This window comes from Marinospirillum minutulum DSM 6287 (genome assembly GCF_000422325.1).
Lineage (GTDB): Bacteria > Pseudomonadota > Gammaproteobacteria > Pseudomonadales > Halomonadaceae > Marinospirillum > Marinospirillum minutulum.
The window spans coordinates 173,015-288,357 of record NZ_AULO01000008.1; the positions used below are offsets into that span (position 1 = coordinate 173,015).

Genomic DNA, 115,343 nt, shown 5'->3' on the forward strand with positions numbered 1-115,343 from the left:
TTATAAAGACTCGTCGTTTCTGCCAGGGTATCTAATAATGCAGCCTCATGCACTGCTTCGCCTACAGGTACCTTTTGTTGTTTAGCATTAATACCCAACTTACGGAACAAAGCTAGGTCTTGCTGCGCTTCAGGATTGCCAGTGGTTAACAACTTATCACCATAAAAAATAGAGTTAGCGCCAGCAAAAAAAGCCATCGCCTGTTCACTGCTACTTAATTTTTCGCGACCTGCCGATAAACGTACACGTGAGGTAGGCATTAAAATACGTGCCACGGCTATCACGCGAATAAACTCCAAAGGCTCTAGCTCTTTTAAATCTTCCATAGGTGTACCAGGTACTTTAACCAACATATTTAATGGCACACTTTCAGGGTGGGGTTGTAAAGAAGCTAATTGCTGTAGCAAACCGATACGATCGCTCACCTGCTCGCCCATACCTAAAATACCGCCTGTACAAATTTTCATGCCCGCTTGGCGCACCTTATCTAAAGTTGCCAATCTATCGTCATAGGTGCGAGTAGTAATAATTTCACCGTAAAATTCAGCCGAAGTATCTAGGTTATGGTTGTAATAGTCTAAACCTGCGCCAGCTAAAGCTTCCGCCTGGTCTGCTTTTAACATGCCTAAAGTCATGCAGGTTTCTAAACCCAAAGCCTTTACTTCACGCACCATATTTAACACGGCGGGCATATCTCGCTCGGTTGGTGACCGCCAAGCAGCACCCATACAAAAGCGGCTAGCACCGGCCTTTTTTGCTTCTTTGGCTTGTTCTAACACCTTGTTGATCTCTAGCAGCTTTTCTTTCGACAAACCCGTGTTGTAATGAGCTGACTGAGGACAATACTTACAATCTTCTGGGCAGCTGCCCGTTTTAATGGAAAGTAAGGTTGAAACCTGCACATCGTTAGCATCAAAATTTTGCCTATGCACACTATGGGCACGAAACAGTAGGTCATTAAAGGGTAGTTCAAAAAGTGCAGCAATTTCATCGCTACTCCAGTCAAAGCGTTGCTCAGTCATAATACCAATCCTGTAAACCATCAATATAAAACAAGTTAACGCAATAATGCAGGAGCAGCCTAATGAGGTCAACCACAATAATTACCAAGGTTAACGACTGGCAAAAAAAACTTTTTTATTGGCATAGGTCTAGTCGCTGGTTATTACCAGGCACCTGTTTGATCTGTATGCATCCCTTAGTGGGTGAACGTGACCTGTGTAAGCTTTGCCTTAAACAATTGCCTCATAACACCAACGCTTGTAAGTTTTGTGCCGAACCCTTAACAACAAAACGGCAACCGCCCATTTGTAATTACTGTTACCAAGCACCCGTAGCTTTTGATCAAGCCTTTGCCCCTTGGCTTTATCTGCCACCCTACAGTCAGCTTATTTGGGAATTTAAATACACAAAAAACCTTGCCGCAGGCTACCTTCTCTTAGACCTGCTTTTTGATAGTCTAGCCAAGAAGAATAAAACCTACGATTACCTGCTAGTTATTCCAGGTCAAAAAGATCGTATTAAACAACGGGGTTATCATGCACCTACTTGGTTAGCCAAGCGTTTAGCCTTGCTTAGTGATCTAACATTTTTTAAGCAGGGTTTAAAAAGAGTTAAAGACATTCCTAGCCAGCAAGACTTAGGCCGCAAGGCGCGTTGGTTGAACCCTAGGGGTGCATTTAAGGCGGCTTCAGAAATAGCAGGGAAAAGGGTGTTATTACTGGATGACGTAATAACAACTGGAGCCACTAGTCACTGGGCAGCGGAAGAATTAAAAAAACAAGGTGCTCTTAGTGTTGATCTGCTAGCAACAGCCAAAACACCATCTAAATTTAAACACTAGGCCATAATCTTCAGTGCCAAATAAGGCGCAACAGTAAACACTAGCGTCATAATTTTGTAGTTACTCAAGAAGTCAAAATACTTAGTTGTGAGTTCTTTGTCGTCTAAATCAAACATCTTGCTATGAATGCTACTAATAGCGCTCTTCATAAATAACAGAATCAAGGCTGCTACAAGAAGGTAGCCAAGATTGATGACCGCTACCCAACCAAAAAACGTTGTTAACTGTGCAATACTCATTAGACTTTACCTTTTATTCTTTCAAGGACAGCAATACTTTCCTTAAATATTTTATCTATATACTCTTTTTCATCTACATCAGCAGAGACAGCCGCTTGGTCTGACTTAATGCCAGAAAGCATTTCTTCAATAAGCTCCGGCTTATCTTTAGCTACTCTCTGAATTAAACCGCTCAGCAAGTAAAGTGCAGCATCAGCTTTTGGGTTATTCATAACTATCCCCTTAAAAGTCATTCAATATTAAAACTAAAGTAAAAAGGTTAGGCGCTAACAATAACACCAGTAAGGGCTTTACTGATCAGGTTTTTTTTCATCTGTGTGCGGCTTACTGGTGTTGGAAACCAAAAATCAAGCGGGTGTTCAAAGCCAATGCCGTGCATATAGTTATAAAGAGCTTTACGCAGTCCCTCGCCTAACATTTCATGATCAACTTTAATGGGGTCGATAAAACCAACATCATTTTCAGCAAATTGAGTTTCTGGTCGTTCTATTAACGTGATGCCGTAGTCTTCAGGGTTTAAACCAATGGGGCTGTGAATGGTTGCTGCAAACCTGTGCCAGTAGGCTGACTGAAAGCAACCCTCTTGCATCATTTGGCGTACCATTTCTAAGGCATCTAGCGTTTCTTGTTCTGTCTGGGTCGGAAAGCCGTACATTAAATAGGCATGAACTAAAATGCCTGAATCACTGAATGCCTTAGTAACTCGCGCTACCTGCTCTACGCTTACGCCTTTTTTCATTAATTTTAACAAACGGTCGGAAGCAACCTCCAATCCACCACTAACAGCAATACAGCCAGAATCTGCTAACAGCTGGCAGCGTTCAACGGTGAAGGTTTTTTCAAAGCGGATATTGCCCCACCAACTAATCACCACACCCCGCTCAATTAAACGTCGCGCAAGTGCAAACAGGGCTTTAGGTGGGGCGGCTTCATCTACAAAGTGAAATCCAGTTTGGCCGGTTTCTTCAATTAGCTCTTCTATTCGATCAACCAGAATATCAGCACCAGCTTCATCGTAACGGTCAATGTAATCCAATGAAATGTCACAAAAGCTGCATTTTCGCCAATAACAACCGTGGGCGATGGTAAGCTTATTCCAGCGACCGTCACTCCAAATTCGGTGCATGGGATTAAGCATTTCACACAAAGAAAGGTAGTCATCCAGCGGTAAACCATCGTAAATCGGCGCACCCACCTCAGTTTGTGGAATATCGTGCAGGGTGGCATTTTCATTTAAATGCACGTAGGGCTTGCCCGTTTCATCTTCTGCCAGAAAATAAGTTCGCACCAAATCATCTAACTCACGCTCACCTTTCAGGTATTCCAACAGGGTTAGTAAGGGGCGCTCGCCGTCATCTAGGCAAATAAAATCAACAAATTCAAACACACGAATATCTTTTAAGGCTCTAAGTTCGGTATTAACAAAACCACCGCCCATCACAACAGGCAGGTTAGGGTTAATATTTTTACAGGCTTGGGCAATTCTCAACGCACCTAACATATTGCCGGGAAAAGGCACGGTTAAGCCAACAACACTGGGTTGGGTTTCTTCTAAATAGATCTCAACCAACTGTTCTAAAATGCCAGAGGTAAAGCTTGGCTCTGCCATTAGCGTAGCGTACAAATCATCAAAATAAGGATTAGCGGCGGCTAGGCGTTCACCGTAGCGACTCACTTCAAAATAAGGGTCAACGCCTTGTGTAATAACGGCAGATAGGTCGTTAATAAAGAGGGTTGCTAGGAATTTGGCTTTGTCTTGTACGCCAAGATCACCAAAGGCCGCTTTTAATACATCGCCAGAGACGGCTTCCATCTGAGCAATCACATCATAGGCCGGGCCTTCTGGTAAAAAACGCCGCGATACAATACGCAGTGCAAGGCTAGGGTCTTTACCCTGTAAAAACCGAATAACCGGCTCAACGCAAAGCCGATAACGATCAAATTCTGTTAGAAAGGTGTAGATAACGTCAGGCAACTCATCATCTTCAAACGACTCGAAGTTCTCTTCGACGTGTTGCCGCATAATATCTAAGCCTTGAGTGGTCATCATCTCAAGAAATAGTTCTATAGCAGGGTCACGCTGAACAGCAGAATACCCTCGAGCACGAAGAAACCCAGTTAAATAAGCCGTAGCAGGGTAAGGCGTATTTAACTGGGTCATGGGAGGGGTCATCAACAAAACGGTCATGGTATGCCTAGCGGTTAGAGTAAGCCAAAAGCTTAGTGAAACAAGGCGTACATTCTATCCTCTTTTTGCAGCACAAGGCATCACATGGGGAGTTCCCTCTTAGTTGCTAAATAAACTTCTAGCAATAATCACTTTCTGAATTTCGCTGGTGCCTTCATAAATGCTGGTTACACGAATATCCCTTGCATAACGCTCTAGTGGAAAATCTTGCATATAACCGTTAGCACCTAAAAGCTGTAAAGCATCATAACAGGCTTTATTGCCTTTTTCGGTCGCCATTAACTTAGCCATAGATGCTTGTACGGCAAAAGGTTTGCCCGCATCTTTAAGTGAGGCTGCTTGCATAATAAGTAAACGAGCCGCTTCCATTTCGGTGTAGTTGTCTACTAGCATCCACTGCAAACCTTGAAATTCGGCCAGTGGCTTACCAAACTGCTTGCGCTCTTGTACATAGTTACAAGCATAGTCTAAGGCTGCGCTAGCAACGCCTAGAGCAAGTGAAGCAATACCAATACGCCCACCGCACAATTCAGTCACCGCAATTTTAAAGCCTTGGTTTTCTTCGCCTATAATGGCATCTAGGGGAATACGGCAATCCTCGAAAATCACCTCATGTGTACCCGAGCCTTTTTGACCCATTTTATTTTCTGGTTTAGCAACCTTTACCCCTGGGTTGTCGCCATCTACCAAGAAGCAAGAAATACCCTTACCCTTGGGTGCGTCTGGGTTGGTTACAGCCCAAACCACATACACGCCAGCTAAAGCAGCGGTAGAAATCCATACTTTACTGCCATTTAATACCCAAGCATCGGCTTCTTTTACGGCACGGGTTTTCATGGCCGCTGGGTCAGAACCGGCTTCCGTTTCTGTTAAGCAAAAGCTACCGGCCGCAAACTCACCCGAACACAGCTTAGGTAAATAATGACTTTTTTGTGCTTCACTACCTATGGCTTGAATAAGTTCTGCCACCATATTGCTAACTGAAACAGCCACAGCGGTTGAAGCACAAGCACGCGCTAGTTCAGTAATGGCTAAAGAAAAAGCCACCGTACCCGCTTCTGTTCCACCGTACTCACCCGCAATATTAACGCCCATAAAGCCTTGCTCTGCTAGCTGCTTTAAGTGACTTTTTAATATTTCAGGGTTAGAGGTTGCATCCAACTCCGCAGCTTTAGGTGCAAGCACACCTTCTGCAAACTGCTTGGCTGCATCTTGAATCATTGCCTGTTCTTCAGTCAGCTCAAAATTCATATTATTTACCTTTAATCATTTATCTTTAAGCTTAGTCACGTTCAAATGGGTTAAACCATACGAATGGCGCCATCCATACGAATAACTTCCGCATTTAAATAGGTGTTTTCAATAATATGCGCCACCAAAGAAGCAAATTCTTCTGGCTTACCTAAACGCTTAGGAAAAGGTACACCCGCTTCTAACTGCTGACGTGCTTCATCAGGAATGCCGTCCATCATGGGCGTACCACAAACTCCGGGTGCAATGGTCATTACACGAATACCATGACGTGCTAACTCACGTGCCAAAGGCAAAGCCAAACTAACCACACCACCTTTAGAAGAGGCATAACTGGCCTGTCCCACTTGTCCATCAAAAGCAGCAATGGAAGCCGTATTAATAATTACCCCACGCTCACCGTCTTCTTGGGCGGGTAATTTAGCCATAGCTGAAGCTGCCAAACGTGCCACGTTAAAGCTACCCACTAGGTTAATATTGACACCCTTAGCAAAGGCATCTAAATCGGCAGGGTTTAAATCACGGTCTAGTAGTTTTTGTACAACAACAATACCGGCGCAGTTAACTACACCCGAAAGGCCGCCAAACTTACTAATAGCTAAATCTACCGCAGCTTGCACTTCTTGGGCAGAGGTTACATCGCAACGGCTAAAAGCGGCTTTGTCTGCGCCTAGTTTAGCAACCATAGCAGCGCCAGCATCGGCATTTAAGTCAGCCAAAACAACCTGAGCACCACGTTCAACTAAATATTCAGCCGTGGAAGCACCCAAACCTGATGCTCCGCCAGTAATTAAAAAAGTTTGCTGTTTAATTTTCATTCTAGGCTTTCTCTCTGTTTTTTTACTTAGCTAATAATTAAAAAATCACCCACCTAAGCTTCATTTAAGTGGGTGATTGACTTCTAAAACAGCTTAGGTGTTAGCTTCATCTTCTGCTTGCTTACGCAGCATAAAGCGCTGAATTTTGCCACTTGGTGTTTTAGGTAGCTCATCAACAAATTCAATTTCACGTGGGTAAACGTGGGCAGACATGCGTTCGCGTACCAAGCCTTGAATATCTTTCACTAGCTGATCGCTTGCTTCATAACCATCACGCAGAACCACGAAGGCTTTAATAATGTAACCACGCAGCTCGTCTGGCTTGCCTACCGCTGCCGATTCAGCAACTGCCGGGTGTTCTAACACAGTATTTTCAACATCCGTTGGACCAACCTTGTAACCGGCAGTAGTGATAATGTCGTCATCACGACCATCAAACCAGTAGGTGCCATCTTCATGTTGCACAACCATATCGCCTGTTAAGTAATACTTACCAGCAAACGGCTTTTTTTCTTGCCAAGTATAACCAGCGAAGAAGAAAGCAGGAGAGGCTTCCATATCTATAGCTAGCTGACCCGTTACACCTTGAGCCACTTCGTTATTTTCAGCATCTAGAATAACGATACGATAACCAGGCATAGGCATACCCATAGAACCGACTGGAGTTTTATGTTCTAAGGTGTGGTGGCAACAGCAGGTCATACCCGTTTCTGTTTGTCCATAATGATCCATTACACGGCAGCCAAGGTTTTCAGTTACCCAGTTTACAACTTCGGTATTCAGTGGCTCACCCGCTGAGCTTGCTCTACGCAAGAAAAGTTCGCTTGACTTACCTTCTAACTCACCACTCGATTTCATCATACGATAAGCAGTAGGTGCTGAAGCCAGGTTGGAAATTTTATGGCGCTTCAAAAATTCTAGGGTATTTTCAGCGGTAAAACCTGCTTCGTTAAAGTGGGTAGTACAACCTAAGAGGAGTGGGCCAGTAATTGCGTAATAAAGACCATAAGCCCAACCTGGATCAGCCATATTCCAGAAGTTATCATCATCTTCCAAACCAACGGCATAACGCATATAAATGTAGAAACCAATCAGCCCACGTAAGGGTACAGCAACGCCTTTTGGCTTGCCGACTGTACCTGAAGTAAACATTTGCAAAAATGGCTGATCTGCATCTAAAACTAGGGTTTCACTTTCGCTACTTTGGGTTTCTAACAGACTAGCAAAATGAAGGTCATTCCATTTTTCTGCTGCGGCTTCAGTTCCTATCATCACCATAGGTGGCAGGTCCTTCACTGGCTTAAACTTGGCGCGGTTTTCTTCATCAGTAAAAACCAAGACTGTTTTAGCTTGGCTTAAGCGGTATTCAATAGCCTCGTAACCAAAAGCAGTAAAAAGGGGCTGATAGACTGCACCAATACGCCAGGTAGCAAAAATAAGGGTAAGCAGGTCGGCATTACGTGGCAGCATGGCTGCAACTCGATCACCTTGCTTAACGCCTTGTTGTTTTAGCAGATTAGCTAATTTGCCACTTTTTTCGTGCATCTGGGCAAAAGTATAGCTAGAAACTTTTCCTGCTGAATCTTCATGAACTAAAGCATTTTTATCCGCTTTACTTCCCAAGGCATGACGACCACAGCATTCAGTGTAGGCATTAAAACCACCTGCCAAACTACCTTCTAGTACAGCTTCAATATCACTAATTTGGAAAGACTTCATAAAGTCTACGTAATCTTGTGTACTTGCCATTGTTGAATTGGCCATGGTGTTACCTCCGGACATTCGGTTTATTGTTCTTGCAGTTTGCTATTCCTGTATAACCTTGACGTAAACGTCAACATCACACTTTAAATAAAGGCGACCTGAGTCACCTTTGAAAATAAATAAACGAGCAAGTGCTCGGTTTTTTAATTAGCCTAATTCAGCCTTTACATTTGGGCAAGTACTTTTTAAAAGCCAACTAAAAGTTTTCACGCAGCACCATAGCCACTAACTCTTGAGCCAACTCATCGGGACTGAGTTTTCCGTCTGGCTGGTACCATTGCACTGTCCAATTTAATGCGCCTAAGGCTAGGTGGCGTTGTAGGCTTTGATCACCTTTTAGCAAACCTGCTTCATGGCACTCATTTATCACTTCGCGCCAGCTAGTTTCATAGGCATCACGTAGCTTCACTAACAAATCACGTGAATCTTGGGTTAAGCTGCGCCACTCATAAATAGCAACGACGTGGGCATCTCGGTCTTCTAAGAGGGTTGATAGATGTGCTCTGGCTAGTGCATAAAGGCGCTCTCTAGGAGTGAGTGCATTAGCTAAGGTTTGACGAGCAATTTCCATGGCATGCAACATGCCAGATTCAATGACCGCATAAAGAATTTCTTGTTTATCATTAAAGTGATGAAACAAGCTGCCCGACTTAATGCCCATAGCATCAGCCAGCATTCTTACCGTGGTAGACTCATAACCCTGATTACAAAATAGCCGAGCAGCAATTGCTACTAGCTCCTTGCGTCTTTTAGAATTCTTGTTTAACTTCATGAAGGTTAACTAGCGCTTGCTTGGTTTTATGACTTAAAAGTCACAAATTACCTCTAGCCAAGACAGAGGTCAAGCGGCAATCTATAAGTAACAAGGTAAATTTTACACTAGCCAACAACGAGGTTTTTTCATGCAAGATCCAATTGTTATTGTTTCCGGTGCTCGTACACCTATGGGTGGAATGATGGGTAGCCTCTCTAGTTTAACTGCGCCCGAGCTAGGTGGTGTTGCTATTGCTGAAGCCATTAAACGTGCTGGCATTCAACCAGCCGATGTACAAGAAGTGATTATGGGCTGTGTACTGCCTGCGGGCGTTAAGCAAGGCCCTGCTCGCCAAGCCATGATGAATGCAGGTATCCCAGTAGAGACAGGTGCAACTACTATCAATAAGCTTTGCGGTTCAGGTATGAAAGCTGTGATGCTAGCTCACGATCTAATTAAAGCAGGCTCTAACGATATTATGGTTGCTGGTGGCATGGAGAGCATGTCTAGCGCCCCACACGTTTTAACCAAAGCACGCAGTGGTTACCGTTTGGGCCATGGTGAAATTAAAGACCATATGTTTTTAGATGGTTTAGAAGATGCTCGCACCGGTAAGCTAATGGGCGTTTTTGCACAAGACGTTGCTGATGAATACAACTACACCCGTGAAGCGATGGATAACTTTGCTATTAGTTCGCTTAACCGTGCTAAAAAAGCCATAGAAGATGGCAAGCTTAAGGCAGAAACGGCTTCTGTTACCGTTAAAACACGTAAGGGTGAAGTGGTTGTTACCGATGATGAACAGCCTCACCAAGCCGATATTTCTAAAATCCCTGGCTTACGCCCTGCCTTTAAGAAAGACGGCACAGTCACCGCAGCTAACTCCAGCTCTATTTCTGATGGTGGTTCTGCACTGGTACTTATGCGTGAGTCTGAAGCTAAAAAGCGTGGTTTAACTCCCCTAGCTAAAATTGTTGCTCATGCCACTAATTCTCGTGAGCCAAGCGAATTTACCCTAGCACCCATAGGCTCTATCGAAAAAGTCTTAGCTAAAGCAGATTGGAAAATTGAAGACGTTGATTTATTTGAAATTAACGAAGCCTTTGCTGTGGTAACCATGCTAGCAATGGACGGTTTAAAAATTCCTCACGAAAAAATCAATATCTACGGCGGTGCATGCGCTCAGGGTCACCCTATTGGCTCAACCGGTTCTCGTATTCTTGTAACGCTCATGTATGCACTAGCACAAGAAGGTAAGAAGCGCGGTATTGCCAGCCTGTGCATTGGTGGGGGCGAAGCAACCGCAGTAGCTATAGAACTGGTTTAATAACCCAGCATTAAAACCAATAAAGCACTACCAAGAAGCTGAAATAAAAAATTTCAGCTTCTTTTTTGTTTACTTTCACTGACTAGACGCAAGCACTTAAGATGGATAAGCTTTAACCTAAACGTCAACAAGGGAAGGCACTGATGTCTAAATGGAAGAAAACCCTACCGCTTTTACTTTTGCTGCTATTAATTTTTCCGGCAACTTCGTCCACTTCTGCCTTTTTCAGCCGCCAGCTACCCATTAAACAACCTGATTTAAAAGCTAGGCAAATTTTTGCAGACAATTATTTAGTATTACGCCGTGGTGAACTAATCGATATTACAGCACCACTTGAGGCATTAAAGCATTACCCTCTAGCACCTTATTTACAGCAGCAGCTTTTTCGAAACCAGCTAGCCTATGGCGTAATTGATAAACAAGAACTAAGCAACTTTTTAGCTGCCCATCCCAATACCGCTTTTCAACAAAAGCTACAAGCTGAATGGTTAGAAGAGCTAGGTAAAACAAAAGACTGGTCTAGCTTTTTAATTGAAACAGCCAGCAACCCTAACCCACTTAATTCACGCTTAACCTGCTATCAAATAACTGCAGAAGCAAAAGTAACCGGCATAAGCCTGCAATGGATGGATAAAGCAGCCGATTACTGGCGTAACAACCAGCCTTTACCGACTAACTGCCAACAGCTAACCAAGCAATTAGATCAACTAGGCTTACTCTCTGCTCATGACTATCAGCAAACGGCATTAAAGCTTATGCGTGAAGGTCATACCAGTGCAGCTAGACTATTACAAAATAAGCTAGCTAGAACAGATCAACAATGGCTAGCTTTTTGGTTAGAAGCCAAGTCTAACCCTGCAAAAAAATTACGTGCATTAACCCAAAAGCGTTTAAGTTTAAGAGCCGACCTAGCCGTTAAAGATGAAGTGTTAACTCACCTGCTTAAACAAGATGCACGACGTAACCCAACCCAAGCTAACCAGCTAGCTAAACAACTGTTTACTCATCGCCAACTTAGCCAGCAAGCACTTTGGCAGCTAGATGAATACCTTGCTATTCGCTCGGCTTGGAGTAGCAATCATAAAAAAACTGCTCAACTGTTTGCCGCTATCCCTAGCAAACAGTTAACCCCTGAAGGGCATGAAAGCTATGCCCGTAGCCAATTACGCCAAGCTAACTGGTCGCAACTGCTTAAAATTATTGATGCTTTTCCAGAGGCACTTAAACAAAAAAACGAATGGGTTTACTGGCAGGCTCAAGCTTTAAATGAAACCAATCAAACTGCAGCAGCTAAAGCTCTTTTAAAGCCTTTAGCTAAAGAACGTCACTATTACGGTTTTCTAGCAGCACAACACCTAGGTTTAGAACCACAAATGAATGCACTAGAAACGCCCTTAGATACTAATTTAATAAACCAACTCAGGTACAATCCGGGCATAGAGCGTGCAGAAGAACTTTTCTTTACAGGCAACCTAGAAGAAGCAAGACAAGAATGGCGCTACACCCTAAGTAAAGCGCCGGTTGAAGATCAAATTCAAGCCGCTTGGCTAGCTAATCAATGGGGCTGGCATCACCTAAGCGTCGATGTCGCTCACCGAGCCGGATTAAACGATGCCGTTGAATTACGCTTTCCCTTAGCCCACCTAGAAACCCTACGACCTTTGGCAGAACAAGCTAACTTAGATTTACCGCTAGTTTTAGCCCTTATTCGTAAAGAAAGCCTTTTTAACCCCCAAGCCCGCTCCAGGGTGGGTGCACTGGGTTTGATGCAAGTAATGCCCGCCACAGGTAAGCAGGTTGCTAACCGCTTAAAGCTAGGCATAAAGCCAGAAGCAGACCTCCTAAAACCCGAGTACAACCTACCCATAGGGGTTAATTATTTAGGCGGTTTAATGCGACGCTATAATAATAATCCAGTTTTAGCTGCTGCTGCTTACAACGCAGGTCCAACCAAAGCCAATGCTTGGCAAAAAAGTTTAGGAAAAGAGATAAACCCACTTTGGGTAGAACGTATTACCTATGCAGAAACCCGTGATTATGTTAAAAGCCTGCTAGCTTTTCGAGAAGTTTATGCTTGGCGCTTAGCCCAGCAAGAAACCCTGCGCCAAGCGCAAATAAATTCATCTAGCCCACCTAAAGGCTAGTTTAATGAGTTGCACTTGAGAGTTGAATCCAGGATCTTTAGAGTTTTCTGATGTAATAGTTTTATTTGATGCAGCTGGGTTTACAAAAGCATGGAACAGTTATGGTGGCGATGCATTATAAAATACAATGTATCTAGCATTAAAGTGATCATTTTTTGGCTAAAATTTTCTACCGCCTCGTTATAACTAGGCATCAATACAAAGCTTTGATGTCTCTGTAAAAGTTTTCATGAGTACCAAGTACTATCAGCTCGAGTGTCATAATACTATCTTGGTAGCTATAGCCAAGTAGAGTAAGCTGCTTAACCATCTTGAACTTGTGAACACGTAAAAATAAGAGGTCACCTTTTTTTTGTTCTCCGATAAAAGGAGCTTCCATGATGACCTTGATAGCATTATCCAGATCACTTTTCTGATTTGCGTACAGCTTTTTAACCGCTTTTTTGAAGCTTGGTGTTTGTAAAACGCGGTTCACTCTAGCCAAAAGTATATTCCTCAAGCTTACCTGCTTCTTTTTCTGCTTGAGCAATAATGGCTTGTTTAACAAACTCGTAGGGAAGATCAGGATTATCTTCCATCATTTCTCCAATTTTTGCCCAATGCTCAATTTGCTTAGGTGTTGTTCTGCTAAAAGCCTTAGCCATTATGGAGGCTTTTTCTACGAGTGCTTGGTCGAGTCTGATACTTGCGGTAGACATGATTTTCTCCTTGTGTGTGGAGTTACAATTGTAGCGCTTCGCAACATTTGCAGCAAGTGGCTGCAAATATAGCCAAAGGTGCACTAAAAATGCTTAAAGCAAGCTGACATTAGAAATCCTATTTAACTATGCCACTACAGATAGTTTGATTAAATTTTAAACACAGGTAAATCAGTAAAATACTATGTTTCCCAACATTCGCATTATTCTGGTAGAAACCTACCACCCAGGTAACCTTGGTTCTACTGCCCGCGCCATGAAAACCATGGGCTTAACACAGCTTTATTTAGTTAACCCCGTTAGTTTCCCTCACCCAGAAGCAACCCAATTAGCCGCGGGTGCTGAAGATGTGCTTAATCAAGCCAGGGTTTGTGACAACCTACAGCAAGCCGTTAAAGATTGCTCATTAGTGATAGGTGCCAGTGCTCGCTTAAGGCATTTGGCTTTAACCAATTTTAACCCACGCCAAGCGGCAGAAGCTTTACAGGCAGAAAGCCAAGCCGGTGAAGTGGCTTTAGTATTTGGGCGTGAGCGCAGCGGTTTACACAATGACGAACTGGCTTTTTGTACCCACCAAGTCAGCATTGATGGCAATCCTGATTACAGCATTTTAAACATTGCTCAAGCCGTACAAATTCTGTGTTATGAAATTTTTAATGCTAAACCTACAACGCCTAGCAAGAAGGTTTTAGCGGCTGAACAATTGCCCAGCTTAGAAGCCATTCAAGGGTTTGAAGACCACCTAGCCAAAGCTTTAGCCGCCAGTGGTTTTCTTAATGGCGCTTCCGACCGTGCCTTAAAAGAGCTGCAAACTTTTTTTCGCCGAGCCAGACCCAACCAACATGAATTGGGTATACTGCGCAGCCTTGTCAGTCGCTTAGAAAAACAAGGCAACTTTTATTACCAACAACAAAAAGATAACCACAAATGACTTTCCATAACTGGCTAACCGTTGCTGCTTTTTGCTTGTTAGGTGCTGCCACGCCTGGCCCTAGCTTGGCGGTTATTTTGCGCCACACTATGACGGGTTCAAGGCGCAATGGTTTAACAGCAGCAGTGGCGCACGGTGCAGGTGTAGGCGTTTATGCTTTAGCGGTTGCTTTAGGGCTAGGGCATTTAATTGCCCAATACCCAGAAGCCTATCAGCTAATGACTTATCTAGGTGCGGCCTACCTAGCTTGGTTAGCCTTGCAAATGTTACGCAGCAGCACTAACAACAAAACCGAGGATGAAAACCAAATAATTCCTTCTGCCAGGGTTGCTTTGCGTGATGGTTTTCTGATTGTTTTTTCTAACCCGCAACTGATTATTATGCTGGCGGCGCTTTTTTCACAGTTTATTCAACCTGGGCAAAGTTATGCCCTAGGTTTATTGCTGGCTGCAACGGCATGGATAATAGACACCCTTTGGTACCTGCTTGTTGCCTTAGGTTTATCGCATTCTAGGGTTTTGCCTTGGCTAAAAACGCAGGTGGTATGGATTAATCGTATTAGTGCAGTCCTTCTATTTATATTGGTGATTCGCGTCCTCACGCTTTAACCCAACTTGCTAGCTAGGGTTTAGTTGCCCATAATTAAAGGAGTTTTTAAGTTACACAAAAAAAGGCAGGACACATGACAGATAAAAAAGACCCTATGCAGCCCGATGGGGAAGTTAATCCGATTGATACCGACTATCAAATTGGTCAAGACAACATAGCAATGCAAATTGGGCCTTTTGGGTTAGATATTCATAACCGAGTATTTTTAATATCAGGCCTAAGCATTATTGCTTTTGTGTTATTAACACTTATTTTTCAAACTCAGGTTGAGCCTCTTTTTAGCGGCTTACGCAACTGGTTAACCTCAAGTTTGGATTGGTTTTTTATTAGCGCTGCTAATATCTTTGTACTGCTTTGTATATTCTTAATCTTTTCTCCCTTAGGTAAGGTTCGTTTAGGTGGAACAGAAGCCACACCCGACTTTAGCTATTTAGGTTGGTTTTCCATGCTTTTTGCTGCAGGCATGGGTATCGGCCTTATGTACTATGGTGTATCCGAGCCTTTAACTCACTTTAGCACTTCGCTTGCAGGCACTAGCCTTGAAGATGGCTTGCGTACTGACTGGGCGCCACTTGGTGGTGCAATGGGCAATGCTGAAGAAGCCCGTCGCTTAGGTATGGCAGCAACCATTTTCCACTGGGGGCTTCACCCTTGGGCTATTTATGCCACCCTAGCTTTGGGTTTAGCTTTATTCTCGTTTAATAAAGGTTTGCCACTTACCATTCGCTCTATTTTCTACCCATTGTTAGGTGAGCGTGTATGGGGCTGGCCTGGCCACCTAATTGATATTCTTGCTATTTTAGCCACACTTTTTGGTCTAGCTACCTCTTTGGGCTTTGGTGCTTCACAGGCTGCTGCTGGTCTAAATTATTTGTTTGGTGTGCCAGAAGGCTCCACAACTGAAATTCTACTGGTGGTGGGTATTACTGCTATTGCTTTGGTTTCTGTCTTAGCTGGTTTAGAAGCAGGGGTTAAACGCCTTTCAGAAATCAACATGCTACTAGCCGTTACACTGCTTGTGTTTGTTATCTTGGTTGGCCCAACCCTTGCCTTGGTAACAGGTTTCTTTTCTAACCTGGTGGCTTACTTAGAATACCTACCTCAATTGGCTAACCCCATTGGGCGTGAAGACAGTAACTTTATGCAGGGTTGGACTACCTTCTACTGGGCTTGGTGGATTTCCTGGTCTCCTTTTGTAGGTATGTTTATCGCCCGTGTTTCACGTGGTCGTACCGTGCGTGAGTTTTTAATCTCTGTATTACTTATACCTTCCACTGCCTGTATTTTATGGATGAGTGTCTTTGGTGGTACAGGTATAAGCCAGTACCTAGCTGGCTTTACAGAAGTGGCTGACTTAGATTTACCACTACAGTTATTTGGTATGCTTGATACCCTGCCTTTAGCTCAAATCACCTCGTTTATTGGTATAGTGCTGGTGGTTATTTTCTTTGTGACCTCCTCTGACTCTGGCTCCCTAGTGGTTGATACCATTGCTGCCGGTGGTAAGGTTAATGCACCGACTCCACAAAGGGTGTTTTGGTGTACTTTTGAAGGCCTAATTGCCATTGCACTTATTTTAGGTGGTGGTTTGGTTGCCCTACAAGCCATGGCTGTATCAGCTGGTTTTCCGTTTACCCTGGTACTTTTAATGTCTTGTGTGGCACTTATTAAAGGACTCATGAGCGAACCAAGAGCTGTTTAATTAAGTTTGTATCTTTAGTTAAGAGGTAGGTGTTGTGGAAATAGAGCAGATAGAAGTTCTAACTTTTTTAAAGCAACACCCGCCTTTTAATGAATTACCCGAAGAAACGCTGAACTGGGTAGCCACACAAATTGAAATTAGTTATTTCAAAGCCGGTAGCCAAATTCTAGCCTTTGAACAAGAAATTGACGCACTCCACCTAGTACGCAGTGGTGCTGTTGAAGTTTTTCGGCGTAATGGCGACCTTTATAACCGCCTAAGTGAAGGTGGTTTATTTGGGCAGTTTGGCTTGTTGCGCCATGGCAAAGTTCGTTTTCCAGCCCAAGCCTTAGAAGATACGCTGGTTTATTTAATTCCAGTTGCTGTTTTTAATCAGCTATTTGAAGAACACGAAACCTTTGCAGATGCGGTAGAAATTGAAGACCGCACCCGTTTACGCCAAGCCATATCCCGCCACGAAGATGCCAACGAGCTACTATCGGAACGTGTTGGTCGGTTAATCAAACGTGAGCTAGTTACCCTAGATAAAAACGCCAGCATTCAAGATGCTGCTAAGCACATGACTGAGCAGCGGGTTTCCTGTTTATTAATTACTGAACCCGACACCCTTAAACCTGCAGGTATTCTTACTGATAAAGATTTACGCATTCGTGTACTAGCTACAGGTGCCGATCTAACCCAGCCAGTCAGCGAGTTTATGACTACTGAGCTATTAACCATTGAACATAACCAAATGGTTTTTGAAGCCATGCTGTTAATGCTGCGCTTTAATGTTCATCACCTACCCGTTATAAAACAAGGCAAGCCTTTTGGCGTAATAGCTGTATCTGATGTTATTCGTTATGAATCACAAAACAGCCTGTTTGTAGTTGGTAGTATTTTTCGACAAAACACCCCTGAAGATTTAGCTGCTTTAGCGCCCGATCTACGTGCCAGTTTTATTCGTATGGTTAATGAAGATGCCAACTCCCACATGATAGGCAGCGCTATGGCAGTGATAGGTCGCAGTTTTAAACAGCGCCTACTTGAGCTGGCAGAAATAGCGTTTGGTCCACCGCCTATTCCCTATTGTTTTTTAGCCCTAGGCTCTATGGCAAGGGATGAACAGTCCCTCGTTACCGACCAAGACAACGCCTTAATTTTACACGACACTTTTGACCCAGACCTACACGATGAGTATTTTAAAAAGCTAGCTACTTTTGTTAGTGATGGGCTAGCTGCTTGTGGCTACACCTACTGTACTGGCGATATTATGGCAACCAACCCACGTTGGCGGCAGCCTTATAGAGTGTGGCAAGAATATTTTTCTAATTGGATAGAAAAGCCCACGCCTGAATCCTTACTACACAGTTCTATTTTCTTCGATTTAGATGGTGTGTGGGGCAAGGTAGAATGGGCAGATCAGCTCAATGACCGTATTTTAAGGCTAACTAAACGCAACCCACGCTTTTTAGCCTGTATGGCACGTAATGCTTTAAACCGCACGCCACCTTTAGGTTTTTTTAAAGGCTTCGTAATGGAAACCGACGGCAAGCACAATAATTCTATTAATATGAAGCGCCGTGGTACAGCGCCTGTAGCTGACTTAATTCGTGTTCATGGCCTTGCTATAGGTTCTAAAGCACAAAACTCTTTTGATCGTTTGGAAGATATTATTGCGGCCAATATTCTACCCAAAGGGCGAGGGCAAGATTTACGGGATGCTTTAGAGCTTATTTCTATTGTTAGAATTCGTCATCAAGCAAAAGCAGCAGAGCTAGGTGAAGAACCAGACAACAATGTTGCACCCGATAACTTATCTGATTTTGAAAGAAAAAATCTTAAAGATGCTTTTCAAATTCTTAGTCATGCACAAAAGTTTTTAAGGTTTCGTTATCCCATGCACTAGGGTCAATCAGCCGCCTAAGGTGAACCTATGTTTTATTTAGACCCAAACAAGCAACAAGAACTTGCTACCCAAGATTGGCCACAAACTTTTGCTCGACTAAAAGAAGAAGCCAAAAATCCACTACTTAAAGCTTATTATGCAGCGGGTGTAGTCAGTGGCGACACCCCTTTAAGCCAAGTACCATTTTTGTCGATAGATATAGAAACCACCGGCCTTTGTCCTAAAAAGAACGGCATACTTAGCCTTGGCGCTGTGCCCATGAGCTTAGAACGTATTCGCTGTAAAGAAGCCAGGCATTGGTTTGTAAACCCACGCACTAAAGTGGGTGATGCTTCTATGGTAATTCATGGCATTACTCACTCACAAATTGCTGCCGCACCCGATTTACAAACCATTATGCAAGAAATGCTGGCACTTTTTGCTGGCAAAATACTGGTTGTGCATTGCCGTAGCATTGAACGAGGCTTTTTAGACGCAGCATTTAGAACTCGGATTGATGAAGGCTTAGAATTCCCTGTCGTTGATACCATGGAATTAGAAGGACGGCTGTACCGCAAAAAAACACTCAGCTGGTGGGATCGTTTATTAGGCCGCAAGCCAACCTCCATTCGCCTAGCCGCCTGCCGTGAACGCTACGGCTTACCTAACTACCACCCCCACGATGCACTCACCGATGCGCTGGCTTCTGCCGAATTGCTACAAGCACAAATAGCCCACCACTATTCACCTGACACCCCCTTAAAAGAAGTGTGGAAATAGATAAATATCAAGATGCGACAGCCTGCCACCTTGGTTGCATCTCTCCAACATGAGACTATCCTAATTGATGTGAGCCAATATATTTACAAATTCCTTCATCAGTTAGGAGCAGGCTATGGAGCTCGACCCACTTTTGCTGTCGCGCATTCAATTCGCTTTTGTTGTGTCTTTCCATGCTATTTTTCCGGTGTTCACCATCGGTTTAGCATCCTATATAGCCTTATTAGAAGGCCTATTCTTTAAAACCAAAAACCCCGCTTGGGAGCGTTTAGCTAAGTTCTGGACGCAAGTGTTTGCGGTGGTTTTTGGTATGGGCGTAGTGTCCGGTATTGTTATGTCTTTCCAGTTCGGCACTAACTGGAGTAACTTTTCCTATGCTACGGCAAACTTCTTAGGCCCAGTGCTTAGTTACGAAGTGATTACCGCCTTCTTCTTAGAAGCGGGCTTCCTTGGCGTTATGCTCTTTGGTCGTAACAAAGTTCCTAAGGGCGTGCATTTATTTGCGGCCTGTATGGTTGCCTTAGGTACCTTTATTTCTGCCTTCTGGATTCTCTCGGCCAACAGCCTCATGCAAACACCGGCTGGTCTAGAGTTGCGTGGTGAAATTTACCATGTTGCTAGCTGGGCTGAAGCGCTTTTTACTGCCTCTTTTTTCTATCGCTTTTGGCACATGATCGTCGCTTCTTTCTTAACCGGTGGTTTTGTAGTGGCGGGTGTTAGTGCATGGTTCTTGTTAAAAGGCCGTGAAGTTGAAGCCAATAAAAAAGCCCTTTCTATGACCTTATGGTTGTTGCTGATTATTGCACCCGCCCAGTTATTGATTGGTGACTTTCATGGTCTTTCTACTTTAGAGCACCAGCCTACTAAAGTGGCCGCTATGGAAGGTAACTGGGAGCGTGGCACGGGTGTACCGTTAATCTTGTTTGCTATTCCTGACCAAGAAAACGAGAAAAACCACTTTGAAATTAAAATCCCTAAGTTAGCCAGTTTAATTCTAACCCACGATTCTGAAGGTGAACTGCCTGGTTTGCTTGATGTTCCTGCTGAAGAGCGTCCACCTGTATTTATTGTTTTCTGGGCTTTCCGCATCATGGTGGGCTTAGGTGTGCTAATGATAGGTTTTGCTTTTGCAGGCTTATTCCTTAGAGCAGGTGGTCGTTTTGCTTCTTCCTCTTGGTACCTTAAAGGGCTAGTAGCTATGAGTTTATCGCCCTTTATTGCCGTGGTTGCCGGTTGGTTTGTAACCGAAGTAGGGCGTGCGCCTTGGTTGGTTTATGGGTTAATGACGCATGCCGAAGGCTTAACACCTTCCTTAACCGGTGGCATGGCACTTTTCACTTTAATTGGTTATATCCTTGTTTATGCAGTGATTTTCAGCGCCGGTGTTTATTACCTTATGCGTGTTTTCCAAGCGGGTATAGAAGCAACGGATGACGATATAGAAGTAGAGTCGGACCATGCTAAACGTCCATTATCTGCAGCGCATGTACCTTTTGAACAAGGAGATAAGGCATGAGTGAACCCGTCTTTGACCTAACCCTAATTTGGGTCGGTATCATAGGTTTTGGCATCATTATGTATGTGCTGCTAGATGGTTTTGACCTAGGCCAAGGAATACTTTTCCCCTTTGCGCCCGATGACCAAGCCCGTGATGTAATGATGAACTCTGTAGCGCCGGTTTGGGATGCTAACGAAACTTGGTTAGTGCTAGGTGGTGCTGGTTTATTAGCCGCCTTCCCGCTGGTTTATTCAGTCTTTTTGCCTGCCTTGTATATAGGGGTGTTCCTTATGTTGGCAGCGCTAATTTTCCGTGGCGTGGCGTTTGAATTCCGTTTTAAGGCCAACAAGTCTCGCTTCTTATGGAACTGGGCTTTTGCAGGTGGTTCTTTTATTGCTGCCTTTGCTCAGGGTGCTGTAGTGGGTACTTATATCCAAGGTTTTGAAACTGAAAACTTTCGTTATGTAGGCGGTGCGCTAGATTGGCTAACGCCCTTCACCGTTTTGACAGGTGTTGGCTTGGTGGCTGGTTATGCACTTTTGGGTAGCACTTGGTTAATTCTTAAATCAGAAGGTTATATTCAGGATTGGGCTTATAAAATTACCCCACGCTTGTTGTTAGCCGTGTTGGTTATCTTTGGCATTATTGGTGTTTGGTCACCGATGATTGATGATTTCCTAAAAGAGCGCTGGTTCTCTGGTGTAAGCCTGCTTTGGGTATTACCACTGATTACCTTGTTCTTTGCGGGCTGGGTTTACCGTGCGGTTAAAAAGCGCCAAGAAGGTTTCCCTTTTGTGGCAACCCTTGGTCTGTTTATTTCAACCTTTGTGGCGTTAATCTTTAGTAAGTGGCCCTATGTTGTGCCACCTAACTACACCTTCTGGGATGCGGCTTCAGCCCATGAATCTCAGTTGTTTTTATTACTAGGTTTACTCTTTGTGGTTCCTTTTATACTGATGTATAGCGCTTGGAGCTACTGGGTATTCCGTGGCAAGGTGAAAGCAGGAGTTGGCTATCACTAAGCCCAATAAGGCAAGGCGCAACCGTGAGTGGTTGCGCCACCTAGCCTCAGCAGAAAAAAAACCTTTATTAGCCACTCGCTTGCTGGGTATGGCACAAACCCTAGCAATTATGGCGCAGTTAGCTTTAATGGCTTGGCTTATTAATGAAGTCATCGTTAACCAACGCCCTTTAGCTGAAATTCTATCTGGCTTTGTTGGCTTGGTTTTCTTGCTGCTGCTTAGGTCCGGTTTGCAAATCTTGCAAGACTTAACCGGACAAGCCGCCGCTAACCGTATTCGTTTAACGGTTCGTCAAACGCTTTTGCAACAACTGGCTTTATTAGGCCCAGTTCATCTAACCAATGAGTCTGCCGCAGGTTTAAGCAGTCAATGGTTAGAACAGGTTGATGCACTACAAAACTATTTTGCACGCTACCTACCCCAAATGACCCTTGCGGTTATTTCGCCCCTATTTATTCTAATGCTTACCTTCTACCTCGATTGGGTAGCCGGTTTATTTTTACTGATTTCTGCACCCCTGATTCCCTTATTTATGGCTTTGGTCGGTATGGGTGCTGAACGCCTTAATCAGCAGCACTTTGTGTTATTAAAACGTGTTTCTGGCCAATTTTTAGATAGCGTGCGTGGTTTAACCAGCTTGCAGCTGTTTGGTTTAAGCAAGCAAGCGACTCAAGATGTTGCCTATGCTGCCGACGAATACCGCCGCATTAATATGCGTACTCTTAAGCTGGCATTTTTATCTTCCGCTGTTTTAGAGTTTTTCTCTTCTGTCGCTATTGCTGCCGTGGCTATGTATATCGGCTTTGGTTTATTGGGTTATATCAATTGGGGGCCAGCGGCAGATTTAACCCTATTTAGCGGTTTACTTATTTTATTAATGGCGCCTGAGTACTTTCAACCACTCAGAGTTTTAGCGCAGTTTTACCACGATAGAGCATCGGCTTTAGGCGCTGCGGATAGCTTGATCGATTTGTTAGAAGCTCAGCCTCACAGCCAGCCAAGCACTTCTGCTGAAAATAAAACAGTTAGCTCAGACAGTTCGCTTGTTTTGGAAGCCAAAGATATAACCCTAAGTTACCCAGGGCGTGGGCAGGTTTTAGCGCCGACTAGCTTTAAACTAGCCAAGGGTGAACTGCTCTTAATTACTGGGCGAACTGGAAGCGGTAAATCTTCATTACTGCATTTAATTGCTGGTTTTATGCAACCCAGCAGCGGTCAGTTATTAGTGAATGGAAAAGCAGCCGGTAGCGAAGCCTTAATTTGGATGCACCAACAAGCCTTTATTATTAATGCCAGCTGGGCAGATAACTTACGCTTAGCCGCCCCCCATGCCAGTGAAGAAGCCTTATTAAAAGCCGTTACAGCAGTGGGTTTAGCACCTTTATTAGCCCAACAAAAAGACGGATTAAATACTCTACTCTTAGAAAGAGGCAAAAGCCTTTCTGGCGGACAAGCGCAGCGCTTAGCCTTAGCTAGAGCCTTATTAACACCTTCGCAACTGGTGCTATTAGATGAACCCACTGCTAGCTTAGATGCACGCAGCCGTAAGCAAATTTATGCCACGCTTGAAGCGTTAAAAGCCCAAGGTTGTACTTTAATTATCGCCAGCCACGAACCAGAATTAGAAGCCTTTGCTGACCAGCGCTTAGAATTGACAGACCAACACCTAGCACAGCCCACAGGAGTTGCTCATGCACCCGCTTAAGCCTTGGCTAAACCTTATGTTACAGGATAAAAAGCGCCTATTGATTGGGGCTTTTTTACTGCTGATTACCTACCTTTCTGCTATAGGTTTACTGGCACTCTCGGGTTGGTTTATTACTGCTACCAGTGTAACCGCCCTAGCTTGGGCGGCAGGCATTGCCATTAATTTAGATATTTATAGCCCAGGTGGCGGCATACGTTTTTTTGCTTTATCACGCACGGTAGCTCGCTACACTGAAAGGGTTTACAACCACGATACAGTGTTACGTTTACTCGCAAAATTGCGTACCCGCCTGTTTAAAAACCTAACCCTTTTAGATGACCAAACTGCCGCTAAATTTCGTGCTTCGCAATGGGTAAACCGCTTAATTACTGATGTTGATACCCTAGATAATCTTTACCTAAGACTCTTAGCACCGCCTTTAGTGGCTTTATTAACGGTTATTCTGCTGGTGGGCTTTTTAGCTTTCTTTCATTTGCAATTGGCCGGTTTAGCCGCGCTGATGCTTTTACTTACTTTGGGCATTAGCACTTGGGGCATGGCGCAAGCGGGTAAAGCCGTTAGTTACCGCTTAGTTGCCCAGCAAGAAGCACAACGTAGCTTGTTGGTTGAACAAATTGAAGGTTTAGGCGAACTGCAAGCCAGCCATAGTTTGGCAAATCACCAAACACAATTAATCACTGCCCAACAAACAGAAATGCGTGACCAACAACGACTTCAGCAGGTGGCAGCTTGGGGCGCTGGTTTACAAACCCTGTTACTCCAATTAATGGCTGCAGCTTGTTTACTACTGGCTGCTGAAGCTTATCAACAAGGCTGGTTAACTGGCCCGATGATGGTGCTTATTCCCTTAGCCCTGATGGCTTTACAGGAAGTCTTCTTAAACTTACCTGCTGCTTTTGCAAGCTATGGTGCCACCCTTGCTGCGGCACAACGTTTGAATAAAACTGAAAGCTTACAAAGCCATTTAGTTAGCCCTAGTCAGCCACAAGCATTACCATCGAACTCTACCCTTCCCTACAGTCTGCACTGGCAAAATATTGGTGTAAAACTAGGTAATCAGCAGGTGTTTAATAACATTAACCTGAGTCTTAAAGCCGGTGAAAAATTAGCATTGCTGGGTGAATCCGGTTTAGGTAAAAGCACCCTAGCCCGTTTAGCCGCCAGATTAAGCGACCCACAAGCCGGTGAAATGCTAGTAGAAGCAGACGGTAAGCAGGTGAATTTAAAAGATTTAAGCCTCGCTGACTGGCAAGCGCAAATTGGCTACCTAACCCAGCAGTCAGATTTATTCGCCACCTCAATAGCAGAAAATCTTCGCCTAGCCAAAGCCGAAGCTACCGATGCCGAGCTTTGGGAAGTATTAGAACTGGTCGACCTTAAACAAGAAGTCAGCGATTTTCCACAAAAGCTAAATACTTGGGTAGGCGAAACTGGCCGCCAGCTTTCAGGTGGGCAAGCAAGGCGCTTAGCTTTGGCAAGAGTGATTCTAAAAGACCCCGCAGTGGTTATTTTAGATGAACCTTTTAGTAGCCTAGACCGAGCCACCCAAGCCGTTATTCGCCCAAAACTGGATGCCTGGCTAGCAGGGCGCACAGCCTTGCTCTTGGCCCATGACTTGAACGCCTTACCAGCCAGTGATCGGCACATTTACTTACAAGACCTACAAAACAATGTGTTGTTAGGCTAGCAACAAACTTTTGCTGAACAGGCTATACTGGTTCGTTTTATCGCCTAGTATTTGTTGGAGTAGGAAATGGCTTTTCGTTTTCGCAATAGCATCCGCATTGCACCGGGTATTCGCCTTAATCTTGGCAAACGTGGTGTGAGTGTTTCCGCTGGTGTAAGGGGAGCAACCGTTACTGCTGGCAGTAAAGGTGTTTATGGCAATCTAGGGCTTCCAGGGACAGGCTTGTCTTATCGCACCCGCCTAGATAAAAGCGTTAACCAGCGCAAACGTGCCGAGCAAGAAGAAAAACGTCAAAACCGTTTAGAGCGACAGCAAGTTGCTTTAGAAAACAACCCTGACCTAGCCGAACTTACCTTAGACCTAGACGAGAAAGGTAACCTACTTTTAAGCACTGCAAATGGAGCGCCTTTAGCAAATGAAGAAAGGCGCAAACTCCTACTTAACTTCAATGCCGAAATTCAAGAATGGCTAGAAGAGCAAATGGAAATAATTAATGGTGATATCGACCTACTGGTTAACCCTCATCTCGATATTTTAACGCCAGATACCACCTCGCTTCGCCACCAGATAGAGCCTTTTCCTGAACCTCACCCTGAACAACCAAAGTTTGCAGAAGCCCCTAAAGCGCCTGTAAAACCAAATGCACCAGAGCTTACTTGGAAAGATAAAATTATTCCTGGGCGTAAAGCTAAAATTCTTACTGAGTGGCAAGCCCAAGTGAAAGCTTGGCAAGAAGCCTACCAAGCCTGGGAAGCAGAAAAAGCCCGTTTAGAAACAGAACAAGCAGAACCCCGAGCAGCCTACCAAGCAGAGCTAACCGCTTGGCGCGAGCGCAAGCAGGTTCATGATATTGAACAAAGAGAATTAGCCGATACTTTTGCTGATCGCCTAAAGTCAGATACCCAAGTAATGACCGAAGTATTAAAAGCTGAACTCAATGCCTTAGATTGGGCTAGAGAAACGCTAATCGACTTTGAGTTAGATGAAAGCGGCAAATATTTAAAGTTAGACGTTGATTTACCAGAAATTGAAATGCTACCCACCCAAGAAGCACGTATGGGTGTACGCGATTTAAGACTGGTAATTACCGACAAGAGCGCCACCCAAATTCGCCGTGATTATGCGCGTCACGTGCATGGCGTGGTACTACGCATTATAGGCACGGCTTTTCACACCCTGCCTAGCCTAGAAGAGCTGGTTATTTCTGGCTACAGCCAACGACCTAACCCAGCCACTGGCAAGATTCAAGATGACTACCTTTTTGCCGCAAGGGTTAAACGCACTGTGTTTGCTGAAATTAACTTCCACAACCTAAAAGAAGTAGATCCAGTCATAGCACTAGAGCGGTTTGAGCTGGTTAGAAACATGAGTAAAACAGGTATTTTTCAACCCATAGAGCCTTTAGATAACTAAATGGGGCCTAAAGTACCTTTTATTTTACCTAGTTTAGCAAAGTCAGCAGGCGTATTAACTCGCCTGCCTTGAATGACCTCTGTGGGGTGTTTTGCTGATTTAAGCAGCATAACTTCAAGAATTTCACCCTGCTTACCCACCTCTGTAACACAAGCAACAAAGCCACCACTGTAAACCACACGACTGGCTAAAGGGCGTAAACCAAAATGTTGCACAAAGTAGCGCAGCATAGGTAAATCAAACCATTGCTGGTGTTTATGCACCCACTTGTAGGCATCGCGCCAACGCATAGCTGGGTCGTTATAACCATGAACCAAGCAATCTAACACCTTGCATACCGCCACTAGGCGTGACAAAGCATCAAGTTTTTCTTGCTTAAGCCCTCGAGGATAACCAGAACCATCAAGCCGTTCATTGGCATTCACTAATAAAGACTCACCAATAGAAGGCGGAATCCAACGTAAAGCAGTAGCTGCCCTAAGCAGTTGAATTTGGTTATGCTTCATTAGTCTTAGTTTTTCTGCAGGCAGCTTTAATGGGTTAAAACAAGGCTGCTCACTAACAAACAGTTTGCCTAAGTCATGTATTAATAAAGACATCATTACAGGTAATTCCATACCGCGACGAATACCCATTTTAAATGCCAAAGGAAAACAATGACTAATTACCCGCAGGGTATGCAAAATAACTGGATTAATAGCTGGGTAGGACTGTTGTAAAGCAAGCCGAGTGGTATTGCCATGAGTATCCAAGGCTTCTATAAACTCTATAGCCAAGGGTTTAAATCTATTTGCTTCTAGCTTTTGATTCATTGCCAGCAACAAGGCTTGAAGTGCTAGCTGGTCAGCCAAGGCTTTAATTTTTAGCTGAGCAGCCTTAGGGACTATTCTATCGGTAATGGAGGTAACTTTGCTTCTTTGATGTGCTTTTTTCGGCTGATTCGTTTCACCGACATCAAAAAGGCTAGATTTATGCTTAACAGTACGCTCTACATTACTTAACCTAGCTACTTCTCTTTCTATTTCAAAGGCATAGTGCATAAATGCCTTTTCTTCTTGCAAGCTTTCATGTTGAAAATGACAGCCAACCAAAGCATATAAAAAGCTATTTTGCGGCTGTAAATAGGTCATTTCAAAAGGCGTGGTTAGTGTTTTGCCATTAGGAAAAGTAATAGTAATACGCAAGGGTTGTTCTAGTGGACGAAGTAGGTGCAAAGCCAACTGAGGAGACAGAGCAACCCGACAACCACCAGCAGAATAATCTTCTAACCTACCTGAAATTGTTAGGTTATCTAGGTGTAGACTTACCGGCAGAACTAGGTGAGTACCTAGGTAAATACGGAAATATTCACGGTTAAATACTTTAGTAAGCTGCTTGGGCATTTCTAAGATTAAAGTAAGTTTATCTTCACCAAGTTCAGTATACAGCACCGCTAAGCTATTACTTTCATGTAGCAGGTTACGGTGCTTAGTTACTAGCCGAAATAAAGACCAACCTGCCCAAGTATTAATTTCTTTGTTATCCCCACGCAACTGAACTTTTAAGCAGTTTTTTTCTCGATCAACCACCAAGCGTGAAATATTAACTGGCTCAGCAACAGCCTCTTGGTTGTCGTTTACCAAAGGTTGCAGCCTCATACCCTGCTGCGAGCTTGCTGCATCTAATACTCGCTTAAGCACTAAGCCCGTTAAGCTATCAGAAATCATTTTTTTCTTTTGCATTGAACTACTTACCCAATTACCCAACTAAACTAAGACTAAGGGAAGCCAAACATTTTAGCTAGCCTTGTTAGGCTACACATCAATTAGAAAAAACTGATACAATGAATTTATTGAAAAAGCAAAAAAATATTACTAACACTATTAGGAATTAATTATGCCAAAACTTTTACAAGTAGACTTTCCCTTCACTGGCCCTTTTGGTGAAGAAATGACTAAAGCTCTCCAAGGCCTAGCTGAATCTATCACCCAAGAGCCTGGCTTTATTTGGAAGATTTGGACAGAGAATGAAAGCTTAAAAGAAGCAGGAGGTATCTACCTTTTTGAAAGTGAAGCAACCGCACAAGCTTACCTTGAAATGCATAGCGCACGCTTAAAAGAGCTGGGTGTTCCAGAAGTTAGAGGCCGTATTTATGATGTGAATGCAGACTTGTCTAAAATTACTCAAGCTGCAGCAATGCTAGGCAGTTAATCTTTTTATTTTAAGCCACTGGCAAACTTGCTAGTGGCTTATTTCATTTGTTAGTTAGATTCAGTGTCAATTTTAACAGCAGGTGTTGCTTGAAAATCGCCATCGGCAGCTACTAGCTGATTTTCTTCACACCGCATTATAAAACTAATGGGGCTGTTTTCTGCGTCTTTCTGCACGAGTAATTCCAATAAGTCGCCACTGAGTAGCGCATTATTAAGCTGGGCTTTTTTGCCATTAACCCAGGCCTTACCCTTAACCCTTTGGTATTTTTGCTGTAGCTCAACCTTGTAGGTATCACCATTAGCTGCTTGCCACTGCCAAATACCCGCTACTTTTGCTGGAACTAGCCACTTAAACAGGTTAATGCCACTAAAGCTTTTTCTTTCATCGGGTCGCCAGTCACCCATATCAAAAGCATGTGAGACAATTCGTGTGCCTGGGCGTAATTCATTTAATAGCCTTGGCCTAAGTTCAACATTCACTAAATCTAGTAAATAAAGCGTAACCACTGTGGCTTGGCTAAAGTCAGCTTCTAGTAAATCATCTTCTATGAAGTCAACCATAAACTCTACGCCTGTATTACCTGCGTACTCCATCGCTTCTGCAATGCGCATAGGGTCCATATCTATTCCTATACCTCGTGCATTTCTGTCTAGGGCGGCAGCAACAACTATGCGCCCATCACCACAACCTAAGTCATAAAGCAGGTCTTTATTGTTCACTTCAGCTAAATCTAGCATGGCCTGTACTACCTTTTCATCGGTAGGCACAAAGGGCACATCTAGAAAGGTTTCGGGCTCTTCAAGGGAGTAATCATCAAAGTCTAGGTCTCTAAAATCTGGATCAGACAAGGTATAATCATCTAAACCATAGTTAGAGTCGCCAAGCTCCTGCTCGTCGATTAAGTAGTTATCGGTATCAAACGCTAGGTCTCTGTACAAGGAATGCACCTGAATAGTAAAAGGAGTTAGATTTTTTGAGCAAAACGCTGCAATTGCATTTCTTGCAAACGACTTAACGCACGTCGAAATGGAAAAGCCAACGCACCTTCAGGATAAAGCTCATCAAGTGGTACTGCAGCTTCTATATAAAGTGGTACGCCTCGGTCATAACATTCATCAACTAGGGCAATAAAGCGCCTAACGCCATCATCTTGATGGGTAAGACTAGGTAACTTTCGATCACCTGCTTCTACAAGTTTAGCGGCATCTTCTGTACCACGCGCTATCTCTTTTTGTTTTTCTGCACCAGTTAACGCTGGCACCTGACCTAACAAAATATGGCTAAACCTATCGCAAAGTTCTATAAAATCAACCGCTGCAAAGACTTGCTCACAAAGGTCTTTATAGTTACACCATAACACTCGCTGACTACGTAAAGCCAATTTCAAATACCTATCACCCAGCAGCAGGGGTTGGCTAACTATCTGTTTTACTGGTTCTTTTTCAGTTAATTCAGCAAAAACTTCTGCCAAGGCTTGGGGTGCATTAATCCAGTAGCGCTGCTTGCTTGCGCCTGGGTGCAAACGGTGATCTGTACCGCCATCAACACTTAAAATTTGCATGTTTTGTTCTATTGCAGCTATGGCAGGCAAGAGTTGTTCACGATTAAAACCATGTTCATAGAGGTTTTGTGGTGGCTGGTTAGAGGTAACCACTAGCACTAGCCCTTCAGTAAATAACTGCTGAAATAAGCGACTCAGTAACATAACATCGCCTATATCACTTATAAACAACTCATCAAAACATAAAACCTTAACTTCCTTGGCTAGCTCTCTGGCAACCAAGCCCAAGGGGTCTTCTTGCCCCGTTAATTGAAATAGGCGCTTGTGTAGCCAACGCATAAAATGATGAAAATGTAAGCGCTTAGCTGGTACTTCTAGACCTTGATAAAAACTATCCATTAACCAAGTTTTACCCCGACCAACTGGCCCCCAAAGGTAAATACCCTGTGCTACTTGTGTAGCTGGCTCTGCTGAATGAAGTGCTTGGTAGCAACGCTCTAAATTTTGCACTACAAGGTACTGAGCGGCATCCTCTTTAAATCCTTTAGCGAGGGCTTGCTGGTAAACAACAAAAGGAGAAAGCACAGCATTAGTTCCTTATTTTTAGCCTTTTAGATGAAATCAACATAAACTAGTTTTTTAAAATTAAATTTATCATAAGTACCACTTTTGTACTTTTAGAGATAACTTGATGTCTATTATTCTAACTTTACACGCGCTCTTGGTACTTTCCTTTACCCTTCGCATTCTATTAAGAGATGACCTATCACCACCTGGGCGCCTAGCTTGGTTCATTGTTTTAAATGCCCTGCCCTACCTAGGTAGCCTGCTGTATTTCCTTTTTGGTGAAATCGACCTAGGCAACCATGCTACCAAAAGACACGATGAAATATTTGATGAAATCAATGCCAAAGCTTCTTATTTTATGGGTGAAAGCAGTAATAGTTACCAACTCATTGAACAAATTTACCAGCCAGCTTTTTTATATGCAGGGTCAATCAATGGTTTTCACCCGCTACCAGGCAATTCTGCCGAGTTAATGCCAGACAGTGATACAACCCTTGCCAGCATGATTGCAGACATTGATGCAGCAACCGATGAGGTGCATGTTCTTTATTATATTTGGTTAACTGACACCACGGGGACAGCCCTAGCGGAAGCCTTAATAGCAGCAGCACTCAGAGGGGTTACCTGCCGTGTGCTAGCCGATGGTTTGGGTTCTAGAGGGTTAATTAAATCCGCTCTATGGCAGCGCATGAAAGAAGCAGGCGTTCAACTAGCCATAGCCCTACCCTTCAGCAATATTATTTACACACTTATCACCAGCCGTGTAGACCTAAGAAATCATAGAAAAATAACCGTGATTGATTCACGCATTACCTATTGCGGTAGCAGAAACTCAGCCGACCCTGAGTTTTTAGTTAAGAAAAAGTACGCCCCTTGGATAGACATAATGCTGCGAATTAAAGGCCCGGTAGTTGCTCAAAACCAGCTTTTATTTGCTAGTGATTGGATGCAAGCAACAGGTGAGTCCTTAGATAACTTTCATCTGGCTGCAAAGGATATTGAAGGTGGGTTCCCTGCGCAGGTTATGGGAGTTGGTCCTACCGAGCGAACAGGTGCAACACCACAACTCTTCTCTAATTTATTTGCTTGTGCAGAAGAGTCTATTCTCTTAACAACCCCTTACTTTGTGCCAGACACAACCGTATTAGAAGCCTTGTGCACTGCCGCTCACCGTGGGGTAACAGTCATGCTTATTTTCCCAAAGAAAAATGATAGCTGGATAGTTGCAGCAGCTAGCCATAGCTATTACCGTAGGTTATTAGATGCTGGCTGTATTATTTACGAGCATAGAAAAGGACTTCTACATTCCAAAATACTCACTGTCGATGGCAAAGTAAGCTTAGTAGGTTCTTCAAATTTAGATTTACGCAGCTTCGACTTAAATTATGAAAACAACCTTTTACTACAAGACAAAAGCCTTACCCAAGCTATTAATGAGCGTCAATACTCTTATATTAAAGGCTCGGATGAAGTTAAACTGCCTGAAGTCCTAAACTGGCCTTTTTATCGAAGGGTGTGGAATAACGTTATCGCAACCCTAGGCCCAGTATTATAGCCTGTTAAACTATTTACTTTACTTGGTTAGCCCAAGGGGCAGTACTTAGGTGCTCCACTAAATATTCAATAAATGCTTTCACTCTAGCAGGGCGCAACCTTCCTGGTGGCGTAACAATATACAAAGCAACCGGCGCTACTTTCCAGTCAGGCATAACCTGAATCAGCTCACCGGTTTGTAAAGCCTCGCCTACCAAGAAGTCTGGCTGCAAGGCTAAACCTAACCCTCTTTTTAAGGCTGGTTGTAAAGCATCGCCATTGTTTACTTTTAAACTACTGGGTGGCAAAGCTTGGGTGTACTCGCCTTCTTTTGCATGGTTAAAGCGCCAATTAGCACCATAGTCATCATAAGCGTAGAGAAGTGCTTTATGTTTAACTAAATCACTTGGGTGCTGAGGAATACCCTGTTTTTCAAAATAGGCTGGTGAACCGACTAAAAGAATACGGATAGGACACACCTGCCTTGCCAGCAAACTGGAATCGACTAGGTTGGCTATGCGTAAAGAAAAATCAAAACGACCAGTAACTAAATCTACCTGCTCATCATTGAACTGAATATCCACTTCAATATCTGGGTACTGCTCCATAAAGTTAGGTAACAAGGGTGCTAAATGACTAATACCAAAAGACATGGGCGATGAAATGCGTATTAAACCCCGCAAGCTTTCAGATTGTTCTTTAATATTGGCTTCAACTTCTTCGCCAATATTTAGCAAGTCATTGGCACTCTCCAAAACACCATAACCACTTTCTGTTAAAGAAATGCCACGCGAGGTACGGTGGAAAAGCGTAATTTTAGTGCTGGTTTCTAAACGCGTAATGGCTTTAGAAACCGTAGCTTGAGAAACCCCCATAGCTTTTGCAGCCTGTGCAAAAGAACCCTCTCGGGCAACTGTGGCAAAGGTAGCCCAAGCATCAAAGTCTGGTAAACGTCGCATTTATAAACCTTAGCAAATTAAGCCATCAAAATTGGAAAGGCTAGTATTCCATTTTAGGCATTCTCTAGATGAAGTTAAAACACTAAACTAAATTCATGTTAAATAACATCACGTTAAAGAGGTGTCCAATGATTGAACTACGTTCATTTAAAAGCTTAGGTGGAGCAAACCATGGTTGGCTTAATGCCAAACACCATTTTTCCTTTGCTAACTACTATGATGCTAAACGTATGAGTTGGGGCGCCCTAAGGGTTTGGAATGACGATATTATTCAACCTAACACTGGTTTTCCACCCCACCCGCATAAAGATATGGAAATTATTACCTATGTTAGGGAAGGTGCCATTACTCATGAAGACAGCCTAGGTAATAAAGGCCGTACAGAAGCGGGTGATGTGCAGGTAATGAGTGCAGGCAGTGGAATAGTACACTCTGAATACAACCTAGAGTCAGTTGAAACACTTATTTTTCAAATTTGGATAGAATCAAACCAAAAGCCTAGCGAACCCTCTTGGGGAGCACGTCCTTTCCCTAAAGACGAACGCTCAGGGAAGTTTATTGTCTTAGCAAGCGGCTTTGCTGAAGACACAGACGCTCTACCCATACGCACCGATGCACGTGTTTTAGGTGCAACTTTAAAAGCGGGTGAAACATTAGAGTATAATTTTAGCAGCCCAGAGCGTTACGGCTATTTAGTTGCTGCCAAAGGCAAAATAGATATTAATGGCCAGCAATTTAATGCACGTGATGGTGCAGCCATTCATCAAGAAGAAAAAATTATTATTACAGCCCTAGAAGAAGCTGAACTGGTTTTAGTTGACGCAAGTTAACCTAGCACTACCCCACTATTTTTTGTAACAAACATTGGAGTTTATAAAATGAGTAAGCAGTTTTTAGAAGCGTTAAAAAAGCGTCGTAGTCAGTATGCCTTGGGTAAAGACCTACCCCTAGCAGAGCAAGAAGTAACTGAAATTATTAAAGAGGCAATTCGCCAATCGCCTTCAGCATTTAATTCACAAAGTTCACGTGCGGTTATTTTACATGGCGCACAGCATGAAAAGTTTTGGGATATCGTTAAAAACGAACTTCAAAAAATTGTTCCTGCAGAAAACTTTGCACCAACAGAAGCTAAAGTTAACAGCTTTGCAGCGGGTGCTGGTACGGTGCTTTTCTATGAAGATCAGGATGTTGTAAAAGGCTTGCAAGAAAACTTTGCTCTCTATGCTGACAACTTCCCTATTTGGTCTGAGCACTCAACAGGTATTGCACAGCTAGCGGTTTGGACTGCGCTATCTGAAGCCAACATAGGTGCCAGCCTACAGCATTATAATCCTTTACCTGATGCAGCCGTAGCAGCTGAGTGGAACATTCCTGCAAGCTGGAAACTACGTGCGCAAATGCCTTTTGGTTCACACCAGGGTGAGTTTTCAGAAAAAGAATTTATGGCTGATGCAGACCGCTTTATTGTTTTATAAGCTTTAAAGCTTCTGCTGTTCTTGGCAAGTAGACTCACTGGTTTGGTGAGCCTACTTGCCATTTTTATTTAACTAAACATCACCTATTTCAAACTCATTCACCAAGGCTTGTAGGTGTTCTGAAACTTCCAGCATTTCTTGGCTGATATCACTAATATCCCTTACCGATTGAGCATTAATTCTGGAGCTGCTCGTTATATCATGCAAAGCAATTACCACCTGTTTACTGGCTGCTTTTTGTTGTTGGGTTGAAAGGGAAATTTGCTTTGCCGCGTTACTCGTTTTACTGGCCGCACCCACTAAAACATTCAGTTCATCTTTGGTTTCTGAACTTAGTTCAATGCCTTTTTGAATTAAAGTTGCACCCTTTTCAGAAGTAATTACCAAGCGGTTAATAGAATCTTGTATTCCTTCAATGCGTTCTTCAATTTCATAGGTAGATTCAGTTACCCTATCGGCTAAATGGCGTATTTCACTGGCAACTACCGAAAAACGCTTACCCGATTCCCCTGCACTAGAAGCCTCTAAAGCAGCATTAAAAGCAATAAGTTTAGTTTGATCAGCTAGGTCATTTATCAAATCCATCATTTTACTTATCGCTTTAGATTGATTACCCAACTGCAACATTTCTTGCAAGCTAGTGGTGCTGTCTTGGTGTATATCCGTCATATTGATATGAAGGTTATGCATGGCATCAGCCCCTTTTTTACTGCTATCTAGGGTTTGATTAGCAACATCAACGACCACATGAGAATAATCGGCTATTTCTGTTGAAGAAGCAGACAGCTCTTCCATTGTGGAAGTAATTTCAGCAACCGATGAAGACATTTGTTCTACTGCCATAACCATCGACTGTTCAATTTTACCTTCTAGGCTTTCAGTGGAACTTACTAAGCCCGCTGATCTAGCCAAGCTTTGTGCTTTAGTACTTATTTGGTCTGAACTTTTGTGCACACCTTTAATAGTAATTTCTAACTGAGCAAATAAATTATTGGTTTGTGCTGCTAACTCACCTAGGCTGCCCCTGTCTTTAGTGTTTAAGCGTTGTGTAACATCCAAAGTTTTAGTTATTACGCCTAGCTGCTGCTGAAAACAAAGAATAGGTTTAACAATACCGCCCTGTACTTGCCAAGTAACCATACCGCCCATACCCAAAATTAGTAGCGCCATCATTAGCATAAACATCCAGGCAGAACTGGAAGCCGCTTTAACCTGTTCAGCAATAATAGTTGCTGGCATACCAACAACATGCACGCCTATTAGTTCACCAGCGGAATTAATAACGGGTAACTGGGTCGCAAACCAATCATTGGTTAATTGAACATTAAATGCGCCAGCAACTAGGTCAGCTTTAATTAAGTTTAAAGATTTAGCAAAATTCACCGCACGGTCGTTAAACCAACGATCATTAGGCAAAAGATAGCCAGCTACCGTCTTATTCTTAGCCAAAACAGGGGCTAGCTTAGTTATGTCTTTATTTAGCAGCATAATATAAGCTCTATCATCTGCTTCAAAATCTCGGCTAACACTGCCAACCCCCTGAAGCACTTCAAGACTGCCTACATACTTACCTTCAATAAAAATAGGTGCTAGCCCTCGTATACTAAAACCAACTAACCCCATTTCTGTTGAAGTAGCAAAGGGCTGCTGGGTTTGAGTCATTTTCTTAATACTAGGACGAAACAATAAGTTATCACCGTGTTTTTCTGGGTTCCAGTTTCTTAACCAAGAATGCCCATCGGCGGTATGAATTTGAATTTTTAAGCCACGGTAATTGGTGGTTTCAGCATAGTTTTTAATAATGCCATTAACATAGCTTAAAGCTGTAGCACGCTGGTCATTAACTAGGTAATGACCTATTAAAGGGTTGTTAGCCAGCATAACGGCTAAACCCAAACCAAAATTTTCTTTAGCTTGAATGCGCTCTCTTAAGACCACCTGCAGAACTTCGCTCTGCTCCTGCATAATTTTTTCTGTCAGCTTGCTGCGGTAATCAAGGGTATAAAGCAGAGCTAACAATAAAAAAACGCCACCAGACAAAACTACAGTAGCAAGTAAGCGTTTCTGAAAGGTTAGTGAAGAGAACACATTAAATTTCCTTATATAAATTTAGCACTAACGAGTTTCATCTAAAAAATAGGAGACTGCAACCAGCAACAGACAAAAAAGCCAGCACTAACCAAGATTAGTGCTGGCTTATACTTTTTTTGCTCTGTGCTTTTAATGAAGAATTAACAGGGGTAACTGGGTATTTTCGATCATTTTTAAGGTGTTGCTACCCAAGAATACGGTTGCTAATTTAGAGTGAGAAAAAGCACCCATCACTAGTAGGTCAACCGCTTCTTTTTGCTTGTATTCTTCTAAAGAATCAAAAATATTGCCTTCAAGAAAACTAGCTTTAACTTCAAAACCCTTTTCAACTAACAAGGCTTCTGTTTGCTTAAATTTTTCTTCCAACTTGGCTTGCTTGTTTTTTACTGTAACTAAATGGCAAGTTAAGCCCTGTAAAAGCCCGCCTTCAATAATTTTCTTCACTGCTTTATCAGCTGTTGCTCGTCCATCATAGGCAAGCATAAAGCTTTTAGGCTGCACAAAATTTTTGTTAACTATTAGCACAGGTGTATGCGCTTGACGTATTACCTGCTCTATATGCGAGCCTAGCATTTTAAATGTTTTGGCCTGGTCTTCACCTAAGCGACCAACCACTAGCAGCCGTGCATCCGATTCCAAATCCAAAATCGCTTCAACAATACCCCCGTGGCGTTGCATTGTTTCAATACGCTGACAGCCGTTAGTTGTAGCTAACTGCTGGGCTTCTTCTAAGATAGCTTTGCCAAGCGTTAAAGCAATTTTGCTACGCTGCTCGTCTAGCGACGCCATTTCTTTTAATAGCGATGAGCGAGCACCTAAGCCTATTGCACCACTTAAATTTTCAACGGCAGGCGCATGTGTTTTTTCAATGGCATGTAGCAACAGTAGGGTTTTATCTAACTTAGTGGCTGCCCAAACACCTGCCTTACATACATCATCTGAAAGCGCTGAACCATCAATACAAGTAATTATTTTGTTCATTGTTTTCTCCTTAATGGCCAGCCATCAGTTTTTCAACTTCGTTAGGGTCATTATGCACGCCAAACTTATCTACAATAGTTTCGGTTGCCTCACTCATGCCCACAACTTCTACTTCTGCACCGTCACGCTTAAACTTAATAACCACCTTATCTAGCGTGGCAACGGCGGTGATATCCCAAAAGTGCGCCTGACTAAGATCAATAACAACTTTTTCAACCACTTCTTTAAAATCAAATGACTTAATAAACTGTTCAGAAGAAGCAAAGAACACCTGACCCACCACTTGGTAAACGCGTGTACCTTCTTCAGAAAGCTTAGACTTAACATACATAATGCGGCCAATTTTGTTGGCGAAAAAGAGCGCAGATAAAAGCACACCCACCAGCACACCCAAGGCAAGGTTATGGGTTGCAACTACCACCAAGACAGTAGCAATCATCACAATATTGGTCGAAACAGGGTGTTTCTTTAGGTTAATAATTGAAGTCCAAGAAAAAGTACCAATAGAAACCATGATCATTACCGCAACCAAGGCTGCCATAGGAATTTGTTTTAACCAATCACCTAAGAAAACAATTAACACTAAAAGCAAAGCACCAGCAGTAAAAGTAGATAGTCGACCACGACCACCCGATTTTACGTTAATAACCGACTGACCTATCATGGCACAACCAGCCATACCACCCATTAAACCAGCACCTATATTAGCAATACCCTGTCCTTTACACTCACGGTTTTTATCACTGGGTGTATCCGTTAGCTCATCAACTATGGTTGCTGTCATCATAGACTCAAGCAAACCAACAATCGCCAAACCTACCGAGTAGGGCAGAATAATCATTAAAGTTTCTAGGTTTAAAGGTACATCAGGCCATAAAAAGATAGGCAGCGTATCGGGCAGCTCACCCATATCGCCTACAGTACGTATATCTAACCCAAGCAATATTGCTACAGCCGTTAAAGAAACAATACAAACCAAGGGTGATGGAATGCTTTTACCTATAACAGGAATATAAGGAAAGAGATAAATAATACCCAAACCCACTAGCGTCATAGCATAGACATGCCAGGTTACGTTGGTTAATTCAGGTAATTGCGCCATAAAAATAAGAATGGCAAGGGCGTTCACAAAGCCGGTTACTACCGACTGAGAAACAAAGCGCATTAGGCTACCTAGTTTTATATAACCGGCTAAAATCTGAATAACACCCGTTAAAAGCGTAGCTGCCAAAAGGTATTCAAGGCCGTGCTCTTTAACCAGCGTCACCATTAGCAAGGCCATAGCGCCTGTGGCGGCTGAAATCATGCCTGGGCGACCGCCCACAAAAGCAATAATAACGGCAATACAAAAGGAAGCGTACAAACCAACCTTAGGGTCTACACCTGCAATAATAGAAAAAGCAATTGCTTCAGGGATGAGTGCCAAGGCAACCACCGTACCTGCTAACAGGTCACCTCGTATATTAGAGAACCATTCAAGTTTTATATTTTCAAGCATAATGAACCTTAATTAACTAAGCTAGAGCGCCACTCTGGCAACAAATACCAAGTTATATGTAGATGATTTCACAGTAAGATAACTGGTGAATCTAAAGGGGGGGTAAGCAGATAAAAACCGAAGAATTCTGACACTGATCCTAGCTAGATGCAAGGAACGGCCTACTCCACTAATCTAGCAAGGCCATCACGGGTAAAGTTTTCACTACCCTCGGCAATAACACATAAATCATGTCTAATGGAAGAAGCGAAGGTCTAGCAATTAGAATAACAAAACTCTATAACCACTTTTTTTAAGCAGGCATAAAAGTAACCATGCAAATTCGATTTATCAATCAAATTAGCCAGATTAATGACCAGCAATGGCAGCAATTAGATAATGCCTCCAGCAACCCTTTTATAAGTAAGCATTTTTTACAAGCCTTAGAAGTCTCAGGCGCAGCAAGTCAGCAGGGTGGTTGGCAGCCACACCACCTAATAATAGAAAGTAACCAGCAGCTTATTGCCTTTATGCCGCTTTATTTAAAAACCCACTCCTATGGTGAGTATGTTTTTGATTGGTCCTGGGCTGATGCTTATCAACGCTATGGTTTAGCCTATTACCCCAAGCTGGTTAGTGCCATTCCTTACACTCCCAGCCAAGGAGAGCGCTTGCTGGTTCATCCTAATTACCAAAAAGCTGATCTAGTGCCTTTATTGGTGGAAGCCATTAAAACAGAAGCAAAACGTCTAGGGGCTTCTAGCTGGCACCTACTTTTTACCCAAGAAGATGAACAGCAACTTTTTGCTAATCAGCAGCTACACACACGTTTAGGCTGTCAATTCCACTGGTTTAATACTGAAAACTGGCAAACTTTTGATGCTTTTTTAAGTAGCTTTAGTGCTAAAAAGCGTAAAAATGTTAAGCAAGAAAGGCGTAAAGTGAGGGATCAGGGTTTACTCGTGGAGCGAGTGGAAGGCAAAGCAATAACACCCGCCTTGCTTGAGCATTTTTATCACTGCTATCAAATCACCTACTTAAGGCGTGGGCGGCAAGCCTATTTAAGCCAAAGTTTTTTTGAACAACTTTTATTGCTTATGCCAGAACAAATGCTGTTAGTTGTTGCTAAAGAAGAAGCAACTCAGCAACCCCTAGCAGCGGCACTTTTCTTTTATGATAAAACCAGCCTTTATGGTCGCTATTGGGGTAGCAAGGTAGATGCTGACAGCCTGCACTTTGAAGCCTGTTATTACCAAGGCATTGAATACTGCTTAGAAAAGGGTTTAACCCACTTTGACCCAGGCACTCAGGGCGAACATAAAATTAGCCGAGGCTTTCAGCCCCTTATCACTCAATCTCACCACTGGTTAGCAGAAGCCACCTTCAATAAAGCTATCCAGCAGTTCGTTCAAGAAGAAGCGCTTGGTGTTCAACACTATGTAGAACAAGCCTGCCAACAACTACCCTTCAAAGCTGAGCATTCTTGTGTGACATCTAAAAGAGTGATAACTTAAAAAAATTTCATTGATTACAAGAAGTTAAAAAACATGAGTGCCTATTACCAATTTATTGCTACCGAAACAGCAGCCGATGGTGCTGTAACTAGCACCTACACTTCCACCCACCATGCCCAAGGTGCGTGGAATACTCACGAACAACACATGGCGCCAGCCAGTGGCATTATTGCAAGGGAACTAGAAAGCTTTCAGCCCCGTGATGACATGCGTATAGGGCGCCTTAGCTTCGATATTTTTGGACTTATTCCTGCCGGTGACTTCTCCATTACTACCCGTGTGATACGCCCAGGTAGAACAATTGAACTGGTTGAATCAGAGATGCAAGCGCAAGGAAAAACCTGCATAGTTGCTCGGGCTTGGCGCATGGCTACGCAAACGAGTACTGAAGTAGCGGCTTTAGAAGATAAAACAGTGAACCATCCTGACACCCTCCCTGTATGGAAAGGCATTTCTCACTGGCCAGGCGGTTACATCAAAAGCCTTGAAGCCAAGGTAGATGAAAACCACCGTGCTGGTAAAGGCCTAGTCTGGCTAAACACATCAATACAAATGGTTGAAAACCAAGCTTCTAGTGACTTTGTTCATTTAATTGGCATGGTTGATACCGCTAACGGTACAGCACCCCGCCAAGGCAGTAATATTACTTGGGTTTTTCCAAACCTAGACTTACAAATTCACCTTCACCGCTACCCTACTGGTCGATGGCTAGGCCTTGAAGTAGTGCAGCAATACGGAAAGGACGGCATAGGCTTAACCAGCTCTGTTTTACACGATGAGCAAGGGCCTTTTGGACGCAGTGAGCAGATTTTAACGCTCAGAAAGCTAGGTTAATGCTTTGGTTCTGCTGAGGAGGGAGAACCCCCTCCTCATTTTTAGAATTGAATTGACTACTCGTTGGCGCAAACTTTAAATTGCTTACAAAGCTCATCAAGCACCTTGGTTGTACTTTGAATCTCATGGCTAGCAACCAGTGTTTGACTTGCTTGCGAAGCATTTTCATCTGCTAAGCGAGCGATGCCTTCTATGGTTTCTGCAACCTCTCGAGCAGCCAAGGCTTGCTCTTGCAAAATTACTTGTATATCTTGCGTAGCCTGTACCACCTTGCTGGTTTCACCTTCAATTTCAGCAACCGACTGACCCGCACGTTCAGCTTTACTCACCCCTTCACTTACCTGCTGAACACTGGTTTGCATTTCAATGACCGCTTCTTCAGTTCGCTTCTGAATTTGTGCAACCATATCGGATATTTCTACCGTAGAAGTTGCAGTGCGTTCTGCTAGGTTTCTTACTTCATCTGCAACCACAGCAAAACCACGCCCATGTTCTCCAGCCCTTGCAGCTTCAATTGCCGCATTTAAAGCTAATAGGTTGGTTTGGTCAGCTATCTCGCGAATGGTAGAAACAATTTTACCTATATTGCCCGACAGCGCTTCTAACTCTTTTACTTTGGTGGCTGAATTATTAACCGTACCAGCAATGGCACTAATTTCTTGTGAACTTGCATAAACCGCTTCAGCACCTAAACGCGCAACTTCACCCGCTTGGTTAGAAGCAGCATGTGCAGCTGTAGCACTTTCACCAATTTGATCAACCGATGCACTTAATTCTTCTAGTGCGGCTGCCATATTGGTAGAAGAGTTAGACTGAGAAGCAGCACCATCAGAAGTAGCCTTACTAGCTGCTAGCATTTCATCAGCAGCATGGTTAAGCGACTTGGTGGATTGCGTCATTTGAAACGCAATTTCTAAAAGGTGGTTACGCATAATTTGTACGGCATTAAATACACCACCTATTTCATCTGCTTTACCCATAGGTGCAGGGCCAACCAAATTACCCGAGCTTATCTCCATAGCAACACTTTTTAAGTAATTCAGCCGCCTTGTTTGTTCACGCATCACTAAATAAAGCCAAATAAGTGCAAGGCTACTCACCGCTACAATAATCGCAATCATCGGCAGCATAAGCTGATGCACTTCAGGGTCACTAATTTGTAAGTGAGTGTAACCAATAACCACTAGGGTTGTGATAAAAGACAAGAGCATTGGCAACAAGGCTGTAGGAGTTAAGTTTACGCCTTGGTAAAAATGCGAGAAACGTGAATACAAGCCCGTTAGGTGGTAACCACCCGATAACCTATCACGGCTTCCTTCTCGCATACGCGCATAAAGAGCTGTTGCGTCTTTTATCTCTTGCTCTGTGGCTTTTAAACGCACGCTCATATAGCCACCACTCTTTAAAGGCGTAGCGGTTGCTTTAACCCAATAGTGATCGCCATTTGCGCGACGGTTTTTAATGATGCCCTGCCAAGCACGACCTTTCTTCAGTGTTGCCCAAAAGTCACGAAAAGCCTCTTTAGGCATATCTGGGTGACGAATAATATTGTGTGGTTTGCCAATTAACTCAGAACGAGCGAAGCCTGCATACTCAACAAATTCATCGTTAACGTAAACAATGTTACCCAAAGCATCGGTATGGGAAATAATGGCGGTATCTGGGCGTACTGGATATTCTTTTTGTGTGACGGGTTGGTTATTTCTCAATTTATAACTCCTAGAGAGTTTTTATTGTTCGATTCAAATTTCAACACCACTAACTAAAAACTGAAAATCAATCCACTGGACAGAGATACTAGTTGAAGAAATACTAGCGTGCAAGTATATTGTATGCAACCTTATTGTTAACGGAAAATTTTTAATGATCGATCCAGAAAAAGAAGCTTATCTAACCTTAGATAACCAGCTTTGCTTTGTACTCTACAGCACCTCAAATGCTATGGGGAGAAGTTATCAGCCCTTACTAAAAGCTTTAGATTTAACCTACCTGCAATACCTAGTAATGATGGTGTTATGGGAAGAACAGGTAATAAACGTTAAAGCCTTAGGAAAAAAGCTACATCTCGACTCAGGAACCCTTACCCCCCTACTAAAACGCTTAGAAGCCAAGGGCTATGTTAATCGTACCCGTAGCCAAGAAGATGAACGTATTCGGCTTATTTCAGTAACCGAAGCTGGACAGCAGTTAAAAGAACAGGCACAGCACATACCAGAAAAAATGATGTGCCTTTCTAAAATGGAAGCCGATGAGCTTATTCAGCTGAAAACAATTTGTGAGCGTTTACTAGCAAACCTAACCGACTAATCTTTAAGCGTGGCGCTAGTTCACCTTTATAAAAATACCTTTAACCTTGTTAAGCATTTCTCTGGTTAAAGAGGCCATTTTAGGTTTATTGGCTGGGGTAAAGGCAATAGGTCGGGTAACTTTCATCGCAGCCAAACCAATTCTTGCAGTATAAAAACCTGCACCAATGCCTTGCCCTGCACGGGCGCTTAATGAAGTGGTTATGCCTTGAAAACCAAATTCGGCTAAAGCATTTTCAGCTAGCAGTTCGGTTGCACCCACAAAAAGCAGTTGGTTTATTACTCGCCTAAATAAACGTAAACGGTTAGGCAATGAAGGTCGCACACCATACACCTGCGCCACATCATCAATCATTTTCATTGACCGCCAAAGGCTTAACAGCATGTCTAAGGAAGCCCAAGGACTGATTGCTACGCCTACACCCGTTTGCATGGCATAGGTAGAAACTCGCCTTGTTGCTTCTTCATCCAGCGGTTTTAAAAAGATTTCATCTAGGTGGTTAATGGCTTCTTTATCGTTGCTGTAATCTGGCATGGCTTGAATGCAGCGTTCCAAGTGTGCTTCTTGCGGCTTGTTTTTATAAAAGCCACGCAATTCATTTATAAAGCTTTTTGCCTGACCAAAATCGTTGCCTTCCAGCAGGCGTTCCGCTTTATCTTGCATCGCCACTAGCTTAGAAAGGTTTTCAGTATCTTTTAAATAGCGGTACACCAGCCTTAAACCTAATAGCGCAACCCAAGCTAATAAAACACCAAAAACACTGGCAAGAACCCAATGAATGGATAAGGCGTAGTTAAAAGCACGAGCTAGTTCAAAACCACTTAAAACAACCACCAAGGCTAGGGCGGAATAGAAAAACACCTTTAAACCTTTTAGTGGTAAGGCTTCTAACTTAAATAGTGAAAACTGGGTAACTTCGGGCAAGCGCTCATTGGCAACTATCGACTCAGGCACACTTTCTGGCACATCCTCGTCAATAACAAAGGTTTTACTTTGGCGGGCTGATTCGCTAGCTGACTGGTCGCCCTCTATTCTATCTAAGTCGTCTGCTTCATCTAAATCGAAGGTGAAACCGCCCTTTCGCTTATTCTGGGTCATGGGCATTTGTCTCCAATTAATTCATTTAGCAGGGTATCTAACCTAATATGCGGCAGTGCAGTATTACTGTTATTCGACAAACCTCTAGGTGGTGATAGCTCGGGCAAAACCCAGCCCTGTAAAGCTTGCCAGTCTTTTTCATCTGGCAGTTTAGACGGCATAACCGGCGGCACATAACCTAAGCGCTTGCCTTCAGGGGTTAAAATTTCTAGCGCATTATCAATTCGGCTGCTTTCATTACTGGCACGCACCGCAGCAACCGCTTCACAAATCGGGCTAATGCCATCGCTTCTGGCATGTTTGTAAGCACTTCTTACCACTGCACTTAACAATTGCCTAACGGCTTCGTGTTCTTTAGATAACACCAAATCTATTTTGGTTGCGGCAAAAATTAAACGATCAACCTTAGGGCTAAAAAGCTGACGTAAGCGGCTTTGGTTACCATAAGAAAAGCTTTGGGTAATGTTGGTTAAGGCTTGGCGCATATCATCTAGGTAAGCAGGGCCGGAATGCAGGGCGCTTATCACATCAACTAAAACTAGCTGTCTATCTATGCCACTAAAAAAGTCGCTGTAAAAAGGCTCAACCAATTCTTTAATGTAACGCTGATAACGCCGCTTACACACCTTGTAATAACTATGTTCGCTGGCTTGTTCTAATTCGCTTTCTTCCCTACCTATGCAAGCCAGCAGGGGAATAAAGTTCACTATATCCGCATCAGGAAGCTTGCCAGGAATTAAAAACCTGCCGGGTTGAATAAGGCTAAGGCTTTTTTCATCGTTTTTGCAGCGGCTAAGAAACTGCTTATATTGCTCATTTAACGCCTGAAGTTTTTCTTTATCAACCGGCGCAAAAGGGTCGAGCTGTTTAAATTCATCCAATAATGAACCTAGTAGCTCTAACCTTGGCGAGTGTAAATACTGGGCACTGCATAAACCGCACCACCTAACAAAACTCATGCCTCTAAGTGGCAGGTCTAAAAGCCATTCACCTGGGTAGTCACGTAGCTCTATAAAAAGGCTGTAATTGTCTTTACCTACTAGGCTTTTATGCGACTTTTTTAGCCGCAGCTCAATAAGGCAACCACTGATTTCTGAGGTTGAATCTGGCCATTCGGGTTGGGCTGCGGTAATTTTTTGATAACCAGCGGCATAAGGAAACATGGGTAAGTTATCAAGTGGATGCAGCTTAACCCCAAGCAAGCGATCCGCTTGAATGGGAGGAAAGCCTGCTAGTTTGGCCGTGTCATACTGGCAAAGCTGATTAATAAGACTGGTTATTAAGGTTGTTTTACCACTACGGCTTAGGCCAGTAATGCCAATGCAAATGTGGCGATCTAAGGCTTTATTAATCGTTTTATTGATATACCTATCAAAGAAAGCGCTTTTATTTTTCATTTTTAATTTGTTGCACTAGGTCAAAGCTACGCAACCTATCTTCAAAATTATACAGGTCACAAGTAAACATTAGCTCATCGGCTTGCGTGTGGTGAAGCAGGGTTTCAAGCTTGTCTTTAACCGTTGCTGGGCTTCCAACCATTGCCATGCTTAAAAAGTCACTAACCCCCTGTTGTTCCTGCAAGCTCCAAGTTTTATGAATATCCTTAACAGGTGGGCAGAGGTGCAAGCTTTGACCACGAAATAGTGAAAGAATACGCTGATAGGTTGTGGTGACTAAAAACTCTGCTTGTTCGTCTGTTTCAGCAACAACCAGTGGAATCCCCAACATAACTTTAGGCTTAGCTAGGGTTGCAGAAGGTTTGAACTCAGCACGGTAAAGCTCTATGGCTTGCATCATAAAACGGGGTGCAAAGTGGGATGCAAAAGAATAAGGCAAGCCCTTAGCAGCCGCTAACTTAGCACTAAACAAGCTAGAACCCAGTAACCAAATAGGTGCTTGAGTATTCATGCCTGGCATAGCAATAATTTGCTGACCTGCTTGCTTTGGGCCTAACAAACGCTGTAACTCGGCAACATCTTCTGGAAAGCTACTGGCATCCGTATCTAAGTGACGACGTAAAGCCCTAGCTGTTAGCTGGTCTGTGCCTGGCGCTCTACCCAAACCTAAATCAATGCGCTCAGGGTAAAGTGTTGCCAAAGTACCAATTTGTTCAGCCACTACAAGCGGTGCATGGTTAGGCAGCATAATGCCGCCAGAACCGATGCGAATACGTTCAGTATTGGCAGCTAAATAGCCCATTAAAACCGTAGTAGCAGAACTGGCAATGGCTTCCATATTGTGATGCTCAGCCACCCAAAAGCGCTTAAAGCCAAGTTGCTCAACATGCTTAGCTGTTAGTAGCGCACGCTTTAAAGCACCGCTAGGGCTGGTTTCTTGATCAGAAATAGTTGCCAGCTCAAGAACAGAAAAATCAACCGCTTGTAGAAGACTCATTAAATTAACCTAAGTAATTAAAGTTCAATACCGTTTACCAATAATTGAACATCGATATTACCGCGAACCGCATTAGAGTAAGGACACACCTGATGTGCCGCTTTAACCAATGCATTGGCTTGCGCTTGATCTAGTTCTAACTCTACAGCTAAGCTTGCTGTTAACGCAAAGCCGCCTTGTTCATTTTGAAAAATACCTACGGTGGCTTTTGTTGGTGCTGATTTAACTGCCAGCTTTTGCTCACGCGCTAGGTGTAAAATTGCATTAGAAAAACAAGCAGAATAACCCGCAGCAAATAACTGCTCAGGATTGGTTGCCTCACCGCTACCACCCATTTCTTTAGGGTAGCTTAAAGCTAAAGAAAGTTTACCGTCATCCGTAGCTACCTGACCATTACGCCCAGCCAAAGCAGTTGCTGAAGTTGTATAAAGTGCTTTCATTTTCTGTACCTCGTTAGTTTTTTGATAATCTGAATTTTTATTGCAACCAATTAGATTGCACACAATTAAACACGGGTAGAGATTAGTCTAAATTCTGCTTAGCCGCAAGAAGATTGTGCACAATTTTTTTCGGTAGAATAAAAAGCCTGGTCAGAGTAAGCAGAGCGAACTTTAAGGGTAGCGTTTTAATAAAGGTAGCAATGCAAACTCATTACTATAAAAAGTTATGAATGAAAGCAACCAACAAAGAGCGTGTTTTTTTAAAGGCATAAAACACTTAGATTGTTGCAGAGAAAAATAGCTCTGCTATTATTCAGTGTTTTTATTATTGCAGCCTGCAGTTTTAGAATTTAAAAACCTTTGTAACCACCTAGGTAAATACCTTACCGCCGTTTTATTAAACTCCCGAAATAATTTATTAAAGAAGTGAGAGCTGCACTAAATGAATATCGACGCCTTTCGTACAGAACACGACCTCTTGGGTGATTTGCCCGTACCTAGAAATGCTTATTACGGCATTCAAACGCTAAGAGCTTTAGACAACTTCAAACTGTCGGGTGTTTCCCTTTCTGAATACCCTAACTTTGTTAGTGCGCTAGCCATGGTTAAATTGGCTGCGGCCGATGCCAACCATGAGTTAAATTGCCTATCCACAGAAAAGCATACCGCTATTACCAAGGCTTGCCGCCAGCTAATTGAAGGTAAGCATCATGATCAATTTGTGGTCGATATGATTCAAGGTGGTGCGGGCACATCCACCAACATGAATGCCAATGAAGTGATTGCCAACCTTGGCTTAGAAAGCATGGGCAAAGACAAGGGCGAGTATCAGTTTTTGCACCCTAATAATGATGTCAATATGGCGCAATCCACTAACGATGCCTACCCAACAGCCATTCGCGTGGGATTATTGTTAGGTCAAAATGACTTACACCTTAGTTTAGAAAACCTAATTCAAGCCTTAGCTGCCAAGGGTGATGAATTCTCTAGTCTGTTAAAAATGGGACGTACTCAGCTGCAAGATGCTGTTCCCATGACTTTAGGGCAAGAATTCCATGCCTTTGCAAACAACCTACGTGAAGACCTAGCCTTGTTTAAAAAACTAGATAGCGATTTATTCACACCCGTTAACCTAGGTGGTACAGCCATAGGAACGGGCATTAACGCAGACCCACGTTACCAAGGCATAGCCGTTAAACGCCTAGCTGCAATTAGCGGTCATCCAATTACCGCTGCCACCGACCTAGTAGAAGCAACCTCAGACATGGGTTCTTTTGTGCTCTTTTCTGGTTTGCTTAAGCGCTTAATGACCAAGCTTTCAAAAATCAGCAATGATTTACGCCTGCTATCCAGCGGCCCACGTACTGGCATTAATGAAATTAACCTACCGGCGCGTCAGCCAGGTAGTTCTATCATGCCAGGCAAGGTTAACCCAGTCATTCCAGAAGCGGTTAACCAAATTGCTTTTGAAATTATTGGCCACGACCTTTCTGTTACTATGGCTGCAGAAGCGGGTCAGTTACAGCTCAATGTAATGGAACCCCTAATTGCATGGAAAATGTTTGACTCAGTACGTTTAGCAACCCGTGGTATGGATATGCTACGTGAGCTATGCATAGAAGGCATAACCGCTAATGAAGCACGTTGCCGTGAACTTATGGAAAATTCCATTGGTATAGTAACCGCCTTAAACCCCTACATAGGCTACGAAAACTCAAGCCGCATAGCTAAAAAAGCCCTAACAACTGGCTGTGGTGTGCTGGAATTAATTAGAGAAGAAAACCTGATTGATGAAGAACTACTAGCAGATATTTTAAAGCCAGAACACATGATTGCACCTAGAAGTGTAACCAAAAAAACTGCCAAGCTTTAATAAACCTTTAGTTGTTAACCTTTAACACGACGGTCACGCAAATCTTTAAAAGCCATAGCTAAGGCTAATAAAACGGTAAAAGTGATCGTCAATAAACCAAAGCTTACGGCAATAGACCAAGAGCTATAAGGTTGTAAGGTAAAGACCAAAGCCGTAATAACGGCAATACCTACCGAAGTACCAATACGCTGCCCCGTTTGCATAATAGCGCCAGAGCTACCTGCATAAGCCAAGGGTACTTCAGCAAGTGTTAAAGTCTGGTTAGGGCTAATAACCGAGCCCTGACCTAGACCAAAAAAACCTAAAGACACTAACAACCACCAAATGCTGGTGCCGACATATTCGTGCAGCATAACCACAGCAATGCTGGCAAGCAGCCCAAAAACAGCCAAACTCAAACCACCTATCACCACTTTACGGCCATAATAGTTAACCTTTTTACCTGCCCAGTTGGCTGAATAGGCTGAAAGCAGTGCTGAAGGAATGCCCACCATACCCGCCTCAAAAGCTGAAAAACCAAGACCTAGCTGTACATACAAAGGAATTAACACCCAAACACTGGTCATGCCTAAAAAGTAGAGGGTCATAATAATGCTGCCGTTACGGTAGCTAGAAGTGGCAAATATTTTTAAATCAACCATAGGGCTATAGCCACGCAAGGTGTACCAACGCTCCCAGCGCACCCAAATGTAAAATAACAACAACCCCACAGGAACTAACAACCAAAGCAAACCCGATGGATGCGATTCAACAAAGGGAAACAAAAATGCCAACACACCTAAACCCAATAACACAGCCCCTATAGGATCTAAGGAACTTAACCCCTTGTGCTCTTTAAGTTTAGGCTTATGTATTAAAGGGCGTGGAAACCACAAGAAAGCAAGCACCAGTGTTATTAAACCCACAGGTAGATTAATAAGAAAAGTCAGGCGCCAGCCAAGTTCCGCACCACCCAGTTGAATGAGCAGCCCACCAATAACAGGACCAATGGCAACAGAAACGCCCACCGTAGTACCAAAAAGTCCAAAAGCACGCCCCCGCTCTGGTCCTTGAAAATACTGCTGAATCATTCCTACCGCCTGAGGGTTCATAAAACCAGAACCCACACCCTGCACAAAACGCGCCCCATTAAGCCAGTGAGCATCAGGAGCTAAACCTGCGGCTATCGAAGCAGTAATAAAGATAATCAAGCCAAGAATAAAAAAACCACCCCGCCCCATTAAATCGCCAGCTCGCCCTGCACTTACCAGCACCACACCAAAGGTAAGCGCATAGCCTGATAACACCCACTGAATATCAGAGCGGCTGGCGTTCAACCCTTCTTGAATAGAAGCTAAGGCAACATTCACCACGCTTACACTTAATAGCGACATAAAAATTGCCATAAGCAAAACAGCAAGAATTCGCCAACGTATAGGGTCGTTATTAGTCATTTAAAACCTTAAATTATGCATTTAGCTCACGTAACACTTGCACAAAAGTCGCTGTTTCTTGAGCGCCAGAAATTAGATGCTTGTTGTTAATAATAAATGCTGGCACAGAAGTTATACCCGCCTGCTGGTAAGTGGCTTCTTCTTCTCTAACCTTGGCGGCATATTGGTCTGACTCTAGTAGTTGTTTAGCTTTTGTGGTATCTAGCCCTATTGCTTCAACACAAGCTAATAAAACGTCTTGGTCAGAAACCACCCTAGCCTCACCAAAATACACTTCAAACAATGCTTGCTTCATTTCAGTTTGCTTGCCTTCTTCTCTAGCCCATTTAACTAAACGGTGAGCATCAAAAGTATTGCAAGTTAAGCGCTGCTGTATTTTTTCAAAGTTCAGACCTAGCGTTCTAGCAATAGTCATCATTTGTGCTTGGGTAGCATGTAATTCTTCTTCACTACGGCCATACTTTTTAGCTAAGGCTGGTAAAATAGGTTCGCCCTCACCGCTGTGATCTGGATTCAGCTCAAAGGCACGCCATTCCACAGTGAATTTAAACTCAGACGCCAACTGCTGCATTGCTTTTTCCAGCCGTGCATAACCTATGGCACACCAAGGGCAGGCAATATCAGAAACAATATCAATTTGTATGTTTTTCATAGTAAATCCTGTCAATAGATTAGACTTGGGTATTTATTAACGACTCTTAAGCAATAACCTTAGCCAAAAAAGCATCCATATCCCTTACTTCTTCTAGACAAAGGCTATGATCCATACCATAGCTTTGGTATTCGGGCTGATACCCCATTGTTTGTAAATGTTTTACGGCTGTTTGCCCTAAAGCTTCCGCTACCACAGGATCAAAACTTCCATGAGCAACAAAAATAGGAAGGCTACGATTAGCTTCACTTAAATTAATGGTGTCAGCCGTGGCAAAGTAGGTAGATAAAGCAAAAAGCCCGCCCAAAGGCTTGGGATAACTAAGCGCCAGCTCATAGGCCACTGCACCACCTTGAGAAAAACCACCAATAATAATGTTTTTACTGGGTACACCTCGGTCGATTTCAGCTTCGACTAAAGCTGCCACTAGGTTTGCAGATTTTTTTAATTGCTCAACATCGACTTTGCGGTCAATGTCCATGGCTAGAATATCGTACCAAGCAGGCATCACCATTCCACCGTTAACAGTGACAGGCAACTCTGGCGCATGAGGAAAAATAAAACGAACAGGCGTATTTTTGGAAAAAGCAAATTCTGGTACTAGGGGTTCAAAATCGTGCCCACTTGCCCCTAAACCATGTAACCAAATAACGGTGTATTCTGGGTTAGCACCCGTGTCAATTTGCAAGGTGTTTAATTCAGCCATGAGTTCTCCATTAGTTCAGCGAATAATTACCCCTATCATACAGCTTCGGTAACTTTCTACACCCGCGAAGAAACAAGCAGCAGTAACTTTAACCGTTATAAAAAATAGCTTAGTTGCTGCTCAACTCACTAATGATAACCACTATTAAATTAAGTTGAGCAGCAAGCAAAGGTTGCGTTAGCTAGAAGATGGAATTGTCTCAGCTAGTTCTATTGCGCGTTTAGACCTAGCCATTGGGCGGTGATCTCTAGCGAGTAGGCTATAAACCGTAGGCAACACAAACAAAGTAAAGAGCGTACCTATTAACAACCCACAAACCACCACTATACCAATTGAAAAACGGCTTTCAGCGCCAGCGCCTGTAGCAAACAACAAAGGAACTAAACCAGCAACCATGGCTGCAGTTGTCATCAGTATAGGTCGCATACGTATAATGGCTGCTTTGTGCATGGCCTCTAAACGCGCTAAACCTTCATTTTCTTGAATAGCATTTGCAAAAGACACCATTAAGATACCGTGCTTAGAAATTAGGCCAACTAAAGTAACCAAACCGATTTGGGTATAAATATTCAAGGTGGCATAACCTAACCATAAGGGTAGTAAAGCACCACAAATGGCCAAGGGTACGGTTACCAAAATAACCAATGGGTCACGAAAGCTTTCATACTGAGCAGCTAACACAAAGAAAATAACCACCAAAGCAAAGCCAAAGGAAATAACTAAACGGTTGCCCTCTTTAACAAACTGGCGACTATCAGAAAGCCAATCTAGTTGTGCTCCAGGTGGCAAGGGTAAACCCTGTAAAAAGCTCACTGCTTGCCCAACAGTCACACCAGGCAAAAGTACCCCCGATAGAGTTACTGCATTCATCTGATTAAACTGAGGCAGACTATTTGCTCCTGCCTGAATCTTTACATCGACTACACTGGCTAAGGGCACTAAACCACCGCTTGCAGTACGCACATAATAGCCTAGCAAGTCATCAGGAGCACGGCGTTGGTCTTGCGCCACCTGGGCAATAACATCATAAGAACGATCAAACCAGTTAAAGCGATTGATATAACCCTCGCCCACCAAGACGGCTAGGGTATCAGCTATAGCCTGCATACTTACACCGAGTTCACCCGCCTTATCTGCATTAACACTAATTTTGGCTTGAGGACTATCAAAAGCTAGGTTGCTATCCACAAAAGCAAATAAGCCGCTACCCCAAGCTGCCCCTTTAATGCCTTCTAACACGCCATAAAGTTCTTCAAAACTTGCGGGAGAACGCAACACCATTTGTAGCGGCAAACCATCACTGCCTGAAGGTAAGGCCGCTGGCTGGAAAGCCGTCATAAAGGCACCGGTAATATTCGCGCTACGAGCATTCAGCGCACCTTCTACTGCATCGCTGCTCATCTGCCGCTCTTTCCAGTCTTTTAAAACAATACCGCCAAAACCCATGTTTTGACTACCCGTACCATTCACTAAAAATGAACCGGTATAGTCTGGCATTTGTTGAAAGACTTCTTCAACGGCATAGGCCACCTGCTCGGTATATTCTAGGTTGGCATATTGTGGGCCTTTGGTTTGAATAAACACAAAACCTTGGTCCTCGCCAGGTGCTAGCTCTCTTTCTACCCCCATAAACAAAACCGCTATGCCACCCAACACCACCAAACACACAATAAGTACCGCAGCACGAGCTGCCAGTACATGACCCAGCAAACGACCATAAGCCGCTGAAACTTTGTTCATACTGCGCTCTACTGCTTGTGAAAAACGCCCTTCATTTAATTCGGCATTTAATAGGTAACTACTCATCATAGGCGACAAAGTTAGTGCTATAACGCCTGAAATAATCACCGAGCCAGCTAAAGTAAAAGCAAACTCTTTAAACAACGCACCGGTAATTCCACCCATCATACCTATGGGTGCATAAACAGCAGCTAGGGTTAAAGTCATACCTATGACTGGCCAAATAATCTCACGCGTACCAATAATAGCCGCCTTGGCAGGTGATAAGCCTTCTATAATATGCCGATGAATATTCTCTACTACCACTATGGCATCATCGACCACCAAACCTATGGCTAGCACCATTGCCAGTAAGGTCAGTAGATTAATAGAAAAACCAAAAGCTAACATTAAGGCAGCTACGCCAGTTAACGATAAAGGAATGGTCACCAGTGGAATAATCACCGCACGGAAAGTACCTAAAAACAGGAAGATAACCGCAATAACAATAAACACCGCTATAAGCAAGGTTTCCATTACTTCATCAATAGAAGCGTTAACAAAGCGTGCCGTATCAAAATTATTAATCACCTCTAGGCCTGGCGGTGCAACTCTTTGAATATCGGGAAGGAGTGCATTAACTCCAGCAACAATTTCTAAAGGGTTACCATCGGGCGTGGGTGAAATAATCACTGCCACACCCCGCTGCCCATCATTAAAAAAACTATTATTAAAACTATCACCATCCAGTTCTACCGTGGCTACATCTGCAAGCCTTACCAGCCTGTTTGCTGCACGTTTAATCACTAGGTTTTTAAACTCTTCAACACTGCGCTTATCAGTGGTGGCTGTAATGGCAATCAAATCATCTTCGCCACGCAATACACCTGCAGCAGTTTGCACATTGTTCACTCGTAAAGCTTGAGCAAGGTCGCTGGCAGTTAAACCCCTTGCTGCTAGCTTGATAGGGTCTACCCACAAACGCATGGCTAGGGTTTGGCCACCGCCTATTTCAGCCGAGGCCACCCCAGGCACTGAGGTTAACAAGGGTTGTGCAACCCTAGCTACAAAGTCTGAGATTTCAGGTATAGACTGTTGCTCACTCATAAAAGCTAGGTACTGAACAGCCGAAACCCCATCGGTGATGGTGTTAATTTCTGGGTCATAAACCCCTTCAGGAAGCTGGTATTTAACCTGTTGCACTTTAGCTAGTACTTCGGTCATGGAGCGGTCAGTATCGGCATTGAGTACTAACTTGGCTTTAATTTCACTGCGTCCCCTAGTGGAATTAGAAACTAAATACTCAATACCACTAGCGCCTGCAATCGCTTGAGCTAGGGGCGTAGTCACAAAACCAAGCATTACCTCTTGTGAAGCACCGGGGAAGTTAGTGGTAACTACAATCGTGGCACTTTCCATGGCCGGGTACTGGCGTGTAGGCAAAGAGAAAAAAGCCGCCAAGCCAACCAGTAAAATAAGTGTACTTAAAGTAATAGAAAGAATGGGTCGCTTAATAAATAAATCAGTAAATTTCATTACTTTTTCACCACACGTAAATCAGCACCAGGGCGAACTCTTAGCTGACCTTCAGTTACTACCAGGTCGCCCGCTTGCAAACCTTGAGCAATCACAACTTGATCACCCACTCTGCGACCAACAACAACTGGCACAATTTCGGCCTGCCCCACCTGCTCAGCATTCAGGTTACGCACAACTAGGACAGTATCTCCCGAAGCAGAAGTCGTCACAGCCGAAGCAGGTAAAATAAGTGCATCAGGTTCTGGTGGTAAAAGAATCGTCATAGTTGCATACATGCCCGGTTGCAAAATCCCTTGCGGGTTAGCTAACTTGGCCTGAATTGTGGCACTGCGCGTGTCTCGGTTAACTTGTGGCTCTAGCGCGGTCAGGGTTGCTTTAATGGGTCCAACTTCACTTAAATCAGCATCCACCAAAACACTTTGCCCAAGCTTTACTCTGGCCAGCTCCTCTTGAGGCAAATCAAAGTTTGCATACAGCTGGTTTAAATTCGTTAGACTAACAATGGTTTCACTAGGGTTTAGGTACTGGCCTTGATCTATCAGGCGTAAACCTAGCTTGCCATCAAAAGGAGCATAAATACGTTTATGACGAATACGGGCTTGAAGCTGTTTAACCTGTGCTGCGGCTTGGTCACGCTCAAACAAATGCAGTTGCAACCTTTCTTGGGAGGTAGCACCTGTGCTGGCTAGTTCTTTAGTTCTTGCATACTGATGACGAGTAAAAGTTGCTCTGGCTTGTGCTGCAGCTAGCTCAGCCTGCTCTAGCGTATCATCCAGTTGCACTAACAAGCTCCCAGCTTTTACCTTTTGTCCTGACTCAAATAAAATAGCCGTTACCCGTCCTTCCATTTCTGCTGACAAGCTAACCTGCTGCACTGCACGAAGTTCACCTAGGGCTTTTAAGTTCACCGGAGCTGCTTCAGATTTTAAGCGGGTAGCGATTACATCAATGGGTCCACCACCAGCCCAGCCACCTTGCGCTTGCCTACTTTGTTGCCAGTACCACAAGCCGGTTATTAATATAGTTAAAACAAAGCACACAAGAATAATTGATTTAAAACCTGATGACGCCTTCATCCAACCTTCTCCACTCAGCTTTTGTAAAGTCTACCTTGGTGCTTTACCAAGAAGTGAGTACACTTATACAGCCTCAACTTAACTTGAGGTCAAGTATTAGTTTTTAAGAAGACTTATTAGGAATACAGATGAGTAACTTAAATGGTTAACGGTAATCGAATACTGAGTATTGGTGAAGTGGCTAAACGTAGTGGCGTGGCTATTTCTACTATTCATTTTTATGAATCAAAAGGCTTAATTACTTCTACTCGTAATGCCAGTAATCACCGCCAATACCCTTCTGTTGTTTTACGCTATATTGCCATTATTAGGGTTGCGCAGCGCACAGGCATGACTTTAGAAGAAATACAAAAAACTCTCAGTGCTTATCAGGCAGGCGCAAAATTAAATGAAAATGAATGGAAAACCTTAGCTGCCGAATGGCAAGCAGGCATTAACCAACGCATTAAACGCTTAGAGCGCTTACGTGATGAGCTAGATAACTGTATAGGCTGTGGTTGCCTTTCTTTAAAGGAGTGCCCTCTACGCAATCCCAAGGATAAATTGGCAGAAAAAGGACCTGGTCCACAAATATTAGAACGTCCTTAACAAAACACCTAGCTTTGTTTTGAAATGGCGTTAATATGTAATCTTTTGTATTATGCACCGCTAACTAATACCAACATTAGGTTCTTTTCGCTTTAAACGATGAATACAAGGAGAATTACAGTGTTTACATCGCTAACCCTTCGCCAAAGGTTGCTGGCTTCAATTATAGTTTCTGGTGGTATTTTTTTACTTATCGGCCTGTTTTACACTTTAAATCATAGGAATGACCTTGCCACAGAAGCGATGCAAGAACGCAGCAAAAACCTACAAATTATTTTGCAAGAACGCTTAAAAGCTAAAGAAGAGTTCGGCTTAGGCTTGGCAGTTATGCTGGCTAAAAACCAGCTTATTCAAGAATACCTTTACGCAGATGTGCGAAGCGAAGTTGAAGTTATTCTTAATGACCTAGTAAAACACTATGCTAAAACAACTAATTACCGTGGTTTAAAAGTTCAAATTCATACCGCTGAAGGTAAGTCTTGGTTGCGTAACTGGAACCCTAACCTTCATGGCGATGATTTATTATTTCGTCCTAGCATCCAAAAAATGCTTGCTGAAAAACGCCCCTTTGCCAGCTCTGATGAAACAGGACGCAGTGGCTTTGCAGTACGTGGCCTTGCCCCTATTTTTTATGATGGTCAATACCTAGGTAGCCTAGAAGTATTGCAGGGTGTTGGCAGTGTTAGCCGCGATTTTGAAGGCGATGGTCAAGCCTACATTATGCTGCTTAACCAAAGCGTTGCCCAAGAGTCACCAGGTATTGCTAAAAATATGGCTATTGGTGACTACCTTTTAGCTAATGATCGTTGGTTTAACGAAAGAGCAAGAGGTTTTGCTAGCAGCTTGAATTTAAACCACCTACAAAAAGCAAAAACCGAGCTAACAGCCAACTGGTTTGCTACCAGCCTACCTATTCTAAATAACCAAGGTCAGCCGGTAGGTGTACACCTACTAGGTGAACCAGCAGCCATTATTGAAGCGCAGGTTGCCAAAGCAACTTTTACCGCTTGGATATTTATGGGTTTATTAATTTTATTAATCCTAGGCATGGGTACTAGCGTTGCTTTGCAGGTACAACGCTCTGTTGTTCGCCCTATTGCTAGAAGTGTAAGCCGCCTTAAAAGCATGGAAAACGACTTAACCCTACGCTTAAGCACTAAATACAAAGATGAACTAGGTAGTCTTTTTGGAGCATTTAACTCCCATACGGAAACCCTAGCGCATGTAATAGGTGAAGTCACAGAAACGGCTAACAACCTAGCAACTGCAGCCGATCAAATGCTAGCTAACAGCCAACAAAGCCGACAGTTAGCTAATTCACAGCTAGCAGAAACAGACCAAGTCGCTTCAGCAAGTAATGAAATGGCAGCTTCTTCTGCTGAAATGGCCGAACACGCCGATGCAACCTTAAGTGCAACTGAGCAAGCGCAAGCAGAAACACAAAAAGGCCAAGAAGAGGTAACTAGTACCATAAAAGCCATTAACAACTTATCTTTACAAATGAATAATATGTTAGGTGTTATTGAGCGTTTAGATACTGGCAGCCAAAATATAGGTAAGGTAATTGAAACAATTTCAGCCGTTGCTGAACAAACCAACCTCTTAGCATTAAACGCAGCCATTGAAGCTGCCAGAGCAGGTGAACAAGGCCGTGGTTTTGCTGTAGTTGCAGATGAAGTACGCCAGCTAGCGAGCAGAACACAGCAAGCAACGGGTGAAATAGACCAAATTATTGCCGAAGTACAAGCAGCAGCAACCGATGTATCTAAGGCAATTTACCAAGGCACTAAGCAGGCAGAAGCTTGTGTTAATCAAGCCGAGGCCGCAGGTAAAGCCTTAGACAATATTAGCTTTAGCGTAACCTCTGTTAATGAACATGGCTTGCAAATAGCTCAGGCTGCACGTGAACAAAACAGTGTTGCTGTAGAAATTAGCCAGAGCATGGTTAGAATTAACGACCTAGCTACAGAAAGCAGCAGTTCAACTGAACAAACCCAAACGGTGAACTTGGCTTTAGTTAAGCGCGCAGAAGCCTTAGAAGCGTTAGTAAAAAAGTTTAAGCTTTAAAATAACCTCAACCAGAACCAAGTTAATTTAAACTAACTTGGTTCTGGTTAATTAACGTTGCTTAAGCCTAACAAACTAGTCAGCAACAAAGTGTTTACCTAGCAGTGCATAGTAAAAATTGTTGTCGTTTAATACACCGACAAACTGCTCGTCTTGGGTAAGCAATACAGGTAAACGACTGGTGTAGCGCAGGTTAATGGCATCACGCATACCTATCGCTGAACTAGCAACAGCAAACTTACCCTGCTCACCATCACCTGCTTGCCAAGCAACATAAGGCAGCTCTTGCTCACCCTTGCCAGCCTTTAAAATCTTGCCTTCTTGCAAACTAACCCAGTAACCCTGATTACGATCTATAATTAGCCTATCTTTATCGACGGCTAAGTCTTCTTTATTGGTCATTAAAGTATCCCCACCTAAAACATTCAGTGGGTTGGTATGGGCAACAAAAGCTTCTACATAAGGGGTTTTAGGGTTAAGCACTATATCTTCTGGCGTGCCGTGCTGAATAATTTTGGCTGACTCCATAATGGCGATGTTAGTACCAATTTTTAGTGCTTCGTCTAAATCATGGCTAACAAACAAAATGGTTTTTTTCATCTTCTGTTGCAGCTCAAGCAATTCATCTTGCAGCTGGCTACGAATGAGTGGATCCAATGCTGAAAAAGGCTCATCCATTAAAAGAATGTCGGTATCCATGGCAAAGGCTCTGGCTAAGCCTACACGTTGCTGCATACCACCCGATAATTCATGGGGTTTAGAGTTGGCCCACTGATCTAAACCCACCATTTCTAACTTTTCTTTGGCTTTTTCTAAGCGTTCACGCTTATTAATGCCTTTCATTTCTAAACCAAAAGCTACGTTTTCAGCCACGGTTAACCAAGGCATCAGGGCAAACTTTTGAAAAACCATAGAAATACGGTTAGTTCTTAAATGGCGTAGCGTATTTTCATCGCAGGTAGCTATGTCTATAGTACCTTCTTCTTTATCTTTTACTCTTAAACTACCGCGAGTAATGGGATTCAAACCATTTAAGGTACGCAAAAGGCTAGATTTACCTGAACCAGAAAGCCCCATTAGTACACAAATCTCGCCTTGTTTAATGGTGAGATTAGCGTTTTGAACACCAACAACCGATCCGGTTTTATCAATTATTTCTTCACGCGAAAGGTTTTCATCTAAAAGCTTTAAGGCTTGTTCAGGGTTATTGCCAAATACCACATCTAGATTTTCTATTTCAATCATGTTCATGGTTAAGGCTCCTTAATTGTTACGGTTAGGTTGCTTGCATAAACGGTCGAGCATAATTGCAACTAATACAATAGCTAAACCTGCTTCAAAGCCTTGGGCAATATTAACGGTGTTCAAAGCACGTACTACAGGCTTACCTAATCCATCTGCACCAACCAGTGCAGCAATCACCACCATGGATAAAGACAACATAATGCACTGGGTTACACCAGCCATAATGTTGGGCATGGCTGCTGGTAGCTCGACTTTAAATAAAAGTTTTCTGCGTGTAGCTCCAAAGGCTTTACCGGCTTCAAGCAGCTCTTCGGGCACGCTGCTAATGCCTAAAGCGGTTAAACGTACAGGGGCAGCTATTGCAAAAATAATGGTAGAAATTAAGCCAGGTACGACCCCTAAACCAAATAAAATTAAAGTAGGTATTAGATAAACAAAAGTAGGAATGGTTTGCATTAAATCTAATACTGGACGAATGATAGTATGAAATTTTGGATAATGCGCTGCCAGTATCCCAAGCGGAATACCAAACAAAACACAAATAAAAGCAGCCATTAATACTAAAACCAGGGTTTCAATCATTTCTGACCAATAACCGAGATTGGCAATTAATAGAAGTGATAAGACTATAAAAACAACTAAACCCAAAGAGCGTTGCAGCCACCAAGCTAAAGCTGCTGTTAAGGTTATAAGCAAGCTAGGCGGACTTAATAAAAGAATGTCTGTTACACCAAGAATAAGCCACTCTAAAGAAAATGAAATAGCATCGAAGAAACCAGCAGCGTTGCCTACTAACCAGTCGACAAAAGACTCTATCCATTGTCCCATGGGAACTTTGTGTTCAATAATCCAGTTCATATTGGATATCCGAGTAGATTTTTCGATAAACCTACTACTGCATAAAAGCAAATAGCAGTAGTAAATAAGTAAATTGAATGAATAACGCTAGGAATGTAACTCCTAGCGTTAAGGGCTAGATTAAACTTATTGAATAGCTAGATAGCTTTTTACTGCTGCAAGACCAGGCTTACCATCTAAGGTGTTTACACCTTTTAACCAACCATTTAAAGCAGCTGGGTTATTTTTCAACCACTCTTTGGCGGCTTGCTGAGGTTTTTTGTTGTCATTTAAAATAGCGCCCATTACTTCGTTTTCCATAGCTAATGAAAACTCTAAGTTATTTAACAGCTTGCCCATATTTGGGCACTCTTGGCTGTAATTTTTACGGGTGTTAGTTAACACAGTTGCGCCGCCAAAATCTGGACCAAACCAATCATCGCCACCATCTAAATACTCAATAGCAAAGTTACTATTCATGGGGTGGGGTTCCCAACCTAGAAAAACGACCCAGTTATTTCTGCGTTCCGCACGTTGAACTTCAGACAACATACCAGCTTCGGATGATTCAATTAATTTAAAGCCTTTTAGACCAAAAGCATTTTGATCAAGCATATCTTGAATTAAACGGTTGCCATCATTGCCTGGTTCAATACCGTAGATTCTGCTACGAAACTTTTTCTTATATTTAACGATATCGGCAAAGCTACGTACGCCACCGTCATAAGCTGCTTTGTTAACAGCTAGGGTATATTTAGCACCTTCTAGGTTAGTGCGAACCGTTTCAACGGTGCCTTCTGCACGGTATTTGGCAATATCAGCTTCCATAGTTGGCATCCAGTTGCCTAAAAACACATCTAATTCGCCAGAAGCTAAAGAGTTATAGGTTACAGGTACAGATAACAACTGGGTTTTGGGTGAGTAGCCTAAGCCCTTCACTATTTCAGTAGTTATTGCTGTGGTGGCAGTAATATCTGTCCAGCCCACATCGGAGAAGCGAACCTCAGAGCAGCTATTAGCATGAGCTACAGAAAAGGCGCTGATAGAAAGGGTGGCAATTGTTGCAACCAGTACTTTTGTTAATGCCTTTTTAATGGGTAATGCTTTTTTAAAACTCATTGTTTTTCCTTCTAAAGTGATTATTAACGTTGGGTATTTTTATAGTCAGGGTGAATCCAAACAGCTACATCAGCTTTGGGTAGGGGTACTTTCTGTAAAATATTATCGGCAATTTTTTCAGCAACCATAATGGTCGGTGCGTTGACATTGCCATTGGTAATGGTCGGAAATACTGAGGAGTCTACGACACGTAGTTTGCCTACACCGCGTACCTTGCAATCACTATCCAGCACTGCCATGGGGTCATCTTCTGCACCCATTTTGCAGGTACAAGAAGGGTGGTAAGCACTTTCCACATTGGCACGCACCCAAGCATCGATTTGTTCATCGCTGGTTATATCTATTCCTGGCTGAATCTCATCATCTCGATAAACGTCCATTGATTTTTGGCCGATTATTTCACGGGTTAAACGAATGCAGGCTCGCCAATCTTCAATGTCTTGTTGTTCGGTTAGGTAGTTGAATAAAATGCTGGGGGCTTGGTAGGGGTCGGCACTTTTTATTTTTACACGGCCACGACTAGACGGCTTATTAGGCCCAACATGAACTTGAAAGCCATGGCCTTTAAATGACGCATTGCCATCGTAGCGCATGGCAGCGGGTAGAAAGTGGTATTGAATATTTGGCCATTTTAAACCTTTGCGGGAGCGAATAAAGGCACAAGATTCAAAGTGGTTAGTAGCGCCTAAACCATTTTTGAATAAAATCCAGCGCGTACCTATTAAGCCTTTGCTAACAAAGTTAAGCTTACTATTTAAAGTAATGGGCTGTTTACAGCGATACTGAAAATAAACTTCTAAATGGTCTTGTAGGTTTTCGCCCACACCGGGTAGGTCTTTAACTAATTCAACCCCTGCCTTTTCTAATACTGCTTTGGGACCAATACCTGATAACTGTAGAAGTTGCGGTGAACCTATCGAACCTGCTGCAGAGATAACTTCAATTTTGGCTTGAGCAGTTTTGGTTTTACCCTTGTGATCAAATTCAACACCTGTTGCAACGGGTGTATTACTGGTGGAGTCCGTCAGTATTTTTCGAGTATGAACACCCGTTAACAGGGTTAGGTTAGAACGTTTTAATGCGCGTCTTAGGTAAGCGTTAGAAGTTGAACTACGTATTCCGTTTTTTACCGTCATGTGCATAGCACCAAAGCCTTCTTGGCGGTAACCGTTATAGTCTTCAGTTGCACCATAACCAGCATCTACACCGGAATCTATAAAGGCTTGGTAAAGCGGGTTAAGTGACATTTTATTACCATTACAAACACCTAAAGGCCCATCACCACCACGGTAATCATCAGCGCCACCTTCCCAAGTTTCGGCACGTTTAAAGTAGGGAAGGCAGCTTTGGTAATCCCAACCCTTAACACCTTCTGCTACCCACTCTTCATAATCACAAGCATGACCGCGTACATAAACCATGCCATTAATCGATGAAGAACCGCCTAAGGTTTTGCCACGCGGCGTGTGTAACGAGCGGTTATCTATGCCTGGCTCTGCCTCAGTATGAAACTGCCAGCACAGACGTTCAGTATTCATTGGGTAGGATAAAGCTGTTGGCATTTGCACAAAAATACTTTTATCACTGCCGCCTTTTTCAAGCAGGAGTACTTGGTGCTGGCCATCTTCGGTTAATCTGTCTGCTAATACGCAACCAGCAGAACCGGCTCCGACGATAATATAATCAAATGTTTGGTTCATCTTGCCTTTACTCAGCTAATTATTTAATTAAAACCATTAATTAATAGGGGCGCTCTATTTCGCCCATTTCTACGAATACACTTTTAAGTTGGGTGTAATGATTTAACGTTTCCAAGCCATTTTCACGACCTACACCTGAGTGTTTATAACCCCCAACAGGCATTTCTGCTGGTGAAGCACCCCAAGTATTAATCCAGCAAATGCCTGCTTGTAGGCGATTAATGACTCGATGCGCACGTCCAAAATCTTTAGTAAATACCCCAGCCGCTAAGCCATATTTTGTTGCATTAGCGCGTGTAATTACTTCATCTTCACTCGTAAATTTAAGAACAGACATGACAGGCCCAAAAATTTCATCAATCACTTGCGGCATAGCATCTGTGCAATCAGCAAATACGGTAGGTTTAACAAAAGCACCCTTCTCTAAACCTTTGACAGTCGCTCTTTCGCCACCGCAAACGAGCCTTGCACCGGCTTGTTTGGCTGCTACTAGGTAACCAAGAACCTTTTGCAGATGGTCTTCAGAAATAAGGGCACCAACCTGAGTGTCTGGATGGGTTGGGTCACCAATAATCATCTGCTCGGTGCGCGTTTTTAATTCTTCTAAAAAGGCGTCATAAATTTCTTCGTGCACAAAAACACGAGTACCATTAGTGCATACCTCGCCTTGAGTATAGAAGTTTGCCAGCATGGCGCCTGATACCGCTTGGTCGATCGAAGTATCTGGGAAAATAATCATGGGTGACTTGCCACCTAATTCCATAGTGACCTGCTTGAGTGTTTTAGCAGCATCACTCATGACTTTTTTGCCCGTTCCACATTCGCCAGTAAAAGAGACTTTTGCTATAGCTGGGTGGCTGGTGAGCATTTGACCGACCCGCGCATCACCTTGAACCACATTAAATACGCCTGCTGGTACACCCGCTTGGGTATAAATTTCTGCTAGTTTTAAAACACTTAGTGGCGTTTCTTCAGACGGCTTAAAAATCATGGCATTACCAGCCGCTAAAGCGGGTGCTGATTTCCAGCAGGCAATTTGAATTGGGTAGTTCCAAGCACCTATACCGCCACAAATACCTAAGGGTTCGCGACGTGTATAAAAAAAGTTTTGTTCATTAAGCTGTTGATGACTGCCTTGAATTTTATCTGCTAGGCCTGCGTAGTATTCAATAACATCAGCACCCGTAACTATATCGACCGCTTCAGCTTCTTGAATGGGTTTACCCGTATCCATAACTTCTAGCTTGGCTAATTCATCGTTACGCTCACGTAGCAAAGCAACCGCTTTATTGAGAATTCGACCTCGCTCAATACCCGTCATGGCAGCCCAAATTGCTTGCCCCTCTGCTGCTGAGGCAACTGCTGCATCCATTACGGTTTGGTCGGCTTGCGCCACTGAGGCAATTACTTCGCCGGTTGCTGGATTAATAGAATTAAAAGTTTCTTTAGGTGGCTCGGTATAATAAGCACCATGAATATAATGTTGTGTAACAGACATGAAATGACCTTGGGATTTTATTTAAGGATTAGAGTGAGTGGCCGGTAGTTTGGTTTGCCCTATGGTTTTCAAATACCTGGCTAGGAAGGCGGTGCTGTAAATAGTCTAAAATTAGCTGCTCGGCTAGGTTTTTGTTAATGCCTTCGGGTGAAAGCGCACCCCTTAGCCAAATACCATCAATTAGAGCCGCCACACCTTGAGCTATAAAATTAGCTTCTTGGTGCTCAACTACTTGTTTGAGTTCATAACGTAAATAAGAAAGGAGGCGCTGCTCGTTAATTCTTTGTAGCCGATGTAGCGGGGGCATGTGCATGGCGTGAGACCAAAAAGTTAGCCAGGTTTTAACAACCTTGCTATCTAATTGTTTGGGATCAAAATTACCTTCCACTATGGCAATAATTCTGGCAGGTACATCCTTTTTGCTAACTTTGGCTAATCGGTAGGTAATGGCAGCAGAGAGGTCTTTTAAGATGGAGCGCATGGTTTCTTCAAGCAGGCTATCTTTGCCACCAAAATAATGATTGATGATAGAGGGCGAAACACCCGCATAGCGACCTATCATGGCAACACTTGCTTTGTGTAAACCAACATCATTAATTGCTTCGATGGTAGCTTGTATTAGCTGAGACTTACGAATTTCTGGCATGCCGACCTTTGGCATCTAGCCCACCTTCTATCTATTGAATGAACGTTCAATTAAAATGACAGATTAGTGACTTCCCTGCAAGTTTTGGGGCAAAAAATACAGTTATTGTTGTTATTTTCTTTTATAATGTTGCCCACACTTGGGTTCGAGGGCTAAATGAAAAACTGGTTGTTTCTTGGTGCTGCAATTGTTGCTGAAGTAGTAGCAACCTCTAGCTTGAAAACAAGCATGGGGTTTACAAAGCTTTGGCCTAGCCTGCTAGTCATTTTTGGGTATGCTATTGCCTTCTACTTTCTTTCCCTTACTTTAAAAACCATTCCTGTTGGCATTGCCTATGCCATTTGGGCTGGCTTAGGCATTGTTTTAATTTCTTTAGTTGGCTGGTTAGTTTTTGGTCAAAAGTTAGAGTTTGCAAGCATTTTGGGTATGGGGCTTATTATTTCCTGGCGTAGTTGTTATTAACTTATTTTCTAAAGTTGGTATGCACTAAATATGGCTAAAAGCTACCAGCGCTTGCGTTTAATTTTGGGTGATCAGCTTAACGCTAGTCATTCTTGGTTTAAGGATAAAGACCCTAATACACTTTATTTAATTGCCGAGCTGCGCCAAGAAACCGATTATGTTGTGTACCATGTTCAAAAAATTTGTGCATTTTTTGCAGGAATGCAGGAGTTTGCTGAAGCACTAGATAAAGCAGGCTTTAAAGTACTGCATTTAACTTTGGATGACACCCAAGCTTTTAGTGATTTACCGCAACTGCTCACGCATTTAATTCAGCAACATCAAGTGCAATGTTTTGAATACCAACGGCCTGATGAATACCGTTTACGTCAGCAGTTAGCAGTGTTTAGTGCACAACTCAGCATCAGCAGCCAAAGCGTTAGTAGCGAACACTTTTATTTAACCGATGAAGAGTTACCCAGTTATTTTAGCCAAGGTAAGAAGCACCGCATGGAAGCCTTTTACCGTAAAATGCGCCAGCGTTTTGCAATTTTAATGGATGATGAAGGCCAGCCTGAAGGTGGGCAATGGAACTTTGATGCCAATAACCGCAACAAGCTAAAAGCCACTGATTTGCCCAGTGTGCCACAGCCCTTGTTATTCACTAATGATGTTAGTGAAATTCTTAAACGGCTAGAAAAACATCAAATTAAAACCTTGGGGCAGGCTCAAAGCAGCTTGTTATGGCCGGTGAATCGTCAGCAGGCAAAAGAATTACTCGATTACTTTTGCCACTTTTGCTTACCCTTTTTTGGTACCTTTCAAGATGCCATGACGGGGCAACTTAAACAGCAGGGCAACAATCGCCAATGGAGCCTGTATCATTCACGCCTATCCTTTGCCCTGAACAGCAAAATGATTAGCCCACAGTTAGTGGTAAATACTGTACTGGCACATTACCGCAAGCAGCAAGAACAGCTTCTTTGTGCCGAACCACGGATAGACCTTGCCCAAGTGGAAGGCTTTATTCGCCAAATTCTTGGTTGGCGCGAATTTGTGCGTGGCGTGTATTGGCTGAATATGCCCGAATACGCCAGCCTTAACGCCTTGGCTGCTAACCGTGATTTGCCCTCTTGGTTTTGGACAGGCCAAACCAAGATGAAATGTATGCAGCAGGCAATAGAGCAGTCGTTAGAATTTGCCTATGCCCACCACATTCAACGCTTAATGATTACTGGAAATTTTTGCTTATTGACAGGCATTAACCCAGACCAAGTCGATGCTTGGTATTTGGGCATTTATATTGATGCGCTGGAATGGGTAGAAATGCCAAATACACGCGGCATGAGCCAATTTGCTGATGGTGGAATTGTTGGCTCTAAAGCCTATGCCGCCAGCGGTAACTATGTAAATAAAATGAGTGATTATTGCGCTACTTGCCATTATAAAGTAGCAAAAATTACTGAAAAAGAAGCTTGCCCGCTTAATGCTCTGTATTGGCACTTTATGCAGCAACACCAAACAACCTTGGGCAACAATCCACGCACTGCTCTGGTGTTTGCCAACTGGCTTAAAAAAACACCTGAACAGCAACAAGCTATTTTGGATTACGCCAAAGGTTGCCTTAATAACCTTGAGCAACTGTAACTAAGGTGCTAGCTCCAATGTAGTCTCAACAAATATGCAAGTGTTACTCCAAGCAAAACAAAGTTTTTACAGTTTAAGGACACCCCTTGATTAAAGTATTCATTCATTGTTTAGTTAGTTTAATAAGACCCCTTTTAATTGTGCTTAGTTGCACGTTACTTCTACCGCTTCATGCATTTGCCCACGACTTAGTAGTAGGCACTTGGAATATTCAACGTCTTGGCCAAGGTCAGCATAAAAGCTACCCAGCACTTGCTAGTATTGCTAGTAAAATTGACCTGCTAGCCGTACAAGAAGTTATGACTGAAGAAGGTATTCAGTTATTAGAAACACAACTAGAAAAACAAACAGGAGAACCTTGGGGGCGCTTAACTTCCCATGCTGTTGGCTCTACAACTTATAAAGAGATGTATGCTTTTTTGTGGCGTGAATCTGCTGTTGAATACCTGGAAGGCGCAGCTCTTTACCTAGATAGAGAAAACCACTTTATTCGTGAACCTTTTTCCGCCAAGTTTAAATCACGCCGTACTAATAAAGAACTAGCCTTAGGCACAGTGCATATTTTGTATGGCAAAGGCATAAAAGACCGCACCCCAGAAATTAAAGCACTAGCCGACTACTGGTTATGGCTAGGTGAGGTTTACCCAGACACCCCTCTTGCCTTAATGGGTGACTTTAATTTAGCGCCTTCAAATGCTGCTTGGGATTTACTAAAGCAATACGCCTACCCCTTAATCACTCAAGGGGCTTCTACCCTTTCCACTAAAGACGCAACCTTTGCTAACCTTTACGACAATATATGGGTAAAGCAGGGTACTTCGTTTGTTATAACGGATGCTGGAATTATAGATTTCCCTAGGCTACTAAACCTTAACCATAAAAAAAGCCGTAAGCAGGTTTCAGACCATGCGCCCCTTTATATGGTTTTGGGTGATGCAAAACTTAATGTTGATACCAGTCAATTTTCACACCAGCTAACAATACCTAGCCAAGAAGTAGATAACGCTACTTATAAAGGAAGTGTGCGTGGTAATAAAAATTCTAAAATTTATCACCGCCCTGATTGCCCTAGTTACGAAAAAGTCAGTAAAAGAAACAGGGTTATTTTTAAGAATGCACAAGAAGCAAGAAATGCAGGCTATAGAGAAGCAAAAAACTGCTAGCGGTACTGAATAAAAAACCAGCCAATCTTTCGAAGGGCTGGTTTAATTAGGGTTTTAAATACTTTTAGAAGCGCATATTGGCAGAAATCCAGAAGTTACGTGACTTATCAATCACCTTGTAATCATTCAACTTAGTTGGTTCCCACTTTCCATTACTGTCTTTTTCCCAATCCACTTCGTAGTCTGAGAAATCAGTATCAAGCAGGTTGTTCACCCGAGCTGAAAGAGTAAGTGTTTCAGACACAGCATAGCTGCCACCTAGGTGAAAAACTTGGTAAGCCTTATAGTCGGGCAGGTGTTTACCGTCTGCATCCCAACCACGCACACGATCAGATTCAGCGTAAACGCCTACATACATATTTAGATCTTGGCTGGCCTGCCAATCTAAGGTTAGGTTTGCCATGTGCTTAGCTGGTGTATCGGCAGAGCTAGCCGAAGCACTGGTTGGGTTGCCTGTTAAAGGACGACCTTTAGCTGGCCCTTTGGTTACTTCTGTATCGGTATGAGTGTAGTTAGCTTTTAAAGAAAGGTTAAACGGCAGAAGGTAACGACCAGCCAGTTCTAAACCTTTAATTTCAGCTTCTGAAACATTGCCTTTATAGTTAATACTTCTGTTAAAGCCACCCTTAGCAGTACTGGCCATCCACCTTGGATCAATATTGGCACAGGCTTTGCTACCAGAAGGGTTATCTTGGCAGTTATCTATATTTTGAATTTTATCTTTAAACTGGGTCATAAATAGCGTTGCGTTAAAAGTATGCCCTTCATCTGCTGTAAAATACGCCGCTAGTTCACCACTCACACTGGTTTCAGGTTTTAAGTCTGGGTTACCTGCCCAAGGGCTAGTCCCTTGACCACCAAAGCCCGTAATGCCTGCATACAAGTCAGAAGTTTTGGGTGTTTTATAACCTGTACTTACACCACCTTTAACTGTCCAAGCATTAGTCACGTTATACACACCATAAACTCTGGGAGAAAAATGCCCTCCAAATTCATTGTGATCGTCGTAACGTAAGCCACCTGTTAAAGTGAAATCATTGGTTAATGCCCAGTTATCTTCAGCAAATAACGAGAACTGCTTGTGCTCTTGTTTTGCTCCACCTTTATAGCCAGTACCAATCATGCCAAAAACATTATCGGTCATCTCTTGGTCAACAACCTGACCACCCACCACGACAAAGTGATCACCTAATGGCATTTCTAATTTAGCATCTAGGGTTAAGCCTTTACTGGCTAGATCACGATTAGGGCGCGGCAGTAAATTCTTTTCTATCCAGGCTAACTTTTGTGCCTCTGTACCTGTCAGATCTCTAACTGCAATACGCTGTTGTATATTCAGTGGTAAAGAACGACCATCATTTTTAGTTTCCAAGTGCGTTAAGGTCACTTCACTACGCCCCAAATCCCACTTACCAATATGCGTTAAAGACATTTGATCACGTGAAGTACGCTGGGTTTCTGAATAGCCTACCCCTGACCTAGCTAAAATAGTTTCTGCTGAATCTGTAGTACCAAACTGAGCTTCTCTATTGTCGTATTTTTGGCGTGAAATATCATAATCTAACAAAACTTCATGCTGAGCATTAGGCGTTAAGACCAAACGAAAACCAGAAGTGTAGTTAGTGTTATCTGAGGTTTTTCCTCCGCCACCAAAACCAGTACTAGGCTGATAAACTTTACCATCTGGGTCTGCTGTTGCTGCGTATTCAGGTGTCGATTCTTCTTTATCATAAACAGAACCACGCACTGTAAGGCCTAACAAACCTTTAACAAGCGGGCCAGATACCGCAAAATCTGTGGTAGTTTCATTGCCTAAATCTGAATTTTCTTGGAAAGTGCGGCCATGAGTAATTGAGCCAACCCACTTATCAGAAACTCGTTTAGTAATAATATTAATAACGCCACCCATAGCATCAGCACCATAAAGCGTAGACATAGGGCCACGTACTACTTCAATACGTTCAATCATATCCAGCGGTGGAAGGTGAGCTGACTGAAAACCACCAAAGTTGTTTGGATAAATATCACCATTGTTGTTTTGGCGCTTGCCATCAATTAAAACCAAGGTGTAGTCACTGCCCAAACCCCGCATAGCAATACTACCTTGGCCACTTTTATCTTGGCCTGTGCCTAGGTCGATACCTTCCACATCACGCATCGCATCTAGCAAATTGGTGTAAGGACGTGAACGCAATTCATCAGCAGTAATAACCGTAACACTAGCAGGCGCATCGGTTAGTTTTTGCTCATAACCTGCAGCAGTAACCACCAGCGTATCCATTTTCTGAGAAGCATCTGCAAAAACTGAACTGGATCCAGCCAGTAAACAAGCAGCAATCGCCGCATTAAGTGGCGTGGTTAAAAAAGAAGGTTTTTTTTGAGGGTGGACCATTATGTAGAATCTCCAGACGAAAAAATTTAATTATTTTTAGGCTGGCTGGCTAGAAACAGAATTCACAATTTTTTTAAAAAAAATGGAACTTTTTTTTGGCTGGCTGACCACAACCGTAATGGTAATCTTTCTCATTAGTGTTTGTCTAGGTTATTAAGAAGTATTGTCATTTGATTCACTTTCTATATCCCCACATCAAACCAAGCAACAATTGATAGCAAATCTCATTTGATTTTGCTTCTTGATGGCGTTAAGCTTCGCCATTAAATTTAAGTGCTAATCGTTCTCATTGCGTAGTTGGTGGTCATGAAAGGTTTTTCTCTTCCTAAATACAAGCTCTCTCGTAGCCAGCGCTGGGTTCGCCCTTTGCATGCTTATAGCTCGATGCTGATGCTGTTTATTCTGCTGTTTTTCACCCTAACCGGTATCACGCTAAATAACCGCCAATGGTTGCCTACACCGCAAGCCTCGCAAGAGGTGGAATTAGCCTTGGCTGAAAAGTTTGCAGCAATACCCATTGAAGCCACTAGTGCCGAAATGCAGGGGCAGGCTATTTGGCAGTGGTTAAAAAAAGAGCAGGGTTTGGCGGGTGGTGAACTCAGTGTGCAATGGCTAGCCGATGAGTCTTTGCTTCTACTCGATGTCAAGCGCCCTGGTGGCTACACCTTGGTGGAAGTATTTCCTGAAGAGCAGCGGGTTTGGTATGAAAACCAAAAACTAGGCTGGATGGCTGTGTTGAACGATTTACACATGGGGCGTTACAGCGATAAGGCTTGGAGCTGGTTTATCGACCTGTCGGCCGTGGTTATTTTGTTCTTCACCTTAACCGGTTTTTGGTTGGTTTTATTTCACCCTAAGCGCCGCAGCCGCACCTTAATGCTCAGTGGCTTGGGGACTTTATTAATGCTGGTTCTGTATTTTTGGATGGTGTCATGATTCAAACAAAAAAAGTAACAACCCTAGCTGCTTTGGTATTGATTAGTGCCTTAACCAGCGTCTCTTCTGCTTTGGCAGCTGAAGTGAGTATTGAAGTTAATTTGCCCGTTAGTGAAGGCTCAATGAATTACCGCCCTTACGTGGCAGTTTGGGTGGAAGATGCCCAAGACCAAACAGTTAAAACAATTGCTGTATGGCGCAAAGAAGCAGATTGGCTAAAAGACATGCGCCGCTGGTGGCGTAAAGCTGGCCGTTATGACCAAGGTGAATTAGACAGCGTGACTGGTGCCACCCGTCGCCCCGGCAAGCATGAGGTGAAATGGGATGCCACCAACCAACAGGGTGAAGCGGTTCCTGCTGGTCAATACACCCTAAATATTGAAGCATCACGCGAACACGGCAGCCGTAGTTGGGTTCGCCAAACCATCACGCTAGGTAAGGGTGAAGGCAATCAAGTTTATACCACTAAGGCTGCTGAAGAATTGGGCAGCATGACGATTAAAGTAAGTCATTAAAATTAGCCAATAACTGGCATTAAGGAGTTTTATTATGAAAAAAAGAACTTGGTTAGGTGCTACTGCCCTGTCGTTAGCTTTACTAGCGCCCAGTGTGCAAGCCCACCCGCTATGGATGTTGCCCAGTGAATTTAACCTTTCTACTGAAGAATCCTTTTGGATAACCGTAGATGCCACGGCAGCGCATGGTGTGTTTACTTTTGATAAACCGCTGGGGCTAGATAGCGTCAGCATTTATAAACCTAACGGCGATCGTCAGCGCATGGGGTCTTATTTTAAAGGCAAGCGTCGTAGCGTATTTGATTTAGAAATAGACACTGCTGGTACTTATAAAGTTGAACTCAGTGGCCAGCAGCGTTATGTAACCACCTATGAAATTGGTGCACGTAATACCAGTCGCCGTATTTTTGCTAATAAGCAAGAAGCAGAAATTCCTGAAGGCGCTAAAAACGTTAAAACCACCGCAGTGCAAACCTTGTCTGCTTTTTATGTAACCCAAGGCGCACCCAGCAACAAGGTACTTGAAGCAACCGGCAAAGGTTTTGAGCTGCACCCTTTAACCCACCCCAGCGATGTGGTTGCTAAAGAAAATGCCCGTTTTAAATTCACCTTTGATGGCGAGCCACTGGCTAATTTAGATATAGAAATCACTCCTCACGGTACCGCTTGGCGTAATTCCCGTGAGCAGATGAATTTAAAAACGGACAAAAATGGCGTGGTTACTTTTAAGCCGACAGTCGTTGGCCCGCATTTATTAATGACCAGTATGCGTAAAAACGTAAAAAGCCCTTTGGCTGACGCTGCAGGGGTGAACTACCACTTAACTTTTGAAGTGTTATCCCAGTAATTGTTAAAACTTAACCTAGGAACCCACCATGATTAAACAGTTAATTCGCACTGGCCTAATGTTATTGGCCGCCACTTCTGTTACAGCTTGGGCGCACTACCCAGTTATGGACTGTAGTCGGGAGGGCGAAGCAATTGCTTGTCAGGTGGGTTTTAGTGACGGCACTTTGGCGCAAGGGCAGGCAGTGGTTATCTATTCTTACGATGATGAAGAACTAGCCCGCAGTGTGACAGATGGTAGTTCTGTGGCTCGATTCGACTGGCCAGAAGGCGAGTTTTATATCCAGTTTGATGCCGGCCACGAAGACCCAGCCGAGTTTGACTATGTTGAGTTCTAGGTCGAATTCTAGCGCTGATGCAGTAGAGGTTGAAGTGGTTCGCCCTGACGATGGCCGCCTAGAAAGTGTTTGGGTGGCTTTGTTTATTGCAGCTGTTGTACTTTTAGGTGCATTAGGCATTTGGGCAAGGCAAACACCGGCTACGCTTGCCGACCCTTCAGCCAGCTTAACCACCGCAGAGCGCCAGTTGCTGTTAGAGCTTTCTATCGCCGCCGATGAAATCGAGTTTATGCAAGGCTTGCTGGGCGAAGAAGCACTGACCCTAGGCAATTTAACCCAACAGGCATTGTTGCCCCTATTTGTAGGGCAAGATTTTCAGGCTTGGCAAACCATTGAGCAAGGCTGTTTTTTATTAGCCCAACCCAACACCAGTACAGCCTTTGCACTCAGCTTACAGGCGGGTGCCGCAACAGCTATTTTTTATACGCCTGAATTGGTTCACCCACCCCACACCTGCAACGAACTTAGCGGCTGGCTAAGAATGGATAACAATCTATGAATCAGTGTTCGATTAATCAAGGTTTAACTAAATACCTCATTTGGCTGGCGCTTATTGTTTTACCTAGCTGGGCAGTTGCTAAACCGCTAGTGGTGGGCATTACTTTACACCCTTATTACAGCTACACCGCACAGGTGGTCGGTGATAGAGCCACTTTATTGCCTTTAATTGCCAGTGGTTTTAATCCGCATAACTATGAACTACAACCCTCTGATATTCAGCGTTTAAGCAGCATGGATGCGCTGGTTTTAAATGCGATAGGCCATGACGAGTTTGCTGTTCATGCTTTGGAAGGTTTAGATTTACCTAACCTAACCGTGATTAATGCCAATAAAGATGTGCCGCTCTTATCTTCTGGCAGCGGCAATGCTAACTACAATCCGCACAGTTTTGTCTCGATAGATGCCGCGATTCGTCAGGTTTATACCCTTGCTAAAGAGTTGGGCAGGTTAGACCCAAACAACGCCAGCTACTTTCAACAAAATGCCTTGCGTTATGCCCGTGAGCTGCGCCAGTTAAAAAACACCTACCGCAGCAAACTGCTCGATGTCAACCTAAGCGGTGTGCGTATTGCCAGCACCCACAATGCTTATGGTTATTTGTTGCAAGAATTTGGTATCGGGGTAGATACCGTAATTGAACCTGCCCACGGTGTTGAACCCAGTGCTAGCCAATTACAAGCCACCATTCAGCGCATTAATGATGCCAATATCCAAGTTTTATTTACCGAGCTAGATATGGATAACCGTTATGTGGATGTAATAGAAGCCGCCACAGGCATTCAAATTTACCATTTTTCGCACATGACCCACGGTGATTACGATGCCGACCAAGTTACAAGGGAAATGGAACACAACCTTTCTACCTTGGTAGAAGCCTTAACCTTAGCTGCTAAGGCGAATAGCTAATGGGCCCAGCAATTGATTTAAAAGAAGTTAGCCTAACCCTGAAGGGTGTGGAAATCTTGCCTAAAGTAAACGCCTATTTTAGCCCGGGTAAACTACACGCCATTACCGGTGCGAATGGTTCGGGCAAATCCTCGTTACTTAAAGCGATTTTAGGCTTGGCTGCCCATCAAGGCCGGATTGAACGCCACTGGCCAACGGCTAACGAAACAATAAGCAAAGCAAGGCAGACTGCTTACGTTCCCCAACAAACTGCTTTTGAACCTTCTTTACCCATTACAGCGCAAGAATTTTTATTAGCTAGCCTAACTAGACAGGCATTTTTTGGCTGGCGCAAAGCCGCTGATTTAAAGCAGGTGCAAGCATTATTACAGCGAGTGGGTATGCAAGCTAAAGGGCATTTACGCCTAGGTGAATTATCGGGTGGTGAACGCCAACGTTTGTTATTTGCCCAAGCTTTAGAGCGTAATTCTCAGTTTTGGTGCCTAGATGAACCCATGACCGGCCTAGACCTACAAGCGCAAGCCTTGATTAATAAAGAAATAACCCAGCTTCGCCAAGCAGGTGCCACCCTGTTAGTGATTCACCACGACCCAGCTTGGGTTGCCGACTATGCCGACCAAGTTTGGTGTGTGGATAACGGCCTGTACATTCAAGGAGACCCGCTATGATGGATGCCTTGCGAGAGCTAGTTTTTGGATTGCAGCAAGCCGGTTATTTACCAGAAATGTTTCGTTATGGCTTTCTAACCAATGCACTGGTCGCTGCTTTAATTGTGGGGCCGCTTTTGGGTGCTTTAGGGCCTTTGGTAGTAGTTAAGCGTTTGGCCTTCTTTTCAGAAGCCGTTGGGCATGGCGCTTTAACCGGTGTGGCTTTGGGGATTTTGTTAGGCGAACCTGCCACCCAGCCTTTAGCCGCCTTATTTGCTTTTTGTGTGGTTTTTGCCATTTTGCTGCACTGGATTAAAAGCCGCACTCAAATTCCTTACGATGCTTTAGTGGGCGTATTTTTAGCTTTTGCTATCGCACTGGGTGCTTCTTTACTTTTATACGTGGCAAAAAAGGTCAATGTGCATATTTTAGAAAACGTGCTGTTTGGCTCAATTCTAACCGTAAAAGACCAAGATTTATTGGTTATGCTGCTTTTAGCCATTGTTTGTATCGGCTTAATGTTATTCAGCGGCAACCGCGCCTTAATTAGCAGCCTAGCCCCCGATTTAGCCAAGGTAAGAGGCATACAGGTGCGCTTTTTCGATTATGTGTTTGTCTTACTCATTGCGCTGATTACCGTGGCTTCAGTCAAAATTATTGGCTCTATTTTAGTAGGCGCTTTGTTACTAGTGCCCGCCGTTTCTGCCCGAATGATTAGCCGTACAGGTCGAGAGTTTTTCTGGCTATCGGTTGTTTTTGCCACGCTGAGCTGTTTGCTAGGTATTTTATTGCCCATGGCTGGCGCTCTACCCATACCTTCAGGTGCGGCCATAGTGCTAGTGGCTTCTTTTGGGTTTGTTGTTTCCTTAGTTATTCGCCGTTGGAGGTCATTAGCATGAAACGCCACGTTAAATTTCTAGTGCTTTTTTTAGCTGTATTCTTAACCCTGCCAGCCTGTGCGATTAATCAGCAGCAGCCAGCAATCACTCAACCCAGTGTGACTACCGCGGTGCCTATAACCCATTTAATTGCTTCGGCGTTATTAGAATCTACAAGTATTGAAGTTGTTTATTTACCACCCAAGCGTTTACCCATTAACCGCATTCCAGCTTGGTTAAACCGTGTAGGCGCAAATGAATTAGCCTTTACTGATGCGGTGTTAACTATTGAATCCGTTTTACCTGAACTGGCTATTTTTCCCTTAATGCGCCAAAAAAATATGCGTTTAGCCACCCTAGATTTAGCCCAAGAAATAACCCCCGGTGGTGCAGGCATTAGCCAACGGCAGGGCATTATCGAGCCTGATTATTTTTGGTTAGAAAGCAATAATTTACTATTAATGATTAATATTGCGGCAAGGGATTTAACCCGCCTTTACCCAGAAGCAGCAGTGCAAATAAACAGCAACCGCCAACAAGCCCTACGCCAAGTGCAGCAAATGGCTTTAAAAGTTGATGAGCTTTTATTAATAGCGAACATTAACTCGCTGGCGCTAACCGATGACAAGTTAATGCCTTTAGCCCAAGCCACGGTTTTACCCTTAGTTGCACTAGAAGAAGCCGATTTAGTAATAACTAACCGTGCAGAAAAAGGCCAAAAAGCTTGGGTAATCGACCCACTGGTGCGCCCAAGTGCAGTTAGCTTAGAAGCTTGGTTAGAGTCCTTGGTGGTAAGCTTGCAGAGTGTTTTAGAAAACTAAGATAGTTAAGCCAGAACTTATTCCACTCCTATAAATGCTATTGACTTAACTCAGCACAACAGACAACCCTAGGGCTAATACCCTTTGCACGTAAATACACGTAAAGCTTAAGTCTGTCGCTCGTAACAACGTACTTCTATGGACACCTATTGTTTTTTTATTTATAAGCCATAAACAAAAAAACCAGCCCGAGGGCTGGTTCTTAAAATTTGGAGCGGGAAACGAGATTCGAACTCGCGACCCCAACCTTGGCAAGGTTGTGCTCTACCACTGAGCTATTCCCGCTTGGCGTCCCATAGGGGGTTCGAACCCCTGTTACCGCCGTGAAAGGGCGGTGTCCTGGACCACTAGACGAATGGGACAAATCACTAAAACTTAACAACTTAATTGGAGCGGGAAACGAGATTCGAACTCGCGACCCCAACCTTGGCAAGGTTGTGCTCTACCACTGAGCTATTCCCGCTTGGCGTCCCATAGGGGGTTCGAACCCCTGTTACCGCCGTGAAAGGGCGGTGTCCTGGACCACTAGACGAATGGGACGTAAGTTGCTCTGTTCAGGATGGCGCGTATACTAATCAGCAGTAAGGCTTATGTCAACTATTATTCAATGACTTAGCTAAGGTTATTTTTTTATGTGAAGCTTTTACACTAGGCATTGTCATACCACCCTAGTTTGTAAGATACTTACCGACTTTAAGGTTTTTTGCCTTGATCAAAGAATTTGCCTGCAGGAGCAAGGAATGGTTATTGTTGCAGTTCTAGGCGGTATTTTTATTATTGCCCTAATTATGGTGGTAGTGGTTTATTCACGCCAACAAAATGAAAAGAAGAAGATAGAGCAACAGCGTAGAATTCGCATGTTGGCTGACCGTGGTCGCCAAATGCAGCTTCTCTTGGAAGAAATACCACCGCATTACATTTCAACCGACTTCAGGGTTTTTATTGCTGACCAGTGGCTAGAGCTACTCCAAGAACAGCAAGAGCTAGGTTGTAAAGAAGCACGTATTAAAGCAGAAATGGAAGCGGCTCAGAATAAGCTACAAGAAATACGCAGTAGCAATCAGCCCACACCCGAACCAATTACAGACCTACAAACAGCCAATGGTGTACGCCGCAACCTTAAACAGCTGAATAAAATTATTATCGGGCTTTACCAAGAAAGAAAAATTGCCCACCGCATTGCTCAAACTTATATCAATGAAGTGAAGCTAGGTTTTACACAAACGCTAGTCGAAGTTTTTAGAGCTTCTGCACGTAAAGCTGAGGCAGAAAATAACCACCGTATTGCCGTAGTTCACTACAAGCGTATTATGAGTGAGTTAAATCGTAACAATCCCAACGGTATTCATAACCAAACCCTGTTAGAATGCCGTGAGATCATCGCTAAACTAGAAGAAAAGATAGCGGTTGAGTCAGAACATAATGACAATCAGCTAGCTTCCAGTGTTGATGAAATGATGGAAGGTGAAGAAAGCTGGAAGAAAAAACAAGTTTACGATGATTAAATCAAAAACCTACACGGCTTAAAGTCTATTTATGACACCCAAATTTCATGACAATTAACTGGTACCCCGGCCACATGCATAAAGCACGCCGGGAAATTAAGAATGCTTTACCTGAAGTCGATGTCGTTATTGAAATGCTCGATGCACGCCTACCCTTCTCTAGTGCTAATCCAGTACTGGCTAAGCTAGCTCGACATAAACCCACCTTAAAGCTTCTATCCAAAAGTGATTTAGCAGACCCAGAAATTACCGCTGAATGGATCGCTTATTTTAATGAGCAGGCCAATACTCGCGCCCTGCCCATCGTTACCAGCGATATTAAAACACTCCAGCCTATTGCACGCACTTGTCAGCAACTTGCTAGCCAGGTTAGAGAAAGCCGTTCTGTTAGGGCTTTGGTTATAGGCATTCCCAATGTAGGCAAATCAACGCTTATTAATAGTTTGGCAGGTAAAAAAATTGCCAAGGTTGGAAATGAGCCAGCCGTTACGCGCCGCCAACAAAAAATTCAAGTGGGCGACCGTTTACAAATCACCGATACCCCCGGCGTTCTCTGGCCACGTATTGAGCAGGTTAGCAGCTCTTATCGCCTAGCAGCTTCAGGTGCTATTCGTGACACCGCTATGGATTACGAATACGTTGGGCTTTGGACAGCAGAAAGTCTTTTAGAGCGTTACCCAGAAGCAACTCAAGCGCGATATAAATTAAAAGAACTGCCCACAACGGGAGAGCAGCTACTCATTGAAATCGCCTCAAGGCGTGGTGGCTTACGCGCAGGGGGTATTGCAGACTTACACCGTGCCAGTGAAGTTTTATTACACGAACTACGTGCAGGACTCATTGGTCGAATTTCTTTAGAAAGACCCCTAGACATACCTCTAGCGACAGAAGAAGAAAACCTTTCCAATACGGATGAAGCCGAATAAAATGCTGTTAACACCATCGGTAAAACGACTAGTAAGCAAACCCACTCGGCTGGAGCTAACCTATGGGTAAGCCATCTGATCGCCGCCGCTTCAATTTAAAGTTAAAACTCCAAAACCCCTGGACTCCACGTTGGATGCCTGCTGGTTTACGTGATTCTTTAAACAACAAGCACCACTCACGCGACTTTAATTTTGCGCGTAGCGAATACCTGCGCACCCGTGTTTTATTTGTTGCTATCACCTTCTTCTTGCTTGCACCCTTGTGGATAGTTATTGACTACCTACTTTTACCGCCTGAAATGCTCACTAACCTTGTTGCTAGCCGTTTAATTCTTATGGGTTTGTTAGCCTTGGTGATTTTTTCAGCTCTACACAACAAGCACCGCCTTAATAGAATTCGTAATACACTTGCAATATTACTCCTCCTACCTGCCATTTTTTACTTAGCCCTAGTGCTGTTTTATAGCGAAAAAATGGGGTCATTAATTGGCTATAATTTTATACCACTGCTTATTATTGCATTCCTTAGTGTTTTTCCGCTCACTATTCTTGAAAGCTTAGGTATTGGTTTAACCGTTATCGGTATGCAGTTTTTTGCTTTAGCAGAGCTAAACGAACTAACCACCGCCTACGGTGGGCAAAGCCTTGGTTTGCTTATAATAGTGCTTGCTATCTCACTTTGGGCTAACCATTCACAAGTAAGCACCCTCTTAAGGCTTTATCGCCAAGCAAGTATGGATAGCCTAACTCAACTATTAAACCGTGGTGTTTTATTAGAACAACTAAAACAGCTTTGTGAAGACAGAGACGAGAAACTGGAAGACAATCAAATTCCTGCGCCCATTTCTTTGCTTATGTTTGACTTAGATAAATTCAAACGTATTAATGATACCTATGGTCACTCGGTTGGTGATCAAGTGCTGCAAATCTTTGCACAAGTCCTTCGTGATGAATTAAGAAATAATGACTTAATCGCACGCTATGGCGGTGAAGAGTTTATTGCTGTTTTACCTGGCACACCCAAAGTGGATTCCATGCAAGTAGCCGAGCGCATTCGCTTACAGTCTGAAAAAGCGACTGTTATAGCGCATGATGGTGAAGCCGTTAATTTCACTACCAGCATAGGCATAACAGAAATACGTTTTGATGAAGACCTAGATGCAGCCTTACATAGAGTAGATAAGCGCCTCTATAAAGCCAAAAGTTTGGGTCGTAACCGTTACGTTGCTTATGATTCACCGACTGTACAAGAAGAGACTTACAATTACTTTTGATTAAAGAACACTCTGGAATTTCACTCATGCAAACAATTCGCAAATCCAACAAGCTTCACCATGTCTGTTACGACATACGCGGCCCTGTATTACAGGAAGCTAAGCGTATGGAAGATGAAGGTCACCGCATTCTTAAACTGAATATCGGCAACCCTGCGCCTTTTGGTTTTGAAGCACCAGACGAAATACTACAAGATGTAATGCGCAACCTACCCAAAGCGCAAGGTTATAGTGATTCCAAAGGGCTTTATTCAGCCCGTAAAGCAGTTATGCAAGAGTGCCAGAGAAAAAACATTGCCAATGTAGGCATTGAAGATATTTACCTAGGCAATGGCGTAAGCGAACTTATCGTTATGGCTTTACAAGGCCTGCTAAACGATAACGATGAAGTGCTTATTCCAGCACCCGACTACCCTTTGTGGACAGCTGCTGCCCGCCTAGCTGGTGGTAATGCCGTACATTATATCTGCGATGAACAGAGTGATTGGTTCCCAGATATTGAAGACATTAAAAAGAAGGTTACTGATCGTACCCGTGCCATCGTTATTATTAACCCTAATAACCCTACAGGTGCACTCTACTCAGAAGAACTACTGCAACAAATTATTGAAGTGGCACGTGAACATCAGTTAGTGGTTTTTGCTGATGAAATTTACGACAAAATACTTTACGACGGCGAACAGCACACCTCGATTGCCAGCTTAGCGGATGACCTTTTATTCTGTACTTTTAATGGTTTATCAAAAAGCTACCGTGTTGCAGGCTTTCGCTCGGGCTGGATGATTCTTTCTGGGGCCAAGCACCTAGCTCAAGATTATCAAGAAGGCTTAACCATGCTGGCATCCATGCGTTTGTGTGCCAACGTGCCAGCTCAACATGCCATTCAAACAGCTTTAGGTGGTTATCAAAGCATTAATGATTACATTCTGCCGGGTGGCCGCCTGTTAGCCCAGCGTGACAAAGCCTATGAACTAATCACCCAAATTCCCGGTGTTACCTGTACTAAGCCCAAAGGTGCTTTGTATATGTTTCCACGCCTAGATCCAAAGAAATTCAATATTCAAGATGATGAAAAGTTCACCCTAGACTTATTGCAGCAAGAAAAACTCCTTGTCGTACAGGGTACAGCGTTTAACTGGATGCAGCCAGATCACTTCCGCCTAGTTACTCTGCCTAGAGTAGATGAGCTAGAAGATGCCATAGGTAGAATTGAACGTTTTTTATCACGCTATCGTCAATAATACTTGAAACTAATCCCTTTAAACCTCATCTAACAGGTTGTAGTTAACCTTTAGGAGAAACACCCGAATGATGCGCATTGGTTTATTTTTACTAACCAACCTAGCTGTAATTTTTATAGCCAGTATTACGCTTAGCCTGCTTGGCGTTGGTAGTTATTTAGATGCTAGTGGCGGCTTAGACCTAACTAGCCTTCTTATCTTTTGTTTTGTCTTTGGTATGGCGGGTTCTGTTGTTTCTTTATTCCTTTCTAAATGGATGGCAAAAAGAAGCACGCGCACACAAGTTATTACCCAACCACGCAACCAGCAAGAACAATGGCTAGTACAAACCGTTGCAGAACTAGCAAAAAAAGCAGGCATCGGTATGCCTGAAGTGGGTATCTTCCCATCGAATCAGTCGAATGCCTTTGCTACTGGCTGGAATCGAAATGCAGCCTTAGTTGCCGTTTCCACAGGCCTATTAGAGCGTATGCGTCCTGAAGAAGTACGTGCAGTACTGGCACACGAAATAGGCCACGTTGCCAATGGTGACATGGTTACTCTTGCTCTAGTGCAGGGTGTGGTAAATGCCTTTGTTATGTTCTTTGCACGTATTATTGGGCATACCGTAGATAAAGTAATTTTCAAAAATGAAAATGAAGGCCATGGCATTGCCTTTTTTGTTACCACCATCATTGCTGAAATTGTGTTAGGTATTCTAGCCTCAGCCATAGTGATGTGGTTTAGTCGCTTTCGTGAATACCGTGCCGATGAAGCCGGTGCACGTTTAGCTGGCTCTGGCGCTATGATTAACGCCCTACAGCGTTTAAAAGATGAACAAAACCTACCCAATGAAATGCCAGACACGCTAACCGCCTTTGGAATCAACAAAGGGCAAGCACAAAGCATGATACAAAAGCTATTTTCTAGCCACCCACCACTAGACGATCGCATCGCCGCTCTACGCAATAAGGCGTATACCTAAACCTTATACGCTAGGGTAAGATCATCAAACTGCATAACTAAAAAAGCTAGAAATTCTTTTCTAGCTTTTTTTTAACCCTTTGAATGACTCAAAGGTCATTTGTATGGAGCGAAACTGATGATCAAGCTGAACACTATAGGTGGACGTCTTTTATTACAGCCTATTGCTGCTTTATTAGGCTTAGTCTTATTAGCTTTAGTTGCACTTAATGCCTTAGACGACACCCTAGAAAAAGAACGCGAAAGCCGTGTTGTAGCTGTGGTTGATCTTGCTAGTGGTATTATTAAGCATTATCAAACCCTAGAAAAAGACGGCCACCTTAGTCGTAACGAAGCTCAACAAAGGGCAAAGGATGCTATCAAATCTCTGCGCTACGACAAGGTTGAATATTATTGGATTAATGATTTAACCAGCCCTATCCCTAAAATGATCATGCACTCCACCGTTCCTGCCTTAGACGGTACTATTTTAGACAAACCCAGTTATAACTACGCCATTCTTTCGCGTAACCGCGATGGCAGCCAGTCCGAAGTACTGAATAATAAAAACTTATTTGTTGCCTTTGCAGACACAGTAAGAAAACACGGTGCAGGCTTTGTAGAGTACCAATGGCCTAAAGCGCTAGCAGGTGGTGGCGTTACTGAACAACGCTTTAAAAAACTATCCTACGTTGCTGGTGAATCTACCTGGGGCTGGGTGGTTGGCTCAGGTATTTATATTGATGATGTTAGCGCTCAATTTTGGGCTTTAGCAAAACAAATTGGTTTAATGGGCTTAGCGGTTATTGCGGGTATTATGTTGTTATCTGCCTATATTCGCCGTTGGGTGCTTAAACAACTCGGTGGTGAGGTTGCCGAGGCAAGGCAGCTAGTACAAAAAGTTGCCCAAGGTGATTTTACTGCTTGTATTGCTAGTAGCAAAGCTGCCCCAGAAAGCGTTATAGGTGCGGTAGGTTCTATGGCCAAGCAACTAGCCGAAATGATTCGTGGTATTAGTCAAATTTCTAACAGCCTTTCCAGTGCCTCTAGCCAGCTGGCAGCTGTAGCTCAGGAAAGCCACAGCACCCAAGACCAACAAACACAAGAAACAGACCAAGTTGCTATTGCAATTAATGAGATGAGCCACACCATCATGGAAGTCTCTGAAAATGCGCGTCGTGCCTCTGATGCCGCCAATAAAACTGATGATGCCGTAGTTGCTGGGCGCAGTTCCGTAGGTGAAGCAGGCAAAGCCATTGCACTACTAGCAGATAAGGTTGGTGTTTCAACTAAGGTTATTCATAAGCTGAATGATGATTCCACTAACATAGGCGATGTTTTAAAGGTTATTCAAGACGTTGCAGAGCAAACCAACCTACTCGCCCTTAACGCAGCAATAGAAGCAGCCAGAGCCGGTGAAGCAGGGCGTGGGTTTGCCGTAGTAGCCGATGAGGTTCGGGGTTTAGCTAGCCGTACCCAGCAAAGTGCTGAAGAAATTCACCGTATGATTACCCTACTACAAGCCGGTGCAGAAGAAGCGGTTACGGTTATGGATGCCAGTATTAAAGAAACAGAATCTACCGTTGCCGCTGCTAACGAAGCAGAAAAATCTTTAGATTTAATTGCCTCCGCAGCCGAGCACATAAGGGATATGAACCACCTTATTGCTTCCGCTGCTGAACAACAATCTGCTGTAGCAGAAGAAATTAACCGTAATATTGTAAAACTAGTAGAGCTATGCGTTAGCAGTTCTGCTTCAACTAGCCAAACTCACGAAGCTAGCTTTGAATTAGAAAAGCTAGCCAAAGAGTTGAATGATCGAATTAAACGCTTCCGTGTTTAATTCACCAAACTAAAACCCAGCGCTTTTAAAGCGCTGGCTTGTTCTTCTGTTGCAGCCTTAACTTTTAGTGATGAAAACTCCCTTCGAATAGGGTAGCTTTTGCGTAAGGCTTGATAAACCTTTTCTGTCGCGCTGGTGGTTTTTAAAGCTTGAAGTAAGCGCCAACTATCGGCTAGTGGGTGGTAACAAAGGTGGGCAGCACGTCGGCAAGCTTCTTCTACTCCACAACTGGCATCTAACTCTAACCTGGCCAGTGGTACTTTTGGTAAGAGTGCTTCAAGCTTAACACTGGGTTCTTTACCCAAGTGTTGGCACCAAGCCTGATAAAGCATTTCTGTACCTCGGCTTTTACCTTCTAAACTATAGCCAGCAATATGAGGCGTAGCTAACAGGCAGTGCTTAATTAATTCATAATCTAAACTTGGCTCGCCTTCAAACACATCAAGCAATAATAAAGGGGCTGTTTTTTTCTTTATTTGGTTTTTTAAAGCCTGCTGGTCAATAATACCACCACGCCCTGCATTTAATAGGTATTTGCCTTCTAATAGTGCTAACTCATCTACCCCAATTAAATGCCAAGAAGGAAATTCACCCTTACGAGTTAAGGGTGTATGAAAACAAACAATGTCTGCTTTAGTTAAAACTTGGGTTAAACTTAAAAAACCCTCTTCGCCCCTAGCAGCTCTAGGCGGATCATTTAATAAAACCTTACAGCCATAATTAGTTAACCTAGTGGCTAAACGCCCACCCACCTGCCCGACACCCACAATAGCAATGGTTTGATCTTTTAAATTAAAACCTTGTTCACTAGCAAGCCATAACAAAGAGGCAAGAACATAATCAACAACAGAAGTAGCATTACAACCTGGCGCACTGGCAAAACTGATACCAGCGGTGTTTAACCAGGCTTCATCTATATGATCAACACCTATAGTGGCAGTAGCTACAAACTTAACTTTGCTCCCCTGCAAAAGCTGTTGATTTACCTGGGTGACAGAGCGAACTAAAAGCCCATCGGCATCTTTTACATCGGCTGGTTTAATGGCACTACCTGGCAAATAAATTAATTCAGCCGTCTTGCCAAAAAATGCTTCAGTAAAGGGAAGGTTTTCATCAACGATTAGACGCATAGGTTTTTTTCTCCACAGGGTTTACAATCGCAACTTCGAATTATTATTTTATTAAGGATCTATCTTGATTCTACGTTGGGAAAAAGATCAGGACTATTACTTAGTTCATGTTCACCAAGATATGTTTGGTGACTGGCTAGTAACTAGAGCTTGGGGGCAAACAGGCACACTTTATGGTGGTATTAAACACACCCTAGTCGCTTCACCAGAAGAAGCTGCCACCCTAGTTGATGATATACGCCACATACAAGAAAGCCGAGGCTATCACAAGGTATTAGAAGCAAACAACCCTGACGATATTCCCGGCTCTATAAAAAGCACCATGAAAGGTGAGCTGCCTTTTCAGGAAGGCTAGCTCTGCTTATTTAGGCAAATCGTTTATCCAGTTAGCTAGGCCTTCAGCATTAAAAGGCCAACCTAGCTCTACACCATTTGGGCTAGCCACTACTGGAATACGCACACCATAACGCGCCATCAACAGGTCATCTTCGGCTATATCAACTAAAGCCAGCTTTAACCCTTTTGCTAACCAAGGCTCTAGCAAAGCCAAAGCCTGGTTGCATAAATGGCACCCACTCGTTGTATAAAGTGTTAGGTGTAAATTTGCGGTCATTGCCCTTTCCTTTTATTAATAAATAGGTGCTACAGCGCCTTTATACTTAGTTTTAATAAAGTCGCTAACTTCCTTAGTTTTTAAAGCAGCGACCAGTTTTACAATTTCTGGGTTTTGTTCTTTGCCTTCTTTCACCACTAGAATATTTACATAGGGTGAATCACTGCCTTCAATAACCAGAGCATCTTTAGCTGGGTTTAAACCAGCCTCTAAAGCATAGTTAGTGTTAATCAGTGCTAAATCTACCTGACCTAAAATACGTGGTAGGGTTGCAGCCTCTAACTCACGAAAACGTAAATTTTTAGGGTTTTCTATAATATCGCGTGGCGTTGCCGTAATACCTGCCTCTGGGTTTAGCTTAATTAAACCAGCGGTTTGTAATAACAATAACGCACGACCACCGTTAGTTGCATCGTTAGGTAAGGCAATTTGTGCGCGTTTAGGCAATTTAGCTAGGTCTTTATGCTTGCTAGAATAAGCACCAAAAGGCTCTACGTGAACACCTGCAACACTCACTAACTGAGTGCCACGGCTTTTATTAAACTCTGTTAGGTAGGGCTGATGCTGAAAGAAGTTAGCATCTAAACGGCCTTCATTCACCTGCACGTTAGGCTGCACATAGTCGGTAAAAACTTTTACATCGAGTGTTACACCCTGCTTAGCTAGGCTAGGCTTTAAAAACTCTAAAATTTCCGCATGGGGCACAGCCGTTGCAGCAACTTTTAACGTTGCTGCCTGAGCTATAGAAGCTTGAGCAGAAAAAGCTAAAGCTACTACAAAACCAGTTAATAATTTTTTCATCTTACCTTTCCTTAAATAATCAATTATTTACGTGAATAATGAACCACTAGGCGGTCGCCCACCATTTGTAATACCTGCACCAATACCAATAACAGCACCACCGTTACCACCATGACATCGGTTTGAAAACGCTGATAACCAAAGCGAATGGCTAAATCACCCAAACCACCAGCACCTACAACACCTGCCATAGCGGTATAAGAAACCAGCGTAATAGCAGTTACGGTTATAGCAGCTAGAATACCCGGTCTAGCTTCTGGTAACAAAGCACTAATAATTATTTGCTTAGTCGTTGCACCCATTGCTTGGGTGGCTTCAATAATACCCCGGTCTACTTCCCTTAGGGCAGTTTCTACAAGGCGTGCAAAAAAAGGCGTTGCACCTACAACCAAGGGTGGAATAGCACCTGCCACACCCAAAGACGTGCCGGTAATCATGACTGTGATAGGAATCATCACTATCAATAAAATAATAAAGGGTAAGGAACGCAGAATATTGGTAACTAAAGATAAAATTGAATAAAGCCCTTTTTGATCGAACAATTGCTTAGGGCCAGTAAGAAATAGCAATACACCTAAAGGCAAGCCAAGCAGGATTGTAAAAATAAGTGAACCACCCAGCATTAAAAAAGTTTCTAGGGTCGCCAGCCAAATTTCATACCAGTCTACATTTGCTAATAACTCATTCATGGCGTAACTCCTCTAAATGAACCTCAGCCGCCTGCAGCATTTGCATGGCTTCTTCCAGCCTTTCACCTTTAAATGCCACGGTTAGCTGACCGTAAGGTTCATTACGAATGCGATCAATTCTTCCCGATAAAATGGAAAACTCTATGCCCGTTTGATAAGCAACCCTAGCCAACAAGGGTTCATAGGTTGCTTGGCCCTGAAAGGTTAAATGTAAAATACGTCCTTCCACTTCAGCTAGGTTTTGCACCCTTTCGTTTTCATCCACCTGCTCTGCTTCATAAACAAAACGCTTAGTTGTGGGGTGTTGTGGGTGTAAAAACACATCGGCTACCTTGCCCTGCTCAACAATAACGCCGCCATCCATTACTGCTACTTGATCACAAATTCGGCGTACCACGTCCATTTCGTGAGTAATCAAAACAAGCGTTAAGCCTAATTCACGGTTAATTTCAGCCAATAGCTCTAACACCTGCCCAGTGGTTTGTGGGTCTAACGCACTGGTAGCTTCATCACATAACAAAATGGTTGGATCAGTCGCTAAAGCACGCGCTATGCCTACTCGCTGTTTTTCACCACCCGAAAGCTGGGCTGGGTATTTTTTGGCATGGTTCTCTAAACCTACCCTTGCCAATAGGTCACTTACTTTTTTATTAATGGCTTGTTTAGACAGTTCGCCCGCCAAACGCAAAGGTAAGGCAACATTGTCTGCCACACTGCGTGATGTTAGTAGGTTAAAGTGTTGGAAAATCATCCCCACGCGGCGACGAAAATTGCGCAAACCTTCAGCATCTAACTGGGTAATATCTAAACCATCCACTTCTATTCGCCCAGCGCTGGGTTCTTCTAGGCGGTTAATTAAGCGCATAAGCGTAGATTTACCCGCACCAGAATGCCCAATTAAGCCATAAATTTGCCCTGTAGGAATTTGCAAAGAGGTGGTTTGTAAGGCTGTTACCGATTTTTTACCTAACTGATAAGCCTTATGGACTTCGAAAAACTCTATCACCGGACTAATACCTGAAATGAGAATCCCGGCACTCGGCCGGGATTAGGGTTTTATTTTCTAACGAAGTTTAATCTTCGGCAGGTGAGTCTTCATCGGCTTCTGGTTGATCTACTGATTGTTCTGTCGTTTCATCAGTAGTTTCATCCGTTGCCAAAGCTTCTTCATCGGGTTCAGCATCTGGGTCTTCGCCAATATCCTGAACACGCACTGTGCCACTGAGTTTTTCTTCGTCTGTTAAACGAATCAGTGTTACACCTTGCGTATTACGCGAGGTTGTTGAAATTTCATCAACTCGGGTGCGTACTAGGGTGCCACGGTTGGTGATAAGCATCATTTCTTCGCCATCTTCAACCTGAATAGCAGAGACTAGAGCACCATTACGTGCGCTACACTGCATGGCAATAACACCCTGACCACCACGACCACGTAAAGGAAATTCAGGTAAACGGGTACGCTTACCATAGCCATTTTCAGAAGCAGTCAGTATGTAAATAGGACGCTCAACTTCCACCATTTCAGTTGAAGCTTCTGTAGTAGTTGCTTCTAGCTGAGTTGTTTCGTTATCCATCACCTCTGCATCATCAACTTCATCTTCAGCATCGGTATCAGCATCTATTACGGTATTACGTGGAATGATAAGGCTAATCACTTCGCCGCCTTCTGGTAGACGAATACCCCGCACACCACGGGCGGTGCGACCCATGCTACGCACTCTATCTTCTTCAAAACGAATAGCTTTACCTGCACTGGTAAACAGCATAACGTGATCTGTACCGTGGGTAATGGCTGCACCTACTAGATGGTCGCCTTCGTCTAGGTCTAGGGCAATTAAGCCGCTAGAACGTGGACGAGCGAATTGATCTAGGCTGGTTTTCTTAACCGTACCACGGGCTGTTGCCATAAAGATGTAATGGTCTTCACGGTACTCAGTCACAGGTAGAATGGTGGTGATCTGCTCACCTTCTTCTAACGGAAGCAGGTTAACCAAGGGACGACCCCGCGAACCACGGCTGCCAGTAGGTATATCATAAACTTTTAGCCAGTAAACCTTACCACGGGTAGAGAAAAGCATAATGGTGGCGTGTGTAGAAGCCACTAATAAATGCTCTATTACGTCTTCGTCTTTCATGGCGGTTGCTGACTTGCCACGACCACCACGGCGCTGAGCACGGTAATCACTTAACGGCTGAGTTTTGGCATAGCCGGTACGTGAAATAGTCACTACCATGTCTTCTTCAGCAATTAAGTCTTCCATAGAGAAGTCTTGACGGCTGGCAATAATCACACTACGGCGAGGATCAGCATACTCATGACGAATGGCTGTTAGTTCTTCACGAATTACCTGCATAAGCAATTCTGGGTCGGCCAAAATAGCTAGGTATTCAGCAATTTTTTCTAGCAGCTCACGGTATTCTGTTAGCAGCTTTTCGTGCTCCATACCCGTTAAGCGGTGCAGGCGTAAGTCTAAAATGGCCTGGGCTTGCACCGTTGATAAACGGTAGCTGTCTTGTGCTTCAGACATACCCAAACCTTCTTCAAGGCTATCGGGCTTACAAGCATCCGCGCCAGCACGCTCCAACATTTCTACTACGTTGCCAGGTGCCCAATCACGCGCCAACAAACCTTCTCTAGCTTCCGCTGGTGAGGGTGAGGCTTTGATTAGTTCAATAATAGGATCGATATTAGCCAAGGCAATGGCTAAACCTTCAAGAATATGACCACGGTCTTTAGCTTTGCGTAGTTCAAATACAGTACGGCGAGTAACCACTTCTTGACGGTGGCGAATAAAGGCTTCCAGCATTTGCTTAAGGTTAAGCAACATGGGCTGGCCATCACGCAGCGCCACCATGTTAATACCAAACACATTCTGTAAAGAGGTTTGGGTAAACAGGTTGTTGACTAGCACTTCAGGCGATTCGCCACGCTTTACTTCAACCACAATACGCATACCGTCTTTATCAGACTCGTCACGTAGTTCAGCGATGCCTTCAATTTTCTTTTCTTTAACCAGCTCAGCAATACGTTCTATTTGCTTGGCTTTATTTAGTTGGTAAGGAATTTCAGTGAAAACGATGGCTTCGCGGTTACCTATGGTTTCAAAGTGGTGCTTGGCACGCATGTAAATACGGCCACGCCCAGTACGGTAGGCTTCAATAATACCGGCTTTACCATTAATAATAGCGCCAGTTGGGAAGTCTGGGCCGGGGATGTATTCCATTAGCTGCTCAATGGTCAGCTCGGGTTCATCAATTAAGGCCAGGCAACCATCAACCACTTCACCCAAGTTATGGGGCGGAATGTTAGTTGCCATACCCACCGCAATACCAGCCGAACCATTAACGAGTAGGTTGGGAACACGCGTCGGTAAAACTTCAGGAATTCTTTCAGTGCCATCGTAGTTGTCTACATAATCTACGGTGTCTTTGTCTAGATCAGCCAATAAAGAATGACTCATCTTAGTCATACGGATTTCGGTATAACGCATGGCAGCAGCGGAATCACCGTCTACCGAACCAAAGTTACCTTGACCGTCGACCAGCATATAGCGGAGAGAGAAGGGCTGCGCCATACGAACAATGGTGTCATAAACTGCAGAGTCGCCATGCGGGTGATATTTACCAATAACATCACCCACCACACGGGCAGACTTTTTATAGGGTTTATTCCAGTCGTTGTTCAGTTCATGCATGGCAAACAGCACACGGCGGTGAACCGGTTTAAGACCATCGCGCACATCAGGTAGTGCGCGTCCGACAATAACGCTCATCGCGTAATCAAGGTAGGACTGCTTTAGCTCGTCCTCAATATTTATCGGATGAATCTCTGTGGCGATATCAGCCATACATCTTCGTCCTTCTTAGTTTTATGATATTCAGTCGATTATACCCTTTTTGTCTAGCGCAAGTCACATTGACTTCTAGCCAACTAACAGCTTTGTAGCTATTTAGGAAAGATACGTTCAGAAAGCTTCATATAACCTGCTGCCGACTGCACCTGAATAATGTAAGCCAAGGCTACTAATATGGCTGCTTCTGCTCCTGCTTCACCAAAAGCAGTCATAGATAAAGCCAAAGCAATGGAAAGGTTACGCATCACCGTGCCATAAACTAAGGCTATTCCATTACCAGGATCTAGCATTTTACGAGCAATTAACGTGCTAATTAGGTAATTTATGGCATAAAGAAGGACGAGTGGTACTAGTAGTTTGAGTACTAACGCAGGGGATTCAACTAAATCGGCACCTTTTAACGCCATAGCCACAAAAACAATACCTAACACACCCAAGCTAGAAAAAGGTGGGAACTTAGGCGCTAACTTTTTCTGAAAGGTTTCTTGCCCGTATTTACCCACCAAAAACTTGCGTGTTAACTGGGCAGCAGCAAACGGCAGGGCAATAAAAAAGACTATTTGCTTGAACACTTCGCCTAAATTAATGGGTATTTCTGCACCCATTAAAAACTTCACATAAAAGGGCGTTAATAACGAACCTAACAGCAAGCCGATAATGGTCAGTTTAATGGCCGCTGGCACATTACCCTTAGCAAAACCTGTCCAAGAAATAGTCATACCACTAGTAGGCAACAAAGCCGTTAGCAACAAACCTAACGCCAAGGCTGGCTGGTCTTTAAAAAACACCCAACCCAAACCATAAGCAATAAAAGGAATACACAAAAAATTAATGCCCACCGCCCATAGCTGCACAGCATTATTACCTGGCTGTAATAGCTGCTGTGGTTTAACCCCCACCATCATGGGAAAAATCATTAGCAGGGTGAAAGGCACAATTAGCACCACCAAACTTTGTGTTGAAATGCTTAGGCTGGCAACCAAGCCTAAGATTAAAAACAAGGGAATGCTTAAACTTAAGTTTTTACTTAACCCAGTGATAAATTTCATAAAGCACCTTTTACTAACATAAGAACTAGCTAATAGAATACATGAATTAACCCTGCAATGTGGTACATTAGCTGCTTTAAATCTAACGAGAACTTGTTATGCTTCCCTTAACTGTTTGGGGGTTGGCGCTAGGTCAGGCTTTACTGATTAGCGGCAATATCCTACTGGTTTCTGTTACCGCTTTAATTGGGCAACAAATTGCCCCTTCGCCCGCCTTAATTACTTTACCCGTTGCCCTGCAATTTTTGGGTTTAATGGGGGTTACCTTACCCGCTGCGCTTTTAATGCGTTGGTTAGGCCGAAAAATTGGTTTTTTACTTGGCAATATCATTGGCGTTAGCGGTGCATTTCTTGCTTATAACGCCCTAGCCATGGAAAGCTTTGCTCTGTTTTGCTTAAGTACCTTTTTGTTAGGTATGGCAATTGGTGTAGGCCAACAATACCGTTTTGCAGCAGTAGAAGCCTGCCAACCCTCACAAAGCGCTCGCGCCATTGCCTTGGTTATGGGTGGTGGTGTATTGGCTGCTATTCTTGGCCCTAACCTAGCAGTTTGGTCGCGGGGTTTCTTTCCTAGCAGTGAGTTTATTGGTGCTTTTGCTGTGTTAATCGGCCTTTATATCTTCACTATGCTACTGATTGTTTCCCTACCCTTAAAAAAACCTTCTGCAGCTGAACAAAAAAAAGGTGGCCGTAGCTATTTAGAGCTACTTCGCCAGCCTATTCTTATTGCCGCTGTTACTTCGGGCAGTATAGGTTATGGCATTATGGTTTTAGTCATGACTGCAACGCCGCTAGCAATGAAAAGTATCGGTTATGAGTTCAGTGACATTGCCAGCATTATTCAGTGGCACGTTTTAGGTATGTTTTTACCTTCCTTTATTACTGGCCGTTTAATTACCCGCTTTGGTACAGTGCCTATTATTCAACTCGGCTGTGCTTTGCTACTTTTCTGCGTGCTTGTTGCTCAACTCGGCACTAGCTACTGGTTTTTCTGGGTGGCTTTGGTGGCTTTAGGTGTGGGTTGGAACTTCACTTTTATCGGTGCAACTTCATTATTAACCCTTACCTACCTGCCCAATGAAAAAGCTAAAGTTCAAGGCATGAATGACTTCTTAGTTTTTGGTTTTTCAGCCGCTGGGGCTTTATTAGCAGGTCATTTACAACACTGGTTAGGTTGGGAAATGTTAAACCTAGTTATGCTGCCAGCCATAGGTTTGGCCATGTGGGCTGTTTGGTACAGCAGGCGTAGCCATAAACGCAGCTTAGCTACAACGGCTTAGTTTTCTAGCGGTTTTTCAGGGAATAGATAAAACCGCTGCTCTACCCCTGCTTCAATATAAGGCTGGTTGAGTCTTTCTTTTAAATAAGCCTGCCTAGCAGTAAACAAGGGCTGTGTTTTTTGCTGCAACTCTTCTGCTAGTTCTACTTTCCAAGCATCTAAGCCTTCTTCCAGTGCCAGTGCTTTTTCATCTCGGTACAAAACTTCTTCTGCTTTTAATAAAGCCCAATCGGTTAGTATAAAAACAGCAAGCGTAGTAATACCAGCAACCAAAGCGCCAGGGCCAGTGGGAGTAGCTGCCGCCGTTGCTGTACCACTTGCTGCCATAGCAGCAGCTAAACGGGGCGTTAGTCTTGCAACATACTGCAAAGTAATTCTTGTAGCCGAGCGAACCGCTGTGGTTTGCATAATTCGGCTAGTCATAGCTCTAACCGCAGGCAGGGCTAGCATACCTGCACCTACTGCCACTGAAAGACCTGCACTGTGTTGCCAGCGCACTGAATCTGTAGCGGGTAAAGCAATTTCTGGCACTAAGGCTTGGTCTAAATTAAGGGTGAATATAGCAGCTGATTCATCAACTTCTAGCTGTTGATTAGCAAAATCTTGGTAGAGTTTTTCTTGTAACTGCTTTAGCTGTTCTGCTTGTTCTGCCACTAATCGGGTCTGAAAGGTATGAGTGTAATTTTTTCCTAAATCTTCTAACCCTTGAGCAAAACCTGTCTCAACAAAAACCCTTTGCTGAAACTCTGCTTCTAGCTTTTCAGGCAAGTTCCCTTTAAGGGCATAAAATAAACGCAGGTAAGAACCCATCATAGAGTAGTACCAATCTAGGTAGTTTTCTTTGCCTTGTTCAGCCAAAACAAACAACGAATCTAGCTGCTGATCTGTCCAAACTTGCATAGTCTTTGCTAAATGCTGCTGATCGGTTGTGGATAATTCACGCAAATGGTTATTTAAAACATCCAGTGTTGAACCATCAATTAGCAGAGTTTCACCCTTAATAATTAACTTATAAATCGCTGAAGATCCTAACTCTTGTTCAACTAAACGCAAAGCATGGCTAAAGGCAGCAAAAAGCACCAAAGCCACCACAAAAGCAGCAAGCAAAGACCAAAAGCTAGGCGTTATTGGTGTTTGTTTTTTTGTAGAGCTTGCTTTAATTGTATTTGCTGCGTTTAGACTCATAATGAATTACCTCACTTAAACTCTGCTTTAGAGCTTTTAATAACCACTTAGCTGGCTTTACGTTTAGGCAGTTTTAAAAAATGCACTGAGTTTAGTAGCTGCACCCAAGCCAAACAAAAAGCAGCTTGCAAGGCAAAAATACCCGCCCAAGCAAAAATTGCTAACCAGCCAGAAGCTTCACGATTCCCTAAAGTGTTTTGTAATAGCCACTGCCAAGTAATATCTAGAGTTTGGCTTAAGCGTAACAGTAAAGGCAACACGCCTTCTTCACCTGCTAGAGTTAACTGTAAAACCAAGGCTTCATGCCAAGTTAAACCAATTAACCAGGGTTGGGAAACTTGCAAGCGTACCAGTAAAGTTAAACCAACTAGCAAACCTGCCACCAAAAACACGCTTGTCCGCCGAACCAAAACCATTAACAAATTTGCTTGTATTGCCTTGGTTAGCAAGCGCACTAAGATTTTTTCTACCAGCGCTAATATAAAAACACTGAGTAGCAATAACCACCAAAACCAAGCCTCGGCCACCAGTAATTGCAGCAATAAAAACAAACCTAAAAAAAGTGCTAAAAACAACTGCCAAACCTGACCCAGCACACCTAGCTGCAACCTTTGCTGCCAAAAAGAGCCGCCTTTTAAATACTGCGCCAGCCACACTTTTCGTTTCGTTTTAGCCACCTCAATACGGGTTAAGTAAACCAGCCAACTCACCCCAGCCCACACCACAAGCAAACTAACCTGTACTAACTCAGTTGGCAGCTTCACCCAAGCAAACAAAGCCACTAACCAACCTAGGCGTAATAACCCAAGCATCAGCATTTTTAGTGGCTCCTTGTTTATTTATTAAAAACCATTTAGCTGAGTTAATTTTAAGTTCTTGTGTTAAATCAGTGACCTGCTAACAGGGTTAAAGGCTAGAAGCTTTAGTGCTGTTTAGGGAAGGTTTATCAAGGCAAAGCATTCTTGCTGCACCTGATAACCTAAGCAGTTAAGTTTTTGACTAGTTGCAAGAGCATTTAAAATTAGCTTTTTATTTCAAGGCGTAACTGAGCAACTTCTTCAATAGCTAAATCAAACACTTCAGCAATTTGTTCGTCTGTAAGAAGTTTCTGAGTAATTAACTGACGAATTGCTTTAAGCTGCTTCTCTTTAGCTTCACGTTTACCCTGTTCAATTCCTTGCTCAAGTCCTTGCTTTATACCATATTGTTCAATCAAGTTTACGTAAGGCATTTTTAGTTCCTCTTCAACAACTTTAACGGCTGCAAATAGCCTATCTTCAAGTGATTCTGGTAGCTGGATCATCCAGCCAATAAAGTTAAACAACTCAACCACCTGTTCACGGCTGTAACCACGGTGGTAAAGTGAGCGAGTTAAACCTAACCTAAAGTTAAAAAGGTCTTCGCTATTTCCTTTGAGTCGTTTAGCTTTAATTTGCGCCATCACCAGTAGAGCAAACACATTATTACTGGCTTCAAGCCTAGCCCAGCTAACTTCATTTTCAAAGTCTATAAGCTTAACCATTGGATAGGTAAAAATATTTTCAGTTCCTGAACGGTTAAAGTGAAAGGAGTTGGGTCGATAGCTTTGGTTGGTGTCAGCCAAGACTGCCAGGCTGACAACATCGACTTGATAGCGATCAATTAAGCGTGACCAATAGGTAAACATGCGCTGCGCAAAAACGCCTTTTAACTCAGGAGAGCCTTGTATTTCAACATGAATAAGCAACCATTCTTCCGTGCCATCTTGGTAATAAACCTTAACTAATTTATCTGTATAACGGCGACCTGTTTTAGCATTAACAGTAATTTTTTCTAGCTCACCATCTAGAAATTCATGCCCCTTACTCCAGTCCACTTCATCATAAATAGCTGGAAACAACAGCTCCAGAAATTCTTTAAAATAGCGCTCTAAAGCAATCTTCCAAGCACCATCGTAATCAGAGTGAGTCTTTTCTTGTAAGCGTTTCATACCAACTCCCTTTTGAGGCAATAAATTCTGCTTCACCTTGGCTGCATAGAACCTAGATTAAAACAGTCTTAACCTCGGCAAGCTATTGATACAAAGCACCTTAACCTTATTAGTTTTTGCTGCTGTTAAATTAGCAAGCTACGACTCACCCCTCAAGTCACTCCCCATGTTAAATTTTTTCTTACTCAGCATCTCTACTAGAAGCCATACATCTTAACGCTATTTTAGTGTATTCTAAGGCGTTATCTTTTCTAATTTATGTAACTAACAAACCGAGACAAAATGGACACCCAGATCCCCGACTATCAACCCAGTGTACTGGAGCAACAGGCTCAGAGCTTCTGGGATAAAAATCAGTGTTTTAAAGCCATTGAAGACGCTAGCCGCGAAAAATTCTATTGCCTTTCTATGTTTCCCTACCCTAGCGGTAAGCTGCACATAGGGCATGTGCGTAACTACACCATTGGCGATGTCATCAGCCGTTTTCAGCGCCTGCAAGGTAAGAATGTTATGCAGCCTATGGGCTGGGATGCTTTTGGCCTGCCTGCTGAAAATGCTGCTATTCAAAATAAAGTAGCACCCGGCAAGTGGACTAAGCAAAACATTGCCTATATGCGCGACCAGCTAAAATCTTTAGGTTTTGCTTATGATTGGAGCCGTGAGTTTGCTACCTGCGACCCTTCTTATTACAAGTGGGAGCAGTGGTTTTTTGGCAAGCTGATTGAAAAGGGTTTGGTTTATAAAAAGAATGCCATGGTGAACTGGGACCCGGTTGACCAAACTGTTTTAGCGAACGAACAAGTAATCGATGGCCGTGGTTGGCGTTCTGGCGCTTTGGTTGAGCGCAAAGAAATTCCTCAGTGGTTCTTAAAAATTACTGACTATGCTGAAGAGTTGCTGGCCGACCTAGAAAAAGTGGAATGGCCTGAACAGGTTAAAACCATGCAGCGCAACTGGGTGGGTAAATCGCGCGGCGTTGAAATGACTTTTGGCTTAACTGAAGAAGCCAATAACATTCTGCCCGAAGGTTTAGAAGTTTATACCACTCGCCCCGACACTATTTTTGGCGTGACTTATGTTGCCGTAGCAGCCGGTCACCCCTTGGCTAAAGCCGCTGCAGCCAACAACCCAGCGCTGGCTGAATTTTTAGTTGAATGCAGCAAGGGCGGCACTTCTGAAGCTGACTTGGCAGTGATGGAAAAGAAAGGCATGGCAACTGGCTTTGAAGCCGTTCATCCTTTAACGGGTCGCCAAGTACCTATTTGGGTAGCTAACTTTGTATTAATGGAATACGGCACAGGTGCGGTAATGGCCGTGCCAGCCCATGATCAACGCGACTGGGAATTTGCCACCAAATACGGTTTAAACATTGAGCAGGTGATAGAGCCTTTAGCCGGTGAAGCGTGCGATACAAGCCAAGCGGCTTTTGAAGAAAAAGGCCGTTTAATTAACTCGTCTCAATACGACGGTTTAGAATTTGAAGCAGCCTTTAATGCCCTAGCCAGTGAGCTAGAAAACCAAGGCAAAGGCCGTGTAAAAACTAACTACCGCCTACGTGATTGGGGTGTTTCTCGTCAGCGTTATTGGGGTGCGCCCATTCCTGTTGAAAACGGTCCAAATGGCGAAACTCGCCCAGTAACCGATGCCGACCTGCCCGTTGAGTTACCTTTAGAAGTTGAGTTTGATGCTTCCGGTGGTTCGCCCATTAAAAAAATGCCCGCTTTTTATGAGCTAGACGATGGTTGGCAGCGTGAAACCGATACCTTCGATACCTTTATGGAATCCAGCTGGTATTACGCACGCTTTTGTAGCAGTGACAATAACGATGCCATGTTAGATGAACGGGCTAACTATTGGTTGCCGGTTGATATTTACATTGGCGGTATTGAACACGCTATTTTGCACCTGCTTTATGCGCGTTTTTTCCACAAGCTAATGCGTGATTTAGGCTTAGTGGATTCAGACGAACCCTTTAAGCGCCTTTTAACCCAAGGCATGGTGATTGCCGAAACCTTCTACCGTGACCTACCCAATGGCGGCAAAGAATGGTTTAACCCCGCCGATGTGGAAGTAGAAAAAGACAGCAAAGGCCGCCCTACCAGTGCAATTTTAACCACCGATGGTAAGCCTGTTGAAATCGGTGGTATGGAAAAAATGGCCAAGTCGAAAAATAACGGCGTTGATCCACAATCCATGATTGACCTTTACGGTGCCGATACGGTTCGCTTGTTTATTATGTTTGCTGCACCGCCAGATCAATCACTAGAATGGTCTGATGCCGGTGTTGAAGGGGCTAACCGTTACTTAAAACGCTTGTGGCGTTTAGTTAATCAACACCTTCTAGCTGGTAAGCCTGGGGAACTAGACCTTAGCCAACTAACGGCTGAACAGAAAGCAGTACGCCGCAAAACCCATGAAACCATCAAAAAAGTAGCCGATGATATGGGCCGCCGTATTACCTTTAATACCGCCATTGCCGCCATTATGGAACTAACCAACGAGCTATCTCGTTTTAATGCCTTAGACCCACTTAGCCTTGCCGTAGCCCGCGAAGGTTATCAAGCGCTTATTACATTACTTTCACCTATTGCACCGCACATTTGTCATAAGCTGTGGCAAGATTTAGGTAATGAAGGCAGTGTAATTGATGCACCCTGGCCTGAAGTTGATGAATCTGCCTTAACGCGTGATAGTTTAACCTTGGCTGTTTCTATCAACGGTAAGCCGCGTGTGCAGCTTGAAGTACCTGCTGATGCCGACAAAGAAACCATTGAAAAACTGGCTTTGGCTGATGCAAAAGTGCAAAAGTACCTTGAAGAAAAAACCTTGCGTAAAGTTATTGTGGTACCTGGCAAGCTAATTAACCTGGTGGTTGGTTAAAAGATGCCTAGCTTAATAAAGTCACCAATAAAGCCACGTTTAGGCCTTGTATTACTATTGCTAGTGGTTTTAGCAACCAGTGCCTGTGGTTTTCGTTTGCGTGGCTTTATTGAGCTGCCAGAAAATTTGCAGCCCTTATATATTAGTAGCCAAGGGGGTGCTAATAATTTAGCCGCCACCCTAGCAAGGCAACTAGAACAATCTGGCGTAGTTATAAGCCAAGAATTAGCTCCTAGCAAACTAAGGTTAGAGCTTAAAGACTTTAACTCTAGCCAACGCCAAGTTGTGTTTGGCCAAAGAGAAGAATTTGAACTAAGCCTTGCAATTACAGCTACGGCTCGCAATAGCGAAGGTGAAGCTTTATTTAGTGAAGAAGTTCTTCAAGCCTACCGCCAATATTCTTATAACCGCGACACAGACAGTCTACTAACACGTGACAGTCTACGAAGTGATCTTCTGCGTAATATGGAAGGCGATTTAATTCGTCAACTAACTTTGCGTATTCAGGCATTACAGCAATGAAAATTGCAGCAAATAAGCTGGCTGCTAGCCTTAAAAAACAGCTGCCTAAAATCATTTGGTTAATGGGTGATGAACCCCTACAAATGCAAGAAGCAGCAGACTTAATTCGTTCCAGAGTAAAACAACAGGGTATAACCGAGCGTGAGGTTTACGATGTAGGCGCTCAATTTGCTTGGCATAGCCTACTTGAAGCAACAGCCAGCATGTCCTTGTTTGGTGATAGCAAGCTTATAGAGGTGCGCCTTGCTGCTAGTAAGCCGGGCAAACCCGGTGGCGAAGTGATTAAAAAGCTAAGCGAACAACTAGGTAACAGCCCCGATGTTTTTCTTTTTAGCAGCAATAAGCTAGATGCAGCGCAAACCAAAAGTGCTTGGTATAAAGCCGTTGATCAAGCCGGATTAATAGTACAAATTTGGCCTATTAATACTAACCAGCTTCCTCAGTGGATAAGCGAACGCTGCCAAATGAGTGGTTTAACACTAGAGCCAGCCGCTGCTACCCTCTTAGCCGAGAAGGTTGAAGGCAATCTTTTAGCTGCCGCCCAAGAAATAGAAAAACTCCGCTTATTCGTAAATGAAGGTGAGCGACTAAGCGCTGAAAACTTGTTGGACCTAATTGAAGATGCCAGCCGTTATAGCCTATTTGATTTAGCCGATGCCTGTTTAGAAGGTAAGGGAAACCGAGCGGTACGTATTTTACGTGGGCTACTAGCAGAGGGCACTGAAGCGCCTTTGTTGCTTTGGGCTTTAACTAGGGAAATTCGTCAAGTTTGTCACCTAACCTACAAGCTAAACGATGGGCTACCCTTTGATACCCTTTACCAGCAACTACGCATTTGGGATGCCCGTAAACCGCTTTATTCTAAGGCCGCAAAACGCTTAACCCTACAGCAAGCACAGCAACTCCTACAGCTTGCTAGTCTTTGCGATCAGGCCATTAAAGGCTCTGGTGAACCTTTGAATGACCTACTTTTACAGCTAGTTGTACAGTTTAGTGGCCAAGCACCTGCGTTAGCTAGCGTCTAACCACTGCCCTTTTAATGTAAACGCTGCTTAGCGGTTGTTAAAGCAGTTGAAGCTTGATTCCATTCTCTCGCTCTTTCACCTGGCCAAGCTAGGGTGTACCAAAGCCCTACTTGGGGTGGCACAGCAATTAGCAGGCTTAATAAACGCTGGCTAAAGGTTTCTAGTAGTTCTGCACGCTGTTCAGATTCATTCATAAAGAAGTTATAACCAGCCAAGAGCGCCCGAGCAAAATCTTCCCAGCCGTAATATTCTTCAATAATTAACTGGCGTACCTTGGCTAACCAACCTTTTAGCTGAGCATCATCCAGCCAATCTAGTTGGTAGCCTGCAACGGCTAAGTCTACTAGCTGCACCATATCCCAAGCAGTTAAATCGACATCATTAATACCTAGGCTATTGTGCTTCACTCTTAGTAGACGCTGATAATAAACTTCCTGTTCTTCATCACGCTTTTCATTAGCATGGGTTTCTATTTCGGCATCTAACCTTGCTTCATTTAAGGTAAAGGGCGAAAAGGCTATTAGGTATTCTTGTCGATCGCCAGCTTGGTAGAGGTGGTTTAGGTAATCAATTAAATCTTCGCCTGTTTGAAATAAGTGCGTGTCTTGTAAAAGATTTTTTAGTTCTTGGGCTGGCCAAGCGGGTAGTTTTTCAGGCCAAGACCAGTGAATACCTGTTAAAGGCCCGACTAGGTTTAAGGTCGCTAGGTCGGCTTCACTCACTGGCTTGCCAGGTTCAGTAAAGCTAACTGGGGGGCGCTTCCAAGGGATAAAATGGAATAAGCTGCCCGGATCTTTTAAGTGCCAATCTAGTTCTGTTAACAAGGGTTTTTCTTCTTCTGCTTTAGATAAAGCAATATCCCACCCTTGCCAAGCTAGAAGCATTTCTTGCGCAGAAGAATAGTGCCAGCTTAAATAATCTTTTAACGCTAGGGTTAATTGCTGCCTTTCTGCTGCTGGGTAGTGCTGGGTTTCTTCGGCTTTAACCAGGTAAAAAGCATATTTTTCTGCCATAACAATACCGGCAGGGTGCTTAACCAGTTCTGCCAGTTCGGGCAGTTGTTGTCGCCAAATTTCCCAAACTTCAGGTATTGCTGCTAGGTTTTTTGCTAAGCGTGGGGCTTTATTAATTCGGCAGTTTAAAGCTAGTTGATCATAATGGTGCACACGGCCCGGTTGCCAAAACCTAGACAAGGTGGATGTTAAAGCTTCATTGGGGTGTATATCTAAGCCTGCAAATAAATAGTCTTTGGCTTCATCGCGCCTTTCATCGGGCAGCTCGTCTGGCGCCAAGCCGGTTAGCAGGCTGGCATCGTCCCTTAAACTGGCAACTAGGGCGGTTAGTAAAAAAGGATCGTCTAAACCAGCAGAAAAGTTGGCTCGTGCATCACGAAAATCTGGATGGTCTAGCGATAAAGCTTGCCAATCTAGTTGTTGAAATGGCGAGAAGGGTGATACTAATAGCAATTCCCATGTGTGTTCTAATTCTGGGCTAAGCGTAAAGTCTGTTTGGGTTTGCCATAGCTGATAGCCTAATAAATAGCTTTCGGCAAGGGCTTGCCAAGAGGTGTACTGACTACGCAGTAACCAAAGCGCCATTAGCGCAAAAGTACGCCATTCAGCTTGGGTTAAATAACCTGCTAAATAACCTGCTAGGGCCAAGTCTGCCATGCGTACCCAATCCCAAGCTGCAACGTCTAATTGGCTGCCGGGTTCAAGCTGGGTTAATAAGTCAGCATAATCTTCATAACCTTCGGGTAGTTCACTACGCCAAACTTCACGGTCAGACTCTTCTGCTTGTTGCAACCAAGCCACATCTAGCTGCCAAGCGTAGCGCTGGCCCTGCCCTGCCATCCAATACAAGAGCTGTCGGCAATCTTTACCTGAATGCACCTGCCAGTATTCATTTAGGGTAGCTTGTACATCAGGCCAAAATTTTTCTCTTAAAACTTCTTTGTTATCTAAGGGCTGTTGATAGACCACAAAACTAGACGACCTAATTGCCAAAGCGTAGCCAATGGGGGTTTTACGCACTTGCAAAGCCTTGGGTAGCTGCGAAGGCAGTTTATCTAAAGTGCACTCAACAGCTAACTTAGCCTGCCAGTTAGAAAAGTCCGCTGTCGCTAAACGCTTTAGTTTTGCGGCTCCGTAATCTTCTTCATCAAGGCGAGCAAGGAGCTGCTCAGCTTTTGGGTAGGTTTGTTGCAGGCGTTGAGCAAAAAGTTCTAACCAAGCTTGGCATTCGGTAGAATCTATCCAATGCAGGTGCCGCATAGCAGCTAACACCTGTACACTACTCACTAGATCACTGGCAGAAGTTTGGTGCCAAGCACGGTATAAAAAAGCGTAGGCATCGGCTAGCTGAGGTAAACTAGTTTCAGCTAAAATTTCACCCGTCTCACGATCATCAGCAGTAGTGAGTAATAATGGACGCAGCCAGTCAGTTAAAGTTACAGACAAAAGAACCCCCGAGGGAAAAGAGCTAAGCGGCCTATTCTAACTGAGTGAAGCGCCAGCGTCAGGCCAATTGAACAGAGAAGGCGTTATGAAACACAAAATAGCCATTAAATGGATTTACGCAGCAAAAGAAGACCAAGATGGTGCTAGAATTTTGGTTGATTCTGTCTCACCCCACAGTCGTGAGTTGCACGATTTAGACATTGACTCTTGGTGCCAAACTGCTGCACCTAGCAGTGGGTTAAAGCGCCAGCTAAGTAAAGGTGAACTGGATTGGAAAAGCTTTGCCCACGCTTACCGTGAGGAAGTGCATTTACAACCCCAAAAGCTAGCAAGTCTTTTAGAGGCAGCGAATCAAGGTAACCTTACATTGCTAACGGTTGAGCGTGATCCTGAGCAAACTTGGTTATTGCTACTCAAAGAGATGCTAGAAACACGCCTTAAAAGCACCCTTTACAGCCCAACGCCTGACTAGCCTACCAACGCCTGTGTTCTAATGCCGGTAGTTGTGAACGTACCTCTTCTAGTCTTGCCGCCTGCAATTCACCCACAACCACGCCTTCACCATCTGGCTGGCAGGCTAGCACTTCGCCCCAAGGGTCGATAAACATGGAGTGACCGTAGGTTTTACGACCACCGGCATGTTCACCTACTTGTGCAGGTGCCAACATATAGCAAAGGTTTTCTACTGCTCTGGCACGTAATAATAGTTCCCAATGGGCTTTACCCGTAGGCACAGTAAAAGCAGCGGGTAGAAGGAGTAAGTCTATCGCATCTAGTTTACGAAAAAGCTCGGGGAAGCGCAGATCATAACAAATACCTAAACCCACGCGTCCAAAAGGGGTGTCGAAACTCACCGGCTGGTTACCAGCTATTTGTGTTGCTGCTTCGTTATAGCGTTCTTCACCCTTTTGATAACTAAACAAATGCACCTTGTCATAACGCACCACTCGCTGACCATTAGTGCCATAAACTAAACAGGTGTTGGTTAGCTTGTCTTCCACATAGCTTTTTAAGGGCAGGCTACCGCCCACTAACCAAGTGCCATGTTTTTGTGCTTGTTCGGCTAAAAAATCTTGCATAGGGCCTTGCCCATCTTCTTCTGCTAAAGCAAAACGGGCAGTTTCATCTGGGTTAATGATTGGAAAGTATTCAGGCAAGGCGACCAGCTCGGCACCCTGATTAACTGCTTCAGCAATTAGTCGTGCTGCTTTATCACGATTAACTGTCCATTCCGCTGCTGAATTCATCTGCACTGCAGCAACCTTTGCAGTGGCGTCTAAATGAGAAAAACTACGTGGATGCAACATAACTGACTCCAGCACTGAAATGAAAAACAACAATGGGGTAGAATAGTAGACAGTTTACTTGCCTCACCCACCTATCAACAAGATGGAAACTTTTTTATATGGCTCCTAGTATTTTTTTCTTACATTTTATTGGCGTGGTTATTGTACTTATTGGCCTTACGCTTAAAGAAAAACGCAAAAAAACTGGCCTTAGCCTTGCTATTCTAGGTTTTCTAATTGGTACAGGGCCGGTTTGGTATGGTCATTTTATGGCACCTAGCCCTAGCGAAATGCGCCAAATACAAATTCAGGAATATATGGTTCCAGATAACAAATAATTAAACAAAAACTTGTCTATCCAACTTGTAACCCCTTCTTTAGTGGTTATAGTGTTGGCTTTAATCTTAGCCGTCTAATAGGTTTCTTAATCAATGCAAAATGCCCTGCTAAAAAACAACTCTCTACTTTCGCAGCTTAAATCGCAACTGCGCGAAACCACCCCACGTATTGAAGGCCGTATAAAAGGCACCGACCGTGGCTTTGGTTTTTTAGAAACTGAAGATGGCAAAAGCTACTTTGTGCCACCGCCTTATATGAAAAAAGTAATGCATGGCGATGTGGTTAAAGCAGTATTGCATGAAGAAACCGATAACAAAGGTCAGCTACGTGAAAATGCTGAACCTGAAGAATTGATAGAAGTTGGTTTAAATCGTTTTATTGGCCGAATTCAAAAAGTACAAGGTAAGCTGGCTGTTGTTCCCGATCATCCCAGCATTAAACAAGCCATTAGAGGTAAAGCTGTTAGTGGTTTAGATGAAAGTACTTTAGCCGAGGGTGACTGGGTAGTGGCTTTTTTAAAAAACCACCCACTTAAAACTAAAAACAGTGGTTTTTCTGTTGATATTACTCAGCTGATTGCCAAAAGTGATGACCACTACGCCCCTTGGTGGGTTATTTTAGCCCGTCATGACCTTCCCCATGAACAGCCTGTTATAGATGAAGACTGGACTTTAACTGATCCAGAAGGCTTAGTTCGCCAAGATTTAACCTCAGACAACTTCTTTACCCTAGATAGTGAATCCACCTTAGATATGGATGATGCCCTAGCCATTACACCTCGCGCTGAGGGTGGTTGGGTATTAAAAGTAGCCATTGCTGATCCTACCGCTTATGTGGCTGAAGGTAGCGCAGCAGATATAGAAGCCAAGTCACGTGCTTTTACACTTTATTTGCCTGCCCGTACTGTCACTATGCTTCCTAAGGCTTTATCTGACGACCTCTGCTCGCTTGTAGAAAACCAACGCCGTCCTGCCTTAGTTGCAACAATTACATTAGATGCCTCGGGCGCTCAAGTCGGTACAACTGAATTTTCAGCAGCTTGGATAGAATCTAAAGCTAAGCTAGATTATTTAAAAGTATCCGATTGGTTAGAAGGCACTGGAGACTGGCAACCTAACTCACCACAAATAGCCGATGCTTTAAAAGCACTCGAAGCCCTTGCTGCTGCGCGTTTAGCTTGGAGGCATGACAACGCACTGGTATTTAAAGACTTTCCCGATTACCGCTTTGTGCTAGATGCCGAAGGCAAGGTCATTGATATTGTCACTGAAGAACGGCGTATTGCTCATAAAATGGTTGAAGAAGCCATGCTACTAGCCAATGTCTGCGCTGCTGATTTCTTAGCCGAAAAAACCGGACAAGGTGTTTATAATGTTCACCAAGGCTTTGATTCTGAAAAAGTAGCCAAGGCGTTAGAACTAATTGCAGAAGAAGGCTTAACCTACCATGAGGAAGCCTTTACTGCTGAAAACCTAGATACCCTGTTAGGCTTTAGACACCTACGCTTAGCCCTAGATAATTTAGAATCTGGCTGGTTAGATGCACGCTTGCGCCGTCATCAAGGCTTTTCTTTATTGTCCATTGTTCCTGGTCCCCACTTTGGTTTAGGTTTTAAAAGTTATGCAACCTGGACTTCACCTATACGTAAATACGGTGACATCCTTAATCACCGTTTAATTAAAGCGGTATTAGCTGGTGAAACACCACATCCTTTAGATGAAAACCTACCCGAGCAGTTAACGGCAGCACGTAAAATTAACCGTCAAGCTGAACGTGAAGTAAAAGACTGGCTTTATGCACGTTTCTTAGAAGAAAAAGTTGGTGAGCGTTTTGAAGCTGAAATTTTTAACATTAACCGAGGCGGTATGCGTGCACGCTTAATTAGCAATGGTGCAGCGGTATTTATTCCAGGCTCTTCCATTCATGCCGTTAAAGATGAAATTATTTGCGATGCAGATAATAGCTGGATAAAAATTAAAGATGAAGTGTGCTACCGAGTAACCGATAAAATTCAGGTAGAACTTACAGAAGTTAAGGTGGACCAACGTAGTTTAATTGCACGTTTGTCTGCTTAGTTTTTTCTTGCTACATAAAAGCCACTGAGTTAAAAGCTAGGTGGCTTTTTTGTTTTAACGTAGACCGCGCATGAAGGCATCAACACTGGATAAATCAACTTTGATATTTACTCTAAGTGCCTCAAAGCCCCATAGCTGGGAGGGATCAACTCTAACGCGCTCTGAAGGATCACAAACATACTTAACACCATAACCTGCTTCTGCTGAATTGTGGCGTCGAGGTGAGGAATGCATATTGCCATCGGGCTTTTTAATACTCGCTACCATAGGCGCTTTAAAATCCGATGTTCTACCCACGACGACTGCTAGTTCACCATTTTCTAGACGTACATAAATACCAGGTGGGTAAAGCCCTAACTCATTAATGAATAAGCGCGTGAGTTTGTCATCAAACTTGCTGCCACGCTGGGTAAATAAGTCTCTTAGTGATTCTGTCAGTTTAATAGGGCCACGGTAAACTCTAGGCGTAATCATGGCCGAATAAACATCAGCTAAAGCAAGAATGAGTGCTTCTCGGCGAATTTGATCGCCTGCTAGCTGCATAGGGTAACCACTACCATCAAGCTTCTCATGGTGTTGCTCCACTAGCTGTAGCCACAACTCATTTTCTACTCCCGCTTCTTCTAACTGTCTGGCACTTAATAAAGGATGGTTTCTCACTAGTTTACGCTGCTGTTCATTCAGCGGTGTTTTTTGTTGATTCAAGGCTTTTTGATAAGGATTCATTGCCAAGTTGCTTGTTAAAGCTGCTGCTAGGGTGCTTAAACGAACATCTTGAGTTACCTTTAAGCGCTCTAAAATAAGCTCGGTTAAAATGGCAATTTGCATGGGGTGATGCACATGGTATTCAAAGCGATCTGAAAGGTGTACCGCACCCATAAGTGCGTCGGCATCGTAGTTAATTAAACCCTGAATTTGGGTTGCTATATCATAAACTTTACGCTCAACACTACCTGCAGGCTGACTTCTAGAAAGTTCTAGGTCATTAAATAAGGTTTCTAACTGAACACTTAAATCATCAAATTCTGCAAAAGGGTTAACTCTGCCTTTAAAAACAACAGGCTGTTTTACTTTTTTGTGCTTTGGAAAATGGGCTAACTTAACTTTTTTTATACCACTAGAAAAATAACCAACCTGCTCTAATAACTTTTTATACATATCTGATTGAATAAGCGTACCTGCTTCAACCAAAACTTCACCATCAGCATCACATATCTGACAAGGCGTAGGCTGACCAACCTCTAGGTCACCTGGCTCTAACTTTAACAATTCAACGTGTTTTGATGACATAATGTTTCTCAAAAATACATAGCAACAGATTACATTAGACCTTTTGACTATAAGGTGTCAATAGTAGGCAGGATTATTTGCTATAATTGATGAAACTAATAACCTAGCTAAATTATTGATAATAAAGCTGATTTAACAATCAATAACATAAGTTAGCGATATTTATATGTCATTTTTTTAGACCAAAAAAAAACACCAGACCTAAATCTGGTGTTTTTATAGGTAGGAATATAAGTTTACATTCCTAAATAGGCTTCTCGCACCTTCTCGTTGCTAAGCAACTCTTTACCCGTGCCTTGCAACACTACCTGCCCCGTTTCTAACACATAACCTCTGTCGGCTAGGGCAAGTGCTTGGGATGCATTCTGCTCAACCAAAAAGATGGTCATACCTTCATCTTTCAGCTCTCGCACTATTTCAAAAATCTCTTCGATAATAAGCGGTGCAAGTCCCATGCTAGGTTCATCTAACAGCAACAAGCGTGGTCTAGCCATTAATGCACGACCCATGGCTAACATTTGCTGTTGTCCACCAGAAAGCTCACCTGCAAGGTTATAGCGTTTTTGCCTTAAAATAGGGAATTTGCTATAAACCTTTTCTATATCATCTTGTATCTCAGGGCTTCTGCCACGTGTATAAGCACCTAGTAAAAGGTTGTCATAAACCGTCATGTCTTTAAAAACTTGGCGGCCTTCTGGTACTTGAACTATGCCTTTGCCTACCCGCTTATCAGCAGAAACTTTGGCTAGGTCTTCTCCGTTAAACTGCATTTGGCCTTTATCCATAGGCTGCAGTCCTGAAATGGTCATTAGCAGGGTTGATTTACCCGCACCATTTGCACCAACTAGCGAAACAATTTCGCCTGCATTGATACTAATATCAACATCATGTAGAACTTCGATTTGACCATAAGAAGTGACTAGGTTTTTTATGGAGAGCATTTCCTGCCCTTCACGGTGAGCCGTCACCCTTCCTGTATGAGCCAAACCCAAACCACCTAAACGCTCGGGTGTTAGGCTAATAATTTTATGGCGCAGGTCACGGAATTCTTCTCTTACTCTGTCGCCAAATAGTGGGTCATCCTGCTGATCACGTGCGGTTAAAATACTATCCCAATCTTCATTGGTTAATAGGTCACGTGCTCTAGGTATGACTACACCTTCTTCTTTCTTAATATGCTTGCGTAGGGCAGCACTAAAGCGGCTTAAACCATGACCAAAGGCTTCTCGACCATCTGGCCAGTTAATCATGCAGTCTTTTAGTAGCTGGCGTAGTTCCTGTAGTTTTTCATGCCCTATTACATAACCCTTTTCTAGCTTTTCTAATAAGGGGATAGATTCAGGTGATTTTTCTTTGAGTAGCTGGTACAAACGTATTTCTGTTGGCTGGCTATGCACTCGGTTAGAAAAGTGTTGGATATAATCAAAGATTGCTCCAAACAGCAGTTCGTCAGGCAGGGCAGCATTAATGTTCATATCCTGCTCAAGCAGATCCATTAAATCAATAATACGCCATAAACCTTGGTGTTCACGAACAATGGTGCGTATGACTTGCTCACCACGTAAGCGAGTAGGCGCAACCTGATTTTGCTCTTGCGTCATGTTATTTGCCTCCACGCTTAGCCACCTAAATAGGCAGCAATGACATCTGGGTTATTACGAATTTCTTCTGGTGTGCCTTCAGCCAATTTACGGCCATAATTAAGTACTAACAGGCGATCAGAAATTCCCATTACTAGCTTCATATCATGCTCTACCAAAACAACCGTAATGCCTTGAGCTGCAATTTTTTTAATTAGCTCTTCTAGGGCGGCTGTTTCAGTACCGTTTAAACCGGCTGCAGGTTCATCTAGCAATACAATTTTGGGGTTAGAAGCCAAGGCTCGTGCTATTTCTAAACGCTTTAATGCACCGTAAGACATAGCAGATGCTTCTGTTTCTAAGTATTCACCACAGCCAACAAACTTCATGAGTTCTATTGCATGGTCACGGCAGTCTTCTTCGTCTTTAAGTAAAGAAGGCAGGCGTAACATGGTGGTTAGTAAGCTGCTTTTTAGTTGCAGGTGGCGACCTAGCATTACATTTTCTAAGGCGGTCATATTCATGCAAATTTGCATTTGCTGAAAAGTACGGCACATACCTCTTTCTGCTAGCTGGTTAGGCTCTAAACCTACCACACCTTCACCCTTAAGCTTTATTTCACCTTGAGTGGGTGTGTAAATACCAGTAATTAAGTTAAAGAGTGTTGTTTTACCTGCACCGTTAGGTCCAATAACAGAATAAATTTGCCCTTCATCCACACTAAAACTTAAGGCTTCAACTGCATGAACGCCACCAAAGGTTTTGCTTAACCCAGTTACCTCAATCAGAGCTGTCATGCTTGTTCCTCCGATTTTTTACGCTTTCTTTCAGCTAACTTATTTTGCAGGGTTGGAAACAAACCTTTGGGCATAAAAATCATTGTCAGCATTAGAATTAAACCAAACATCATCATTTCAAGTTCTTGAAAATCAGCTAAAACTTGAGGCAGTAATTTCAAAACCACTGCACCTAAAATCACCCCAAAAGTTGAAGCCATCCCACCTAAAACCACCATGGTAATAAGCACTATGGATTGTTCAAAACTAGCAAGGTGAGGGGTAATAAACCCTGAGAAGTGGGCATAAATACTGCCCATTAAGCTGGCATAAACAGCAGAAACAACAAAGACGAGACTTTTATAGTAGGACGTATCAACACCCACTACACGCGCCGCTATTTCTGAACCATGCACTGAACGCAGAGCACGCCCTATAGGTGAGTCAATAATATTTTCTGCTATCCAAACTGCAACAAGCAGTAGAAAACCAGCAAAGAAGTACCAAGCAACATCACCACCAAACTCAATACCAAAAAGAGAGTACTGATTAAATGAGCTAAGCTCCCAACCAAAAATACTAAAAGGTGCAACGGGCATTCCATCTGGGCCACCCGTCAACCAGCCTTCGTTGTTAATAATAATGGCAATAATAAAACCCATTGCCAAAGTAGCCATGGATAAATAATGGCCTTTTAATTTTAAAATTGGTCGACCAACTAACCAAGCAAGCAAAGCAACAACGACTGCTGCAACTAGCATTGTTGGCAGGGGCGTCCAACCATAAGTGCCTGTCATAACAGCACTGAAATAAGCACCCACACCAAAAAAACCAGCATGGCCTAAGCTTATTTGTCCTGCAAAACCTACCAGCAAATTCAACCCAACAACGGTAGCTGCAAAAATGGCAATTTGCGTTGCTAAGTCATAGTGAAAGGGGTTGTTAAAAAATAATGGTAATAAGAGCACTATTACAGCCAAAACCACTAAGCCTTTTAAGCGCATTTGTAAAAAGTTTTTTAACATTAAACACGCTCCACTACACGGCTACCAAACAGACCACGAGGCATAAAGAACAACACAATAAGAATCATAGAAAAGGCGACAGCGTCTTTGTAATCCGAGGAGATATAACCGGCTGTCATGGCTTCAACTATGCCTAGCATTAAACCGCCGACTATTGCACCGACACCACTACCTAAACCACCCAAGGCCGCAGCAACAAAGCCTTTTAAACCCAGCATTATGCCTATGTCATAAGAGGTAAAAGTGATGGGCGCTACAATAATGCCTGCTATTGAACCCAATAGTGCAGACAGCATAAAGGCAAGCATTAGCACCATTTGTGTACGTATACCAACCAAACGTGCTGCATCCTTATTCATTGAGGTAGCTAGAATGGCTTTACCTGTCATGGTTCGGCTAAAGAACAAGACCAAAGCAACAACAAGAATAGCGCCTATGCCAACCACCCAAAAACTTTGACTATTCAATACCGCACCTAAAACTAGGATGGGCTCATCAGTCGAGAAATTTTGCATAACGTGGTATTGCTTGCCCCAAACGAGCTGGGCTACACCACGAATAAAAATAGATGCACCTATGGTAATAATAATTAAGGTAACAACATCTGCTTTTTTAGCGGGTGCTATAGCAAAACGCTGTAAACAAATACCGATAACCCCTGCGAGCAACACTGCTAGAACTATGGAAACGGGCATAGGTAATCCCATTCCAACAAATGAAACAGTAGCCATCCCACCAATCATTAAGAACTCGCCTTGGGCAAAGTTAATTACATGACTAGAGTTGTAAATAAGGGTAAAACCCAAAGCGATTAGTGCGTAGGTCGCACCAATGGTGATACCAGTAAAAAGGTACTGAATAAATTCTGCAAACATGTTTTAAATCCCGCACGACACCGTACAGCCCCTTAAGCTGAGCTTATTAAGGGACTGTAAACGGGCTGGTTTAGAGTTGAATCAGTTGATCAGCTTCCACTTGCCATTTTTAACTTCCAAAATACGGAAGGAATCAGCACTAAGACCGTTGTGGTCTGTAGAAGACATGTTGAATACACCTGTTACGCCTACATAACCCTGAATGCTTTCAAGTGCTTTGCGCACTGCTTCACGGTCAGTACTACCTGCTTTTTCAATGGCTTCAACTGCTAGCATTAGGCCATCATGTGCGTAACCACCAAAAGTAGAAACCTGCATATTCCAACGCTCTTCATAAAGCTTCTTATAAGAGGTTACTACAGCTTTTTGAGGGTCACTATTAGGTAGTGAATCAGGTACTAACAAAGGAGAGGCAGGTAAGCGCAAACCTTCACCCGCATCACCTAGTAAATCTAGGAAACGGTCAGAAGCTACACCATGCGACTGGTAGAAAGGTAGATCTATACCTAACTGAGCATAGTTACGTGTAACAATGGCAGGCGATTGACCAAAACCAAAGTTAAATACTGCCTCTA

Annotated in this window: 100 protein-coding genes, 4 tRNA genes and 1 pseudogene (2 of these 105 running past the window's edge); 49 read left to right on the forward strand and 56 right to left on the reverse strand. The window is 43.4% G+C overall.

Annotation, left to right across the window (positions count from 1 at the left end):
* Nucleotides 1-1,022 carry the 5' portion of a biotin synthase BioB gene (gene bioB, locus H571_RS0100865; RefSeq protein WP_084482582.1) on the reverse strand. 43 nt of this gene lie to the left of the window's left edge, so the window shows 1,022 of its 1,065 coding nt (coding positions 1-1,022); it begins with the start codon at nt 1,020-1,022; its stop codon lies beyond the left edge, outside the window.
* 62 nt (nt 1,023-1,084) lie between these two features.
* Between bioB and H571_RS15375 the strand changes: the two genes are divergently transcribed.
* On the forward strand, nt 1,085-1,843 hold the full coding sequence (locus H571_RS15375) for a ComFC family protein (RefSeq protein ID WP_051168044.1): 759 nt from the start codon (nt 1,085-1,087) through the stop codon (nt 1,841-1,843).
* Here the strand turns inward: H571_RS15375 and H571_RS0100875 are convergent.
* From H571_RS0100875 to H571_RS0100905, 7 genes are all read right to left on the reverse strand, one after another.
* A complete protein-coding gene (locus H571_RS0100875) occupies nt 1,840-2,082 on the reverse strand; it encodes a DUF6868 family protein (RefSeq protein WP_027847652.1) in 243 nt (80 codons plus the stop codon). The genes H571_RS15375 and H571_RS0100875 overlap by 4 nt on opposite strands.
* Entirely contained in the window at nt 2,082-2,294 is a 213-nt protein-coding gene (locus H571_RS0100880) for a hypothetical protein (RefSeq protein WP_027847653.1), read from the reverse strand. The genes H571_RS0100875 and H571_RS0100880 overlap by 1 nt, the downstream gene beginning before the upstream one ends.
* Before the next feature lie 47 nt (nt 2,295-2,341).
* On the reverse strand, nt 2,342-4,270 hold the full coding sequence (locus tag H571_RS0100885; RefSeq protein ID WP_027847654.1) for a B12-binding domain-containing radical SAM protein: 1,929 nt from the start codon (nt 4,268-4,270) through the stop codon (nt 2,342-2,344).
* Between the two features lie 99 nt (nt 4,271-4,369).
* The gene (locus H571_RS0100890) at nt 4,370-5,521 is read right to left on the reverse strand and encodes an acyl-CoA dehydrogenase family protein (RefSeq protein WP_027847655.1); all 1,152 of its coding nucleotides are present in this window, start codon (nt 5,519-5,521) and stop codon (nt 4,370-4,372) included.
* 50 nt (nt 5,522-5,571) lie between these two features.
* Nucleotides 5,572-6,339, reverse strand: coding sequence for an SDR family NAD(P)-dependent oxidoreductase (locus H571_RS0100895; protein WP_027847656.1), 768 nt, complete (start codon nt 6,337-6,339; stop codon nt 5,572-5,574).
* 93 nt (nt 6,340-6,432) lie between these two features.
* A complete protein-coding gene (locus H571_RS0100900; protein WP_027847657.1) occupies nt 6,433-8,103 on the reverse strand; it encodes an AMP-binding protein in 1,671 nt (556 codons plus the stop codon).
* 196 nt (nt 8,104-8,299) lie between these two features.
* Nucleotides 8,300-8,875, reverse strand: a complete 576-nt coding sequence (locus tag H571_RS0100905) for a TetR/AcrR family transcriptional regulator (RefSeq protein WP_027847658.1) — start codon at nt 8,873-8,875, stop codon at nt 8,300-8,302.
* A gap of 130 nt (nt 8,876-9,005) precedes the next feature.
* On the opposite strand from H571_RS0100905, the gene H571_RS0100910 reads away from it, so the two are divergent.
* Nucleotides 9,006-10,184 (forward strand): acetyl-CoA C-acyltransferase, encoded by a 1,179-nt coding sequence (locus H571_RS0100910; protein ID WP_027847659.1) that lies wholly within the window; start codon nt 9,006-9,008, stop codon nt 10,182-10,184.
* A gap of 143 nt (nt 10,185-10,327) precedes the next feature.
* Nucleotides 10,328-12,328 (forward strand): lytic transglycosylase domain-containing protein, encoded by a 2,001-nt coding sequence (locus H571_RS0100915; protein WP_027847660.1) that lies wholly within the window; start codon nt 10,328-10,330, stop codon nt 12,326-12,328.
* Between the two features lie 193 nt (nt 12,329-12,521).
* Here H571_RS0100915 and H571_RS0100920 read toward each other — a convergent pair whose 3' ends face one another.
* Together H571_RS0100920 and H571_RS0100925 are read right to left on the reverse strand one after the other, a co-directional pair.
* Nucleotides 12,522-12,812: a type II toxin-antitoxin system RelE/ParE family toxin gene (locus tag H571_RS0100920; protein ID WP_027847661.1), complete on the reverse strand. Its 291-nt coding sequence runs from the start codon at nt 12,810-12,812 to the stop codon at nt 12,522-12,524.
* Entirely contained in the window at nt 12,805-13,026 is a 222-nt protein-coding gene (locus H571_RS0100925) for a TA system antitoxin ParD family protein (RefSeq protein WP_027847662.1), read from the reverse strand. The genes H571_RS0100920 and H571_RS0100925 overlap by 8 nt, the downstream gene beginning before the upstream one ends.
* 184 nt (nt 13,027-13,210) lie before the next feature.
* Between H571_RS0100925 and H571_RS13745 the strand changes: the two genes are divergently transcribed.
* From H571_RS13745 to H571_RS0100975, 10 genes are all read left to right on the forward strand, one after another.
* Nucleotides 13,211-13,957, forward strand: coding sequence for an RNA methyltransferase (locus tag H571_RS13745; RefSeq protein ID WP_051168046.1), 747 nt, complete (start codon nt 13,211-13,213; stop codon nt 13,955-13,957).
* Nucleotides 13,954-14,565 carry a LysE family translocator gene (locus H571_RS0100935; protein ID WP_027847663.1) on the forward strand — a complete coding sequence of 204 codons (612 nt, stop codon included), beginning with the start codon at nt 13,954-13,956 and terminating at the stop codon, nt 14,563-14,565. The genes H571_RS13745 and H571_RS0100935 overlap by 4 nt, the downstream gene beginning before the upstream one ends.
* 74 nt (nt 14,566-14,639) lie before the next feature.
* Entirely contained in the window at nt 14,640-16,268 is a 1,629-nt protein-coding gene (locus tag H571_RS0100940; RefSeq protein WP_027847664.1) for a BCCT family transporter, read from the forward strand.
* A gap of 34 nt (nt 16,269-16,302) precedes the next feature.
* Nucleotides 16,303-18,156, forward strand: a complete 1,854-nt coding sequence (locus H571_RS0100945; RefSeq protein ID WP_027847665.1) for a DUF294 nucleotidyltransferase-like domain-containing protein — start codon at nt 16,303-16,305, stop codon at nt 18,154-18,156.
* A 27-nt stretch (nt 18,157-18,183) separates the two neighbouring features.
* Nucleotides 18,184-18,915, forward strand: a complete 732-nt coding sequence (locus tag H571_RS0100950; protein ID WP_027847666.1) for a 3'-5' exonuclease — start codon at nt 18,184-18,186, stop codon at nt 18,913-18,915.
* A 115-nt stretch (nt 18,916-19,030) separates the two neighbouring features.
* Nucleotides 19,031-20,431, forward strand: coding sequence for a cytochrome ubiquinol oxidase subunit I (locus tag H571_RS0100955; RefSeq protein ID WP_027847667.1), 1,401 nt, complete (start codon nt 19,031-19,033; stop codon nt 20,429-20,431).
* Nucleotides 20,428-21,435 (forward strand): cytochrome d ubiquinol oxidase subunit II, encoded by a 1,008-nt coding sequence (gene cydB / locus H571_RS0100960; RefSeq protein ID WP_027847668.1) that lies wholly within the window; start codon nt 20,428-20,430, stop codon nt 21,433-21,435. Before H571_RS0100955 ends, cydB begins: the two co-directional genes overlap by 4 nt.
* Nucleotides 21,422-23,140 (forward strand): thiol reductant ABC exporter subunit CydD, encoded by a 1,719-nt coding sequence (gene cydD, locus H571_RS13750; protein ID WP_245562299.1) that lies wholly within the window; start codon nt 21,422-21,424, stop codon nt 23,138-23,140. Before cydB ends, cydD begins: the two co-directional genes overlap by 14 nt.
* Nucleotides 23,127-24,830 carry a thiol reductant ABC exporter subunit CydC gene (gene cydC, locus H571_RS13755; RefSeq protein WP_036217038.1) on the forward strand — a complete coding sequence of 568 codons (1,704 nt, stop codon included), beginning with the start codon at nt 23,127-23,129 and terminating at the stop codon, nt 24,828-24,830. Before cydD ends, cydC begins: the two co-directional genes overlap by 14 nt.
* A gap of 66 nt (nt 24,831-24,896) precedes the next feature.
* Nucleotides 24,897-26,243, forward strand: a complete 1,347-nt coding sequence (locus H571_RS0100975; protein WP_027847669.1) for a DUF4236 domain-containing protein — start codon at nt 24,897-24,899, stop codon at nt 26,241-26,243.
* On the opposite strand, the gene H571_RS0100980 is transcribed toward H571_RS0100975, so the two are convergent.
* The gene (locus H571_RS0100980) at nt 26,240-27,964 is read right to left on the reverse strand and encodes a PilZ domain-containing protein (protein WP_027847670.1); all 1,725 of its coding nucleotides are present in this window, start codon (nt 27,962-27,964) and stop codon (nt 26,240-26,242) included. The two genes, H571_RS0100975 and H571_RS0100980, sit on opposite strands and share 4 nt — an antisense overlap.
* A gap of 154 nt (nt 27,965-28,118) precedes the next feature.
* Between H571_RS0100980 and H571_RS0100985 the strand changes: the two genes are divergently transcribed.
* On the forward strand, nt 28,119-28,433 hold the full coding sequence (locus H571_RS0100985; RefSeq protein ID WP_027847671.1) for a monooxygenase: 315 nt from the start codon (nt 28,119-28,121) through the stop codon (nt 28,431-28,433).
* A gap of 50 nt (nt 28,434-28,483) precedes the next feature.
* On the opposite strand, the gene H571_RS13760 is transcribed toward H571_RS0100985, so the two are convergent.
* Nucleotides 28,484-29,374 carry a class I SAM-dependent methyltransferase gene (locus H571_RS13760; protein ID WP_211219740.1) on the reverse strand — a complete coding sequence of 297 codons (891 nt, stop codon included), beginning with the start codon at nt 29,372-29,374 and terminating at the stop codon, nt 28,484-28,486.
* Between the two features lie 26 nt (nt 29,375-29,400).
* A complete protein-coding gene (zapE, locus tag H571_RS0100995; protein ID WP_027847672.1) occupies nt 29,401-30,522 on the reverse strand; it encodes a cell division protein ZapE in 1,122 nt (373 codons plus the stop codon).
* Nucleotides 30,523-30,628: 106 nt separating this feature from the next.
* Here zapE and cls point away from each other — a divergent pair, with 106 nt between their 5' ends.
* The gene (gene cls, locus H571_RS0101000; protein WP_027847673.1) at nt 30,629-32,059 is read left to right on the forward strand and encodes a cardiolipin synthase; all 1,431 of its coding nucleotides are present in this window, start codon (nt 30,629-30,631) and stop codon (nt 32,057-32,059) included.
* Nucleotides 32,060-32,072: 13 nt separating this feature from the next.
* Here cls and H571_RS0101005 read toward each other — a convergent pair whose 3' ends face one another.
* Nucleotides 32,073-32,996 carry a LysR family transcriptional regulator gene (locus tag H571_RS0101005; protein WP_027847674.1) on the reverse strand — a complete coding sequence of 308 codons (924 nt, stop codon included), beginning with the start codon at nt 32,994-32,996 and terminating at the stop codon, nt 32,073-32,075.
* Nucleotides 32,997-33,124: 128 nt separating this feature from the next.
* Here H571_RS0101005 and H571_RS0101010 point away from each other — a divergent pair, with 128 nt between their 5' ends.
* Both H571_RS0101010 and H571_RS0101015 read left to right on the forward strand, forming a co-directional pair.
* On the forward strand, nt 33,125-33,826 hold the full coding sequence (locus H571_RS0101010; protein ID WP_027847675.1) for a pirin family protein: 702 nt from the start codon (nt 33,125-33,127) through the stop codon (nt 33,824-33,826).
* Between the two features lie 48 nt (nt 33,827-33,874).
* On the forward strand, nt 33,875-34,471 hold the full coding sequence (locus H571_RS0101015; protein WP_027847676.1) for a nitroreductase family protein: 597 nt from the start codon (nt 33,875-33,877) through the stop codon (nt 34,469-34,471).
* Nucleotides 34,472-34,543: 72 nt separating this feature from the next.
* Here the strand turns inward: H571_RS0101015 and H571_RS15380 are convergent, their stop codons facing one another.
* The 3 genes from H571_RS15380 to H571_RS0101030 form a co-directional block, all read right to left on the reverse strand.
* A complete protein-coding gene (locus tag H571_RS15380) occupies nt 34,544-36,559 on the reverse strand; it encodes a methyl-accepting chemotaxis protein (RefSeq protein WP_051168047.1) in 2,016 nt (671 codons plus the stop codon).
* A gap of 132 nt (nt 36,560-36,691) precedes the next feature.
* On the reverse strand, nt 36,692-37,543 hold the full coding sequence (locus H571_RS0101025) for a universal stress protein (protein WP_027847677.1): 852 nt from the start codon (nt 37,541-37,543) through the stop codon (nt 36,692-36,694).
* A 10-nt stretch (nt 37,544-37,553) separates the two neighbouring features.
* Complete coding sequence (locus H571_RS0101030; RefSeq protein ID WP_027847678.1) at nt 37,554-39,041, reverse strand: SulP family inorganic anion transporter; 1,488 nt, start codon at nt 39,039-39,041, stop codon at nt 37,554-37,556.
* A gap of 314 nt (nt 39,042-39,355) precedes the next feature.
* Between H571_RS0101030 and H571_RS0101035 the strand changes: the two genes are divergently transcribed.
* Nucleotides 39,356-40,534 carry a GNAT family N-acetyltransferase gene (locus H571_RS0101035; RefSeq protein ID WP_027847679.1) on the forward strand — a complete coding sequence of 393 codons (1,179 nt, stop codon included), beginning with the start codon at nt 39,356-39,358 and terminating at the stop codon, nt 40,532-40,534.
* Between the two features lie 33 nt (nt 40,535-40,567).
* Complete coding sequence (locus H571_RS0101040; RefSeq protein ID WP_027847680.1) at nt 40,568-41,368, forward strand: thioesterase family protein; 801 nt, start codon at nt 40,568-40,570, stop codon at nt 41,366-41,368.
* Nucleotides 41,369-41,424: 56 nt separating this feature from the next.
* On the opposite strand, the gene H571_RS0101045 is transcribed toward H571_RS0101040, so the two are convergent.
* Nucleotides 41,425-43,077 (reverse strand): methyl-accepting chemotaxis protein, encoded by a 1,653-nt coding sequence (locus H571_RS0101045; RefSeq protein ID WP_027847681.1) that lies wholly within the window; start codon nt 43,075-43,077, stop codon nt 41,425-41,427.
* A gap of 154 nt (nt 43,078-43,231) precedes the next feature.
* Between H571_RS0101045 and ohrR the strand changes: the two genes are divergently transcribed.
* The gene (gene ohrR / locus H571_RS0101050) at nt 43,232-43,675 is read left to right on the forward strand and encodes a transcriptional regulator OhrR (RefSeq protein WP_027847682.1); all 444 of its coding nucleotides are present in this window, start codon (nt 43,232-43,234) and stop codon (nt 43,673-43,675) included.
* Nucleotides 43,676-43,690: 15 nt separating this feature from the next.
* Here the strand turns inward: ohrR and H571_RS0101055 are convergent, their stop codons facing one another.
* Genes H571_RS0101055 through ohr form a run of 4 tightly spaced genes read right to left on the reverse strand, consistent with a single transcriptional unit; the run spans nt 43,691 to nt 47,607 of the window.
* Nucleotides 43,691-44,773 carry a TIGR01620 family protein gene (locus H571_RS0101055; protein ID WP_036217045.1) on the reverse strand — a complete coding sequence of 361 codons (1,083 nt, stop codon included), beginning with the start codon at nt 44,771-44,773 and terminating at the stop codon, nt 43,691-43,693.
* Nucleotides 44,770-46,170, reverse strand: coding sequence for a YcjX family protein (locus H571_RS13770; protein ID WP_051168048.1), 1,401 nt, complete (start codon nt 46,168-46,170; stop codon nt 44,770-44,772). The genes H571_RS0101055 and H571_RS13770 overlap by 4 nt, the downstream gene beginning before the upstream one ends.
* Nucleotides 46,160-47,167: an LLM class flavin-dependent oxidoreductase gene (locus tag H571_RS0101065; RefSeq protein WP_027847684.1), complete on the reverse strand. Its 1,008-nt coding sequence runs from the start codon at nt 47,165-47,167 to the stop codon at nt 46,160-46,162. Before H571_RS0101065 ends, H571_RS13770 begins: the two co-directional genes overlap by 11 nt.
* Before the next feature lie 17 nt (nt 47,168-47,184).
* Nucleotides 47,185-47,607, reverse strand: a complete 423-nt coding sequence (gene ohr / locus H571_RS0101070) for an organic hydroperoxide reductase Ohr (protein WP_027847685.1) — start codon at nt 47,605-47,607, stop codon at nt 47,185-47,187.
* A gap of 442 nt (nt 47,608-48,049) precedes the next feature.
* Between ohr and H571_RS0101075 the strand changes: the two genes are divergently transcribed.
* Nucleotides 48,050-49,480 carry an aspartate ammonia-lyase gene (locus H571_RS0101075; protein ID WP_027847686.1) on the forward strand — a complete coding sequence of 477 codons (1,431 nt, stop codon included), beginning with the start codon at nt 48,050-48,052 and terminating at the stop codon, nt 49,478-49,480.
* A 14-nt stretch (nt 49,481-49,494) separates the two neighbouring features.
* Here the strand turns inward: H571_RS0101075 and H571_RS13775 are convergent, their stop codons facing one another.
* The 5 genes from H571_RS13775 to H571_RS0101100 form a co-directional block, all read right to left on the reverse strand.
* Entirely contained in the window at nt 49,495-50,913 is a 1,419-nt protein-coding gene (locus H571_RS13775; protein WP_036217049.1) for an MFS transporter, read from the reverse strand.
* 13 nt (nt 50,914-50,926) lie between these two features.
* Nucleotides 50,927-51,565 (reverse strand): DsbA family oxidoreductase, encoded by a 639-nt coding sequence (locus H571_RS0101085; protein WP_027847687.1) that lies wholly within the window; start codon nt 51,563-51,565, stop codon nt 50,927-50,929.
* A gap of 46 nt (nt 51,566-51,611) precedes the next feature.
* Nucleotides 51,612-52,271, reverse strand: a complete 660-nt coding sequence (locus H571_RS0101090; RefSeq protein ID WP_027847688.1) for an alpha/beta hydrolase — start codon at nt 52,269-52,271, stop codon at nt 51,612-51,614.
* Between the two features lie 177 nt (nt 52,272-52,448).
* Complete coding sequence (locus H571_RS0101095) at nt 52,449-55,526, reverse strand: efflux RND transporter permease subunit (RefSeq protein ID WP_027847689.1); 3,078 nt, start codon at nt 55,524-55,526, stop codon at nt 52,449-52,451.
* Nucleotides 55,526-56,605, reverse strand: coding sequence for an efflux RND transporter periplasmic adaptor subunit (locus H571_RS0101100; protein ID WP_027847690.1), 1,080 nt, complete (start codon nt 56,603-56,605; stop codon nt 55,526-55,528). Before H571_RS0101100 ends, H571_RS0101095 begins: the two co-directional genes overlap by 1 nt.
* 141 nt (nt 56,606-56,746) lie before the next feature.
* Between H571_RS0101100 and soxR the strand changes: the two genes are divergently transcribed.
* Both soxR and H571_RS0101110 read left to right on the forward strand, forming a co-directional pair.
* A complete protein-coding gene (gene soxR, locus H571_RS0101105; RefSeq protein ID WP_027847691.1) occupies nt 56,747-57,193 on the forward strand; it encodes a redox-sensitive transcriptional activator SoxR in 447 nt (148 codons plus the stop codon).
* A 120-nt stretch (nt 57,194-57,313) separates the two neighbouring features.
* Nucleotides 57,314-59,260 (forward strand): methyl-accepting chemotaxis protein, encoded by a 1,947-nt coding sequence (locus H571_RS0101110; RefSeq protein ID WP_051168049.1) that lies wholly within the window; start codon nt 57,314-57,316, stop codon nt 59,258-59,260.
* A gap of 75 nt (nt 59,261-59,335) precedes the next feature.
* Here the strand turns inward: H571_RS0101110 and choV are convergent, their stop codons facing one another.
* The 6 genes from choV to betI all read right to left on the reverse strand — a co-directional run bounded on the left by choV (nt 59,336) and on the right by betI (nt 66,320).
* Nucleotides 59,336-60,511, reverse strand: coding sequence for a choline ABC transporter ATP-binding protein (gene choV / locus H571_RS0101115; RefSeq protein ID WP_027847693.1), 1,176 nt, complete (start codon nt 60,509-60,511; stop codon nt 59,336-59,338).
* Between the two features lie 12 nt (nt 60,512-60,523).
* Nucleotides 60,524-61,363 (reverse strand): choline ABC transporter permease subunit, encoded by an 840-nt coding sequence (choW, locus tag H571_RS0101120; RefSeq protein WP_027847694.1) that lies wholly within the window; start codon nt 61,361-61,363, stop codon nt 60,524-60,526.
* Between the two features lie 126 nt (nt 61,364-61,489).
* The gene (locus H571_RS0101125; protein ID WP_027847695.1) at nt 61,490-62,461 is read right to left on the reverse strand and encodes a choline ABC transporter substrate-binding protein; all 972 of its coding nucleotides are present in this window, start codon (nt 62,459-62,461) and stop codon (nt 61,490-61,492) included.
* Between the two features lie 23 nt (nt 62,462-62,484).
* Nucleotides 62,485-64,161, reverse strand: a complete 1,677-nt coding sequence (betA, locus tag H571_RS0101130) for a choline dehydrogenase (protein WP_027847696.1) — start codon at nt 64,159-64,161, stop codon at nt 62,485-62,487.
* Between the two features lie 40 nt (nt 64,162-64,201).
* A complete protein-coding gene (gene betB / locus H571_RS0101135; protein WP_027847697.1) occupies nt 64,202-65,659 on the reverse strand; it encodes a betaine-aldehyde dehydrogenase in 1,458 nt (485 codons plus the stop codon).
* A 28-nt stretch (nt 65,660-65,687) separates the two neighbouring features.
* The gene (betI, locus tag H571_RS0101140; RefSeq protein WP_027847698.1) at nt 65,688-66,320 is read right to left on the reverse strand and encodes a transcriptional regulator BetI; all 633 of its coding nucleotides are present in this window, start codon (nt 66,318-66,320) and stop codon (nt 65,688-65,690) included.
* 141 nt (nt 66,321-66,461) lie between these two features.
* Here betI and H571_RS13780 point away from each other — a divergent pair.
* The 3 genes and pseudogenes from H571_RS13780 to H571_RS15980 all read left to right on the forward strand — a co-directional run bounded on the left by H571_RS13780 (nt 66,462) and on the right by H571_RS15980 (nt 69,556).
* Nucleotides 66,462-66,795: pseudogene (locus tag H571_RS13780) on the forward strand (SMR family transporter).
* 2 nt (nt 66,796-66,797) lie between these two features.
* The gene (locus H571_RS0101150) at nt 66,798-68,393 is read left to right on the forward strand and encodes a cryptochrome/photolyase family protein (RefSeq protein ID WP_027847699.1); all 1,596 of its coding nucleotides are present in this window, start codon (nt 66,798-66,800) and stop codon (nt 68,391-68,393) included.
* 86 nt (nt 68,394-68,479) lie between these two features.
* Nucleotides 68,480-69,556, forward strand: coding sequence for a sunset domain-containing protein (locus H571_RS15980; protein WP_051168050.1), 1,077 nt, complete (start codon nt 68,480-68,482; stop codon nt 69,554-69,556).
* A 64-nt stretch (nt 69,557-69,620) separates the two neighbouring features.
* Here the strand turns inward: H571_RS15980 and H571_RS0101160 are convergent, their stop codons facing one another.
* Nucleotides 69,621-71,948, reverse strand: coding sequence for a TonB-dependent receptor domain-containing protein (locus H571_RS0101160; protein WP_084482584.1), 2,328 nt, complete (start codon nt 71,946-71,948; stop codon nt 69,621-69,623).
* A 306-nt stretch (nt 71,949-72,254) separates the two neighbouring features.
* On the opposite strand from H571_RS0101160, the gene H571_RS0101165 reads away from it, so the two are divergent.
* From H571_RS0101165 to H571_RS0101205, 9 genes are read left to right on the forward strand one after another with little or no spacing between them, the layout of a single operon-like run.
* Nucleotides 72,255-72,884 carry a PepSY-associated TM helix domain-containing protein gene (locus tag H571_RS0101165; RefSeq protein ID WP_027847701.1) on the forward strand — a complete coding sequence of 210 codons (630 nt, stop codon included), beginning with the start codon at nt 72,255-72,257 and terminating at the stop codon, nt 72,882-72,884.
* A complete protein-coding gene (locus H571_RS0101170) occupies nt 72,881-73,399 on the forward strand; it encodes a DUF2271 domain-containing protein (RefSeq protein WP_027847702.1) in 519 nt (172 codons plus the stop codon). The genes H571_RS0101165 and H571_RS0101170 overlap by 4 nt, the downstream gene beginning before the upstream one ends.
* A 34-nt stretch (nt 73,400-73,433) precedes the next feature.
* A complete protein-coding gene (locus tag H571_RS0101175) occupies nt 73,434-74,246 on the forward strand; it encodes a DUF4198 domain-containing protein (RefSeq protein WP_027847703.1) in 813 nt (270 codons plus the stop codon).
* Nucleotides 74,247-74,274: 28 nt separating this feature from the next.
* Nucleotides 74,275-74,583, forward strand: coding sequence for a hypothetical protein (locus H571_RS0101180; protein WP_027847704.1), 309 nt, complete (start codon nt 74,275-74,277; stop codon nt 74,581-74,583).
* Nucleotides 74,570-75,082 carry a hypothetical protein gene (locus H571_RS0101185; protein ID WP_027847705.1) on the forward strand — a complete coding sequence of 171 codons (513 nt, stop codon included), beginning with the start codon at nt 74,570-74,572 and terminating at the stop codon, nt 75,080-75,082. The genes H571_RS0101180 and H571_RS0101185 overlap by 14 nt, the downstream gene beginning before the upstream one ends.
* Entirely contained in the window at nt 75,079-75,990 is a 912-nt protein-coding gene (locus tag H571_RS0101190) for a metal ABC transporter solute-binding protein, Zn/Mn family (RefSeq protein WP_027847706.1), read from the forward strand. Before H571_RS0101185 ends, H571_RS0101190 begins: the two co-directional genes overlap by 4 nt.
* A complete protein-coding gene (locus H571_RS13790; RefSeq protein ID WP_051168051.1) occupies nt 75,990-76,658 on the forward strand; it encodes a metal ABC transporter ATP-binding protein in 669 nt (222 codons plus the stop codon). The genes H571_RS0101190 and H571_RS13790 overlap by 1 nt, the downstream gene beginning before the upstream one ends.
* Nucleotides 76,655-77,536, forward strand: a complete 882-nt coding sequence (locus H571_RS0101200) for a metal ABC transporter permease (RefSeq protein WP_245562300.1) — start codon at nt 76,655-76,657, stop codon at nt 77,534-77,536. Before H571_RS13790 ends, H571_RS0101200 begins: the two co-directional genes overlap by 4 nt.
* Entirely contained in the window at nt 77,533-78,336 is an 804-nt protein-coding gene (locus H571_RS0101205; RefSeq protein WP_027847708.1) for a hypothetical protein, read from the forward strand. Before H571_RS0101200 ends, H571_RS0101205 begins: the two co-directional genes overlap by 4 nt.
* A gap of 210 nt (nt 78,337-78,546) precedes the next feature.
* Here the strand turns inward: H571_RS0101205 and H571_RS0101210 are convergent.
* From H571_RS0101210 to H571_RS0101225, 4 genes are all read right to left on the reverse strand, one after another.
* Nucleotides 78,547-78,621: transfer RNA gene (locus H571_RS0101210), tRNA-Gly, on the reverse strand.
* A gap of 1 nt (nt 78,622) precedes the next feature.
* Nucleotides 78,623-78,698 (reverse strand) — tRNA-Glu (locus tag H571_RS0101215).
* Between the two features lie 26 nt (nt 78,699-78,724).
* A tRNA-Gly gene (locus H571_RS0101220) sits at nt 78,725-78,799 on the reverse strand.
* Nucleotide 78,800: 1 nt separating this feature from the next.
* Nucleotides 78,801-78,876: transfer RNA gene (locus H571_RS0101225), tRNA-Glu, on the reverse strand.
* Nucleotides 78,877-79,076: 200 nt separating this feature from the next.
* Between H571_RS0101225 and H571_RS0101230 the strand changes: the two genes are divergently transcribed.
* From H571_RS0101230 to H571_RS0101255, 6 genes are all read left to right on the forward strand, one after another.
* Nucleotides 79,077-79,841, forward strand: a complete 765-nt coding sequence (locus H571_RS0101230) for a hypothetical protein (RefSeq protein ID WP_027847709.1) — start codon at nt 79,077-79,079, stop codon at nt 79,839-79,841.
* A 47-nt stretch (nt 79,842-79,888) separates the two neighbouring features.
* Nucleotides 79,889-80,767 (forward strand): ribosome biogenesis GTPase YlqF, encoded by an 879-nt coding sequence (gene ylqF / locus H571_RS0101235; protein ID WP_036217054.1) that lies wholly within the window; start codon nt 79,889-79,891, stop codon nt 80,765-80,767.
* A 62-nt stretch (nt 80,768-80,829) separates the two neighbouring features.
* Nucleotides 80,830-82,041: a GGDEF domain-containing protein gene (locus H571_RS13795; RefSeq protein WP_051168052.1), complete on the forward strand. Its 1,212-nt coding sequence runs from the start codon at nt 80,830-80,832 to the stop codon at nt 82,039-82,041.
* A 26-nt stretch (nt 82,042-82,067) separates the two neighbouring features.
* Nucleotides 82,068-83,282, forward strand: a complete 1,215-nt coding sequence (locus H571_RS0101245; RefSeq protein WP_027847711.1) for a pyridoxal phosphate-dependent aminotransferase — start codon at nt 82,068-82,070, stop codon at nt 83,280-83,282.
* Between the two features lie 67 nt (nt 83,283-83,349).
* Nucleotides 83,350-84,246 (forward strand): protease HtpX, encoded by an 897-nt coding sequence (gene htpX, locus H571_RS0101250; protein ID WP_027847712.1) that lies wholly within the window; start codon nt 83,350-83,352, stop codon nt 84,244-84,246.
* A gap of 117 nt (nt 84,247-84,363) precedes the next feature.
* Nucleotides 84,364-86,067: a methyl-accepting chemotaxis protein gene (locus H571_RS0101255; RefSeq protein WP_027847713.1), complete on the forward strand. Its 1,704-nt coding sequence runs from the start codon at nt 84,364-84,366 to the stop codon at nt 86,065-86,067.
* Here the strand turns inward: H571_RS0101255 and pdxB are convergent.
* The gene (pdxB, locus tag H571_RS0101260; RefSeq protein ID WP_027847714.1) at nt 86,064-87,197 is read right to left on the reverse strand and encodes a 4-phosphoerythronate dehydrogenase PdxB; all 1,134 of its coding nucleotides are present in this window, start codon (nt 87,195-87,197) and stop codon (nt 86,064-86,066) included. The genes H571_RS0101255 and pdxB overlap by 4 nt on opposite strands.
* Before the next feature lie 64 nt (nt 87,198-87,261).
* On the opposite strand from pdxB, the gene H571_RS13800 reads away from it, so the two are divergent.
* A complete protein-coding gene (locus H571_RS13800) occupies nt 87,262-87,552 on the forward strand; it encodes a WGR domain-containing protein (protein WP_051168053.1) in 291 nt (96 codons plus the stop codon).
* A gap of 6 nt (nt 87,553-87,558) precedes the next feature.
* Here the strand turns inward: H571_RS13800 and H571_RS0101270 are convergent, their stop codons facing one another.
* The 6 genes from H571_RS0101270 to H571_RS0101295 form a co-directional block, all read right to left on the reverse strand.
* Nucleotides 87,559-87,810, reverse strand: a complete 252-nt coding sequence (locus H571_RS0101270) for a glutaredoxin family protein (protein WP_027847715.1) — start codon at nt 87,808-87,810, stop codon at nt 87,559-87,561.
* A gap of 15 nt (nt 87,811-87,825) precedes the next feature.
* Entirely contained in the window at nt 87,826-88,611 is a 786-nt protein-coding gene (locus H571_RS0101275; RefSeq protein WP_027847716.1) for a MetQ/NlpA family ABC transporter substrate-binding protein, read from the reverse strand.
* Between the two features lie 23 nt (nt 88,612-88,634).
* On the reverse strand, nt 88,635-89,300 hold the full coding sequence (locus H571_RS0101280) for a methionine ABC transporter permease (protein WP_027847717.1): 666 nt from the start codon (nt 89,298-89,300) through the stop codon (nt 88,635-88,637).
* A complete protein-coding gene (locus tag H571_RS0101285) occupies nt 89,293-90,306 on the reverse strand; it encodes a methionine ABC transporter ATP-binding protein (RefSeq protein ID WP_027847718.1) in 1,014 nt (337 codons plus the stop codon). The genes H571_RS0101280 and H571_RS0101285 overlap by 8 nt, the downstream gene beginning before the upstream one ends.
* A gap of 67 nt (nt 90,307-90,373) precedes the next feature.
* Nucleotides 90,374-93,148, reverse strand: a complete 2,775-nt coding sequence (gene gyrA, locus H571_RS0101290; RefSeq protein WP_027847719.1) for a DNA gyrase subunit A — start codon at nt 93,146-93,148, stop codon at nt 90,374-90,376.
* A gap of 98 nt (nt 93,149-93,246) precedes the next feature.
* Entirely contained in the window at nt 93,247-94,203 is a 957-nt protein-coding gene (locus H571_RS0101295; RefSeq protein WP_027847720.1) for an arsenic resistance protein, read from the reverse strand.
* Between the two features lie 98 nt (nt 94,204-94,301).
* Here H571_RS0101295 and H571_RS13805 point away from each other — a divergent pair, with 98 nt between their 5' ends.
* The gene (locus tag H571_RS13805) at nt 94,302-95,483 is read left to right on the forward strand and encodes an MFS transporter (RefSeq protein WP_036217057.1); all 1,182 of its coding nucleotides are present in this window, start codon (nt 94,302-94,304) and stop codon (nt 95,481-95,483) included.
* Here H571_RS13805 and H571_RS0101305 read toward each other — a convergent pair.
* The 3 genes from H571_RS0101305 to H571_RS13810 all read right to left on the reverse strand — a co-directional run bounded on the left by H571_RS0101305 (nt 95,480) and on the right by H571_RS13810 (nt 98,636).
* On the reverse strand, nt 95,480-96,667 hold the full coding sequence (locus H571_RS0101305; protein ID WP_027847721.1) for a hypothetical protein: 1,188 nt from the start codon (nt 96,665-96,667) through the stop codon (nt 95,480-95,482). The genes H571_RS13805 and H571_RS0101305 overlap by 4 nt on opposite strands.
* A gap of 47 nt (nt 96,668-96,714) precedes the next feature.
* On the reverse strand, nt 96,715-97,485 hold the full coding sequence (locus tag H571_RS0101310; RefSeq protein ID WP_027847722.1) for a hypothetical protein: 771 nt from the start codon (nt 97,483-97,485) through the stop codon (nt 96,715-96,717).
* A gap of 203 nt (nt 97,486-97,688) precedes the next feature.
* Nucleotides 97,689-98,636 (reverse strand): RpnC/YadD family protein, encoded by a 948-nt coding sequence (locus tag H571_RS13810; protein ID WP_051168054.1) that lies wholly within the window; start codon nt 98,634-98,636, stop codon nt 97,689-97,691.
* 282 nt (nt 98,637-98,918) lie between these two features.
* On the opposite strand from H571_RS13810, the gene leuS reads away from it, so the two are divergent.
* Genes leuS through holA form a run of 3 tightly spaced genes read left to right on the forward strand, consistent with a single transcriptional unit; the run spans nt 98,919 to nt 103,063 of the window.
* Entirely contained in the window at nt 98,919-101,516 is a 2,598-nt protein-coding gene (leuS, locus tag H571_RS0101320) for a leucine--tRNA ligase (protein WP_027847723.1), read from the forward strand.
* Nucleotides 101,517-101,519: 3 nt separating this feature from the next.
* A complete protein-coding gene (locus H571_RS0101325) occupies nt 101,520-102,038 on the forward strand; it encodes an LPS-assembly lipoprotein LptE (RefSeq protein WP_027847724.1) in 519 nt (172 codons plus the stop codon).
* Nucleotides 102,035-103,063 (forward strand): DNA polymerase III subunit delta, encoded by a 1,029-nt coding sequence (gene holA / locus H571_RS0101330; protein WP_027847725.1) that lies wholly within the window; start codon nt 102,035-102,037, stop codon nt 103,061-103,063. The genes H571_RS0101325 and holA overlap by 4 nt, the downstream gene beginning before the upstream one ends.
* Before the next feature lie 11 nt (nt 103,064-103,074).
* Here the strand turns inward: holA and H571_RS0101335 are convergent, their stop codons facing one another.
* The gene (locus H571_RS0101335) at nt 103,075-105,522 is read right to left on the reverse strand and encodes a YbeU/YbeR family protein (protein WP_027847726.1); all 2,448 of its coding nucleotides are present in this window, start codon (nt 105,520-105,522) and stop codon (nt 103,075-103,077) included.
* A gap of 85 nt (nt 105,523-105,607) precedes the next feature.
* On the opposite strand from H571_RS0101335, the gene H571_RS13815 reads away from it, so the two are divergent.
* Nucleotides 105,608-105,994: a DUF488 domain-containing protein gene (locus H571_RS13815; RefSeq protein WP_051168055.1), complete on the forward strand. Its 387-nt coding sequence runs from the start codon at nt 105,608-105,610 to the stop codon at nt 105,992-105,994.
* Nucleotide 105,995: 1 nt separating this feature from the next.
* On the opposite strand, the gene H571_RS0101345 is transcribed toward H571_RS13815, so the two are convergent.
* Nucleotides 105,996-106,829, reverse strand: coding sequence for a carbon-nitrogen hydrolase family protein (locus tag H571_RS0101345; protein WP_036217061.1), 834 nt, complete (start codon nt 106,827-106,829; stop codon nt 105,996-105,998).
* A gap of 98 nt (nt 106,830-106,927) precedes the next feature.
* Between H571_RS0101345 and H571_RS0101350 the strand changes: the two genes are divergently transcribed.
* Nucleotides 106,928-107,146 carry a hypothetical protein gene (locus tag H571_RS0101350; RefSeq protein ID WP_027847728.1) on the forward strand — a complete coding sequence of 73 codons (219 nt, stop codon included), beginning with the start codon at nt 106,928-106,930 and terminating at the stop codon, nt 107,144-107,146.
* Nucleotides 107,147-107,239: 93 nt separating this feature from the next.
* Entirely contained in the window at nt 107,240-109,222 is a 1,983-nt protein-coding gene (locus H571_RS0101355) for an exoribonuclease II (protein WP_245562301.1), read from the forward strand.
* A 54-nt stretch (nt 109,223-109,276) separates the two neighbouring features.
* Here the strand turns inward: H571_RS0101355 and H571_RS15385 are convergent, their stop codons facing one another.
* From H571_RS15385 to H571_RS0101385, 6 genes are all read right to left on the reverse strand, one after another.
* Entirely contained in the window at nt 109,277-110,512 is a 1,236-nt protein-coding gene (locus H571_RS15385) for an HD-GYP domain-containing protein (RefSeq protein WP_051168056.1), read from the reverse strand.
* Nucleotides 110,513-110,748: 236 nt separating this feature from the next.
* Nucleotides 110,749-112,113: an ATP-binding cassette domain-containing protein gene (locus H571_RS16275; RefSeq protein ID WP_084482603.1), complete on the reverse strand. Its 1,365-nt coding sequence runs from the start codon at nt 112,111-112,113 to the stop codon at nt 110,749-110,751.
* Between the two features lie 17 nt (nt 112,114-112,130).
* Nucleotides 112,131-112,889 (reverse strand): ABC transporter ATP-binding protein, encoded by a 759-nt coding sequence (locus H571_RS0101370; RefSeq protein ID WP_027847731.1) that lies wholly within the window; start codon nt 112,887-112,889, stop codon nt 112,131-112,133.
* Complete coding sequence (locus H571_RS0101375; protein WP_027847732.1) at nt 112,886-113,893, reverse strand: branched-chain amino acid ABC transporter permease; 1,008 nt, start codon at nt 113,891-113,893, stop codon at nt 112,886-112,888. The genes H571_RS0101370 and H571_RS0101375 overlap by 4 nt, the downstream gene beginning before the upstream one ends.
* Nucleotides 113,893-114,768 (reverse strand): branched-chain amino acid ABC transporter permease, encoded by an 876-nt coding sequence (locus H571_RS0101380; protein ID WP_027847733.1) that lies wholly within the window; start codon nt 114,766-114,768, stop codon nt 113,893-113,895. The genes H571_RS0101375 and H571_RS0101380 overlap by 1 nt, the downstream gene beginning before the upstream one ends.
* A gap of 81 nt (nt 114,769-114,849) precedes the next feature.
* Nucleotides 114,850-115,343, reverse strand: the end of a protein-coding gene (locus tag H571_RS0101385) for an ABC transporter substrate-binding protein (protein ID WP_027847734.1). It continues 661 nt past the right edge of the window; 494 of the gene's 1,155 nt are visible here — the last part of the coding sequence; its start codon lies beyond the right edge, outside the window — the gene reads right to left on this strand; it ends in the stop codon at nt 114,850-114,852.

Coding starts and splice junctions, on each gene's coding strand:
- H571_RS0101325 (WP_027847724.1), top strand. CDS start 101,520: ATGCCTAGCTTAATAAAGTCACCAATAAAGCCACGTTTAGGCCTTGTA.
- soxR (WP_027847691.1), top strand. CDS start 56,747: ATGGTTAACGGTAATCGAATACTGAGTATTGGTGAAGTGGCTAAACGT.
- H571_RS13805 (WP_036217057.1), top strand. CDS start 94,302: ATGCTTCCCTTAACTGTTTGGGGGTTGGCGCTAGGTCAGGCTTTACTG.
- H571_RS0100880 (WP_027847653.1), bottom strand. CDS start 2,294: ATGAATAACCCAAAAGCTGATGCTGCACTTTACTTGCTGAGCGGTTTA.
- H571_RS0101355 (WP_245562301.1), top strand. CDS start 107,240: ATGCAAAATGCCCTGCTAAAAAACAACTCTCTACTTTCGCAGCTTAAA.
- H571_RS0101280 (WP_027847717.1), bottom strand. CDS start 89,300: ATGAATGAGTTATTAGCAAATGTAGACTGGTATGAAATTTGGCTGGCG.
- H571_RS0101370 (WP_027847731.1), bottom strand. CDS start 112,889: ATGACAGCTCTGATTGAGGTAACTGGGTTAAGCAAAACCTTTGGTGGC.
- cydC (WP_036217038.1), top strand. CDS start 23,127: ATGCACCCGCTTAAGCCTTGGCTAAACCTTATGTTACAGGATAAAAAG.
- htpX (WP_027847712.1), top strand. CDS start 83,350: ATGATGCGCATTGGTTTATTTTTACTAACCAACCTAGCTGTAATTTTT.
- H571_RS0101185 (WP_027847705.1), top strand. CDS start 74,570: ATGTTGAGTTCTAGGTCGAATTCTAGCGCTGATGCAGTAGAGGTTGAA.
- betI (WP_027847698.1), bottom strand. CDS start 66,320: ATGCCAAAGGTCGGCATGCCAGAAATTCGTAAGTCTCAGCTAATACAA.
- ohr (WP_027847685.1), bottom strand. CDS start 47,607: ATGAAAGCACTTTATACAACTTCAGCAACTGCTTTGGCTGGGCGTAAT.
- H571_RS13745 (WP_051168046.1), top strand. CDS start 13,211: ATGTTTCCCAACATTCGCATTATTCTGGTAGAAACCTACCACCCAGGT.
- H571_RS0101295 (WP_027847720.1), bottom strand. CDS start 94,203: ATGAAATTTATCACTGGGTTAAGTAAAAACTTAAGTTTAAGCATTCCC.
- H571_RS0100905 (WP_027847658.1), bottom strand. CDS start 8,875: ATGAAGTTAAACAAGAATTCTAAAAGACGCAAGGAGCTAGTAGCAATT.
- H571_RS0101380 (WP_027847733.1), bottom strand. CDS start 114,768: ATGTTTGCAGAATTTATTCAGTACCTTTTTACTGGTATCACCATTGGT.
- H571_RS0101230 (WP_027847709.1), top strand. CDS start 79,077: ATGGTTATTGTTGCAGTTCTAGGCGGTATTTTTATTATTGCCCTAATT.
- leuS (WP_027847723.1), top strand. CDS start 98,919: ATGGACACCCAGATCCCCGACTATCAACCCAGTGTACTGGAGCAACAG.
- H571_RS0101310 (WP_027847722.1), bottom strand. CDS start 97,485: ATGCTGATGCTTGGGTTATTACGCCTAGGTTGGTTAGTGGCTTTGTTT.
- H571_RS0101170 (WP_027847702.1), top strand. CDS start 72,881: ATGATTCAAACAAAAAAAGTAACAACCCTAGCTGCTTTGGTATTGATT.
- H571_RS0100915 (WP_027847660.1), top strand. CDS start 10,328: ATGTCTAAATGGAAGAAAACCCTACCGCTTTTACTTTTGCTGCTATTA.
- H571_RS13790 (WP_051168051.1), top strand. CDS start 75,990: ATGGGCCCAGCAATTGATTTAAAAGAAGTTAGCCTAACCCTGAAGGGT.
- H571_RS0101100 (WP_027847690.1), bottom strand. CDS start 56,605: ATGAAGGCGTCATCAGGTTTTAAATCAATTATTCTTGTGTGCTTTGTT.
- H571_RS0101345 (WP_036217061.1), bottom strand. CDS start 106,829: ATGTTGCATCCACGTAGTTTTTCTCATTTAGACGCCACTGCAAAGGTT.
- H571_RS13770 (WP_051168048.1), bottom strand. CDS start 46,170: ATGAAAAATAAAAGCGCTTTCTTTGATAGGTATATCAATAAAACGATT.
- H571_RS0101065 (WP_027847684.1), bottom strand. CDS start 47,167: ATGAGTCTTCTACAAGCGGTTGATTTTTCTGTTCTTGAGCTGGCAACT.
- H571_RS0101305 (WP_027847721.1), bottom strand. CDS start 96,667: ATGAGTCTAAACGCAGCAAATACAATTAAAGCAAGCTCTACAAAAAAA.
- H571_RS0101040 (WP_027847680.1), top strand. CDS start 40,568: ATGAGTGCCTATTACCAATTTATTGCTACCGAAACAGCAGCCGATGGT.
- H571_RS15385 (WP_051168056.1), bottom strand. CDS start 110,512: ATGTCATCAAAACACGTTGAATTGTTAAAGTTAGAGCCAGGTGACCTA.
- H571_RS0101275 (WP_027847716.1), bottom strand. CDS start 88,611: ATGAAAAAATTATTAACTGGTTTTGTAGTAGCTTTAGCTTTTTCTGCT.
- H571_RS0100900 (WP_027847657.1), bottom strand. CDS start 8,103: ATGGCCAATTCAACAATGGCAAGTACACAAGATTACGTAGACTTTATG.
- H571_RS0101190 (WP_027847706.1), top strand. CDS start 75,079: ATGAATCAGTGTTCGATTAATCAAGGTTTAACTAAATACCTCATTTGG.
- cls (WP_027847673.1), top strand. CDS start 30,629: ATGTCTATTATTCTAACTTTACACGCGCTCTTGGTACTTTCCTTTACC.
- H571_RS13810 (WP_051168054.1), bottom strand. CDS start 98,636: ATGAAACGCTTACAAGAAAAGACTCACTCTGATTACGATGGTGCTTGG.
- H571_RS0100890 (WP_027847655.1), bottom strand. CDS start 5,521: ATGAATTTTGAGCTGACTGAAGAACAGGCAATGATTCAAGATGCAGCC.
- H571_RS0100985 (WP_027847671.1), top strand. CDS start 28,119: ATGCCAAAACTTTTACAAGTAGACTTTCCCTTCACTGGCCCTTTTGGT.
- H571_RS0100875 (WP_027847652.1), bottom strand. CDS start 2,082: ATGAGTATTGCACAGTTAACAACGTTTTTTGGTTGGGTAGCGGTCATC.
- H571_RS0101055 (WP_036217045.1), bottom strand. CDS start 44,773: ATGACCCAGAATAAGCGAAAGGGCGGTTTCACCTTCGATTTAGATGAA.
- ohrR (WP_027847682.1), top strand. CDS start 43,232: ATGATCGATCCAGAAAAAGAAGCTTATCTAACCTTAGATAACCAGCTT.
- H571_RS0101005 (WP_027847674.1), bottom strand. CDS start 32,996: ATGCGACGTTTACCAGACTTTGATGCTTGGGCTACCTTTGCCACAGTT.
- H571_RS13815 (WP_051168055.1), top strand. CDS start 105,608: ATGAAACACAAAATAGCCATTAAATGGATTTACGCAGCAAAAGAAGAC.
- H571_RS0100895 (WP_027847656.1), bottom strand. CDS start 6,339: ATGAAAATTAAACAGCAAACTTTTTTAATTACTGGCGGAGCATCAGGT.
- H571_RS0100910 (WP_027847659.1), top strand. CDS start 9,006: ATGCAAGATCCAATTGTTATTGTTTCCGGTGCTCGTACACCTATGGGT.
- H571_RS0101030 (WP_027847678.1), bottom strand. CDS start 39,041: ATGCTTGAAAATATAAAACTTGAATGGTTCTCTAATATACGAGGTGAC.
- H571_RS0100940 (WP_027847664.1), top strand. CDS start 14,640: ATGACAGATAAAAAAGACCCTATGCAGCCCGATGGGGAAGTTAATCCG.
- H571_RS0100935 (WP_027847663.1), top strand. CDS start 13,954: ATGACTTTCCATAACTGGCTAACCGTTGCTGCTTTTTGCTTGTTAGGT.
- cydB (WP_027847668.1), top strand. CDS start 20,428: ATGAGTGAACCCGTCTTTGACCTAACCCTAATTTGGGTCGGTATCATA.
- H571_RS0101375 (WP_027847732.1), bottom strand. CDS start 113,893: ATGTTAAAAAACTTTTTACAAATGCGCTTAAAAGGCTTAGTGGTTTTG.
- H571_RS0101350 (WP_027847728.1), top strand. CDS start 106,928: ATGGCTCCTAGTATTTTTTTCTTACATTTTATTGGCGTGGTTATTGTA.
- H571_RS0101200 (WP_245562300.1), top strand. CDS start 76,655: ATGATGGATGCCTTGCGAGAGCTAGTTTTTGGATTGCAGCAAGCCGGT.
- H571_RS0100955 (WP_027847667.1), top strand. CDS start 19,031: ATGGAGCTCGACCCACTTTTGCTGTCGCGCATTCAATTCGCTTTTGTT.
- ylqF (WP_036217054.1), top strand. CDS start 79,889: ATGACAATTAACTGGTACCCCGGCCACATGCATAAAGCACGCCGGGAA.
- H571_RS0101255 (WP_027847713.1), top strand. CDS start 84,364: ATGATCAAGCTGAACACTATAGGTGGACGTCTTTTATTACAGCCTATT.
- choW (WP_027847694.1), bottom strand. CDS start 61,363: ATGAACTGGATTATTGAACACAAAGTTCCCATGGGACAATGGATAGAG.
- H571_RS0101150 (WP_027847699.1), top strand. CDS start 66,798: ATGGCTAAAAGCTACCAGCGCTTGCGTTTAATTTTGGGTGATCAGCTT.
- H571_RS0101245 (WP_027847711.1), top strand. CDS start 82,068: ATGCAAACAATTCGCAAATCCAACAAGCTTCACCATGTCTGTTACGAC.
- H571_RS0101125 (WP_027847695.1), bottom strand. CDS start 62,461: ATGAGTTTTAAAAAAGCATTACCCATTAAAAAGGCATTAACAAAAGTA.
- choV (WP_027847693.1), bottom strand. CDS start 60,511: ATGAACATGATTGAAATAGAAAATCTAGATGTGGTATTTGGCAATAAC.
- H571_RS0101180 (WP_027847704.1), top strand. CDS start 74,275: ATGATTAAACAGTTAATTCGCACTGGCCTAATGTTATTGGCCGCCACT.
- H571_RS0100980 (WP_027847670.1), bottom strand. CDS start 27,964: ATGCAAAAGAAAAAAATGATTTCTGATAGCTTAACGGGCTTAGTGCTT.
- H571_RS13775 (WP_036217049.1), bottom strand. CDS start 50,913: ATGACTAATAACGACCCTATACGTTGGCGAATTCTTGCTGTTTTGCTT.
- H571_RS0100950 (WP_027847666.1), top strand. CDS start 18,184: ATGTTTTATTTAGACCCAAACAAGCAACAAGAACTTGCTACCCAAGAT.
- H571_RS0101205 (WP_027847708.1), top strand. CDS start 77,533: ATGAAACGCCACGTTAAATTTCTAGTGCTTTTTTTAGCTGTATTCTTA.
- H571_RS0101090 (WP_027847688.1), bottom strand. CDS start 52,271: ATGGCTGAATTAAACACCTTGCAAATTGACACGGGTGCTAACCCAGAA.
- H571_RS13795 (WP_051168052.1), top strand. CDS start 80,830: ATGGGTAAGCCATCTGATCGCCGCCGCTTCAATTTAAAGTTAAAACTC.
- betA (WP_027847696.1), bottom strand. CDS start 64,161: ATGAACCAAACATTTGATTATATTATCGTCGGAGCCGGTTCTGCTGGT.
- H571_RS0101270 (WP_027847715.1), bottom strand. CDS start 87,810: ATGACCGCAAATTTACACCTAACACTTTATACAACGAGTGGGTGCCAT.
- H571_RS0101095 (WP_027847689.1), bottom strand. CDS start 55,526: ATGAAATTTACTGATTTATTTATTAAGCGACCCATTCTTTCTATTACT.
- H571_RS0101015 (WP_027847676.1), top strand. CDS start 33,875: ATGAGTAAGCAGTTTTTAGAAGCGTTAAAAAAGCGTCGTAGTCAGTAT.
- H571_RS0101160 (WP_084482584.1), bottom strand. CDS start 71,948: ATGGTCCACCCTCAAAAAAAACCTTCTTTTTTAACCACGCCACTTAAT.
- H571_RS0100885 (WP_027847654.1), bottom strand. CDS start 4,270: ATGACCGTTTTGTTGATGACCCCTCCCATGACCCAGTTAAATACGCCT.
- H571_RS0100925 (WP_027847662.1), bottom strand. CDS start 13,026: ATGTCTACCGCAAGTATCAGACTCGACCAAGCACTCGTAGAAAAAGCC.
- H571_RS0101035 (WP_027847679.1), top strand. CDS start 39,356: ATGCAAATTCGATTTATCAATCAAATTAGCCAGATTAATGACCAGCAA.
- H571_RS0101010 (WP_027847675.1), top strand. CDS start 33,125: ATGATTGAACTACGTTCATTTAAAAGCTTAGGTGGAGCAAACCATGGT.
- pdxB (WP_027847714.1), bottom strand. CDS start 87,197: ATGCGTCTAATCGTTGATGAAAACCTTCCCTTTACTGAAGCATTTTTT.
- H571_RS0100975 (WP_027847669.1), top strand. CDS start 24,897: ATGGCTTTTCGTTTTCGCAATAGCATCCGCATTGCACCGGGTATTCGC.
- H571_RS0101085 (WP_027847687.1), bottom strand. CDS start 51,565: ATGAAAAACATACAAATTGATATTGTTTCTGATATTGCCTGCCCTTGG.
- H571_RS16275 (WP_084482603.1), bottom strand. CDS start 112,113: ATGACGCAAGAGCAAAATCAGGTTGCGCCTACTCGCTTACGTGGTGAG.
- betB (WP_027847697.1), bottom strand. CDS start 65,659: ATGTCTGTTACACAACATTATATTCATGGTGCTTATTATACCGAGCCA.
- H571_RS0101025 (WP_027847677.1), bottom strand. CDS start 37,543: ATGAACAAAATAATTACTTGTATTGATGGTTCAGCGCTTTCAGATGAT.
- H571_RS0101075 (WP_027847686.1), top strand. CDS start 48,050: ATGAATATCGACGCCTTTCGTACAGAACACGACCTCTTGGGTGATTTG.
- H571_RS0101165 (WP_027847701.1), top strand. CDS start 72,255: ATGAAAGGTTTTTCTCTTCCTAAATACAAGCTCTCTCGTAGCCAGCGC.
- H571_RS15375 (WP_051168044.1), top strand. CDS start 1,085: ATGAGGTCAACCACAATAATTACCAAGGTTAACGACTGGCAAAAAAAA.
- gyrA (WP_027847719.1), bottom strand. CDS start 93,148: ATGGCTGATATCGCCACAGAGATTCATCCGATAAATATTGAGGACGAG.
- H571_RS0101175 (WP_027847703.1), top strand. CDS start 73,434: ATGAAAAAAAGAACTTGGTTAGGTGCTACTGCCCTGTCGTTAGCTTTA.
- holA (WP_027847725.1), top strand. CDS start 102,035: ATGAAAATTGCAGCAAATAAGCTGGCTGCTAGCCTTAAAAAACAGCTG.